Genomic DNA, 110,107 nt, shown 5'->3' on the forward strand with positions numbered 1-110,107 from the left:
CGACGCTCTGCGCATATCCATGGCAAAGGTACTGCATGGCCTTGGCCGCACGTTTCGGGGTGTCGAGCAGGCCTTCGCGCTCGGGGTCTTCACCGACACCGATGAGAATTTCGCGGTAGCTCTCGGACAGGGCTTGCTGGGGCAGGGTCAAGGTCATGAAACATCCTCGCGGGACACTTATTTGATGTGCCTTCCGCCGTTGACGGTCAGGGTAGTGCCGGTGACATAAGGGTTGTCGAGCAGATAGCGCAGGCTTTGATAGATCACTTCGCTGCCAGGTTCTATGCCCAGGGCGGATTTGGCCAGGGCCTTGGCGCGGTACGCCGCGTCGTCGTCAGGGTTGAACAGTAGCAGGGCCGGGGCGATCCCGTTGACCTTGATGGCCGGTGCGTAGCGGGCGGCAAAGGACAGGGTCAGGCTGTCGAGCCCGGCTTTGCTGGCGCAATAGCCGATGTGCTTGCTGCTGCCCTTGCGCGTTACGTCATCGCTGATATGCACAATGTCGGCGGGGCTTGAGCGTTGCAGCAAATCGGCGCAGTGCAGGTTGATCAGGTACGGCGCCAGCATGTGCACGTTGAACATGCGGGTGAACGCCGCTGCGTCGGTGTCCGGGGTTTCGGCCAGCCACTCGGAGGCGTTGTGAACAATCGCCCGCAGGCTGCCGGTGTGGGTCTTGAGTTCGCTGATAAAGGCCATGATGGCCGATTCGCTGGCGAAGTCTGCCTGTATCGCGATCGCCCCACGATCACGCAGGACTTGCACGCTTGGACGCTCGCTGCGGTAGCTGAAAATCACGCGATGACCCTCCTCGAGCAATCGCTGCGCGCAGTGCAGGCCGACACGCTGGCCGGCGCCGGTGATGAGGATGGGTGCTGCGCAAGAGGTCATGGAAGGCTCGCATCGCGGTAAGAGCAAAACTATACCAGCGACGAAGGCGGTCCACCTACGGGTGGGTAACTTCCGTGGGAGCGAGCTTGCTCGCGATGGCGGGGGATCCGTCAACAATGATGCCGAATGTTCCGCCGTCTTCGCGAGCAGGCTCGCTCCTACAGTTAGGGATTTATTGGTTGTGGCTGGCGGGTTCGGCGGGCAGAGGTCTTGCAGGCGTGCTGTTGAGCCAGTTGGCCAGCAATCGCGTCGACAGCGGAATGAAGAAGTAAACCATCAACGGCGTCAGACACAGCGTGCTGATCAACACCCGAGGCAGCAGGCTCATCTCGCCCAGCAACGGCCCCAGTACAAAATTGAACAGCAGCGAAACCGGAAAGAACGCCAGCCAGATCGCCACGGCCTGTTTCCAGCGTGGCGGGCGCAGGCCGGCAGTGCCGAACCAGCCTTCGATGCCGCTGACGCGATGTTCGGTTTTGTGCGCGAACAGGTCGCTGCCACGCTCGAGCCAGGCGCTGCGCGAGGCGGAGTGCTCCCAGGCGTGCAGGGTCTGCTCGTCGGCGAAGCGGAAGATGATCTGGAATTCGTCATCGTCGGGCGGCGGAGCGAGCACGCCGGAGCCGAGATAACCGGGAAAGTCGGTGGCCAGTTGTTCGCCTTCGCGCAACCAGGCGATCAGGTCCTGATAACGCCCATGGGCGACGCGACGCGCGACCATCAGGGTGACGGGTGAGGCAGACATTTTGTATCTCCGTAATTCAATTGCGTCACTTCGGATAGAAGTTTCGCCAGGCGCAACGCCGGGGTGATGGCTTGCGTCTTGTGACAAGCAAGGATTATTCCTGATTTTGCCGCTAACGTCTGTGAAGTTTCTGCGTACGAGCCACAGGTTAATTTTTACGGAAATTTTACGGGGCGGGGAGTTAAAATAAGATTCGAACGGTACATGGATGTTCAAACACAATGCCCGTACTGACTGATATTGCTTCAGGTGAGCGGCAAACCCCTTCTCTGGATCAGGAACAACTCTTTCCCATTCGCGAGGTGGCGCGCCTGACCGGCGTCAACCCCGTCACTCTGCGCGCCTGGGAACGGCGCCATGGCTTGATCGTCCCTACGCGCACCGAAAGTGGGCATCGCCTGTATTCAATGACCGATATCGAGCGTGTACGCAGTATTCTCGACTGGATCGAGCGCGGCGTGCCGGTCAGCAAGGTCGGCAGGATACTGGCCAAGGCAACGCCCCTTCAGGCGTTGTCCCACATCATTTCCGATGACCTCGTACACGCCGACTATGCGCAATGGCAGCAGCAGGTGTATGCCGCCGTCAGTGCTTTTGACGATGTGCAACTGGACCGGATCTACGGCCAGGTGTTTTCCAGCTACTCCCAGCCCGTGGTGTTCCAGGACATTCTGATGCCTGTGTGGCGGCAACTGCTGCAACGTCAGGATCAGTTCGGCAGGACCAGTGAATGGCTGTTTCTGGATGGCTTTCTAAGGTCGCGGGTGTTGCAGCGGCTGATGCTCAATCGCGACACTCAACCACGGCGAGTGATTCTGTGTGCCCTGGCCGGTCAATGTCGTGAACTTGAGTTGCTGCTGGCGGCGCTGTTTCTCAGCGGCGAGCAAACAGGGGTTCGGCTGCTGCCCCTCGGACAGCCATTCGACGAACTGAGTCTGGTGTGCGACAGGATCAAGCCCAAGGCGTTGGTGTTGTTCTCCAATCACGTGCCGGCCGCCGAGTTGCCCCGGCGTCTGAATCGGTTGGCCCTGAGCCTTGACTGTTCATTGATGTTGGCTGGCGATGCGTCGGAGATGGCGCAGGAGAGCCTGGCCGGATCATCGATAGGGTGCCTGGGCAATGAGGGCGATGTCATGCGCCAGCGCCTGAAACAGTTCCTGGCAGGCAACCTGGATACGTGAAATCAGAGGTGCAGCGTCGGGTGTGTCAACCGATGCTGCTGCAGGATGTACTGGCGCAGGCGCTCGGTTTCGTCCGTATCGCTCTGGCTGAGCTGGTAAGCGTAGAAACCCTGTTCGGTCTCTTTCTCGAAGGTCCCGCGCAAGGCGATCCGCTCGTAGCCTGAAGGGCTGAACCACTGCACGAAATGGCGCGGCGGCTTGGTCTTGTTGCGAATTTCCAGCAGCACGCCTTTGCACGACACTTCATGAACGAACATTGCGCCGGGTTGGCCCTTGGAGTTTTCCAGTGCCACCGGCTCTTCGAGCACCAGCCGCCATGGGCGAACCATCGGCCCGTCTTCATAAATGCTCGGCACGCCGAGGCGCAAATGCAGGGCATGGAACTCGTCTTCCACCAAGTGCAGGGGGAAGGTGATCTGCTGGTTTTCGAAGCTGGCCTGGATGGTCACTTGCTCATGCGCCGCCAGGCGTGTGAGCAAATCACGGATTTGCGAACCGCCATTGACGAGCAGGCTCGACGTGGCATCGCGCACGTTGAGTTGCGGGTTGTGTTGCATGGTCTGGATGAAATCCAGCTCGTCCTGGGTCAGGAGTGCGTCGCGATGCATGGCCAGCTCGAAAGATATAGTTACAAAGTCATTGGTGATTGTAGTTAATGACAACTAATTCGCCGGAATGTTTGCGCCGTTCGTCGCTTTCAGGGCGGCCAGTTCAGCCTGCAACTGCGCTACTTGCGTTTCAAGCTGCGCCACACGCTGCTGCGCCTTGACCTGTACGGTCACGTCTTTCTGCACACCGACAAAATAGGTTTGTCCGTCGTCCGGGTTTTTTACCGTCGAAAGGGACAGTTCGTTCCAGAACGGCGTGCCATCCTTGCGGTAGTTCCTCAAGATTTCCCGGCACGAGCCTTCATTCCGGAGCGTCGTGCGAATGGCCGCCAGGGACTCCTGGTCACGGTCTCCAGCCTGCAGAAAGCGGCAGTCCTGATAGAGGATTTCTTCGCTGGTGTATCCGGTCAGGCGCTCGAAGGCCGGGTTGACGTAAATCAGAATGTTGTCCTGATCGCCTTCCTTTTCCGCCACTACGATTCCATCGTTGGAGGCGTTGATCACCATTTGTAGCAATTGGGCGTTGATCACCGAAGCATCCTTTGCTGATTGATTGTCGATTGCATTCTAAAAGAACAATCAGCACCTTGCTGTTAATATCCGGGTCTTTTACTCGGACTCAGGATCAGTTTGATGAAAGTCGCCATCATTTCCGGCTCGGTATACGGTACCGCCGAAGAGGTCGCCCGCCACGCCGCGAGCCTGTTGAACGCTGCCGGTTTCGAAACCTGGCACAACCCACGGGCAACCCTGGCTGATGTTCAGGCTTTTGCTCCCGATGCTTTGCTGGCCGTGACCTCGACCACGGGCATGGGTGAGCTGCCGGACAACCTGCAACCCCTGTACTCGACGATTCGTGACCAGTTGCCAGCCGCATGGCGCGGTTTGCCGGGAGCGGTGATCGGTTTGGGCGATGCCAGTTACGGCGATACCTTCTGTGGCGGCGGCGAGCAGATGCGCGAGTTGTTTGGCGAGCTAGGTGTGCGCGAAGTCCTGCCGATGTTGCGTCTGGATGCCAGCGAAAGCGTCACTCCGGAAACGGACGCCGAGCCGTGGCTGGCAGAGCTGATCAGCGTATTGCGCGGCTGACGTCACCCCTCGGTAGCCAGTCAGGGTTCTGACGCAGTGGTTGCAGCCCTGTGTCAGGCCCGGTCTGGCGCCGATACTTTGACAGGGATCCGGATTTAAACCTGCACTGACTCGCCGGGCCATCAAGCTGGCTGCCAATGCAACTACAGGTTCGGCACAGGGTGACTAGACTCGGTATTCATTGGAAACACTCCATAATAAAAATGACCGAGGTTCCTTGCCGTGAATGCCGCTTCTTTCGCATCGCAACACAGTGTCAAAGATCAAGTCAGTGCCGCCGAATGGCAAACCCGCGTCGACCTCGCGGCCTGTTATCGACTCGTTGCCCAGCATGGTTGGGACGATCTGATTTTTACCCACATTTCCGCCAAGGTGCCCGGCACCGAAGACTTCCTGATCAACCCGTTCGGGATGATGTTTCACGAAATCACCGCGTCCAGTCTGGTCAAGGTCGACCAGGCCGGCAACAAGCTGATGGACAGCCCCTACGAGATCAACCCCGCGGGCTACACCATCCACAGTGCTGTGCACGAGGTTCGCCATGATGTGACCTGCGTACTGCATACGCACACCGCGTCGGGTGTTGCCGTGTCGGCGCAAAAGCAGGGCATCTTGCCGATCAGTCAGCAGTCGTTGTTCGTCCTTTCCAGCCTGGCGTATCACGCCTATGAAGGGGTGGCGCTCAACCATGAAGAGAAAGCGCGACTGCAGGCCGACCTTGGGGAAAACAATTTCCTGATGCTGCACAACCATGGCTTGTTGACCTGTGGCGGCACCATCGCCGACACCTTCCTGATGATGTTCACCTTCCAGCGTGCCTGCGACATACAAGTCATGGCGCAGACCGGCGGTGCTGAACTGATCGCCATCGAACCGCAAATCCTCGCCGGCGCCAAAGCCATGATCGCCGGCGTTACCAAAAGTGCTCAAGGAATGGGTGGCGCGTTGGCCTGGCCGGCGCTGCTGCGCAAGCTCGATAAACTGGACGCGGGTTATAAACTCTGATGGCACTCGCCGAGATCCCTCTGTGTGTCTGGCGCAAACGCAGCCAGAGCTTCGTCTTCCGTGGCCAGACCCTCCGTTACTGGACGGCGGGGCAGGGTGAGCCGTTGCTGCTCATTCACGGTTTTCCGACCGCCAGTTGGGACTGGCACTACCTGTGGCAACCGCTGGCGCAGCGATACCGCGTGATTGCCTGTGACATGCTCGGTTTTGGCGACTCGGCGAAACCGGCGAACCACGAGTACAGCCTGCTGGAACAGGCGGATCTGCAACAGGCATTGCTCGCTCACTTGAACATTGAGCAGCCTGTGCACGTGATGGCGCACGATTACGGTGACAGCGTCGCCCAGGAATTGTTGGCCCGGCATTACGAGTCGCGTGCGCAAATCGCCAGTTGCGTGTTCCTCAACGGCGGGCTGTTCCCGGAAACCCACCGCCCGGTGTTGATGCAAAAACTCCTGCTCAGCCCGTTGGGCTGGATGATCGGCCGTGCATTCAGTCGCGACGGACTGGTCAAGAGCTTTCGGCAGATTTTCGGCCCGCAAACCCGCCCCAGTGAAAGCGAGATGGATGATTTCTGGAGCCTGGTCGAAAGCCACCGCGGGCCGCGGATCATGCACAAGCTGATTGCCTATATTCCCGAACGGCGGGAGCAGCGCGACCGCTGGGTGACGGCGATGCAGCGCAACGACGTGCCCTTGCGGGTGATTGACGGTGAGGTCGATCCGATCTCGGGTGCGCACATGGTCGAGCGTTATCGGGAGCTGATTCCTGATGCCGACACGGTGCTGTTGCCCGGCATCGGCCATTACCCACAGATCGAGGCACCGTGTCAGGTGCTCAAGCACTACCTGTCGTTCCGCGATCAATTGCTGTTTCCGCCGCGCAAAGTGGCATGCTCATGAGGGGTAAAGGAAAGCACGCAGCCTGAGACATCGCGCTGTTTGCGCTGCCCAGGCTGCTGTTTGCTGCGTCATTGCCGAGTTCATCATCCCCCAGCCTTATCGCGCACCATTCAGCCTCCCCGTTGTTCATTGTGACCCACCGCGCCGTGCCTGAAACTCGGACTCAATGTCCCTTGGCCTGCTGGAGTCGCCCCATGAATGATTCTGTTCGTTTCGAAGATAAAGTCGTGATCATCACCGGTGCGGGTGGCGGCCTGGGGCGGGCGCATGCATTGCTGTTCGCCAAGCAGGGCGCCAGGGTGCTGGTCAACGATCTGGGTGGCTCGGCCCAGGGCGAAGGGGCGAATGCCTCTGCCGCGGATCGCGTGGTGGCGGAAATTCGCGAAGCCGGCGGTATCGCCGAGGCCAACCATGATTCGGTCACCGATGGCGACAAGCTGGTCCAGCATGCACTCGACGTGTTTGGCCGTGTCGACGTGGTGGTCAATAACGCCGGCATCCTGCGTGACAAGACCTTCCACAAGATGGAAGACGCCGACTGGGACATCGTTTATCGCGTGCATGTCGAAGGCGCCTACAAGGTTACCCGCGCTGCTTGGCCGCACATGCGCGAGCAGAATTACGGCCGGGTGATTTTCACCGCATCGACCTCGGGCATCTACGGCAACTTCGGGCAGTCCAACTACGGCATGGCCAAGCTCGGTCTCTACGGCCTGACCCGCACGCTGGCCATCGAAGGCCGCAAGAACAACATCCTGGTCAACGCCATCGCCCCCACCGGCGGTACGCGCATGACCGAAGGCTTGATCCCGCCGCAGGTGTTCGAACAGCTCAAGCCGGAGCTGGTGAGCCCGTTGGTGGTGTACCTGGCCAGCGAAGACTGTCAGGACACATCCGGTCTGTTCGAAGTGGGCGGTGGCTGGATGGGCAAGGTGCGCTGGGAGCGTAGTCTCGGTGTCGGCTTTGATCCACGGGCCGGTTTCTCACCGCAGGACGTGGCGGCCAACTGGCAGCAGATTTGCGACTTCGAGGGGGCGGCGCATCCGAAGGACAATATCGAAGCGCTGAAGGAAATGATGGGGAATCTGCAGAAGTATTCGATCTGATCTTCGCTGCTTTACACCCCTTGTAGGAGCCAGCAAGCCGGCTCCTACAATTATCCAGTGCATCCCTACCCCGTAAATAGCGCCCATAAAAAAGGCCGCTGCAAACGCAGCGGCCAAGGTAAGACGTTGGATCAAGGAGCTACAAATCAACGTCAGTGAACAGGGGCGATAAACCGAATCTCGATCCATCTGAAATCTGTGGGTAATGGCGCATGCCGTTATCCGATGCTTTCGGCTGTCTGCCGTGAAAGCCCGCTCAGAATAAGCCCTTGGTGACAAAGGAAAAATACTGATTCCGGACATGCTCTGTTGCAGTCTGAGCAACAGTGCGCGCGCACGCGATGCCCCCAGGTGATGCCTTGGCGCCAGTCATCCTTTGGAGGTACAGCGCGAATACCTCCTTGGTGCGCTTATCGACCCCGTTGCCCGGCAGTAGGGTGAGGCCTTCTGTCACTCACCGGGGAAGACGCATGACAAAAACAACAATGCGCGCCATCTTCACACCGCACGCACTGGCGGCTGCGGTGGCCTTGGGCTGTTGTGCCCAGGCACAGGCCGTTTCATTCAACATCGGGGAAATCGAGGGGACATTCGATTCGTCCCTGTCGGTCGGCGCGAGCTGGGGTATGCGCGATGCCGACAAGTCGCTGGTGGGTATTCCCAACGGCGGGACCGGCCAGGCGTCGACCGGTGATGACGGGCGACTCAACTTCGGCAAAGGCGAAACCTTTTCGAAGATCTTCAAGGGCATTCATGACCTGGAATTGAAGTACGGCGACACCGGCATGTTCGTGCGTGGCAAGTACTGGTACGACTTCGAACTGAAGGATGAAAGCCGTCCGTTCAAGGACATCAGTGATCACAATCGCAAGGAGGGCGCCAAGTCCTCGGGCGGCGAAATCCTCGACGCCTTCGTTTATCACAACTACTCCATTGCCGATCTGCCGGGCACGGTTCGCGCCGGTAAACAGGTGGTCAGTTGGGGTGAAAGCACCTTCATCGGCAACTCCATCAACAGCATCAACCCGATCGACGTATCCGCATTCCGCCGGCCCGGAGCCGAGATCAAGGAAGGCCTGATTCCGGTCAACATGCTGTTCGCCTCGCAGGGACTGACCGACAAGTTGACCGTCGAAGGTTTCTACCAACTGGAATGGGACCAGACCGTTGTCGACAACTGCGGCACATTTTTCGGCAACGATGTGGTGGCCGACGGTTGCAACAACAATTACACGGTTGCCAGCCCGGCCATCGCGCCGTTGCAACCGGTTGCCGCAGCGTTTGGCCAGGGCTTCGAGGTCACCCGGGAAGGGGTGGTGGTTCCTCGCGGTCAGGACCGCGATGCGCGGGATTCGGGGCAGTGGGGTACCGCACTGCGCTGGTTGGGGGATGACACCGAGTACGGCCTGTATTTCATGAATTACCACAGCCGCACACCCAATGTCGGTACGACCACGGCCGGCCTCTCCACGCTGGCGAGCATTCCCGGGATTGTCGCGGCGGCCAACCGGCTTGCCCCTGGCAGCGGCTCGGGTCTTGCGCAAAGCGTGATGCTCGGTCGCGGCCAGTACTACCTGGAATATCCGGAGGACATTCGCCTCTATGGGGCGAGCTTCTCCACCACTTTGCCGACCGGCACGGCGTGGACCGGGGAGATCAGCTACCGACCCAACGCACCGGTGCAGATCAATACCAACGACCTGACCCTGGCAATGCTCAACCCGATTGCCGGAGGTGCGGCTTCGCCTATCGCGACTGCGCCGGGCGCCGACAACAAGGGCTATCGACGCAAGGAAGTGACACAGGTCCAGAGCACCCTCACGCACTTTATCGATCAGGTTGCCGGCGCTGATCGCCTGACCCTGGTGGGCGAAGCGGCAATGGTCCATGTCGGTGGCCTGGAGGCCCGCAGCAAGCTGCGTTATGGCCGCGATTCGGTGTACGGCCAGTACGGTTTCGGCGGCGATACCGATGGCTTCGTGACCTCGAATTCGTGGGGTTATCGCGCCCGGGCGATCCTCGATTACAACAACGTCATTGCCGGGATCAACTTCAGGCCCAACCTCTCCTGGTCCCACGATGTCGTCGGCTACGGTCCCAACGGCCTGTTCAACGAAGGCGCCAAGGCCATCAGCCTCGGTGTCGATGCGGACTATCGCAATACCTACACCGCAAGCCTCAGTTACACCGACTTCTTCGGCGGCGACTACAACACGCTCACAGACCGTGACTTCGTGGCGCTGAGCTTTGGCGTGAACTTCTGATCTGGCTGAAAAGGATGACTTCAATGCGCAAGATGATTTTGCAGTTCGGTACGGTGCTGGCCCTCAGTGTGTTGGCCGTGCAGGTGATGGCCGCGGTCTCGGTGGAAGAGGCCAATCAGCTGGGTACCTCCCTGACGCCGCTGGGCGCCGAGAAGAAGGGCAATGCCGATGGCTCGATTCCAGCCTGGACCGGTGGCATTGCAAAAAATGCCGGAGCGGTGGACAGCAAAGGTTTTCTGGCCGACCCCTTCGCCAATGAGAAACCGCTGTTCATCATCACCGCGGCCACCGTCGACAAGTACAAGGACAAGCTGTCCGACGGCCAGATCGCGATGTTCAAACGCTACCCGGAAACCTACCGGATTCCGGTCTATCCGACCCACCGCACCGTGGCCCTGCCAACGGAGATCTATGAGTCGGCCAAGCGCAGTGCGTTGAACGTCACACCGATCAACGACGGTAACGGCCTGGCCAATTTCACCGGCAATCGCTATTACGCCTTCCCGATTCCGAAGAACGGCGTGGAGGTGATCTGGAACCACATCACCCGTTATCACGGCGGCAATCTGCGCCGTACCATCACCCAGGCGACGCCGCAGTCCAATGGTGATTTCACGGTGATCCGTTTCAAGGACGAAGTCGCCGTGCCATCGCTGCTCAGTGATTTGAAACCGGGCAGCGACGATAACGTCCTCAACTACTTCAAGCAGGAAGTGACGGCGCCGGCGCGTCTGGCGGGCAACGTGTTGCTGGTTCACGAGACCCTCGATCAGGTCAAGGAACCGCGCAAGGCGTGGATCTACAACGCCGGCCAGCGCCGCGTGCGTCGTGCGCCACAGGTGGCCTATGACGGCGTGGGGACGTCTTCCGATGGCCTGCGTACCACCGACAACTTCGACATGTTTTCCGGTGCGCCGGACCGTTATGACTGGAAGCTGGTCGGTAAAAAGGAGATGTACATTCCGTACAACAGTTACAAGCTCGACTCGCCCAACCTCAAGTACACCGACGTGATCAAGGCCGGGCATATCAACCAGGACCTGACTCGTTATGAATTGCACCGGGTCTGGGAAGTGGTTGCCACGGTGAAACCCAACGAGCGGCACATTTATGCCAAGCGCCATATGTACATCGATGAAGACAGCTGGCAAGTGGCGCTGGCGGATCACTACGATGGTCGTGGCCAGCTCTGGCGAGTGGCCGAAGGGCACGCACAGTTCTACTACGATCATCAGGTGCCGGCCTACACCGTCGAAGCCCTGTATGACCTGATTGCCGGTCGCTACATCGCGCTGGGCATGAAGAACGAAGAGAAGCGCAGTTTCGAATTCAACATCGATGCAAAAGCCGGGGACTACACGCCGGCAGCCTTGCGGAGTACGGGAGTTCGGTAATCGTCCTACAGCCACTTACACATAAAGGTGACCTTATGGTCACCTTTTTTATGGGGGGCGATCAGTGTGTTGAATACTTCTTCAACAAGCGACCGGATGAGGTCTAGGGTGGCGCCAGAATTATAAAAAAGGCGCACCACCATGACTGCAATGACGCACTGTCGGGAACGCCCGGGGATCCTGCCGCGATTGTCGGCTCATCATCTGTCTCGTGAGCGATTGACGGGGCCGATAATGGTCTCGACCGCGAGGGTGAGATTGCTCTGCGCACCCGCCGGCAGTGGCAAGAGCGCGCTGCTCACCGAGTGTCTGCTGCGAGCGCCGCAAGACTGTCAGGTGTGTTGGCTGCCGCTGGCCGGGGCGGCGTTAACGGCAGACGAATTGTTGTCACGACTGGCAGCGGCGCTGGGCCTGCCGTCTGCCCAAGAGGCCGGTTTACTGGAGCACCTCGCACGAATACACACGCCCATCTGGCTGTTTCTCGACGACTACTGCCGCACCCCGAATCCTCAGCTTGATCGTTTGCTCGACCGCCTGTTGTCTGTGCCCAACCCGGCGCTGACCTGGTGGCTGGGCACCCGACGGCGTCCGGCCTGCAACTGGCCGCGCTTGCTGCTCGATGACGAACTGTACGAGTGTGAAGGCCGCACGTTAGGGTTCTGCGAGGCGGAAATCGGCGAACTATTGCGCCATGTCGAACCGGCGCTGGCTCGGCAAACAGCGAAAAAAATCCACGAGCGCAGTGATGGCTGGTGCGCCGGTGTGCGGATCGCGTTGCTCAATGGCTGCCCATGGTCGGCTGAACAGGGACGTTCCGCGACCTTGCTTGATTACGTGCAACACGAATTGTTCAGCAGCCTGTCGCCTGAGCTGATCGAAGTGTGGCGCGTACTGGTTTACTTGCCGCGATTCAACGCCAGCCTCTGCGAGCACCTGTTCGGTGCCGGGGAGGGTGCGCAGTGGTTGCACAGGTTGCAGGAAATGGGTTGTTTCATTGAACCCTGGGAGGCCTCGAGCGAATGGTTGCGGGTCTTCGAACCTTTGGCCCTGGCGTTGCGCGAAGAACCGGCCGAGTCGGAGCGCTCCTGGCATCGACGGGCGTGCCAATGGTTCAGTGCCCGGGAGGATTGGCAGGGCGCGTTCGAACAGGCATTACTGGCGCAAGAGCACGAAGTTGCGGTGAGCCTGTTGCAGCACTTCAGTCTGGAGCACCTGTTCAAACGCCAGAACGCCAGTTGGCTGCTGAAGCTGCATGAGCAGATGGGCGAGCAATTGACCTTGGGCACGCCACAACGGGTAGGCCTGGTCAGCGCAGCGTTGTTGTTCGCCGGACGCTTTGATCAGGCCGCCGAATGCATGGGGCAAATGGCACGTTTCGCACCGCAACCGACGGCCATCGCGCAACGCCAGTTATTGGCACGCTGGCAGGCACAACAAGGCTGGCTCCTGCATTTGCTGGGGCGCATGTCGGCGGCCCGGGAACATTTCATCGAGGCGCTGCAAGCGCTGGATGTCGATGCCTGGCCGGCGCGCCTGTTATGTCTGTCGGGCTTGACCCAGCAAGCATTGCTCAACGCAGACCTCGACGCCGCCCAGACCCTCAACCGCGATGCTTTGTGCCTGGCGCGCGCGCAGGGTTCGCTGCTCTTCGAGGCGTTGTTGGAGCTCGATCATGCGCAGCTTCTGGAGATGCGCGGGACACCCGGGCGCGCGGCACAGCTGTTGGCCGATGTGCATGAACGGCTCAAGCCACTGGCTGATCGGCCGACGCCCTTGCTGGGGCGGATTGCCTTGCGGCGCGGGCGCCTGGCGTTGTGTCAGGGGCAGGTGGCGCAAGCTGGCGAGCATTTTCAGACGGGGCTGGATGACTGTCTGATCAGTCGGGACAAACATGTGCTGTACGGGTTTCTCGGGCAGGCGCAGATCGCCGCCAACCTGGGTGACTACGCCCAGGCGTTTGACCGCCTGCGCGAAGCCGAACGCTTGATGCAGCAGCGGCAGATCCCGGACACCGTTTACCGTAGCGTGCTGCTGCAAGTCAGCAGCCATTTCTGGTTGCAGCAAGGGCGCCACGAACTGACCTGCGAAGCACTCACCCGCGTACTGCGCCATTATCGAGGACCCCGCGCACGGCAAGCCCCACCGGCTACCTTTCAATTGCTGGCGCGCGTCGAGTATCAACTGTTGCTGGCCGAAGCCCATTTGAATCAGGCGCCACGCGCGCTGGATCAACTGCAGATACTGCTGGAGCATGCGCAACAACACGCCATGCTGGCGCTGGAGACCGAGTTGCAGTTGGCGATCTGTGAGGTGGCCGATCTGAGCGGTGAAACTGCCGTGGCCCGAGACTCGCTGGAAGCCGGCCTGGTCTTGGTGGATCGCTGTCAGGGGCAGCAGGCCTTGTGTGACTTGAATTTGCGTCAGCCGGGTCTGCTTTGTCGTTTGAGAGGTGAGGGGCCAAGAGCGGCGGCGGGGGCAGATACCACCCTGTTGAGTCAACGCGAGCTTGAAGTGCTTGGGCTGATCGCTCAAGGCAACTCCAATCAACAAATTGCCCGGCAATTGTTCATCTCGTTGCACACGGTGAAAACCCATGCCCGGCGTATCCACAGCAAGCTCGGCGTCGAGCGCCGAACACAGGCGGTGGCCATGGCCAGGCAGTTGGGTTTCAGCGTGTAACAGGCTGCCGAGGCCAGCCTCGAGCGGGCCGGATCATTCAGTTCAAACGGTCGGCTCGAAACCCATTCGCCAGCTGACTGCGCGGCTGGCAGACAGCAGGCGCTGCGCCGCTGGGCCGTTTTCATCGGCGTGAAACAGCGACGTCGGCCCGACCACTGTCAGTACCGCGGCAATCCTGCCCATGGCATTGAACACCGGTGCCGACAACGCATCGACGCCGGGCATCAGTAAACCATGCACATGATGCAGGCCGCGTTGGCGGATCTGTTCGCACATCGTCGTGTAAGTCTGCTCGTCTGCCAGCGCATGGGGCGTGCTGACTTGCAGTTCCTGATCACGCAATTCCACGGTTTCCCGCGCGGGAAGATAAGCACCGAACACCAGACCGGTCGAAGAGCTGAGCAACGGCAGTACCGAGCCCAATTGTGTCACCACCGTCACCGCGCGCACGGCCGGTTCGATATGCACTACGGTCGCACCCTGATTGCCCCATACCGCGAGGAAACAAGTTTCGTTCAAGTCGTCGCGCAGCTCGGCCAATGGCAGTGCGGCGACTTTCAGCACGTCCATACTGTTGAGTGCCGCCAGGCCCACGCGCAAGGCTTCGCGGCCCAGCCCGTAGTGGTTGGTGGCGGCATTCTGTTCGGCAAAACCGCTGGCGATCAGCGCCTGCAAGTAACGGTGAACCTTGCTCGCTGGCATTTGCACATGCTCGGCCAGGCGCGACAGCGAGGTCGAGGGCGACAACTCGGCCAATGCCTTGAGAATGTCGGTGCCGACCTCGGCCGAGCGGACTTTCTGTTTGCCGTTGCTGTCGCTGGTCTTTTCCATGGTGGTGCCGTGATCCCGGGACGAATGGGCGTCTTTATAGCTTGACGGTCAATACCAATCAAATTACGTTATGCGTAATTGAATTACGACAATAACAACCCAGGCGTGCCAAGACCTCTGCAGCAGAGCGAACGGCCACTGCCGACTCCCTGTTCAGGAGGCTCCATGAACTCCGATGCAACGACGCCAGCGCTGACGTATCTGTCAGGCTTCGGCAACGAATTCAGCAGCGAAGCGCTACCCGGCGCACTGCCTGTCGGCCAGAACTCCCCGCAGAAAGCCCCGTACGGTCTGTACACCGAACTGTTTTCCGGCACCGCCTTCACCATGCCGCGCAGCGAGGCGCGACGGACCTGGATGTACCGCATCCAGCCATCGGCCAATCACCCGGCATTCGTCAAACTCGAGCGGCAACTGGCGGGCGGCCCGTTGGGTGAAGTCACCCCCAACCGCCTGCGCTGGAACCCACTGGACCTGCCTGCCGAGCCGACCGACTTCATCGATGGCCTGGTGAGCATGGCAGCCAATGCGAGCGCGGAAAAACCGTCCGGGATCAGCATCTACAACTACCGCGCCAACCGTTCCATGGAACGTGTGTTCTTCAATGCCGACGGGGAAATGCTGCTGGTGCCCGAGATGGGGCGCCTGCGTATAACCACCGAGCTCGGTGTGCTGGACGTGGAACCGCTGGAAATCGCAGTGTTGCCGCGAGGCTTGAAATTCCGTGTTGAATTGCTCGACCCGCAAGCCCGCGGGTACGTCGCCGAGAACCACAGCGCACCGCTGCGCCTGCCGGATCTGGGGCCGATCGGCAGCAATGGCCTGGCCAACCCGCGGGACTTCCTGACCCCGGTCGCGGCTTACGAAAACCTGCAGCAGCCCACCACCCTGGTACAGAAGTTCCTGGGCCAACTATGGGCCTGCGAGCTTAACCACTCGCCGCTGAACGTGGTGGCATGGCATGGCAACAACGTGCCGTACAAATATGACCTGCGTCGTTTCAACACGATTGGCACGGTGAGTTTCGATCACCCTGATCCGTCGATCTTTACCGTATTGACCTCGCCGACCAGTGTTCATGGCCTGGCCAATCTCGACTTCGTGATCTTCCCGCCACGCTGGATGGTCGCCGAGAAAACCTTCCGTCCACCGTGGTTCCACCGCAACCTGATGAACGAATACATGGGCCTGATTCAGGGCGCGTACGACGCCAAGGCCGAAGGTTTTGTGCCGGGCGGTGCGTCCTTGCACAGCTGCATGAGCGCCCACGGGCCGGATGGCGAAACCTGTACCAAGGCGATCAACGCCGAGCTGGCGCCGGCGAAAATCGACAACACCATGGCTTTCATGTTCGAGACCAGCCAGGTGCTGCGTCCGAGCCGTTTTGCCCTCGACTGCCCGCAATTGCAACCGACTTACGATGCCTGCTGGGCCACATTGCCCGCTACTTTCGACCCGACCCGGAGATAACCCATGACGCAGACTTCCATCACCCGCAGCTGGGTTGCATCCGCCAACGGGCATGCTGATTTCCCACTGCAGAACCTGCCGTTGGGTGTGTTCAGCATCGACGGTTCGCTACCCCATAGCGGCGTGGCCATCGGCGAGCACATCTTTGATCTGCACGCTGCGCTGGATGCCGGGTTGTTCGAGGGCGTCGCGAAGGCCGCCGTCGAAGCCACCCTTGGCGGGCAATTGAATGCCTTTTTCGAACTGGGCCGCGAAGCCCGTGTAGCGCTGCGGGAGCGTCTGCTGGAACTGTTCGCCGAGGGCAGCAGCCTGCGGGGCAAGATCGAAGCACAAGGCACGAAGCTGCTGCCGTTGGCGGCGGACTGCACGATGCATCTGCCGGCGAAAATCAACGACTACACCGACTTCTACGTGGGCATCGAGCACGCGCAGAACGTCGGCAAACTGTTCCGTCCCGATAACCCGTTGCTGCCTAACTACAAGTACGTACCCATCGGCTACCACGGCCGCGCCTCGACCATTCGCCCGTCCGGCACCGACGTGCGCCGTCCGAAAGGCCAGACCTTGCCGGCCGGCCAGAGTGAACCGGTTTTTGGCCCCTGCGCACGCCTGGACTACGAGCTGGAGCTGGGCATCTGGATTGGTCAGGGCAATGACATGGGCGACTCGATTGCCATTGGCGACGCTGCCGATCACATCGCCGGTTTCTGCCTGCTCAACGACTGGTCGGCCCGCGACATCCAGGCCTGGGAATACCAGCCGCTGGGGCCGTTCCTGTCGAAAAGCTTCATCACCAGTATCTCGCCGTGGGTCGTCACCGCCGAAGCGCTTGAGCCGTTCCGCCGTGCCCAGCCGGCGCGTCCGCAAGGCGATCCGCAGCCATTGCCTTATTTGCTGGACAAGCGTGATCAGGCAGCAGGCGGCTTCGACATCGAGCTGGAAGTGCTGCTGACCACCGAAGCCATGCGCGAACAGCATCTGCCGGCTCATCGTCTGACACTGAGCAACACCCAGCACATGTACTGGACCGTGGCGCAAATGGTCGCGCACCACAGCGTCAACGGCTGCCAGTTGCAGGCTGGCGATCTGTTCGGCTCAGGGACTTTGTCGGGACCGGAAAATGGTCAGTTCGGCAGCCTGCTGGAGATCACTGAAGGCGGCAAAAAACCGATCGAGCTGGCGTCGGGTGAAGTGCGCAAGTTCCTCGAGGACGGCGACGAAATCATCCTGCGTGGTCGTTGCCGCCGTGAGGGTTTTGCATCCATTGGTTTCGGTGAGTGCCGCGGCAAAGTGCTGGCGGCGCGCTGAGAGGAGCGGGCATGGAACTCTATACCTACTACCGTTCGACTTCGTCCTACCGGGTGCGTATTGCTCTAGCCTTGAAGGGCCTGGATTACCAGGCGCTGCCGATCAATTTGATTGCAGCCCCTGGTGGCGAGCATCGTCAGCCGGCGTACCTGGCCGTCAATCCGCAAGGCCGCGTGCCGGCCTTGCGCACGGATGAAGGTGAGTTGCTGATCCAGTCTCCGGCGATCATCGAGTACCTGGAAGAGCGTTATCCACAGGTGCCGCTGCTGTCCAGGGATCTCGTTGCTCGCGCTCACGAGCGCGGTGTGGCGGCGGTGATCGGCTGTGATGTGCATCCGCTGCACAATGTCAGTGTGCTCAACCGGCTGCGCCAGTTGGGTCACGATGAGGTGCAGGTGGTTGAGTGGATCGGGCACTGGATCAGCCAGGGGGTGGCGACGGTGGAACAGCTGATTGGTGATGAAGGGTACTGCTTCGGTCCCGAGCCGGGGCTGGCGGATGTCTACCTGATCCCTCAGTTGTATGCTGCCGAGCGCTTCGGTATTTCTCTTGAAGCGTATCCGCGTATTCGGCGGGTGGCGGCGTTGGCTGTAGCCCATCCGGCGTTTATCAAGGCGCATCCGGCGAATCAGCCGGATACGCCGTAACGCTTCGTCCAGAACCTGAGGGGGCTGGCTTGCAAGCGATAGTTATCTGGCGATCGACCTATGTTTTGTTAACGGTGTACATATCCATTCCTTCGGTAAAGGCGGCTTAGGGTTTCGCCCTTACGGCGAGTCCCTTTTGTCAAACGACACAAAAGGAACCAAAAAGTCTTGCCCCAGCGTTCGGCCCCTCGCAGGGGCTCGGGGTCCCTTCGCTCCGGCATTCATCCGGGGGCATCGCCTACGGTTTGCTTCGCTGCACCTCCTCTCGATGTGTTTGGCTGTGCCAAACGGTCGCTGCGCTCCCACCCCCAGATAAATCCCTCCACTCAGCCTGCCGAAGGGGCCGGTGGATCAAGATCAAGAGCGGCTGCCGAGCTAACGCTCATCCTGTCGATTGGTGAAAAACAGGCGGTGTACGCGGCTTTTGTTTTTTGCTTTTGCTTTTCTGAGGAGCCGGCTTGCTGGCGAGTTTAAGGACATCGATTGCTTCAGTGAACGATAGCGTTGGGCGGCAAATGCCCCAGTCGCTCGGTCAGGCGAATGCGCTGGATCGGATCGTCGCTGAGCAGCAGGGCATGCTCCAGATCGAAGCGCTCTGCGTTCGGGCAGTCCAGGCGTTGATACAAGCTGGCCCGGGCCAGGTAGTCGGCTGCGGTGGCGTTGCCCAGTTCGAGCACGCGCTCGGCGTCGATCAGTGCACCGATGAAGTCGTCGTGAGACAGGTGCAACTGGCGCAGGTTTCGCGACAGGCGTTGCAGCATCTGCACCGGTTGCGCTGTCACCAGGTGCTCGGCGCTCAGTTTCATGTTCGCGCCGTATTGGCGATGCAGCAACTCGCGGCAGTCGTTGGGGTAGAGGCGACGGCCGCCGCAGGGGTCGAGCAGGTGGTCGGCGCCCGGTACGCGCAACAGGAAGTGCCCCGGGAAATTGACGCCAACCAGAGGGATTTCCAGTCCCCGGGCCAGCTCCAATGCAATGAGCCCCAACGCCAGCGGTTGTCCACGACGGCGTTCCAGCACTTTATTGAGCAAGGCCACTTGCGGACGCAGTGGCGTGAAGTCGTCCTGGGCAAACCCCAGGTCATTCATGCGTCGTAGCAGCGGTTGCGCCAGTTCGTTGACTGGTAGCATCGGCAAACCGCCGCTGACGCGCAGTTGCAGTTCTCGGAAATCCGCAAGCACCGCTTCGGGTTTCACTTCGCTGTCGTGTTCCACCGCAATCCATAGCGCCGCCTCGAACAGCGCGGGCGGTGAACGTTGCAGGCAGTCGAAGAACGAGCGGCGCGGGGTCATCGGAATCTCCGGGCAATGCCTCGTTTTAGCCCACGTTTACGGCATTCGTCCAGTGCCGTGCAGGGGGTGCTTGAGGTTATTTCCGAAAGCCAGCATGACCGTCGCGCTTATTCCGGTGCGCTTCAGCAATTTTTGGGCGCAAGCCTATACTGGCGACTACAAGAAGTGATTCGGGAGCTTTACGATGTTCGCTCTCATGCAAAGCACTCGCCTTGAATCGCTGCATCTGAGCGTTGACCCGGTTACCGGGTTGAAGGCGGTCATTGCCATTCATAACAGCCGGTTGGGGCCTGCCCTGGGCGGTTGTCGTTACCTTGCCTATCCCAACGATGAATCAGCGGTCGAGGATGCCGTGCGCCTGGCCCAGGGCATGAGCTACAAGGCTGCGCTGGCCGGTCTGGCCCAGGGTGGTGGCGTTGCGGTCATCGTGCGCCCGGCCCATGTGGAAAATCGAGCCGCGCTGTTCGAAGCCTTCGGACGTTGCATTCAGCAACTTGAAGGTCGCTACATCACAGCGATCGACAGTGGCACCTCAGTGGCGGACATGGATTGCATCGCCCAGCAGACCCAGTTCGTCACCAGTACCACTTCGGCGGGCGATCCTGCGCCCCATGCCGCCATGGGGGTGTTCGCCGGGATTCGCAGCACCGCGATGGCCCGCTTGGGCAGCGACAATCTCGAAGGCCTGCGTGTGGCGATTCAGGGGCTGGGCAATGTCGGTTACGCACTGGCAGAGCAGTTGCACGCCGCGGGCGCGGAGTTGCTGGTCAGCGATATCGATCACGGCAAGGTGCAACTGGCCATGGAGCAACTGGGTGCGCACCCGATTGCCAACGATGCCTTGCTCAGTACACCGTGTGACATTCTCGCGCCCTGCGGACTGGGTGGCGTGCTCAACAGCCACAGCGTGACGCAATTGCGTTGCTCGGCGGTGGCTGGCTCGGCGAACAACCAGCTGACTCATCTGGACTGTGCCGATCAACTGGAACGGCGCGGCATCCTTTATGCGCCGGATTACGTGATCAATGCCGGCGGGTTGATCTACGTGTCGCTTAAACACCGCGGCGAGGAGTTACCGACGATCACCGCGCACCTGTCGAAAATTAGCTCGCGCCTGACCGAAGTGTTCGCCCATGCCCAGGCAGAAAAACGTTCGCCCGCCCGGGTTGCCAACGAGTTGGCCGAGAAAGTGTTGTACCGCTGACACCCTCGCGAGTTTTCCACAGGCATGAAAAAGGCCTTGGGTTTTCGACCCAGGGCCTGTTCAATTCTGCTGTCGCTTACTTCGCGGCTTTGCTGGCCTTGGCGGGCTTGGCCGGCTCGGCGATCTCGACGGCTTCCACCACTTCGGCAGGTTCAGCTGCTTCTACCGGAGCGCTGAGCAATTCGGACAGGGCATCCGGCTGGCTCTTGAACGCCTTGGCGAACACATCGCGATTCTTCGCCATGTAGATCCCGGCCTCTTCCACTTGTTGCTCGCTCAGGGACGGCACGGCTCTTTGCAACACTTCAGCCAGCAGTTCAGCCAGTTCGAGCATTTTGTCATGACGGTCAGCTTCGGCTTTATCCATGAACAAGCGCTCCAGATCTCGGCTGCTGCGGTATACCACTTCGACGGCCATTCACCACCTCACATGCCTTCACATTGGTTGTCGATTTCGACTACTGTATCTATATACAGCGAAAAGGATAATGGAATCCCCGGGGTTTGGGTAGTGGCTTTTTAATGTAGTCCGGTTTCCGCGTTTGTCAGGTGCAGCGCATTGTTCCCGTCGCGAACAGGCTCGCACCTGCAGGCCGACTCAAGTGCGACCAAACGCCACGGCGCGTATTTCAGGGCGGCTCGCCATCATGGGCTGGCCTTTTTTCTGCATGCAGAAAAACCGTCATGTCCAACCCGCATCATCCGCTCGAGCCGACTTAAGGAAGCATCATCGTGAAAATCAACTGGGCCGAAAGGCTGCGCCAGAACGTACATGAACTGGCCGAGTCGCTGGGCAACCTGTTCGTCGAAACCTTCCACTATCTGGCGCTGTTCGCCATCGGTGCGGTGACCGCCTGGGCGGCGGTGATGGAGTTTCTCGGCATGCTCGAGCAGGGGCATATCAAGATCGATGACATCCTTTTGCTGTTCATCTACCTGGAACTGGGGGCAATGGTCGGAATTTATTTCAAGACCAACCATATGCCGGTGCGCTTCCTGATCTATGTGGCAATCACCGCGTTGACGCGCTTGCTGATCTCCAACGTCTCGCATCACAACCCGCCGGACCTGGGCATCATCTACCTGTGTGGCGGGATTCTGCTGCTGGCGTTTTCGATTCTGGTGGTGCGTTACGCCTCGTCGCAATTTCCTTCGGTGAAGATTGAAAACCCGCAACGCAAGACGGGTGCGGGTTCCGGTGAGCATCCGGAAGTCGAGAAGGGCGAACTTTAAAGGCCCAACACCGGGCGATGGCGGCCTTTGGCGCGTGGCGGCGGCAAGCTGAGATTGTCGCTGCTGGTCATGGCTTCAAGGATGGCCATGGCGCTATGGCCCTGTTCGATGGCAATGCCGAACTGAATGCTTTGCACCAGCCGCTTGAGGCGCTGGGGATCGTTACGCTGTTCGGCACTGATCATGCGCTTGGCCACGATGTGGCCACTGTTGGAGAGGGTCAGCATGATGCTGCCATCCAGGCCCTGAATGCTCAGGTTGATTTGATAGTCCGGTGCAAAAGCATCGGTAATGAGCTGGAAAGGGTTGTCCATGATGCGTCACCGCTGATTGAACGTGCAGTTGTTGACCGGCCGTGATCAGGTTGGTTCGCCATACCGGACCATCGGCCATCTCGCCATCAATGTTCATCAGGGAAGTAGCAAGGCCCATGCCGGAAAGGTTTCGGGGCCTGTACGAGTGAGCTTGCTCGCGATGGTGGTCAACGTTGACGCGTATTTGCCTGAGCAAAGGCAGTGCTTTTGCGTGAATCGCGAGCAAGCTCGCTCCTACAGTTTCAAAGCTTTTTGCTGCCCGTTTCAGGGCAAAAAAGATTTGAGTGCAATCAAACCGATCAGCATTCCACCCAATTCACGGCCAATCCGCCCCGTGATGTTTCCTTGTATTTGTCGTGCATGTCGGCGCCGGTGTCGCGCATGGTGCGGATCACCCGGTCCAGGGAAATGAAGTGTTTGCCGTCGCCACGCAGGGCCATTTGTGTGGCGTTGATGGCTTTCACCGCGGCGATTGCATTGCGCTCGATGCACGGCACCTGTACCAGCCCGCCGACAGGGTCGCAGGTCAATCCGAGGTTGTGCTCCAGACCGATTTCAGCGGCGTTCTCCAGTTGCTCAGGGCTGGCGCCTAGCACTTCGGCCAGCCCGGCGGCCGCCATGGCACAAGCCGATCCGACTTCGCCCTGGCAGCCGACTTCGGCGCCGGAGATCGAGGCGTTTTTCTTGCACAAGATGCCGACGGCGGCCGCGCCGAGGAAGAACGCCACCACGTCATCATCCGAAGCGTCTGCGTTGAACTTCATGTAGTAATGCAAAACCGCCGGAATGATCCCGGCCGCGCCATTGGTCGGTGCGGTGACCATGCGCCCGCCGGCGGCGTTTTCCTCGTTGACGGCAAGGGCGAACAGGTTCACCCATTCCATGGCCGACAAGGTCGAAGTGATGACATTGGGCTTGCCGATTTCCAGCAGGCTGCGGTGCAATTTCGCTGCGCGACGGGGAACCTTCAGACCGCCGGGCAGGATGCCTTCGTGGCGCAGGCCCTGTTCGACGCACTCGCGCATCACCGACCAGATGTGCAGCAGGCCTTCGCGAATTTGCTCATCGCTGCGCCAGACCCGCTCGTTGGCCATCATCAATTCCGACACGCGCATGCCGTGTTGATCGCAGAGCTTGAGCAGTTCGGCGGCGCTGGAAAAATCGTACGGCAGCACGACATCTCCCGCCGGGGCGATGCCGGATTGCGCTTCGGCGGCCTCTATGATGAAACCACCGCCGACCGAGTAATAGGTTTGCTCGAACAGTTCGCCGGTTTCGCCGAAGGCTGTCAGCGACATGGCGTTGGGGTGGTAGGGCAGGCTCTCATCGAGCAGCAGGAGATCGCGTTGCCAGTTGAAATCGATGCACGTCTGCCTGGCCAGGCGCAATTCGCCGGTTTCAAGCAAGGTGGCGATACGTGAGTCGATGGTGGTGGGATCGATGCTGTCCGGCCATTCGCCCATCAGGCCCATGACGCAGGCGCGGTCGGTGGCATGGCCGACACCGGTGGCCGAGAGCGAACCGTAGAGGCGCACTTCCACCCGTCGCACGTCAGTCAGCAAATGCTGCTCGACCAAAGCCTGAGCGAAGGTGGCAGCGGCACGCATCGGACCGACGGTATGGGAGCTGGATGGACCGATACCGACTTTAAACAGATCAAAAACACTGATAGCCATGCTAAACCCTGTACAAGCAATGGAAGAGAAATCGCTGCCATTTCTGTAGGACAAGCGCAATGTGGGCGATACTGCCTGTCAGGGTCCTGCGTGACCAACGAAAGCTTCTAAGACATCCTTTAGCAGGACTAAACGATGAGTCGTCAATTACATGCTCAGACATATGTCTGGCTTAACGTGTTTGCCTGTGCAGCACGGCACCTGTCGTTCACCCGCTGCGCTGAAGAACTGCACATCACGCCGGGGGCTGTCAGCCAGCAGATCCGCCAACTCGAAGAGCGCCTGGGGTTTCGCCTGTTTCACCGCCGGGCACGGGGTGTCGAGCTGAGCGCCGAGGGCCAGCGACTGGCGGTTACGGTCAACGAGGCTTACGGCAGCATCGACGCGGAATTGCGTCGACTGGACGCCGGCATGGTCAGCGGGGTTTTGCGCGTGCGCTCGATTCCGTCCTTCCTCAGTAAATGGCTGACGCCACGCTTGCCGCGTCTGCAGCAGCGTTTTCCGGATATTCAGTTACGCCTGGTGGCGGAGGACAGCAGCGTGCCGTTGCACGAGGGCGACTTCGACCTGGCCATCGACCTGAATGACGGCAGTTATCCGGGATTGTTATCCACAGCCCTGCTCGATGAGCAGATTTTTCCGGTCTGTGCCCCAAGCCTGCTGCGTGGCCGCCCGCCGCTGCACGGCCCGGCGGACCTGATGCATTTCCCTCTGCTGCACGACATCACCGCCTGGCGCGGCAGTTATGAATATGCGGAATGGGAGTTCTATCTCGATGCCATCGGTTTTGACGGCGCCGATGTACGGCGAGGGCATACCTTCAATCGCAATCACCTGACGATCGAGGCGGCAATTGCCGGGATGGGGGTGGCGATTGCCCGGCGAACCCTGCTCAACGATGAGCTGGAGCGAGGCGCACTGATCGTACCCTTTGGTCTGGCGGTGCCCAACCACAAACGCTACATGCTGCTGTATGCGCCGGGTGCACTGAGCCATCCAGGCGTGCGCGCGGTGCATGACTGGCTGGTGGAAGAGGCGGGGGTTTTCCGCAGTCTGCACCCCTTGGGTGAGCCGCAGTTGTAAGGATTTCGGACAGGGCAGCAGGGCGACCCAACTCCCGACCTTAACAGCGCTTTTGCTGCTTGTCCGGCTTTTTTTGCGTATAGATATTTATCTTTTTTCAGGGGTTGAATTGTTCAGCGTACAGACCGATTGTGTAAGTAAGAGGTCACGGTGATGAAGCCGAAGGGCACAGCAACCGGCCTCTCGCGAGCTAGCTGAAATAAGGGATGAACTATGCAAATCCAAGTCAACAGTGATCACCATATTCAAGGCAGCAAACGACTGGAGGAGTGGGTACGTACTACCATTGAGAGCACGCTCGAACGTTACGAAGAGGATCTGACCCGCATCGAGGTCCACCTGCAGGACGAGAACGGCGACAAGCCGGGTCCGCACGATATGCGCTGCCAGCTGGAAGCGCGGCCAAAAGGCCATCAACCGATTTCTGTCACCCATAAAGCCGCCAGCCTGGAACTGGCGATCGATGGAGCCGCCGAGAAACTCGAGCATGCGCTTGAGCACCTGTTTGGCAAATTGCGCGGCAAGCCACGCGCCGCTGTCGTGCCATTCGAACGCAGGGCTCACGCCGACAAGCTGCTGGAAGAAGAGTTTCTCGAAAACGAACAGGCTGCCCAGAACGGCTGAAGCCTGATTTAACCTCCCAACGAAAACGGGCCTGCATTGCAGGCCCGTTTTGTTTTCAAGGTTGAATCGTCGTCGATCTGTTGCAAATTGTGCTCGACAGCTTTGCGTATGAGAATATTTATTATTAGTATTACGCGCTTGCTTGCTGGCCCTGATGCTGTTGTGGGCTCACTCGGTTCCCAGGTCGAACATGAAAGCCAAATACCCCTTCACTCTCCGTTTCCTGAAGACTGGGCGAGCTTGCCGCGTACCGGGGAGTTATCTCATTGCGACGCCGCCCAGCCCCTTCACGGTTTTTGTGCAGTACTGAATCGATGATCACGCTTCCCCCCGAACCTCAGGATATCGAGCGCGATCAGCAGCCAGGCGACCGTGCGCACTTCCTCCAGGTCTTCCTGTCCCAGCGTTCGCAGATGGAAGCGCTGGTCAACCGCCGTGTGGGTTGCCGGGCGACGGCAGCGGACCTGGTGCAGGACTTGTTCGTGCGCTTCTGGCGCCGACCGCTGGTGCAGGTCGAAGAGCTCAGCACTTACTTGCTGCGTTGCGCCGGCAATATCGCCATCGATCATTTACGCAGTGAAGGCACGCGTGTCCGGGCCAGTGAAGGCTTGATGGTGGAACCACCGGACAGCCATGGCAGCGGTCCGCAGGCAGCACTGGAGGCAGGTAACGATTTGCGTCACGTTGAAGCGGCATTGCGGGCATTGCCGGAGCGCACGCGGCAGATCTTCTTGCTCAATCGCATTCACGGCCGCAAGTACGCGGAGATCGCCAAGGCCATGGGCCTGTCCCAAAGTGCCGTGGAAAAACATATGATGCGCGCCCTCGAAGCCTGCAAGGCCAGCCTTCGCGAGCCCGAACCACGACCGCCAGGGAAAGCACCGTGAACCCCATCGAACGCGTCATCCCGACGCCCGAGCAAGAGCAGGCCGCCTTGGCCTGGCTGAGCCTGTTGCACGATCAGCCCGACAGCGGCGACCAGGCCACCTTCAGTCAGTGGTTGCAGGCCGATCCCGCCCACGCCGAGGCCTATGCCCGGGCACAAGTGCTGTGGGAGTTGAGCGAAGTGCCCGCGCGCGTGCTGGCCAAAGAAGACGCCTTTGCCCTGCAGGGTTACCTCAACACCATGGATCGCTCGCGGCGCCACCACGTCGGGCGCTGGGTCGGTGCCTTGGCCATGGCCGCGTGCCTGTTGCTGATGGTCAGTCTCGGCACCGGTTGGCAGCCGTGGCGCTGGATCGATGATCTGGGGGCTGATTATGTTTCGGCGCCTGGAGAAATCCGCACGGTGACGCTGGCGGATCAATCGCAGGTGACACTGGATGCCGACAGTGCAATTGCCGTGAATTTCAGTGGCGGTGAACGCCATGTGCAGTTGCGCCGTGGCGCCGGTTTTTTCAGCGTCACCCACACTGGCGAACCCTTTGTGGTCGACGCGGAAAAGGGCCAGGCGCGGGTATTGGGGACGCAGTTTGAAGTTCGTTTGCAGCCCAAGGGCGCTCAGGTCACGGTGCTGTCTGGACGCGTGGGCGTGACGGCAGGCAAGGGTGCCGAACAGCAGATTCTGACCGCCGGCCAGCAAGTTGCGTATGGCCAGGGCACGGCGGAAAAACTCCACGCGGTGGACAGCGAGGCGCAACTGGCGTGGCGTCAGGGCTGGCTCAATTACTACAAGGCAACGCTAGCCGATGTGGTGAACGACCTGAGCCGCTATTACCCGGGACGGATCGTGTTGCTCAACGATGAACTGGCGGCGCGGCGGGTCAGCGGCAGCTTTCCGAGCAGGAACCCGCAGGCGGTGCTGAGTTCGTTGCAGGGGGTGATGGGGTTTGAGCAGCATCAGGTGTTGGGGCATCTGATTATTCTGCGTTGAGACCCGTTCAGGCAGCACAAAACCCAAGATAAAAATATTTTCAAAAAAGAGGTGAGGTAAACCCGAACGCCATCCGTGTAGTGACTGAAACTGCGAGTCATTCGCATCCGTTGCGGTTCTACACAGGTCATGAGCAATGAAGTCCAGGGCAAAATCGGGTTCGGTCAAACAATGGTTGGGTGCTTCTGCGCTGAGTATGTCGGCGTTGGCGCTGCTGCCGCTGAGCGTGGCGCAAGCCGCTGAGACTGGAAGCAGCCAGTCGCACGGGCAATACAGTTTTGCCCTGGCGTCCAAACCGCTGCCCCAGGCCCTGAGTGACTTCAGCCGCGTGACCGGCATCAGCGTTGTCTACACCGATGAAGCGCCGTACGGCTTGAAGGCTCCGGCCGTCAACGGCCAAATGAGTGCCGAACAGGCTCTGCAGCGTTTGCTCGGCGGTTCGGGCCTGACCTTCCGCCGCACCGACGGTCATACCTTCGCCCTGGAGCCTCAGCCCACCGAAGGTGCATTGAACCTGGGCGCCACCAGCATCACCTCGGTGATGGATGACTCGATGAGCTATCAGCCGCCGCAGCTCACTTCGGTGGCGCGCTCCTCGGCACCGATCCAGGAGATCCCGCAGACCATCAACGTCGTGCCCGGCCAGGTGCTGCGTGACCAGGCACCGCGCAACCTCGACGACGCACTGGCCAATGTCAGCGGCATTACCCAGGCCAACACCCTGGGCAGCACCCAGGATTCGGTGATGGTGCGCGGCTTTGGTGACAACCGTAATGGCTCAATCATGCGTGATGGCATGCCGATCGTGCAGGGCCGTGGCCTCAATAGCTCGGTTGACCGGGTCGAAGTGCTCAAGGGCCCGGCCTCGTTGCTGTACGGTATCCAGGACCCGGGCGGTGTGGTCAACATGGTCAGCAAAAAGCCAGAGCTTGAGCAATACAACGCCCTGACCCTGCGCGGTTCGAGTTATGGCGAGGGCAAGAACGGCAGCGGCGGTGGCCTCGACAGCACCGGTGCACTGGGTGATTCCGGGCTGGCTTATCGTATGGTCCTGGACCACGAAGACGAAGACTACTGGCGCAACTTCGGCGTGCATCGCGAGAGCCTGATCGCGCCGTCGCTGGCCTGGTACGGGGAGAGCACCAAGCTGCTGTTCTCCTACGAGCACCGCGAATTCCTCACGCCATTTGACCGTGGCACCTTGATCGATCCACGGACCAACCATCCGCTGGACATCTCCCGTAAGGAACGCCTCGACGAGCCGTTCAACAACATGGAAGGGCGCTCGGACCTCTATCATTTCGAAGCCGATCACGAGCTCAACGACAACTGGAAAGCCCACTTCGGCTACAGCTGGAATCGCGAAACCTACGACGCCAGCCAGGTGCGTGTGACCGCCATCGACACCAGCAAAGGCACCCTGACGCGCAGCATGGATGGCACCCAGAATGCGATCAGCACCGATCGCTTCACCACCGCCAGCCTTGAAGGCAACGTCAATGTCCTGGGCATGCAACACGACCTGGTGTTCGGTATCGATGACGAGTACCGCAAGATCTACCGTGAAGACCTGATCCGCCAGAAAAGCCGGACCACTTTCAGTTACTTGAACCCCATGTATGGCCGCGAAGTGCCCGGCACGACGGTCAGCCCGGCGGACAGCGCGCAAACCGATGAGCTGCGCAGCGATTCGGTGTTCATGCAGGACTCCATTCACCTCAATGAGCAGTGGATTCTGGTGGCAGGCGCACGCTTCCAGGAGTACGACCAATACGCGGGCAAGGGCGTGCCCTTCCACGCCAACACCGATGCCAACGGGCAGAAATGGGTGCCGCGTGCCGGCCTGGTGTACAAATACACCGACGCTCTGTCGTTCTACGGCAGCTACACCGAATCGTTCAAACCCAACTCGACCATTGCGCCGCTGAGCGGCAGCACCGTGGTGCTCGACGGCAGCATCGCGCCGGAAGAGGCCAAGGCCTGGGAGATTGGCGCCAAGCTTGATCTGCCAGGGCGGGTGACCGGTAACGTCGCCCTGTTCGACATCAAGAAACGCAATGTGCTGATCGCCAACGCCGAAGGCCCGACCACCGTTTACAGTGCCGCCGGCGAGGTGCGTTCCCGTGGTCTGGAAGTCGACTTGAGCGGCCAGCTCTCGGATCGCTGGAGCATGATCGGCAGCTACGCCTACACCGATGCCGAGGTCACCAAGGACCCGGACTACCAGGGCAATCAACTGCAAAACGTGGCCAAGAACAGCGGCTCGCTGTCGGCAGTGTATGACTTCGGTAACGTTGTGGGCGGCGATCAATTGCGGGTCGGCGCTGGCGCACGCTATGTGGGTGAGCGTGAAGGTAACGCGGTCAACGATTTCGAACTGCCGAGCTACACCGTGGCCGATGCGTTTGCGACCTACGACACCAAGGTCGAGGGGCAGAAGGTCAAGTTTCAGCTCAACGTGAAGAACCTGTTCGACCGTACTTACTACACCTCGGCGGTGAGTCGGTTCTTTGTCTCGATGGGCGATTCGCGGCAGATTTCTCTCTCTAGCACCCTGGAGTTCTGATGAAAGCCTTGGGATTGTCGTTATTGCTGTTCAGCGCCCTGGCTGGCGCGGCGCCTGCGCCTGACGTACGGGTCTACCACCGTGAGCAACAGGTCACGCTGCCCGGTTCTGGAGACAGTTGGGGCTTCGTTGCCCTGGATCCGACGCGGCCGTACCTGTTTCTGGCCCGTCGGGAAAACGGCCTGAGCGTGTTTGATGTGAGCAAGCAGCAACTGGTCAAAACCGTCGATGACAGCCAGGGCGCCAATGGCGTTGTGTTTGTGCCACCGTTGAATCGCGCGTTTGTGCTCAACACCGATGGCAGCCTTGGGGTGCTGGAGCTGTCCACGCTCAGGCCGCTCAAGCGCATCCCGGTGGCACAGAGCAACCTCAATAGCGCAGTGTTCGAGCCGCGCACCGGCCAGGTGATCATCGTCAGCGGGCGGCGTGCGGATCGTTCGACATTATTCGTGTTCGATCCGAAGCAGGAACGCATCACCGCCGCCCATGAACTGGACGTGAAGAAAATCGACCCGTTGTTGCTCAAGGGCGATGGCAGTTTTTTCCTGCCGATGCGTGATGAAGGCAAGGTGGCGCGGTACTCCGCGACGAACTTCGAAGTCCTCGACACCTGGCAATTCGACGGTTGCCCGCGCCCGAGCGCCTTGGCCCAGGATGTCGAGCGCAATCGTCTGTTCATCGCCTGTCGTGGCGAGGCGCCGCGTCTGGTGGTGGCCGACAGGGAGACCGGTGCGGTCAAGGCCAGTCTGCCAATCAGCCGCGACGTCAATGCCGTGGCCTATGACGCGCAGAACCGTCGGCTACTGATCCCCAGTGGTGTCGACGCCAGCCTGATGGTCATCGAGCAAACGGATGCCGATCATTACCGGGCGCAGGCAAGCATCAGCACCTTGCCGATGGCCTACAACATGGCCTTCGATACGACGAGCAAAAAGGTCTATCTGCCGGCAATGGACTTCACGCAACCGGTTGCGGCCAAGGGTGAGCCCAAGCTTGATCCGCTGTTCCACGCCAACACCTTCAGCGTCACCACGCTGGCGCCTTAACGCAGGAACGCCTGGCGATATTCGCCGGGCGTGCCACCCAGGGCCTGACGAAAGCGGTTGGTGAAATGGCTGGCGCTGGAAAAACCGCAGGCCAGGGCAATTTCGCCCAGCGGCTGCGAGGTCGAGCGCAGCAGCTCGCGGGCACGGTTCAGGCGTCGTGCCAGCAGGTATTGATGGGGAGGCAGGCCGAAGCTCTCGCGAAACATCCGCGCGAAGTGGTACTCCGACAGCGCGCACAACGCTGCCAACTGACCAAGGCTGATGGCTTCGGCCAGTTGAGCGTCGATGAACTCCACCAATAGCCGGCGCTGATGCGCGGCCAGCCCGCCCTTGAGGCGCAAACCCTGACGCGCATTTACCTGGCTGAGCAAGGCGTGGCTGAGCAGCTCATGGGCCAGGCTACTGGTCAGCAGGCGTTCGCCGGGTTCGTCCCAGTTGAGGCTGATCAACTGACGGAAACGCTGCGCCTGCAACGGATCGTCGAGAAAGGTTTGCTCGCGCAACTGCATTTCCCTTGGCTCGCGGTCGAGCAGGGTGACGCAGCCCAGGGCGAACTGTTCGGGGCTGAAATACAGGTGGGCCAGGCGAATGTCGCCGTTGATCACCCAGCCTGACTGATGATCGGCCGGCAGAATGCACAATTTGTCCGGGCCGCCCTTGTTGTCCGGTTGGCCGCGGCGAAAGGTGCCGGTGCCGCCGGCGAGGTAGCAGGACAAGGTGTGATGGCTCGGCGCTTCGTAGTCCTGGGCGTCGTGATGGTTGCTCCACAAGGCTGCAGACAGGCCGTCACCGAGCTCGGCGCTGTGCTCCAGACGAGCATTGGGCGAGCGGTTAAGGGCTTGAAAGACTTGCAGGGTATCCAGTGCGGCCATGATCGTTGCTCAGTACATCGGCATCCAACGCCCTGCATCCTACTCCGTAGCGGTTCAGCTGCCAGCCCGTCATCTGACAAAAGCGCAAGTTTATGCAAGTGCACCCAGGCGCGACGCAGGACACTGGCAGCCTATCGAGGAGTCTTTGCCATGAACCTGTCTTTGTATTTGTTGACCGTGCTGATCTGGGGCACCACCTGGATTGCCTTGAAATGGCAACTGGGGGTGGTGGCCATTCCGGTGTCGATCGTCTATCGCTTCGGCCTCGCCGCGCTGGTGCTGTTTGTGATCCTGCTGCTCAGCCGCCGCCTGCAGGTGATGAATCGTCGCGGGCACCTGATCTGCCTGGCGCAGGGGTTGTGCCTGTTCTGCGTCAACTTCATGTGCTTCCTTAACGCCAGCCAGTGGATCCCCAGCGGCCTGGTCGCCGTGGTGTTTTCCACGGCCACCTTGTGGAATGCGCTGAATGCGCGGGTGTTCTTCGGTCAGAAGATCGCACGCAACGTGCTGATGGGCGGCGCCCTGGGCCTGTTCGGGCTGGGCTTGCTGTTCTGGCCGGAACTGGTCGGGCACACTGCCAGCCCGCAAACGCTGCTGGGCCTTGGCCTGGCGTTGCTCGGCACCCTGTGTTTCTCGGCGGGCAACATGCTCTCGAGCCTGCAACAGAAAGCCGGCCTGAAACCACTGACCACCAATGCCTGGGGCATGGCTTACGGCGCAGCGATGCTGTCGATCTGGTGTCTGGTCAAAGGCATTCCCTTCGACATGGAGTGGAGTACGCGCTACATCGGCTCGCTGCTGTACCTAGTGATCCCCGGTTCGGTAATCGGTTTCACCGCTTACCTGACCCTGGTCGGACGCATGGGGCCGGAGCGCGCAGCCTACTGCACCGTTCTGTTCCCGGTGGTGGCGCTGAATGTCTCGGCATTTGTCGAAGGTTATCAGTGGACAGCCCCAGCGTTGGCCGGCCTGGCCATGGTGATGCTGGGGAACGTGCTGGTTTTTCGTAAACCCAAATCGGCGGGGATTCCCCTGACGAGAAAACTGGCATGAAAAAGCGCATTCAATTGTCTTTTACGAACAGCAGATACAATAGGCCGAAGAACATGTATTCGATATTGCTTCTGGCCCAGTCGAATACATTGCGATGGATGGAGTAGTCCAGGTCGAACCATTCATTGAGAAGGATTACATACAAGGTCTGGTAAACGAAAAGCGCCGTGCTGAAGCCAATGATGGCAAACTTCTTGGCTTCATGAAACTCGTTGCGTGGCGCGTTGAGGTTACTCAACAACTGACAGGTTCCGATTATCAGGTTGAACGTGAAAATGATCTCGAGTGTGATGATCGCCCAATAGAATCGGTGATGGAACATTGTCGACGTGACCGCTCGAGAGCGCCTGGATTCATTGGCGCTGGTGTCGCTCATGTTTAATATTCGCCCGATTAAATCGGCATAGGAATTGTAGTCTGTAAAGTTGTTGACGAGTGTGATGGTTCCAAACAGTGCCGCCATCGAAACAATCAACACTTGGCTCCGTCTGATGACGTCAGCGGTGGTGTAGGTTTTCATGCATATATACCCCGAAAGTGCATTTATTGCTTGTTGTTGTCGGAGTCTATAGTTGTTTTTTATGAGGTGGCCGAAGACTGAATTGCAAGTTATGTCTTTGCTTTGGTGTTGGTGAGGTCACTCTCCAATAGTGGAAAGTTGACCGCGTAATATAAGCGGCACGCCGGTCAAGGCGTGCCGCTTTGTTTTAGCCTTTCCAGACTTGCGGATTGACCAGATCCTGCGGTCGTTGGCCCAGCAGGGCGCTACGCAGGTTGGTCAGCGCGCGATTGGCCATGGCGTCGCGGGTCTCGTGAGTCGCCGACCCAATGTGCGGCAGGGTCACGGCATTTTTCAACTGGAACAGCGGCGACTCGGCCAGCGGTTCTTTTTCGTACACGTCCAGGCCCGCACCACGGATCCGGTTGTTTTGCAGCGCTTCGATCAGCGCCGGTTCGTCGACCACCGGGCCGCGGGCAATGTTCACCAGAATCGCGCTCGGCTTCATCAGCGCCAGTTCGCGGTGGCTGATCAGGTGCCTGGTCTTCTCGCTGAGCGGCACCACCAGGCAGACGAAATCGGCCTCGGCGAGCAACTGATCGAGGCTACGGAATTGCGCACCCAGTTCTTGTTCCAGTGCGGTCTTGCGGCTGTTGCCGCTGTAGAGGATCGGCATATTGAAGCCCAGGCGGCCGCGACGGGCGATGGCGGCACCGATGTTGCCCATGCCGACGATGCCCAGGGTCTTGCCGTGCACGTCACAGCCGAACAAGGGGGCACCAACGCTGGCCTGCCATTGGCCGGCCTTGGTCCAGGCATCGAGTTCGGCCACCCGGCGGGCGCTGCTCATCAACAGGGCGAAGGCCAGGTCGGCGGTGCTTTCGGTGAGCACGTCCGGGGTATTGGTGAGCATGATTCCGCGCTCGTTGAAATACGCCACGTCATAGTTGTCGTAGCCCACCGAAACGCTGGACACCACTTCCAGCTTGGCGGCGTTCTCGAGCTGTGCGCGGCCCAGCTTGCGACCGACACCGATCAGGCCGTGGGCATGGGGCAGGGCTTCGTTGAACTGGGCATTGATGTCGCCGTTTTTCGGATTCGGCACGATGACGTCGAAGTCTTGTTGCAGGCGTTCGACCATTTCAGGCGTGACGCGGCTGAAAGCGAGGACAGTCTTTTTCATGGGAGGCGGGCTCGTCGGACGGTGAAGAATGCTGAGCACGCTAACATTCTTCGCAGGATTTGTGCGAGTCGTCTGGCGGTCGTTGCGAGCATGCAGATTGCCGCGTTGCATCCAGTTATACTGCGGCACTTATTGTCCTGTGACACTTTGCGCCTCAATCATCAGGCCGACATGTCGCCTATCTCCCGGAGCTTCCATGACTTCCCCGAAACAACCGCCGGTTGCCGACGCCCAAAGCGACTTGCAGGCAGAGCTGCCAGACAGCGTCGACTCCAGCGCCGACAGCGAAACCAAAGCCGAAATCCCGGCGTTCAAGTTCCCCTTCAAACCGGGTGAGCTGGCCGCGGCCAAAGGCTCCAACCAGCCTTGGTACAAGAACGGCGCCAAGAATGGTCACACCAAGACCCCGGGCATGGCGCCGCCGGGGACGCGTCGGTCGATGGGTAAGCGCTAAGGCTGCAGGTTTACAGCGACTGAGCAGGCTCGCTCCAACCCGGGCTGGAATGCAATGTTCCTGTAGGCGCGAGCTTGCTCGCGATGACACCAGGACTGGCGGCGAATCGTCCTGATCAAGCCGCCCGCAAAGAAATAAACGAATAATTCCCTGGAGTATCCATCACCACCTGTGCGCCCGCCGCCTGTACTTGCTTGGCCGTGTCCTCCCCGGACACATGGAACTGCCATTCACTACCCCAGTCCGGCAGTGTTTGCCCGGCGAGGTCGTCGATGATTGCCGCAAACTCCACCATGTCCGGCAGGTAAGCGGTAAACCCGTCGCCCTTGAGCGCAGTTGTGCGGATGCCCAGCAACGCGCAAATAGCATCTTTCATCAGAACGTCGTCGCGATCTGCCTGACGGGACTGATTGATCAACTGTTCCAGCTCACGATCCACCAGATGGCCGCCAACAATTAGCTCCGGACCTTTTTCCCATGACTCGGGCGGGCATTCCTTGATGGCCGGGTTCAGGGGAATGTGCGGGTTGATTTCCATCGGATAGATGCGGCACACCAGCGGGCGGCGCTGGTAAATGCGGCACAGGTTGTCTTCGTCAAGATTCCGGCAGGGCCCGACGTTGTAAGCGGCGAACGTAATGGCGACATGCGCCGCGCAGTCGCCGCTGCGCACCAAGGCCGAACGACGCTCGGCGTGTTCGCGTTGCAGGGCTGGCAGGCCCAGGCCATTGCCCAGAAATGCTTCGACCAGCACGATGACCTGACCGCCGTCCGCCGCCCACATCCGCGCTTCGCTCAGCGTCAGGGGCACATGGTGATCGTTGCAGCATTTGCCGCAGCCTACGCAGGAAAACGTCGTATTCATTGAGCGGTCAGTCGATTCCAATGGCATGAAGCGGCGACAGAAAGCCACCGCGAAGGCCTCTTGCAAAGCAAGTTATGCGCCACTCACTTGCCTTTGATGGCGGGCTTGATGGTGTCCCATTCGGTGACGTAGGCGGCTTTTTGCTGTTTGTTGTACAGGCACAGCTCGATGCCTTGGGCGCCTTTCATGTGTTTTTGCGGGTACTGGCCTTGCAGCAGAACTGCGGTATAGCCAACCCGGTCATCGAACTGCGCGGCATTGCCGAGCGGTTTGCTGTCCTTCAGGCCACTGGCCTTGGTGCAACTGGCGAGGACGGTCTTGTCGTAGGCGGCCCAGGCGTCCGGGTTGGAGGCATGGGCCTGGTTGGCGAGGGCGGCGAGGCAGAGGAGGGTGAGGGCTGCGGCTTTCATGGTTAGGGTGTCCTTGGTCCGGGGAAGTCCAAGGCAGGATTATGCCTGAAGGTTTTTGACTGACTGTGCAAGCCTCGTCCCAAACCGGCTCGCACCCACAGGTGATTGCATTCCAAATGTGTCAGGTCTGCTGGAAAGTCAGACTGGCACAGGCTCCCTGCGTACAGCCCGCATCCCCAGGCTTTCATACAACCGCCGCGCCCGGTGGTTGTCTTCCAGCACTTTCAAATCGACAAAACCTTCGCGCCGCTGCTGGAACACCTTGAACGCCCGCAACATCAGCGCACGCCCCAGACCGCGCCCCTGAAACCGCGGGTGCACCACCAGGTTCTTGATGTAGGCACTGGTCCAGCACTGGCACACGCCGACAACACCTTCGCCATCACGGACGATGAAGCACAGTTCCGGGTCGTACTCCGGGTCGCTTTCGAACTGGCGCTGCCAGATGTCCAGGGTGGCCACGCGGCCACCGCCTTCGAGATAGCCAATCTCCATCAACCGATGCACGGCCGCGCCGAGTTCTGGGCGGTACTCGCAAAACTGCAGGCCCGCAGGCCAGTGAATGGATGGCAGGACCTCGGTGAGGTCGCGCCGCATCAGCCAGCAGTAATCTTCGGCCAAGGCTCAATAACCCTGTTCGGCGACAGCCTTGGCTGCGGTGATCAGGCATTGGGTCAGCTCCGGCGAAGAGAACTTGGTCAGTACCGCGTTCGCTCCGGCCAGGCGTGCCTTCTCAGCGTTCATCGCGCTGTCCAGCGAGGTGTGCAGCAACACATAGAGGTGAGAGAAATCCGGCGTTTCACGCAAGGTGCGGGTGAACGCGTAACCGTCCATCTCCGACATTTCGATGTCCGAGACAATCAGGTTGATCTGCTGGGCAGTGCCTTGCAGGTCCAGCAGGCAATCAATGGCCTCCTTGGCGCTGCGCGCGGTATGGCATTGCAGGCCGAGATTGCGCAGGGTGTGCACCGATTGTTGCAGGGCGGTCTGGCTGTCATCGACCACCAGAATCCGCGCATTGCCGAGGATCTCGGCGTCTTCCATGCTCAATTCGGTCGGCGCGGTTTCGATCTGCGCCGGGGCGATGCCGTGGATGACTTTTTCGATGTCCAGTACCTGCACCAGGGTGCCGTCGACCGAGGTCACGCCGGTGATGTAGGCGCGCAAGCCGCCTGAGCCAAAGGGCGGAGGGCGAATGTCGGTGGTCAGGCAGTGGACGATCTTGCTCACCGCCTGTACATGCAGGCCCTGCTTGGAACGGCTGACGTCGGTGACGATCAGGCAACCGCCGTTGGGGTCTTCCAGTGGCCGCTCGCCGATGGCACGGCTGAGGTCGATCACCGACAGCGAGGCGCCGCGCAGTGTGGCGATGCCTTTAACGTGCGGGTGCGACTCCGGCAGCTTGGTCAGCGGCGGGCAGGGAATGATTTCACTGACCTTGAGCAGGTTGATCGCCATCAGCTTGCCACTGCGCAAGGTGAACAGCAGAAGCGATAGAGAGTCTGCGCGGGCTTTGGTGGAGGACATATGAACCTTCTGTGGAAAAAGGTGGTGGGCAATCGCGGGATTGCCACTAACTTCGATGCCGGGTTATCGACTTGTCGGTGGCAGGCTTTAGGGGCAAATCCCTATCGTTGATCAACAGTAGTGGCCCGGCTTGCGCCCAACAGATTCAATGCCGGTTCATTTCATCCCCAGCCGCTTGGCCAACCGCCCCAGATTCGCCCGATCCAAGCCTAGCTCACGGGCCGCACTTGCCCAATTGTGGTGATGCCGCTCCAGGCAGGCACTGATCAATTGGCGTTGATAATGCTCGGTGGCCTCGCGTAGGTCGCCAGTCATAGCGGCTGGGGTGGCCGTGGCGGGTTGCTCCACGACGGCGTCAGCAACGACATTGGGCAAATCCAGATCGGCGGCACTCAGGCTGAGAATCTTCGGCCGCTCCTTGCAGTTGCCCAGAGCTTTCAGGGCGCTGCGACCGATCAGATGCTCAAGTTCGCGCACGTTGCCGGGCCAGTCGTAAGCCAGCAAGGCGGTTTGTGCATCGCTGCTCAGGCGCAAACTGTTGAGCCCCATGCGCGAGCGGTTCTGCTCCAGGAAGTAACCGCTGAGCAGCAGGACATCACGACCACGGTCACGCAGCGCAGGCACCAATAAAGGATAAACACTGAGGCGATGATAGAAGTCGGCGCGGTAACGGCCACTGCGCACTTCCTCGGCGAGGTCGCGGTTGGTCGCGGCGATCAGGCGTACATCGACCTGATGTTCCTTGTCCGAGCCCAGTCGTTGCAACTGACCGCTCTGCAGTACTCGCAACAACTTGGCCTGCACCGTCAGTGACAACTCGCCCACTTCATCGAGAAACAGCGTGCCGCCATTTGCCAGTTCGAACTTGCCGCGCCGGTCGCTCATCGCCCCGGTAAAGGCGCCGCGCACGTGTCCGAACAATTCGCTTTCCACCAGGGTGTCGGGCAATGCGGCGCAGTTGAGGCTGATGATCGGCTTGTCGGCACGCGGCGAGGCAGCATGGATGGCCTGGGCGACCAGTTCCTTGCCGACCCCGGTTTCCCCGGTGATCAGCACGGTCAGATCGCTGCCGCCGACCAGATTGATTTCTTCCACCAGGCGTTTGTGCGCCTTGCTCTGGCCGATCATTTCGCGGCTTTGCTGGCCGCTGGCCTGACGATAGACCTCGGCACGCTGGTGTTCGTCTTCGGCGCGATTGGCCAGGCGCTCGATGCGTTCGGCGGCATTGACCGTCGCCGCGGCGAGGCTGGCGAAGGCTTGCAGGGCGTCCAGCTCGATCGGTTCGAAACGCTCGGGATCAAGTGCATCGAGGGTCAACAGGCCCCACGGGCGCTCATCGACAAACAACGGACAACCCATGCAGTCATGGACTTCCAGATGATCGTGCAGGCCATCGACCAACCCGTCATAAGGGTCAGGCAAATCGCTGTCGGCAGCGAAGCGGGTCGGGCCGGGGCTGCTGAGCAGGGCTTTGAAGCGCGGGTGCTCACTGATCTTGAAGCGCCGGCCGAGGGTGTCGGTGCTCAGGCCGTCGACAGCCAGCGGCACCAGCCATTCGCCATCAAGGCGCAGCAGGGCGGCAGCGTCGCAGGGGAGCAGGGCGCGCATGGCTTCCAGCAGGCGTCGATAACGCTCGCCTTCAGGGAGTTCACGGGACAGGTCGGAGACCAGTGGCAACAGTGCGGTAAGCAAGGATTTTGCAGTCATAGTGACTCCATGTAGTCGATAAGACTATAAATCAGCCTGTGTCTTTATGACTATCACGTTGTTAACTTATTGATTTATAAAGGTTAAAAAGTTGGCATGGAAGCTGATAAGCCTAGGGTAGTCCATTAGCACCCCTGGTCATCAAGGAGTCACCCTTATGCTGAGCGTTCAAGACCGTGCCATCGTCAAATCCACCGTGCCGCTGCTCGAAAGCGGTGGTGAAGCGCTGATCACCCACTTCTATCGCATGATGCTCTCCGAATACCCGGAAGTCCGCCCGTTGTTCAACCAAGCCCACCAGGCCAGCGGTGATCAGCCCCGCGCACTGGCCAACGGCGTGCTGATGTATGCGCGTCACATTGATCAGCTTGATCAATTGGGCGACCTAGTGGCCAAGATCATCAACAAGCATGTGGCTTTGCAGATCCTGCCGGAGCACTACCCGATTGTCGGCACCTGCCTGCTGCGCGCCATCGCCGAAGTGCTGGGCGAAGAAATCGCCACCCCTGAAGTGATCGCGGCCTGGGGCGCGGCCTATGGTCAACTGGCGGACATCCTGATCGGTGCCGAAACCAGCATCTACGACCAGAAGGAGCAGGCCCTTGGCGGCTGGCGTGGTGCGCGGGAGTTCATCATCGCCGCCAAGGTTGAAGAGAGTGCGGAAATCACCTCGTTCTACTTCGAGCCTGCCGACAAGGGCGCGATTCTGGCCGCCGAACCGGGCCAGTACATCGGCATGAAACTGATCCTCGACGGCGAGGAGATTCGTCGCAACTACTCGCTGTCGGCGTTAACCGATAACGGTCAGTACCGCATCAGCGTCAAGCGTGAAAGCGGTGGCCGTGCCTCCAATTACCTGCACGATCAGATGCATGTCGGCGCAAGTATTCAGCTGTTCCCGCCGTCTGGCGAGTTCACCCTGGCGGCCAGTGACAAGCCACTGGTATTGATCAGCGGTGGCGTCGGCATCACACCGACCCTGCCGATGCTGGAGGCTGCGCTGAAAACCGAGCGGCCAGTGCACTTCATCCATTGCGCGCGTAACGGCAGTGTTCATGCATTCCGTGACTGGATCGATGAGCTGGCCGAGCGTCACCCGCAGCTCAAGCATTTTTACTGCTACGCCGAAGATGACGGTGTGAGCCCGGCGGCGCACAAGGTCGGCTTGCTGAGCGAACAGCAACTGCAGCAATGGCTGCCGCAGGAGCGTGACCTGGACGCCTACTTCCTCGGGCCGAAAGGATTCATGGCTGCGATCAAGCGCCACCTCAAGGCACTGGGCGTGCCGGAGAAGCAAAGCCGTTACGAGTTCTTCGGGCCGGCGGCGGCGCTGGAGTAAATGGTTATGGCGGCTCGGGAGACCGAGTCGCCAGTTTCGCCACGGTCTTGAATCGAAAACCCCGCGAAAGTTAATCCCTCCTTAACCGCACTATCGTCTATTCCCCCGAATCCCCCCACACGCTCCAGACTCTCAAAGGTCATGGCCAGCGTGTAGACTGGCGGGCAATCGATATCTTGAAGGGAAACGCGATGAGCGAGGAAACCATGCGGTTGGGACGTGAGCGGCGCTATCTGGTGTTGCTGGGGATCATTTGCCTGGCGTTGATCGGCGGTGCGCTGTACATGCAAATTGTTCTGGGCGAAGCACCTTGCCCGCTGTGCATTCTGCAACGCTATGCCTTGTTGCTGATCGCCATCTTCGCCTTCATCGGGGCGGCCATGCGCACCCGACGCAGCATCACGGTGTTCGAGTCCCTGGTGGTGATCTGCGCACTGGCGGGCGCCGGCGTGGCCGGGCATCACGTCTATACGCAGTTCTACCCGGCGGTCAGTTGTGGCATTGATGTGCTGCAGCCGATTGTCGATGGCTTGCCCCTGGCGAAGATCTTCCCGCTGGGCTTCCAGGTCGACGGTTTCTGCTCCACGCCTTATCCGCCGATCCTCGGCCTTTCGCTGGCGCAGTGGGCACTGTTTTCCTTCGTGCTGATCGTGGTGCTGGTGCCGTTGCTGACCTCGCGTAACCGCAAGGCACTGAGCTGAGTCCAGCCGGTAACCGCTTTTGTCGGACAATAAAATGCCCCGGTCCTCATTGAGAGGGCCGGGGCATTTTTGTCGTGAATGACACAATTCACAGGCCAGGTAAAAAGTCCGTGATGTGCGTCCGCGAGAGGTGTGACAAGTGTGCGACATGTTGTCACAGCGCGGCTGTCGCAGAGGCTGCTGATGCAGCGAATTGGTAACATTTTTATCAACGCAATTGGCCTGCAGGGAACTTTGCGCAGTTTTGCCCGCTGAAGCCTGAACAGGCAGTTTTAACAGGTTCTGGCAAATTGCCAGAGCCCTTGTCATATCGGGGCTGAGGCAAGGTCAGGGGGGCGGGGAAGTGCCTCGAAGCTGTCTGAACTGCCGGTGGTAGACCTACTATTTTTGGTGTTTTTGTTGAGAATTAATTTCAGTAAGATGCGCCACTTTTACGAATTCCGGTAATGATTGTTGCTGCTTCGGATAAAAATTATTTCGGGATGAGACATGGTGTATGGGGCGCTACCTCACTACAATCGCCCGCATTGAATTCCCGGCACTGCTCAATCCTTAACCAGGTGTTTGAGCGGGATCAGGGTGTCGAGAGGTCCGGTGGCTTCATGCGACTCCCAGGTGTCGGTGCCTCCAACTACCCGCACCAAATGGAATTGGTCTGTAACAAGGCCTTTGACCACGAATTCGAATAAGAAACTAACGCTGTCCCAGGATTTGTCGGGCGTCTGACGCGCGACGGGCGGCCCTTATTCAATCCAAAGAAAATGCCAACCCTTGGCAGGGTGAAGTGTTGGCGATCAAAACCCAACTGCATTGCGCAAGCTGCTTTAGAGGTCGTGAGATGAGTAAAAACAGGTACCCCAGACTACTAGGCTTATTGCCCCTGATCGGCACGTTGTTGCTGTCAGGCTGCAACATGACCTTGCTCAATCCCACGGGCCAGGTCGGCCTGGAACAGCGAAACCTGATCATCACCGCAACGCTGCTGATGCTGTTGGTCGTGGTTCCGGTCATCATCATGACCTTCCTGTTCGCCTGGAAATACCGCGCGTCGAACACCAACGCGACCTACACCCCTAAATGGAACCACTCCACCAAGATCGAGATCGCGGTGTGGGCCGTTCCTGTACTGATCATCATTGCCCTGGGTTACGTGACCTACAAGTCGACCCACGCCCTTGACCCGTACAAGCCTCTGGAATCCGACGTCAAGCCTGTGACCATCGAAGTGGTCGCGCTGGACTGGAAGTGGCTGTTCATCTACCCGGAACAAGGCATCGCCACGGTCAACAAGATCGTGTTCCCGGCGCACACGCCAATCAATTTCCGTATCACCTCCGACGCTGTGATGAACTCGTTCTTCATCCCGGGCCTGGGTGGTCAGATCTACGCGATGGCGGGCATGCAGACCAAGCTGCACCTGATCGCCGACCGTAACGCTGAAATGGAAGGCATCTCCGCCAACTACAGCGGTGCTGGTTTCACCGGCATGAAATTCAAAGCGATCGCAACTTCCCAGGAAGATTTCGACGCCTGGGTAAGTGAAGTCAAAAAGTCACCTAAACAGCTTGAATCTGCTGAGTACGCAGCCCTTGCCAAGCAGAGCCAGAACAACCCAGTCGAGCTCTACTCCTCGGTTACGCCGAACCTGTTCCAGATCATCGTCGACAAGTACGAAGGCATGAAACCGGGTCCTAAGGTCAAGCACGAGAAAGAAGAGAAAGAAGTGGCCGCTACGCAAGGAATGGACATGAACTCGCATCCAGCTGCCGGGGCAGAGGAGTAAACGATGTTTGGTAAATTAAGTTGGGAAGCGATCCCGTTCCACGAGCCGATCGTGATGGTCACCATCTCGATGATCGCGCTCGGTGGTCTGGCGTTGTTCGCTGCAATCACCTACTTCAAGAAGTGGACCTACCTGTGGACCGAGTGGCTGACGTCGGTCGACCACAAGAAAATCGGCGTGATGTACATCATCGTCGCCATGGTCATGCTGCTGCGTGGCTTCGCTGACGCCATCATGATGCGTACCCAGCTGGCCATGGCCACCGAGGGTTCGCCTGGCTACCTGCCACCTGAACACTATGACCAGATCTTCACCGCTCACGGTGTGATCATGATCATCTTCATGGCGATGCCATTCTTCACCGGCCTGATGAACCTTGCAGTGCCGCTGCAGATCGGCGCGCGTGACGTTGCCTTCCCGTTCCTGAACTCCCTGAGCTTCTGGCTGCTGGTTTCCGGCGTCGTGCTGATCAACCTGTCCCTGGGCGTCGGCGAATTCGCCAAGACCGGCTGGGTTGCCTATCCGCCACTGTCGGGCCTGCAATACAGCCCTGGCGTGGGGATGGACTACTACATCTGGGCGCTACAGCTATCGGGTCTGGGTACGACGCTAACGGGGGTCAACTTCCTGGCCACCGTGCTGAAAATGCGTACCCCGGGCATGAAGCTGATGGACATGCCGATCTTCACCTGGACCTGCACCTGGGCCAACGTCCTGATCGTGGCTTCGTTCCCGATCCTGACCGCTACCCTGGCACTGCTGACGCTTGACCGTTACATGGATTTCCACATTTTCACCAACGAACTTGGTGGCAATCCGATGATGTACGTGAACCTGTTCTGGGCATGGGGTCACCCTGAGGTGTACATCCTGATCCTGCCAGCGTTCGGTATCTTCTCCGAAGTCATCTCGACCTTCACCGGCAAGAAACTGTTCGGCCACCACTCCATGATCTACGCATCGGGCGCAATCTCGATCCTGGGCTTCATGGTCTGGCTGCACCACTTCTTCACCATGGGTTCGGGTGCCAGCGTCAACGCCTTCTTCGGTCTGGCGACCATGCTGATTTCCATCCCGACGGGTGTGAAGCTGTTCAACTGGCTGTTCACCATCTACCAGGGCCGTCTGCGTTTCACCAGCCAGGTGCTGTGGACCCTGGGCTTCATGGTGACCTTCGCCATCGGCGGCATGACCGGCGTACTGCTGGCCATCCCGGGTGCCGACTTCGTTCTGCACAACAGCCTGTTCGTGATCGCGCACTTCCACAACGTGATCATCGGTGGTGCGGTATTCGGTTACATCGCCGGATTCGCCTTCTACTTCCCTAAAGCGTTCGGCTTCAAGCTGCACGAAGGTTGGGGCAAGGCAGCGTTCTGGTTCTGGATCTCGGGCTTCTTCGTCGCGTTCATGCCGCTCTATGCACTGGGCTTCATGGGCATGACCCGTCGTCTGAACGCCACCACCAACCCTGAGTGGGTACCGTACCTGTACGTTGCCATGTTCGGTGCGGTGATGATTGCCGTGGGTATCGCTTGCCAGCTGATCCAGCTGTACGTCAGCGTGCGTGACCGCAACAAGCCGGAAAACATGTGCGAACACGGCGACCCGTGGAATGCACACACCCTGGAATGGTCGACCTCGTCGCCACCACCGTTCTACAACTTCGCCGTACTGCCGAAAGCCGATTGCGTCGATCCGTTCACCGAAGCCAAGGAAAACGGTACCGCGTACCAGACTCCGGCCAAGTACCAGCCGATCCACATGCCGAACAACACCGCTACCGGTGTGGTCATGGGCGCTCTGCTGACCGTGTTCGGTTTCGCGATGATCTGGCACATCTGGTGGCTGGCAATCGCTAGCCTGGCTGGCACCGTGATCTACTTCGCGATCCACGCCGCCCGTGATGATCAAGGCTACTACGTGCCGGTCGACGTGATCGAGCGCATCGAAGCCGAGCAGCACAAGCGTCTGGTAGCGGCAGGGAAAGTCCCGGCCACCGCCACCCGTGTTGAAACCTCGTTGGAACAGGCTTAAACCATGTCGAACTTAGTGACCAATGTTGGACACGCTCATGGCCACGATGACCATGGGCACGATGAACATCACCACGACTCGGGCGAGATGACCGTATACGGTTTCTGGCTCTACCTGATGACCGACTGCATTCTGTTTGCGTCGATCTTCGCGGTGTACGCAGTACTGGTAAACAACGTAGCGGGTGGCCCGGCGGGCCACGACATCTTCGAACTGCCTTACGTGCTGGGCGAAACCGCTCTGCTGTTGTTCAGCTCGATCACCTACGGCTTCGCCATGCTGGCGTTCTTCCGTGGCAACAAGAAGCAGGTCCTGGGCTGGCTGGCCATGACCTTCCTGTTCGGCGCCGGCTTCATCGGCATGGAAATCAACGAGTTCCACCTGTTGATCTCCGAGGGCTACGGCCCTAGCCGTTCCGGCTTCCTGTCCGGGTTCTTCACCCTGGTCGGCACCCACGGTCTGCACGTGACCAGTGGTCTGATCTGGATGGCGATCATGATGTATCAGGTCAACAAGCACGGCCTGACCGCGACCAACAAGACCCGTCTGAGCTGCCTGAGCCTGTTCTGGCACTTCCTGGACGTTGTGTGGATCTGCGTATTCACCGTTGTTTACCTGATGGGGACTATGTAAATGGCTAACGCATCACATTCCCATGGCCACGACGACGCCGGCCACGGCAGCGTCAAGTCCTACGCCATCGGCTTCATCCTGTCGGTCATCCTCACCATCATTCCGTTCGGTCTGGTGATGTACCCGACACTGCCGAAGTCGATCACGCTGATGATCGTGCTGGCATTCGCCGTGATCCAGGTGCTGGTGCACCTGGTGTACTTCCTGCACCTGGACCGTTCGGCTGCGCAGCGTAACAACGTGATTGCGTTTGTCTTCGCCGCGATCGTGATTGTCCTGCTGGTTGGCCTGTCGCTGTGGATCATGTTCAGCATCCACACGTTCATGATGGCGAAGTGAGGTAAGTCCGCATGTCCTTCAAGCACTTTATCCAAATCACCAAACCGGGGATCATTTTCGGTAACGTGCTTTCTGTGGCAGGCGGATTTTTCCTGGCCTCCAAAGGGCATGTCGATCTGGCCATCTTCCTGGCCGCCATGATCGGCACGTCCCTGGTGGTTGCCTCCGGTTGCGTGTTCAACAACTGCATCGACCGCGACATCGACCTGAAGATGGAACGCACCAAGAACCGGGTGCTGGTCCAGGGCTTGATCTCCCTGAAACTGGCCCTGATCTATGCGACCGTCCTGGGTGTCGCCGGCGTTGCGCTGTTGTACAAGGTGGCCAATCCGTTGGCGGCGTTGTTCGCCGTCATCGGCTTCGTCATCTACGTCGGCTTCTACAGCCTGTACCTCAAGCGCAAGTCGGTTCACGGCACGCTGGTGGGCAGCCTGTCGGGCGCCATGCCGCCGGTGATCGGTTACGTCGCCGTCAGCAACAACTTCGACATGGCCGCGCTGACCCTGCTGGTGATGTTCAGCCTGTGGCAGATGCCGCATTCCTACGCCATCGCGATCTTCCGCTTCAACGATTACCTGGCCGCATCGATTCCGGTGCTGCCAGTCAAGCGCGGGATCGAAGTGGCCAAGAAGCACATCCTGCTCTACATCCTGGCCTTCCTCGTGGCGACCTTGATGCTGACCTTCAGCGGCTACGCCGGCATGAGCTACCTCGCCGTCGCCGCAGCCATGGGCATGTACTGGTTGTACATGGCCTGGACCGGCTACAAGGCAGTGGATGACACGGTCTGGGCACGCAAGCTGTTCGTGTTCTCGATCTTCACCATTACCGCGTTGAGCGTGGCGATGTCCCTGGACTTCAAAGTGCCGACCGAGTTGCTGCTGACATACGCGCCTTAAGCGTCGGATGCTGTAAACAAAAGCCCCGCCTTCGAGAGAAGAGCGGGGCTTTTTTGTTGGGTTGCCACCGGAAAGTACGGCCAGTTACTTGCCCTGCGCATCCAGCAACCGGAAAAACCGCTCCCGCACCTGCAAGCTGTCGCTGTGCGCCACATTGAAACGCATGAAGTGACTGGCATCAGCCGCCTTGCTGAGCAGGGTGCCCGGTGCCAGCACCAGGTTGTCTTCCAGGCCCTGGCGAGCCAGGTGTTCGGCGTGCAACCCCTCGGGCAATCGCACCCAGATGAACACGCCTTCCCCCGGCAGTGACGACAGCGAACACCCGGCCTCGGCCAGCCAGCCGGCCACGCGGCTGTTCGATTCATACAGGCGGTCCACCGTGCGCCGCGCATGCTTGGCATAGCTGCCGTCGTTGAGCATGGTGCAGGTGATCTGCTCCGCCAGCTCCGAGGTCACCCCGCCGCAGGCCATTTTCAGCGCGACCATGCGTGCCGCCAGTTGCGGCGAGAGCACGGAGTAGCTGACGCGGCTGTTGGCGGTCAGGGTCTTGGAGAAGCCGGAGACGTAACTCACATTGTCCAGCCCGCTCGCTGCCAGACGCGGAGTGCGGCGTTGCTGGATGTCGCAGTACAGGTCGTCTTCGACAATGTGGAAGCCATGGCGATGGCTCAGCTCCAGCAAGCGGTACACCTGCGCCGGGCTGAACGAGTGGCCTGTCGGGTTGTGCAGCGTGCTGTTGGTCATGTACAGCACGGGTTTGTGCGCGATCAGCAGTTGCTCGAAGGCGTCCAGGTCCATGCCGTCGCGATCCCGGGCGATGGTGATGACCTTGGCCCCGTGCAACGCGAGGTTGGCGTGCATGTTGAAGTAGCACGGGTCGTCCAACAGCACGGTGTCACCGGGTTTGACCAGCAGGCGCATCAGCAGGTCGATGGCCTGCATGGTGTTGGCGGTGGTGATGATCTGGTCCACCGGCGCCTCGATGCCGAAGGTTGCCAGCTTCACCCGCAGTGCCTGACGTAGTGGCATGTAACCGCCGGCAACACCGTACTCGCCCATGCGCAACGAGGTCGCACGCAGAGTGCCGCGTACGGCCTTGAGCAGTTCTTCGGCAGGCAACCAGGAGGTAGGCAGGAAGCCGCAGCCGGGGCGCAGGGCGCCGTTGTCCAGCAATAGGGCGCGGCGTACCACGCTGAGGGTGTCTTGAGGTTGCAAGTCCGGGCCGGTGCCGCTTTGCAGGGCCGCGCTCGAGCGGTGCACGTAATGCCCCGAGCCCTGGCGCGACACCACCAGGCCCTTGGCCCGCAAGCGGTCCAGCGCATCGACCACCGTGGACTTGCCCACGTTCATCATGTCGGAGAGTTCGCGAATCGGCGGCAGTTTGGCGCCGTGGGGCAGGCCGCCGGTGCTGATGGCCTGGGTCAGCTGATCGACGATCTGCTGCACCAGCGGCACGCCGGGCTCGAATTCAATGGCTTTGATGACTGCACGTTGAACCTGCATTTTACTGGTCTCTCCGGCAGTAAAGTTTGTTGGATTCTATACGAACTTGCTCTGATCAGGACAAGCCTCTGTCTCTACCATCGCCTTACAGACTTTTCCGATTGTCGACCCTTGCGGGCGGGCAATCGCCCGGTTTTTGAGGTGTGGCATGAGTGTCGAAACAACGGTAGCGGTGGCTAAACCGGTCATTAATCTTCGCTTATTCACGATCCGTATCATCACCGCAGTGTCGCTGTTCGCGGTATTGGGCAAGGCCAACGTCTGGCTCGACACCGCCACCAACAGCATCCTGGCCCTCGGTTATCGCGCTCTGTTGCTGCTGTTGCCGCTGACCTTGCTGGTGCTCGGCCGGCGTTCCCTCAGCGTCACGCTGCTATGCGCCGGGCTCGGCCTGATCCTGCTGGCGCTCACCAGCAACCAAGGGTTGGTGATGTTCGCGGCCGCGTTGTTTGCGTACGGCATCGCCATTGCCGGATATCTGATCAAAAGCGAAGCGGCGCAGACCAAGGAAGGCGCGGCCTATAACCGGGTCGCCATGAACATGGGCAGCCTGGTGGCCGGTTTGATCCTGCTGTCGCCACTGCTCACGCCAACCATGTTTTTCCTCGGCGCAGCAGCCTTCGTGCTGCTGTGCCTGCCGATTGCCCTGGGCGCGACGTTCAGCACCGAGCCAGTGGTGGCCCGTCCGGCATCTCAGACCGCCAACAGCTGGGGCAACAAGCTGCCCTGGGTCATCGCCGGCATCATCATGGGCATCAAGCTGTTCGGCGTGTTTTCGATCCTGCCGCAAGCGATCCTGCTCAAGACCGGCGAGTTGCCGACCTGGTACGGGCTGATGCTGATCCTCAACAGCGCCGTGGTGGTGTTCGCCCAGGTGCCGGTGATGAAGCTGATCGAGCGCACCGGCCGCTTCAAGGTCGTTGCCGTGATCGGCATCATCGTCGGCGGCTTTGCCGTGCTGTCCTCACCGGCCGCCTTCCACGTCGAAACCCTGGTCGGCGCGTTGATCTGGGTGGCCCTGCTGTCCATCGCCGAATGCGCCTTCAGCTATCTCGATTACTTCTCGGTCAAGCAGAACAACATGTTCGTCAAGGAAGTGTCCCTGGGTGTCGGGGCCGGGCTGACGGTGTTGGTCATGCGGGTGGTGCCGGCGCCGTACAACGCGCTGGTGCTGGCTGCCATCGGGGCCGGGGGGATTCTGGCCTGGTACTGGCTCAACCGTAAATCCAACGCGTCGCTGCATGACTGAGTCATCGCCGTCTGGTTTTTCACTTTGCAAGTCGGGGGCAACATGAATACGACTTCATGCGTAGTAGTGGTCGGGTACAACGGCAGTCGGGTTCACGACATTCAGAAACTGCGCGACCTGTGCAAGTCGCTCTACAACGCCAGACTGATCCTGGTTGTGGAGCAGATCCAGCCCCACGATGACCAGGTGGCGGATCATGTGTGCAGCACCTCGCTGGCCGAGAAAAATGTGGCGGCGTCCCTTGAACTGGTCGCTGGCTGCCTGAGTGCCGACCGCTGGAAACTGATCGGCGTGCTGCCGTTTTCCGACCGTGGCGTGTTGCTGGGGGCGGCGCTGGCCAGTCACTTCGGCCTGCCCGGCATTAGCCCGGATGAAGCGCGAGCCGGCCTCGACAAGCAGATTTTTCGCCGGCTTGAAGCCGCTGCCAGCACCTCGCCTGCAGAGTACCGGCCTGTGCTGTCGACCCGCGTCGAAAGCCTGCCGGAGCTGCGCCAGCGGGTGGTTGAACTGGGTGGGCGAGCGTTCATCAAGCCGGCTTGTGAAGGTGCCAGCCGCGGCTGCCGGGTGATTCATCATCCTTCGGAATGCGACGACGCCTGGCACGCACTCAAGCCGTACCGCGAAGGCGGCATCGTCCTTGAAGAGCTGGTCCAGAACGCCCGTGAGTACAGCTGGGACTATGTCGCCGGCAGTACCTGGGTCACGGAAAAAACCACCACCGAAGGCGCTTACCGTGCGGAGATCCAGCAAGTGGTGCCCGCGCCTTTGCCGTCCGAAGTTCAAGCGCGACTGATGGCGGCGGGGCGGCACATGTCCGAACTGGTGGCCGCTGATAACGGTGCCTGGCACAACGAAGTGTTCCTGCGCAGCGACAACCTCACCTCGGCCGTGGAAACCAACATGCGCCCCGGCGGCATGCACATCTGGGACCTGGCCAAGCGCGCCTTCGTCGATTTCGACCCCTGGGAGCGCTGGGTGCGCTGGGCGGTGGAAGGCAAGACCGAAGATTACCAACCCGTTGCCCGTGGCTACTGCGGCATTCGGCTGCTCAGGGCCCCGGCCGGCGGCATTTTACGCAGGACACCCGACATCCAGACCCTGGCCCGTGCACTGCGAATCGAATTGGTGGAAGGGGTCTACGCCAAGCGCATCGGCGACTCGGTCACGGCACTGGTAAAGGACAACTTCTCGTTCATCGGCCACATCGTGCTGTTCAACGAACACTACGGGCAGCTCAGCAACGACTTGCTGCGCCTGGCCGAGGCGATCGAGTCGGGCACTGAAGTCACCTGCCTGGCACCGGCCTCCCGTGCGGTGTGCTGAACCGATAGCAATCAAAGTTTTGCATTCTTGATTAAGAGGGTTTCATTGATGAATCACATGACCTGCGATGAACGCTTCATCGCCCTGGCCAAGGAATTTGGTTACGACATCTACGGCGAAAACACCGCAGGCGGCCATTACGCACCCTTGATCCGGCATCACGACGAGCTTTACGTCAGTGGCCTGGTGCCGCGCATGAACGGCAAGATTCATTACCCTGGCCGGGTCGGCCTGGACCTCAGCCTGGCCGATGCCCAGGCGGCGGCGAGCATCAGCGCCATGCGTGGCCTGGCATTGATCGTTGACGCCATCGGTTCGCTGGACAAGATCAAGTCGCTGATCCGGGTGACCGTGTACGTGAAGTCGACGGCGGATTTCGTCGACCTGAGCGAAGTGGCCAACGGCGCGTCGGACGTGTTCAGCCATGTACTGGGTGATGCGGGTAAACACACGCGGACCACGGTCGGTGTTTATCAGTTACCGAAGAATGCCGCGATTGAAGTGGACATGATTGCTGCCTTGCGCCCTTCACCACTCTAAAAGAACACGGCTTTACAGCGCTAAACCATTAACTTAAGGTTTAGCGCTAAAGTGTGAAAGTTAAAAAAGGACGTACGAATGGATAACTTTCAAGGTGCGTTTTTTTCTTATGCGGATTTTCGCAAGAACTTGCATCATAAACCGGTCAGCGCCAAAGTCTGGCGTCATTCCGAACTGGCTGGAATGCGGCAGACCCTCGAAGCCAGTGACGTCGACATTGTCGCCTTGGCTCATGACAAAAGCCTGCAAGGCTGCGAAGTCACTCCAGGTATGGCGATAGCCATGCAATGGCTGAACCCGGGCGTGACGCTCAACGGCCATGCCCATTCCTGGTGGCATCTGTTCATCATCCAGTGCGGCAATGGCCTGCTGACCCTGGGCGATGCCGACGAGGTGAACGTCAGCAGCGGTGATGTGCTGCTGGTGCCGGCCTGGACCCGCCACGGCTTCGTCAACACCAGCAAACACGAGCCTTTGGCGATGCTGAACATGAGCAACATGCCGCAAATGGCGCTGCTGTCCAACTTCGCCGACAGCCAGGGTTTGATCACCACCCAAGCGTAATCACTCCTTACCCTTTCCCCTGGGAACCGGCTTGCTGGCGATAGCGTCCTCGAGATCGCATCGCCAGCCAGCCGGTTTTTGCGTTTTTTTTCGCCCCCCCCTCACACCGCTGATTACTCGACAAAATCAACTTTCTGTATCGATTGAAACGAACAATTTCTGTATCTATTCATGTTTGAGGCAACTAACTACGATCACTTCAAATGCACGTTAATTCCTGCAGTCAGTGAACGGAGTGTTGTATGGAAGACAGCAAGCTGAAACTCTATGTTGGCGCAGATTATGTCAGCGCTTTTGCAATGTCGGCATTTGTCGCGCTCAAGGAGAAGCAACTTTCATTTGAGTTTGTCACGGTGGATTTGAAAGCGCGTGATAACTATAAAGTAACTTATCGCGATCTTTCATTGACCTGCAAAGTACCCACCTTACTTGACGAAAGCTTCGCGTTGTCAGAATCCTCAGCCATCGCCGAATACCTCGACGAACGCTTCCCGAACCATAAAAAACTCTACCCCCAGGACTTCAAGCAGCGTGCCCGCGCCCGGCAATTGCAGGCCTGGCTGCGCAGCGACTTGCTGGTGGTGCGCAAGGAGCGGCCGTTCGACCTGGTGTACTTCGGCAAAAAAGACACGGCGCTGACCGATGAAGCCAAGGCGGTGGTCGAGCGCCTGTTTTTCGTCGCCGAGCACTTGCTGGAGGAGGGCGCAGAGCACCTGTTCGGTGACTGGAGTATCGCCGACACCGACCTGGCCATCCTACTCAACCGTCTGGTCGCCAACGGTGATGCGGTGCCCCCTCGACTGGTCGCTTATGTGCGTCGCCAGTGGGATCGCGACAGCGTGCGGGCGTGGATGGACATAGAGCGCAAAGCGCCGGCCATCGCCTAACCACTCTCAGGGCCAACATCAGGAGCGCTGCCATGCAGGGACTGTCGGAGCACGAACGCTACAAACCCTATAACTCACGCACCATCCGCGAGACACCCTATTGGCGCCGATTGTCGCTGGCCCTGCAGGAGGCCATGGATATCGTGGCCCGGGTCATGCCGTTTCGCACCAACGAATACGTACTGGGGACGCTGATCGACTGGGACAACATTCCGGACGACCCGATTTTCCGCATGACTTTTCCCCACAGGGACATGCTGCTGCCGGAGGAATATGCATCGCTCAAGCACTTGATCGAGCAGGACGACACGGAGGCGATCAAGCGGCGGATCGAGGCGATCTGGTTGCGCATGAATCCTCACCCGGCCGGGCAACTGACCCACAACGGCGTCACCCTCAATGGCAAAGTCCTGTCGGGGATCCAGCACAAGTACCGCGAGACCGTGCTGTTTTTCCCCGGTGCCGGGCAGACCTGTCACGCCTACTGCACCTTCTGTTTCCGCTGGGCGCAGTTCATTGGCGAGGAAGAGCTGAAGTTCAATGCCCGGGAATCCCAGGAGCTGGTCAGTTACCTGCGGGTTCATACCGAAGTCACTGATGTGCTGATCACCGGCGGCGATCCGATGATCATGAACAGCCGTTCGCTGGCCAGCTACATCGAGCCGCTGCTGGAGCTGCCGCACCTGAAGAGCATCCGCATCGGCACCAAGTCGGTGGCCTACTGGCCGCAGCGCTTTGTCACTGACAAGGACACGCCCGAGTTGCTTGAGCTGTTTCGGCGCATCGTCGCGGCGGGGAAAAACCTGTCGATCATGGGTCACTACAACCACCCGGTGGAGATCCGCCAGGACATCGCCCGCCAGGCCGTCGAGCGCATTCGTTCGACCGGCGCGACCTTGCGCATGCAGGCACCGGTGATTCGCCACATCAACGAAAACCCCGCCGACTGGGCGGCGTTATGGACCGAGGGAGTGCGGCTCGGGGCGGTGCCTTACTACATGTTCGTCGAGCGCGACACGGGCCCCAGCCACTACTTCGCGATGCCGCTGGCGCGGGCGTTCGAGATTTTCCAGGCCGCCTACCGCACGGTCTCGGGCCTGGCGCGAACGGTCCGCGGGCCGTCCATGAGCACCTTCTACGGCAAGGTCCTGATCAACGGCATCGAGACGGTGGCCGGGGAAAAAGTCTTCGTACTGCAGTTCCTGCAGGCGCGCAATCCGCAGTGGGTGTTGCGCACCTTTTACGCGCGGTTCGACCCGCAGGTGACCTGGTTCGACGACTTGCGTCCGGCCTTCGGCGAGCGGGCATTTTTCTTTCAGGGCGAACCTGCAGCGCTGCCCGAATTGATCCCTGTCCTGCTGGAAACCGCGTAGGACGATTGACGATTTTTTTGGAGAGAAACGACATGAGCGGTATCCCGTTTGATCAACGCGAGGGCGTGATCTGGCTCGACGGCGAGTTCGTCGAGTGGTCCCAGGCACAACTGCATGTGCTGACCCACGGCCTGCACTACGCAAGCACCGTGTACGAAGGCGAGCGCGTCTACAACGGCAAAATCTTCAAATTACGCGAACACAGCGAGCGGCTGTATCGCTCGGCGCAACTGATGGATTTTGTCATCCCCTATGAACTCGAGGAACTGGAAGCGGCAAGCCTGGAACTCTTGCAACGCAACAAGGTGAAAGACGGTTACGTGCGGCCAGTGGCCTGGCGCGGCAGCGAGATGATTTCCACCTCGGCACGCTTCAATCGCGTGCACCTGGCGATTGCCTGCTGGCAGTGGCCGAGTTACTTCGATCCGGCGGCGCGCATGACCGGCATCCGTTTGAAAACCGCGAGCTGGCGCCGACCGCCACCGAACAGCAGCCCGTTCGAGGCCAAGGCATCCGGGCATTACCAGATCGCCACCTTGAGCAAACACGACGCTGAAAACAGCGGCTACCACGATGCGCTGATGCTCGACTGGCGCGGTCAGGTCGCGGAGGCCACCAGCGCCAACGTGTTTTTCATCAAAGGCCGAACGCTGCACACGCCCTTGCCGGATTGTTTTCTCAACGGCATCACCCGGCAGACCGTCACCGAGCTGGCCAAGGCGCTGGACTACCAGGTGGTGGAACGCACGATCTGGCCGACGGAGCTTGGCGACTTCGACGAGTGTTTCCTGACCGGCACCGCCGCCGAAATCACCCCGGTACAAAGCATCGATGAATGGCGTTATGTGCCGGGCGATGCCTGCCGCGACTTCATTGCTGCCTACACCTCAACCGTCAACGCCTGATAACCGCCAGGAACCTCACCATGTCAGATCAAGGGATTGTTGCGTCTACACCTTATGTTTCGCTGGGCCATCGTCATGAAGAACTGTCGAGCAAAGGCTGGACGGTGCTGACGCCGGGTGAGTTCGCCCACGATGTGGTCGGCACCCTGAATGAGTTCGGTCCGGTCATTCCGCAATTCAACGGGCAGATGGCTTTCGCGATCACGCGTAAACCGGGGTACGAAGATCTGCCGTATTCGCAAAGCATGAACGGCATCGGTCCGCACACTGAAGCGCCGGTCTATGGCCCGCCGCCGCGTTACCTGGCGCTGCATTGCCACAAGCAGGCCACCTGCGGCGGTGGTCACACCGGGTTGGTGGACGGTTACGAGTTCCTGAAATCGCTGGAGCGATCCGAGCCGGAACTGCGCGAATGGCTCGATGACACGCCGGTGGAGTTCGTCGCCACGGCCAAACCCGGCGAGCCGGGTCAGCGCCGGGTCAAGGAGTACATTCTCACGCCGACGGAGGAGGGGGATATTTTCCGCTTCAGCTACAACCAGTTTCACTTCGGCGACGTGAACCCGTCCAAGGAAGCCCTGCAGCAATCGCTGGTGAGCAATAACACTTCGCCCCTGGCCAGGTTTGCCGTGCTCGGAGAGGCGTACTTCGTCGAGCACAACATTCCGGTGCTGATTCCCGACGGTTGCCTGCTGATTTGGGACAACTGGCGGATGATTCACGCCCGTAGCCGATACACTGACCCGGCGCGCAACCTGACCCGCTACTGGCTGGCCTGATTTTTCCGTCGCCCTACATTCTTTTGGCGTACCCCGAGCGGGTACGCGTCTTACAGGTATCGCGTCATGCAGACAGCAATCGAGATCGCCACAGTCGATCACCAACTGATCATTCGCCTCAACCAGGCCTGGACCAAACGCGCCACCGTGTGTTCGCCGGAGCGGGCACAGGTCAACGAAGTTTTTGATCCGGCGCGCCCGGATTATCCGCAGAGCATGGTGCCGTTCTTCCATCACCCGGCGTTCCAGGCCCTGAGCGAAGCGCTCAAGAGCAACGTCATCACCTGGGGCTGGATCGGCTACAACCTGCGCACAGTCACCGCCGAAGAACACGTGGTCAACCCTGCATTGAGCGTCATTGCCAACCAGTACCTGGGCAAGGACGACTGGCACTTTCGCGAGGCCATGCAACAGACCCTGGTCGATGAGCACTACCACACGCTCATGCACCTGCGGGCCATCGAACGGACCAAAGTGGAGCGAGAACTGGATCAGGACCTGGACCTGCCGCCGTCGGTCACGTATCTGCGACTCAAGGCGTTGCACGAAGAGCTGCCGGAACAATGGCAGCGGGATCTGGCGGCCATCACCTTTGCCGTGGTCGCGGAAATCAGCGTCAATGCCTACCTCGACCTGCTGGCGGACGACCAGACCATCCAGCCGCAAAACCGTCGCGTGGCCGAGCTGCATAACCGCGACGAATACGCCCACAGCAAGGTCCTGGCCGAAGTGGCCAAGGTCATGTACGGCAACATGCAGCCGGCCCAGCAAGCGTTTTTCGCCCGCACCCTGTCGGTGGCACTGAGTGCTTTTGTCGCCCAGGACTACTCGATGTGGGAAGCGATCCTGACCCAGCTGGGTGTTGCCGAGGCCGCGCAGATCATTGCCGACACCAAAGAGAGCAACAAGAACGCGACCATCATGCGTGACTACAGTGGCCTGCATAAGCTGGCGCAGGAGCTGGGCATCAGCGAGCAGATCGACTTCGATTTTCGCCCGACCCTCAAAACCGCAGCGGCCTGAGCCAGGAGGCGAGCATGTCTGTTCCCCTGTACGAAGTCTTCGCTATCCGCGTCGGCGCCAACGCCCAGCGCACCGCCCGGGAGAATTTTCTCTACGACACCTGCTGCGGCGATCCGAACGCGCCGATGCCGCTGGATTATTACTTCTGGGTGATTCGCAGCGAGCAACAGGTGATCGTGGTCGACACCTGTTTTCAACCGGCCACGGCGGACCGACGCAATCGGCAGATGTATCGCTTGCCGGAGGAATCCCTGCGGCAACTGGACATCGATCCGGCGCAGGTTGAGCACCTGATCCTGACCCATCTGCATTGGGATCATGCCGGCAATATCGGGCTGTTCCCCAAGGCCACTGTGCATGTGCAGGAAGCCGAGCTGCGCTTTTGCACCGGGCCGAAAATGGGCCATCGCACGGTGAACAAAACCTATGAAGTCGATGACGTGATGTCGGCGCTGCCGCCGCTGTTCGAAGGGCGGATGCGTCTGCACAACGGCACCGTTGAAGTGCTGCCGGGTGTGACTTTGCATGCGGTCGGCGGGCATACGCCGGGCAGTCAGGTGGTGCGGGTGAATACCGCACGGGGCTGGATCGTGCTGGCTTCGGATGCCGCGCACTTGTGGGTCAACATCCGCGAACGCAGCCCGTTCCCGATCCTCGACGACCTGGCGCAAACCCTGGAAGCCTTCAGCGAGATCGACCGCCTGGCCGACAGCGAAGACCACGTCATCCCCGGCCACGACCCGCTGATCGCCGAGCGTTTCCCGCACTGGAATGACGACCCGCACATCATCTGCCTGCATCAGCCACCGATCTGAAAAAAACCGCAAATCTGTGGGAGCGAGCTTGCTCGCGATGGCGGTGAGGCAATTACCTCAATGCAAGATGTGCCGACGTCATCGCGAGCAAGCTCGCTCCCACAGGAGTGTGATCAGCCCTGGTTTTTCAGGATCCGCCCCAGCGTCTGCACCGCCTCATCGATCTTCGGTGAATACGGTGCGCCACAGCCAATGCGCACAAAGTGATTGAAGCGCTTGGCGTTGGAAAAGATATCCCCAGGGGAAATCTGGATCCCGACCTTCAGCGCCTCGTGGAAAAACGCCATGGACGAATGCCGGCGCGGCAGTTCCACCCACAACAAGGTGCCGCCCTGTGGATGGGTGACGCTGGTGCCGATGGGGAAATGGCGGGTGATCGCCTCGCTCATCTGCTGGCGTTGCTGGGTCAGGGTTTTGCGCAGGCGGCGCAGGTAACGCTCATAGGACGGCGTTTTCATGAACGCACTGACCGCCAGTTGCGACAGTGCTTCACAGCCCCGTGACTGGGTGTGCTTGAGCATCTCCACGCGCTCGTGCCAGCGACCGGCGCTGATCCAGCCCAGGCGCATGCCCGGCGCCAGGGTTTTGTTCAGCGACGCGCAATAGATCACGTTGTCGCTGCGGTCCCAGTGTTTGAGGGTGGACAGCGGCTGTTCGGTGTCCACCAGGTCGCCGTAGGTGTCGTCCTCGATCAGCACGGTGTCGTGTTCGGCGCAGAGTTTCACCAGCCGCGCCTTGTTGGCGTCCGGCATGATGCTGCCCAAAGGGTTTTGCAGGTTGGGAATGACGATCATCGCCTTGATCTTTTCGGGCCCCTGCAACAGCAGTTGCAGGGCGTTGAGGTTGATGCCCGTGTGGGCCGAGGCCGGTACCTCCAGCACCCGCAGGTTGAGGCTTTCGAGAATCTGCAGCAGGCCATAGAAGGTCGGCGATTCCACGGCCACGGTGTCGCCGGGCTGGGTGACCGCGCGCAAGGCCAGGTTGATCGCCTCGGTGGCGCCGTTGGTGATGACGATGCGCTCGGCGGTCAGGTTGGCTTTTGTCGTCAACGCCCGCCGGGCGAGCAGGCTGCGCAAGGCGCTGTTGCCGTTGGTCGAGCCGGCGACGCCATACAGGCAGCTGTCGTGGCGCAAGGATTTGACCATGTTGTCTTGCAGGGTCTTGAGCGGGTAGAGCTCCGGCGCGCAATAGGCACTGGCGAAATTGACCTTGATCAGCGCCCGTTGGCTGGCCTTGAGCACCGACGACACCTGTTCATGAATACCGACGTAGACGCCGGTATCCAGCGGTTGTACGAGGGCGATCGGCGAGGTTTTCTGCGGCTTGTCCGGCTGGCGAATGTAGTTGCCCGAGCGCGGCCGGGCTTCCAGCACGCCATAGTCCTCCAGCTCCCGGCAGACCTGCACGGCAGTCGACAGACTGACCGCGTGTTTTTCCATCATCAGCCGGATCGAGGGAAAGCGTTCACCGGTTTTCAGGGTGCCGCTGCGAATGGCGTCCAGGTAATGGTTCGCCAACTGACGGTATAGCGGGGTCGTGTTCATGATGACCTCAGCAGTCGCACCACTGAGGTCTTGGCTGGAAAGTGAGTTGAGGCTCCCCGCAGGCGGACCCGTGGTGCTGGTGGGTTTAGGGAAGGGTGTGCTGTGGATACTGGAAGATTTATCGCGGCTTTGCCCGAATCGCGGGCAATAAAAAGCCCCGCACGGGGGCGGGGCTCTGAGGGACGTGGCGCCTGAGGCGCGAGTTGAGCGTTACTGCGCGGCGATGCTGTAGCCGTCGAACGCGGTCTGCTGTTGCAGCGCGGTGATGATGTTCTTGCGGTTGACCGCTTGCTCGGCACCGTTGTTGTCGAGGAAGGTTTCGCTTTCCAGTTCCGCTTCTTCGCCTTCGCCGACGAAGGTGAAACCGAGGAATTCCAGGGCCTTGCGGTCAACGTTCAGACGCGAGCGCGGGGTGCGCAGCGGCAGTGTGACGCTGATGCCGTCCTTGCTGATGGTGAACACTTCGAGGTCTTTCTTGGCCTTGGCCGCCTTGCTCTTGCCACTGCTTGGGTTGCTGATGGCCTGGTGCGTCTGGTTCAGCACCTTGAGGGCCAGGCCGTAGACGATTTCCTGAAACGCCGGGTCGTCCTTGAAGCTGGACAGGATGCGGCTGATCGGGAATTTACTGCTCAAGTCTTCCAGCGCCGCGATGTCCGCGGCTTCGGCGTCCTTGAGCTGCTTGAGCTGGCCCATCAGCTCGTAGGCGGTGTCGTCATCGAAGCTGTCGTGAGCCTGGCGGATCGCGGCGCGCAGCTCGCGGATCTGATCGCTTTCACGGGTGGACTGGAAAGCGTCCAGCACCATCTCGCTGATGGTTTTCGCCTGGGGCACGTGTTGTGAAAGATTGATGGAGTTTTCGTATTCCGCTTTGGACGACAGGGTGACTACGGATTCAGCGGTGTTGGAATCGGACATTGAAATTTCACTACTTCTGTAACTTTGAAAGAGGCGAGAAAGCGCGGGGGCTTTTTCCGGCCGCCTAATCTATTGGACCGGGGCGGCATTGTCACGGTCCGACTGGCCGCCGGTCACGATTTCGCCTTTCTGTGTAGGAGCAGGCTCGCTCCTACAGGAAAACAAAAAGCCCCGCGTTCATGACAAACGCGGGGCTTTGTGTCGAGGCGCGATCAGGAGTGCTGCAACTTCTGCGCGCGCTTGTCCGCCAGGTGTTGCACCACCAGCCGGCCGATCAGCACCAGCAAGGTCAGGCTGATCAACAGCACCGAGATCGCCGCGACGCTTGGGTCGACGTTGTCACGCAGGCCGCTCCAGATGCGTTTGGGCAGGGTGTCGACGTTGACGCTGGTGATGAACAGCGTCACCGCAACTTCCTCCCACGACAGGGCGAAACCCAACAGCGCTGTGGACGCCAGGCCCAACTTCAGGTTCGGCAGGATCACCATGAAGGTGGTCTGCATCAAGCTGGCACCGAGGTTGCGCGAGGCCAGTTCGATGCGCCGGTCAATCTGGCTCAGGGCGACCAGCATGGTCACCACGCCGTAAGGCACGACCATGATCACGTGGGCGATCACTACACCGGTCAGGGTGTCATAGCCCACGCCCGGTGCAATGCGACCGAGTTTGGTCTCCATGAAGTACAGCACCAGCGCCGAAATCACCGGCGGAATCGCCATCGGCAGCAGCACCAGGCCGATCAGCGCGGTGGCCAGTTTCGAGCGCATGTACCAGATGCCGAGGCTGAAGCTCGCCGCCAGGAGCGTGGCGATGATGCTGGTGGCGAAGGCGATGGTCAGGCTCTGGCTGATGGCGTGGAACCAGTCCGGGTTGCTCACCAGCGCTTCGTAGTGACGCAGCGACCAGTTGCCCTCGGGCATCGACAGGAAGCGTTTGCTGGTGAACGACACCGGAATGACCGTCAGCAGCGGGAACAGCATGAAGGCCATGGCGACCACGGCCAGTAGCCGGGTACTCAGGCTTGTGCGATGGGTATTCATAGTGTCCTCAGCCTACCAGTCGGTTCACGCGGGTCATTTTCAACAGCACCCAGATCAGCGCGCTGACCAGTGCCAGCAAGACCACGCTCAGTGCCGCACCCAGGCCCCAGTTGCTGGTCTGGAACATTTGCAGGAACACGTACTCGGCGATCATCACCGTTTGCCCGCCACCCAACAGCACCGGAGTGATGAAGAAGCCCAGGCAGAACACGAAGACCATGATGAAGGCACCGAGGATGCCTGGCAGGGTCTGCGGCAGCAGCACTTGCCAGAAGGTGCGCAGGGCACCGGCACCCAGGCCGCGAGAGGCCATGAGCACGCGTTGGTCCAGTTGGCGCATGGTCGACAGCAGCGGGAACACCGCGTACGGGATCATCACGTGGAGCATGCCGATGACCACGCCTATTTCATTGCGGCTCAGTTGCAGCGGTTGGTCGATCAGGCCCATGCCCATCAGGCCGTTGTTCAACACGCCGTTGCTGCGCAGGGCGATCAACCAGCCGAAGGCGCGTACCAGCACCGAAATCCAGAACGGGATGAAGATGCAGATCTCCACCACGCGCTGCCAGAACGGCGGGCTGAACACCCAGCAGTAGGCCAGCAGATAACCGATGATCAAGGCCAGGCCGCTGACCGTCAGACACAGGCGCAGGGTGCGCCAGAGCATCTCGTGGATCGCCGGGTCCGTGGCGATGCGCTGGTACTGCTCGATGCCCGGGGTGGGCAGCGAAAAGCTCCAGCCGACCACGCCGAGAAACGGCAGCACGTAGAACACCAGCAGCAACACCGGCAGCGGGAACAACAGCAAGCCGCGCTCCAGGCCCGGCGAGCTGAACCGCGCTTTGGGCGCGGTCAGGGTTGTGGTCAGGGTCGTCGTCATGGTCGATGGCTCACTTGGACAGGCGCGTCAGATACTCTTCCAGGGCCTTGGAATAGTTATCGGCGTACCACTGTGCATTGAGGGCGATCTGTTTTTTCAGGTTGTCCGGCGAAGCGCAGTTGGCTTGCAGTTGCTCGGGCGACATGAGTTTTTCCGTGGCGCTGTTCGACGGGCCGTTGCCCAGTGCTTCGAACAGCTTGAGCTGGCCTTCAGGCTGCAAGGCGTGCTGGATGAACTGCATGGCCGGCTGCGTGCCGCCCGGGTTGCCGGTCAATACCGCCCAGCTGCTGGAGTTGATGAAGCCATTGTCGAAGCTCCAGCGCACACGGTTGTCGGTGTCTTCGCTGAGCAGCTTGGCGCGGGTGTGCCAGATCGCGCCGACCGACACTTCGCCGTCGACCATCAGTTGCTGGCTCTCGGCACCCGAACTCCAGAACGACAGCACGTGCGGCTTGATTTCGTCGATCTTCTTCATCGCCCGCGGCACGTCCAGCGGGTACAGCTGATCGGCAGGCACGCCGTCGGCCAGCAGCGCCGCTTCGAGCATGCCGTTCATCCATTTGTACAAGGTGCGCTTGCCGGGGAATTTCTTCACGTCCCAGAAATCCGCCCAGGTCTTGGGCCCGTTGTCGCCAAACTTGGCGCTGTCCCAGGCCATGACGTAGCTGAACTGGTAGCTGGCGATGCCGAAGTCGGAACTCAGGGCCGGCGCGACCTGATCACGCTTGATGGTGTTGTAGTCCAGCGGTTGCAGGATCTTCTCGCGACCCAGGACGATGGCGCTGTAGCTCTCGACGTCGACCACGTCCCAGCTCGGTTGACCGCTGGCCAGTTGCGAACGGATCGCGCCCTCGGTCGGGCCGGCGCCGTCGATGCGCACCTGGATCCCGGTGTTCTTGGTGAAGGTGTCGGTCCAGGCCGACTTGAACGCGTTCAGCGCGTCGCCACCCCAGTTGACCACCACCAGCGGCTTGTCCGCCGACCAGCTGATGCCGCTGCGCAGCGCCAGCGGCACGGCGGCCAGCAGGCCCATGGCCTGGATGAAGGTGCGACGGTTGATCTGACCGTCACGGGCCTTTTCGATAAGCACTTCGATGCAGTCTTGCTGGTGATCCTGGCGCATGGGCAAGTCCTCAAGCGGCGGGCACCTCGGTGGGCACCGGCCTTTTTGTTGTCATTGGAAGAGAGCTTTTTGACGCAATGTTCTGGGGGTTCAAGCCTGCAGCAGGAAGCTCTGCTGCACCGGCCAGCTCAGCCACACCGGAGCGCCGCTTTGCATCAGCGCGCCAGGGTGATTGCCCGGTACGGACAGGTTGATCGGCAGGGTGTCGCCACCGACTTTCAGGGCCAGGTGGGTGCTCGAGCCCTGGTACACCTTGTCGGTGAGCTGCGCCGGCATGACGTTGTAGCCGTCACGGGTCGGGCATTCGCTGTGCAGTTCCATGTGTTCGGGACGCACGGCGAGCACGATCGGCGCGTGGCTCAAGGCGTTCGGCGCCATGGCGTGCAATACGTTGCTGCCGCAGCGGCCGCTGGCGGTGGCACCGTTGCGGGTCAGGTTGTCCAGCGGGAACAGGTTCATCTTGCCGAGGAATTCAGCGACGAAGCGGCTCTCCGGGCGGTTGTAGATGTTTTCCGGGGTGTCGACCTGGGTCAGCTTGCCGTGGTTGAAAATCGCGATGCGCGAGGACAAGGCCAGGGCTTCGTTCTGGTCGTGGGTGACGAACACGAAGCTGGTGCCGACCTGACGGTGGATGCGTTGCAGCTCGGTTTGCAGCTGTTCGCGCAGGTTCTTGTCCAGCGCCGACAGCGGTTCGTCGAGCAGCAGCAGTTCCGGTTCGAACACCAGGGCGCGGGCGATGGCCACGCGCTGCTGCTGGCCACCGGACATTTCCGCCGGCTTCTTGTGCATGTGCGCGCCGAGGCCGACCACTTCGAGGATGTGCTTGACCCGGCGATTGCGCTCCTCGACCGGTACCTTGCGGATGCGCAGCGGGTAGGCGACGTTGTCGGCCACGGTCATGTGCGGGAACAGGGCGTAACCCTGGAACACCATGCCGTAGTTCCGCTTCTCGGCAGAGCGCTTGATGATGTCGACGCCCTGTTCCATCAGCTTGCCCGAGGTCGGGCTGAGGAAGCCGGCGAGGATCATCAGCAGGGTGGTCTTACCCGAGCCGGAAGGCCCCAGCAGGGTAAGGAATTCGCCTTTGCGAACGTCTAGATCGACATTATCCAGCGCCGCGAAACGGCCGTAATACTGGCTGATACCTTGAGCGCTGAGCTGAATCGCTGAACGGCTGGACACAATGAGGTTCCTCTTCTTATTTTGCCCATCAAACGTTCGAGGACGGAGGTCAATCCGAAATGGGCTTTCGGCCTATTATTGTTAAAAATATCGCTACATCAATGGAATTATTTTGCGCGCATTGGTTAGTTTTATTACTCAAAAACCAACGGTAACACTGCCCCCTGTGGGAGCGTTTCAGAGGGTGTCCTGCCAGGTCTGGTGCGATGACTGCAGCTGGGTCTTGACCCAGTTGCTGAACGCCTTGACCACCGGGCGCTCGGCTTTCTGCGGGTCGGCGGCCAGGTAATAGCCGCGGTGCAGGTCGATGCCGATGTCGAACGGCCGCACCAGCAAGCCCTTGGACAGCGCGTCGCCGCTGATCAGGTTGTCACCGATGGCGATGCCTTGACCGGCAATGCAGGCCGACTGCGCGCAATGCGCATCGGAAAACAGAATGCCGCTCATCGCGTTGACCCCCGAAGCCCCGGCGGCGGTCAGCCAGACCCGCCAGTCCGAGTAGTCAGTCATGTGCAGCAGGGGGTAGTTGCTCAGTTCCTGGGGGCTTTTCAATCCGCTCAGCGCGTTGATCAGACGCGGGCTGCACACCGGGAAGAAACGCAACGCGACGATTTCCTCAACAATCATTTCCGGCCAGTCGCCAATCCCGTAGGCGATGAACAGGTCGGCGTTCTGGTTGTGGGTGTCGTCCGGTGTACGCGGAGAAATCAGCTGCAACTGCACCTGCGGAAACTGGCGCAGAAAGGCACCGATGTGGTGACACAGGAAGTAGGTGGCGAAACCGGGAGCACAACTCACGCACAAGCGCCCGGACACTTCCTGATCGCCGACCAGGTGCCCGGCGTCGAGCAGGTTCAGGAGGATGCCGTGGACTTCCCGCGCATAACGTTCGCCCTGGTAGGTCAGGCCGATACCGCGACCAATGCGCTCGGTCAGGGCAAAGCCCACGCACTCTTCAAGCTTGCTGATCTGGTGGCTGATGGCGCTGCGGGTCAGGTTCAGTTCCCGGGCCGCGACGGACACGCTGCCCGAGCGAGCGACGGCGTCGAGGGCGCGAAGGGCTGTCATCGAAGGAAAACGCATAAATCATCCCGTTCTTGTTGTTAGTGCTGGATATGGTGACGTAAATCGAACAGTCAGGCCAAAAAAAATCGATTGTTGTATTGGTTGGTTCAACAATACTAGCTCAAATGTTCACTGACCCGTTGTATGCCAGAAGCGATCGCCTCGACGTTTCCCGGTGACTAAAACAACAACAATTTTTCAGGTTCCCGACACGCCCCGCGTCCCGTGGACCTTTCAATCTCCCTGAAATCAAAGGTGGCTTGCATGGCTGAGTCCGACAACTTCTCCTCTACACATTCCGCGCAGGGGACCTACGCCGATCTGATCCTCAGCAACGGTCGTATCTACACTCAGGACCCGGCGAACCCGTGGGCCGAGGCCGTGGCGATCCGTGATGGCAAGTTGATCGGTGTCGGCAGTGTCGCTGCGCTCGCGATGTACAAGGGCTCGACCACTCGTGTGCACGACCTGCAAGGCGCGTTCTGCATGCCCGGCCTGCATGACATGCACACCCACCCGGACCTCGCGCTGGCGCCACGCTACAGCGACGACCTGGATGTCGGTATCGAAGACCCGACGCCTGAACAACTGCGCGAAAGCATCCTCGCCTACGCCGACAAGCATCCGGGCGATGGCTGGATCTACGGTCAGTACTGGGTGCGCTACACCTTCCGCGAAGCCGGCCTGACTCCGGGGCGTGCGTGGCTCGACAGCGTCATGCCGGACCGTCCGGTGGCGCTGCTGGACCGCATGTGGGGCACCATGATGGTCAACTCCAAGGCCCTGGAATTGGCCGGCATCGATGGCAATACCTCCGATCCGCGCAACGGCTACTTCGAGCGTGACGAACTGACCGGCGAACCCACCGGCCTGATGATCGACGGCGCCTACGCGATGATCCACGCGGCGATGCCACCGACCCCGGTCAGCGTGCTGCGCCGTGCCTACCGCGATGGCGTGCACTTCCAGAGTTCCCGTGGGGTGACCGCGAGCAAATATGTGCATGTCTGCGAACAGCGCCTGCAAGCCCTGAAGGAGCTGGACGACAGCGGCGAACTGACCGTGCGCATCGAAGCGGCGATCAGTTGGCAGGACGACATCTTCCCGGTGCGCCGTCGCTGGGAACTGCTGGCGGGCGAGCGTCACTACTACCGCAGCGCACGCCTTAGCGCCAACGCGGTGAAGTTCCACTTCGACGGCACCGTCGAACCGAAATCCTCGTACCTGCTGACCCCGTGGCCGGAAGAGAAAACCTGGCGCGGCAAGCTCAACCTGACCCCGGAACACATCACCGACATGGTGGTGGACATGGACCGCAAGGGCATCCGCGTGATCGCCCACTGCACCGGCGACGGCGCGTCCGACGTGTTCCTCGATGCCGTGGCCGAAGCCCGTCGTCGCAACGGCTTCAGCGGCGTACGCCACCAGTGCGCGCACAGCACCCTGCTGCACCCGGGCAACCTGCCGCGCTTCAAGGAACTGAACGTCATCGCTGAGTTTTCCCCGGCGGCCTGGTACCCGACCCCCTTTGCCAGCGGCGCACGTTCGGGCTACGGCCAGGAACGCCTCAAGCGCATCTACGACTTCAAAGGCGTGTTGGCAGCGGGCGGCACGGCGGTGATGGGCACCGACTGGCCGGTGGCATCCATCGACCCATGGCTGGCCCTGGAGACCATGATCACCCGGCAGAACCCGTGGAACGACGACCCGGCATGCTTCGGCGACCCGATCAGCCTCGAACAGGCGCTGACCGTGATCACCAGCAACGGCGCCGTGGCCATGGGCCTGGAACACAGCACCGGCAGCCTGCAAGTGGGCAAGTCGGCGGACCTGATCGTCATCGACCGTGACCTGTTCGCCCAGCCGGCGCGCAATTACATCCACAAGACCCAGGTGCTGCAGACCTTCGTCGAAGGGCAACTGGTCTATGACCGTCACTCGAGCCTGCAAGCCATTGGCCTCAAGGCCGTGTGGCAAGGTGAACCACCGGTGCTGGAGGGCAAGGCAGAATGACGTCTCCACGTATTGCCGTGACCGTGGTGTCGGGGTTTCTCGGCGCCGGCAAAACCACCTTGCTCAACCGCATGGTGCGCCGTGCGGAGGGCAGCCGACTGGCCGTGATCGTCAATGATTTCGGCGAACTGAACATTGATGCAGCCATCGTTTCCGAAGTAACGGACGCGGTGTATAGCCTGCAAAACGGCTGCATCTGCTGCACTGTGCAGGAAGACCTGCTGGCGCAACTGGGCAGCCTGGCGCAACTGGAGCCACGGCTCGAACGCATCGTCATCGAGTGCAGCGGTGTCTCCGATCCGCAGCGCATCGTGCAGACCCTCGCCTACCCGCAACTGCGCAGCCAGATGCAACTGGACATGGTCATCACCGTGGTCGACGCCACCCGCCATTTGCAGCTCGAAGGTGAGTACGCACGCCTGGCGCGGGCACAGGTTGCGGCCGCCGATCTGCTGTTGCTGAACAAGACCGATCTGGTCGATGAAGAGCAATTGCAAGGCTTGCGCAATGCCCTGGGATTACGCACCCGCATCCACGAAAGTGTGCAGGCGCAATTGCCGGACGCGCTGTGGCTCGACACCGATCTGGAGTTGGAACCGCGTGCGGTGAAGCCGCTGACACGGGTGTCCGATGGCGACCATGGCGAGATGTTCAGCAGTTGGTTGTGGCAGAGCGATGCGCGTCTGGATGCCGACGGTTTGCGTGGCTGGTTGCAGGCCTTGCCCAGTGACGTGTTCCGGGTCAAGGGCCTGGTGGTGCTGGCCCAGGGCAACAAGGCGCACTGGTTGCAACACGTCGGCACCCGCAGTCAGTTCCTGCTGGCTACCGATGAAGCCCTGGCGAAAACCACGCGCCTGGTGTTCATCGCCCGTCGTGGTTTCGATGGTTGGGACGCCTTGGGCCAAGGGCTTGAGGCTTGTGTGGTGAAGGAGGTGGCGGCATGAACCCGATCGAACAGCGTTTGCGCGAAGAACTGGCGGCCTGCTATCGGTTGATTGCGCATTTCCGTATGACCGACCTGATCTTCACCCACATCTCGGTGCGGATCCCGGGGCCGGAACATCATTTTCTGATCAACCCCTATGGGCTGATGTTCGATGAAATCACCGCGTCCAATCTGGTCAAGATCGACCTCGACGGCCATGCCGTCGAGCCGTCACCGTACCCGGTGAACCCCGCCGGTTTCGTGATTCACAGCGCCATCCACGGCGCCCGTGAAAACGCGCAATGCGTGCTGCACACCCACACCAAATCCGGTTGCGCGGTGGCGGCGCTCAAGTGCGGATTGTTGCCGGTGAACCAGATCTCCCTGGAGTTTTATGGCCGGGTTGCCTACCACGACTACGAAGGCGTGGCGCTGGACTTGAGCGAGCAAGAGCGTCTGGTCGCGGACATCGGTGACAAGCCGGTGTTGATGTTGCGCAACCACGGCTTGCTGACGGTAGGGGAGACGGTGGGGCAGGCGTTCATGCGCATGTACTACCTGGAAAAGGCTTGCGACATTCAACTGGCAGCCATGGCTGCGGGAGAGTTGGTCTTGCCACCGGCCGACGTCTGCGCGCACACCGAGCGTCAGTTCAATGATCCGGGGCGGCCGCTGGAAGAGGGTGAGTTGAACGACCCGGATGCGATGCAACTGGCCTGGGCGGCGTTGTTGCGATTGCTGGACCGCGTTGCGCCCGGGTATCGCGACTGATCCAGAAAATCGGTTGTTTGGGCCTGCGCCATCGCGAGCAAGCTCGCTCCCACAGTGAAGTTCAGTGAACACCGTATCCGGATGCGATGCGGATTAAATGTGGGAGCGAGCTTGCTCGCGATAACGGAGTGTCAGGCACCTCAGACTTTCAGGCCGGCCGCGGTGTGTTGAGGTTCATCGAGCGCACCGCCAGCGCCGTCGCCGTGTCCTCATCGATCGGCAAGGAAAACCGGAAGGTCGCCCCACGCCCCGGCACCTCCACCAACTGAATCTCGCAGCCATGCAATTGCAGGATGCGATGCACAATCCTCAGCCCCAACCCGCCATCACGCCGTGCACCGCCGATATTGAACGGCCGCAAAAACAGCCCTTCGCGCAACTCCGGCGCAATCCCCGGTCCGCTGTCGCTGACGGTGACGTCGATAAACGCCCCACGCGGTCGCAAGTCCAGTTCCACCTCGCCACCCTGCGGCGTATGGCGCAGGGCATTGTCGAACAGGTTGGTCAGCACCCGCTCGATCAACCCCAGGTCGGCACAGGCCGGTGAAACATTCGGGGCGAAGGTCGCCTTGAGCTCGACCTTGCGCGCCTCGGCGGTCAGCTCGAATTTCTGGAAGATGTCCTGGGCCAGATCGGTCAGCGAGAAGCGCTCCAGAATCGGCTGCACAAAACCGTGCTCCAGGCGCACCAGTTCCAGCAACGATTGCGCCAGGCCACCGACCTTGCGGCTCTGGTCCAGGGCGATACCCAGGTAACGACGGCGGTCGGCAGGGGACAGCGAGGCGTCCTTGAGCGACAGGGTTTCCAGATAGCCGTGCAGCGACGCCAGTGGCGTGCGCAGATCGTGGGAGATGTTCGCCACCAGCTCGCGACGTTCCTGATCCTGGCGGGTCAACGTTCGCCATTGCTCGCCAAGCCGCGCCTGCATCTGCCGGAAGGCGGCGTCGAGCACGGCGATTTCATCGTGACTGGCGGCTTTTTCCACGGCGACCGGCAACGCCGGCGTGACCGGCACACCGTCGATGTCGAACTGGCTGACAGTCTCGGTCAAGCGTCGCAAAGGCCGGGTGATCAGGGCAAAGGCAGTAAGGCCGGCAATCAGGCAGAGCAGGGCGACCAGGGCGATGGACAACAATGCGGTGTTAAGCGCTGCACTGGTGGCGCCGCGCTCGGCCAGGCGATCGTGGTCTTCGCCCAGCAGCACCACGTACAGATAACCGGCGGGTTTGCCGTCGACCTTCAATGGGGCGGCACTGAACACCTTGCGCGCATCGACGCTGCGCGGATCGTCGCCAAGAATCGGCAAGGCATCGCCGCGCAGCAGACGCTGAACCGGTGCCAGGTCAATGCGCTCGCGATGAATGCGGCCTTCGGGGGCGGCACTGCCGACAATCTTGCCCTCGGTGTCGAGCAGGTACACCTCGACACTCGGGTTGACCAGCATCAACTGGCTGAACAGGTCGCGCACGGCGTTGGGCATCAGGCCCTTGGTGTCCATCAACACGGTGTCCCGGGCGATGTGTTGCGCCAGGTCGCGGGACAGGCCTTGCACCACTTCCTGCTCGTGCATCTGGTTGGAGCGCACCTGCAACCACGCCGACGTGCCGCAGCACACCAGCAGCAACACGGCGAACACCAGGGACAGTCGTTGCGTCAGGGTCAGCCTCATGGCTGCTGCTCCTCGCCGGTGGCGAATTTGTAGCCGCGGCCCCACACCGTGAGGATGCGCACCGGTTGCGCCGGGTCGGTTTCGATCTTGGCGCGCAGGCGATTGATGTGCGTATTGACCGTGTGCTCGTAGCCTTCGTGGCTGTAGCCCCACACAGCGTTGAGCAGGTCCATGCGCGAAAACACCTTGCCGGGCTGGCGGGCGAAAAAGTACAGCAGGTCGAACTCCCGCGGCGTCAGGTCCAGGCGCCGGCCGTCGAGGGCCACTTCCCGGGTGATCGGGTCGATGCTCAGGCCATCGATGATCAGGCTGCCGGCGTCCATCTTCAGATTGCGCGCCATGGCATCGACCCGGCGCAGCAACGCCTTGACCCGTGCCACCAGCTCCAGCATGGAAAACGGTTTGGCCAGGTAATCGTCGGCGCCGAGTTCGAGGCCGACGATGCGGTGCATTTCACTGGAGCGGGCACTGGTGATGATGATCGGCGTGTAGCGCGCCATGGCTCGGGCACGGCGGCAGATTTCCAGGCCGTCGACGCCGGGCAGCATCAGGTCGAGGACCAGTGCATCCCAGTTGCCCTGTTGCAGCAGGCGCATGCCTTCGTCGCCATCGGCACTGTGCACCACCTCGAACTGCTCATCACGCAGATGCAGGCAGATCAGGTCGGCGATGTGCAGGTCGTCTTCGACCACGAGTACGCGTTTGCTCTGTTCCATCCGGTGCAATCCTTCTGGGCCATGCTTTTGTCAGTGTGGGAGCGAGCTTGCTCGCGATGGCGGTTTCAGATCCAGTATTCATGGCGGCTGACACACTGCTATCGCGAGCAGGAAGTGTCAGGTGCCGTTCCGGTGATAGGCATTGTGCGGGTTTTTCCCGAGGCGAGTTATCACGAATTGTTTAACTTCCCGTGAGGATTTGGCGATCCCCCAAAGCCTAGGCTGAGTTCCATGAAACACCCCCCGGTCTTTTGGAGGCAGCCATGTTCGCAAAACGATTTTCACGCCGGCACTTTTTGTTCGCCAGCGGCGGTCTGGGCGTTGTCGCCCTGGCGTTCGGCCTGCTGCCGAAGTTTTCCACAGGCAGCGTATTGATCAGCCAGGCCGATGCAGCAGAGGCTTTCGAAGTGACCCACAGCGATCAGGAATGGCACGCCATCCTCAGCGACGAGCAGTACGACATTCTCCGCGAGGAGGGCACCGAACGCGCTTACAGCAGCCCGCTGAACGACGAGCACCGCGCCGGCACCTTTGCCTGCGCCGGTTGTGACCTGCCGCTGTTTTCCTCCGACACCAAGTTCGACAGCCGTACCGGCTGGCCAAGTTTCTGGGCGCCGCTGGACAAGGCGGTGGCGACCCGTCAGGACCGCACCTTCGGCATGGTCCGCGAAGAGGTGCACTGCCGCCGTTGTGGCGGTCACTTGGGCCATGTCTTCGACGACGGTCCGAAGCCGACCGGACTGCGCTATTGCATGAATGGCCTGGCGATGAAGTTCGCCGCGAAAACCGCCTGATTTTCTTCACTCACTTTTTCGCAGGTATTTGCCATGTGGCTTCTGGTCCTCGCCTATCTCGGTGGTGTGCTGACGATTGTCAGCCCGTGCATCTTGCCGGTCCTGCCGTTCGTCTTTGCCCGCACCGGGCAACCCTTCGTCAAAAGCGGTCTGCCGCTGTTGGTGGGCATGGCGCTGACCTTCGCCCTGGTGGCAACGCTGGCAGCGGTGGGCGGTGGCTGGGTGGTGCAGCTCAACCAGTACGGGCGCTGGCTGGCGCTGGTGTTCGTGGCCTTGTTCGGCTTGACCCTGTTGCTGCCACAACTGGCTGAACGCCTGACCCGGCCATTGGTGGCGGCGGGCAGTCGTTTGTCCGAGGCGGCAGGGGCTGATTCGCGGCCGCGCCCGGGGGCCTCTTTCCTGATCGGTGTGGCCACCGGCCTGTTGTGGGCACCCTGTGCCGGGCCGATCCTCGGCCTGTTGCTGACCGGCGCAGCGCTGCAAGGCGCGAGCATTGAAACCACCTTGCTGTTGCTGGCCTATGCCGCCGGTGCTGCCACTTCGCTTGCCCTGGCGCTGTTGCTGGGCGGCAAGGTCTTCACGGCGATGAAACGCTCCATCGGCGCCGGCGAGTGGGTTCGTCGCGGCCTGGGCGCGGCGATGCTGGCCGGTGTCGCGGCCATTGCCCTGGGGCTGGATACCGGCATTCTGGCGAAGTTTTCCACAGCGTCGACCGGCGGCATTGAACAGGCACTGGTGGAAAAACTGAGTGGCAAGTCGCCGCGCAACACGGAATCGCCAGCAGTGCAGATTCCGGCCAGCGAAGGCGCCATGACGGTGGCAGACAAAACCCCGGGCACCTTGCCGGTCGAAGGCCAGCTGCCGCCGCTGGATGGCGCTGTGCAATGGCTCAACTCGCCACCACTGGATGCCCAGGCTTTGAGGGGCAAGGTCGTGCTGGTGGATTTCTGGACTTACTCCTGCATCAACTGCCTGCGCTCGCTGCCCTACGTTAAAGCCTGGGCCGAGAAGTACCGCGATCAAGGGCTGGTGGTAATCGGCGTGCACGCTCCCGAGTTCGCCTTCGAGCGTAACGTCGACAACGTCAGCAAAGCCATGAAGGAACTGGGCATCAACTACCCGGTGGCCATCGATAACGAGTTCAAGATCTGGCGCGCGTTCGACAACCAGTACTGGCCGGCGCATTACTTCGCCGATGCTCAGGGGCGTATTCGTTTTCATCACTTCGGTGAGGGCGCCTACGACGAGTCGGAGCGGGTCATCCAGCAACTGCTGCGCGAAGCCGGCTCCAAGGTTTCGGACGGCCTGATCAATGCCAAGGCCGACGGTGTGCAGATGGCGCCGGACAGTAACGAGGTGCAGTCGCCGGAAACCTACGTTGGCTACCAGCGTGCCGAGCATTTCGTCCCCGACACCGCGCTGGTGCCGGACAAGGTCGCCGCTTACAACCCGCCGAAACAATTGGCTCTCAACGACTGGAGCTTCGGCGGCCAGTGGCACGTCGGCGCGGAGCGGGCCACCGCCAGTGCGCCGGCCTGCCGCATCGTCTACCGCTTTCACGCCCGTGACCTGCACCTGGTGCTGGGCCCGGGTGCCGATGGCAAACCAGTACGTTTCAAAGTGCTGATCGACGGCAAGGCGCCGGGCAATGACCACGGCATGGATGTGGCGCCCGACGGCAGCGGCACGGTCACTGACCAGCGCTTGTATCAACTGGTTCGCCAGAGCGGCGGTGTCGAGGACCGCACCTTCAGCATCGAGTTTCTCGATCCGGGCGCATCCGCCTACGCGTTCACTTTCGGCTGATTGCCGTTCAATGTCTCAGGAGTGTGCTTCATGAAAATCCTCTTCACCTGGCGTCGTACCCTGTTGGGTCTGGCCGCTGCCGGTCTGATCACGCAAGTGTCGGCGTTCTCCTTTGGCGGGGCTGAAGACGCGGTGAAACTGCCGCCGCCGGCCCTCGACGAAAGCACCCAGGCCCACAGCGAAACCGCGGTGTTCGCCGGTGGCTGTTTCTGGGGTGTGCAGGGCGTGTTCCAGCATGTCAAAGGCGTAAAAAATGCCGTGTCCGGTTACGCCGGGGGCGCGGCCAATACTGCGCAATACGAGCGGGTCAGCGACGGCAATACCGGGCATGCGGAATCGGTGGAAGTGACCTTCGACCCGAGCCAGGTCAGCTACGGCACCCTGTTGCAAATCTATTTCTCGGTGGCGCACAACCCGACCGAACTCAACCGCCAGGGACCGGACAGCGGCACCCAGTACCGTTCGGCAATTTTCATCAAGAGCCCCGAGCAGCAACGGGTCGCGCAGGCCTACATCACCCAGCTCGACGCAGCCCACGCCTTCGACAAACCGATCGTGACCAAACTGGAATCCTTCAACGGTTTCTACCCGGCCGAAGAAGAGCATCAGGACTTTCTCACCGAGCACCCGACCTATCCGTACATCGTGATCAACGATTTGCCAAAAGTGGCGCAATTGAAACAGCTTTACCCGCAGCGTTACTCGGAACAACCGGTGCTGGTGAAGGCGCAGATGTGAAGGCGGGCGGGGTGAGCGCCGGTGACGCTCACCCCGAAATGATGTTCTTGCCAGCGATTTTCGACTGATACAACGCCCGATCCGAGCGCGCCATCAAGCCGGTCTGCTGTTCCTCATCAAAACGCTCGACCACGCCAAAACTCATGGTCACCTGGAAGTCACCCACCGTCATCAGGTCCTCCAGGCCCTGACGGATTTCGGCGGCGCGCAGCCTGGCCTCGGTCAACGAAGTATTGGGCAGGATCAGGATGAACTCGTCGCCGCCCCAGCGTGCCAGCAGGTCAGCGTCGTGCACGAATCGTTTGATGTTCTCGACCACGTGGGTCAACGCCGCATCACCGATGGCATGGCCGTAGTGATCGTTGATGGTCTTGAAGTCGTCGATGTCCATGGCGATCAGCGACAACGGTTCGCGGAAGCGTTGCGCCCGATCACAGGCCTGGGGCAGGACCTGCTCGAGGCGATAGCGATTGGCGATGGAGGTGAGAGTGTCGGTCTCGGCCAGCCGGCGGTTTTCTTCGAGCTGCAATTGCAGTTGCCGGTTGACCCGTGACAGTTCGCGGGTGCGTTCTTCAATCAGCGCTTCGAGGGAGTGATTGCGCCGCTCAAGGGTTTCGAACAGGCGTCTCGAGTCTTCGATGCTGCGGTGTGCGCCGATCATCCGTGCCACTGAGCCGTCGGCATTGCGCGCCAGGATGTGGCCGCGATCCTCGATCCACAGGTAGTTGCCGTCGTGCATGCGGCAGCGGTATTCGGCCTGATAACCGTCTGCCCGTTGGCTGAGGTAGTCGTCGAACGCCGCCATGACCCGTGGATAGTCCTCGGGGTGAATGACGTTCTCCCAGGTCAGCACGTTGTTATCCAGGGAGTGCGGCGTGTAGCCGAGCATTTCGTACCAGCGTGCGGTGCGGTAGACGTAGCCGGTGTTGGCATTCCAGTCCCAGATGCCGTCGCTGATCAGCTCCATCAGCGCATGCAGCACGCCGTCGTTCATGTCCGCCACATCGAACTTCAGCGGTTCGATATTTGATGCTTCCCCCATCAAGGCTCTCCCTGTCGTCGATAAACCTGACTCATCAGTCGGCAGAGTAGTGCAAGGTGGATCCAATCGCCTAGTGCTTGCCCCACATCTGCATGGCAAAGTCGACGAAACGACGCAGTTTCGGCAAACGGTAGCGATCCTGCGCGTAAATCAGGTGCAGCGGGCGGCTCGGTGGCAGGTATTGCGGCATCAGCGCCACCAGTTTGCCGTCCCTCAAGTCCTGTTCGACCAGGGCGTCGGGCATCGTCACGATGCCCATGCCGGTGCGCGCGGCCTGATGCAGACCGGCCGAGCTGTTGATCAGCATCGGTCCGCTGACCGTCACGCTGACTTCACCGTTCGGGCCGATCAGACGCCATTCCTTGACCGCCGATTGCCAGTCGTCCCCGGCCGGATAAGCGAAGGACAGGCAGTCGTGGTGTTGCAGATCCTCGGGCTTTTCCGGGGTGCCTTTGCGTGCGAGATAGTCCGGCGATGCGCACATGGTCAGGGTGTAGTCGATCAGCGGCCGGGCGATCAGGCTGGAGGGCTCCAGTGCGCCGAGGCGAAACGCCACGTCGAGGTCGTTTTCCAGCAACAGCGGGCGGCGGTTGGTCAGTACCACGTCGAGCTTCACCCGCGGGTTCTGCAGGCTGAATTCGCTCAGGGCCGGGGCCAGGCGCTCGGTGCCGAACGTCAGCGGCGCGGTGATGCGCAGGGTGCCGCCGGGCTCGTCCAGCGCCTGCTCTGCCAGACGCTCGGAATCCTCCACCAGCCCCAACACTTCAAGGCAGCGCTGATAGTAGGCCGCGCCGAACTCGGTCAGGCGTTGCCGGCGGGTGGTGCGGTTGAGCAAGCGCACGCCCAGGCGCTGCTCCAGGGCCTTGAGGTGATTGCCGACCATGGTCGTGGACATGCCGGACTGCAACGCGGCGGCGGTCATGCTGCCGGCTTCTACCACCCGGACGTAAACGGTCATTGCCTGGAACAGATCCATTATCAAGCCTGACTTTAAAATGATTGAAGTTTTACCGAGTTTATCCAGTTCTGCTGGCTAACCATACTGGCACGACACCGACCTTGCTGGAGCCTGATGCCATGACCGCCGCCTGCCTGATGAGCACTTACCAACCCCTGGCCCTGAGTTTCAACAAGGGTCTGGGCACACGCCTGTGGGATCAGACCGGGCGCGAGTATCTGGACGCGGTGGCGGGCGTGGCGGTGACCAACGTTGGCCATTCCCACCCGAAAATCGTCGCCGCCATCACCGAACAGGCCGGGCTGCTGCTGCACACCTCCAACCTCTACAGCATCGACTGGCAACAGCAACTGGCGCAGAAACTGACGCGGCTGGCGGGCATGGACCGGGCGTTTTTCAACAACTCCGGTGCCGAAGCCAACGAGACTGCACTGAAGATTGCCCGGCTGTACGGCTGGCACAAAGGCATCGAACAGCCGCTGGTGGTGGTGATGGAAAATGCCTTCCACGGCCGTACCCTCGGCACCCTGTCGGCCAGCGACGGCCCGGCGGTGCGCCTGGGTTTCAACAAGTTGCCGGGGGATTTCCTCAAGGTGCCCTTTGGCGATCTCAAGGCACTGGAGGCGCTGCAACAGGCCCATGGATCGCGCATCGTCGCCATCCTGATGGAGCCGATTCAGGGCGAGAGCGGTGTGCAGCTGGCACCACCGGGTTACCTCAAGGCGGTGCGCGAACTGTGCAACCGGCGCTCATGGCTGTTGATGCTCGACGAGATCCAGACCGGCATCGGTCGCACCGGCCAGTGGTTCGCCTTCCAGCACGAAGGCATCGTGCCCGATGTCATGACCCTGGCCAAAGGCCTGGGCAACGGCGTGCCCATCGGCGCCTGCCTGGCCCGGGGCAAGGCGGCTGAACTGTTCACCCCCGGCAGCCACGGCAGCACCTTCGGCGGCAATCCGCTGGCGTGCAGGGTCGGTTGCACCGTGCTGGACATCATCGAAGAGCAAGGCCTGCTGGACAACGCGCGGCTGCAAGGCGAACGACTGCTCGGCAGATTGCGCACAGAGCTGGCGGACAACCCCAACGTATCGGCGCTTCGCGGGCAGGGGCTGATGATTGGCATCGAACTCAAGCAACCGATCCGCGACCTGAGCCTGATCGCCGCGCGGGATCACGGTCTGCTGATCAACGTAACGCGTGGGCAAGTCATCCGCTTACTGCCGCCGCTGACCATCGATGAGCGGGAGGTGGAGATGATTGTCAGAGGGGTGAGTGCGGTGCTGACACCAACTTGGGATGAGCCTCAGTAGTGGTACCTGCACATCACGACCCGTAGCTCGCCGTCTTCAACCGTGTAGACCAACCGATGCTCAGCAGTAATCCGTCGTGACCAGAAGCCGCTCAGGTTGTGTTTGAGCGGTTCTGGTTTGCCCAGGCCGTTGAAGGGGTCGCGTTGAATGGCTTTGATCAGCAAATTGATTCGTTTAAGCCCGGCCTTGTCGTTCTGCTGGAACCATAGATAGTCGTCCCAGCCTTCTGGCGTGAACTCGATATTCATTCTTCGATCAGTTGCCTGGACTTGGTTTTCCCGGCTCGCAAGTTGCCTATTGATTTGATCAGGCGTTCGGCGTTCGCCGGGGAGCGCAGCAGATAGGCGGTTTCTTCCAGAGCGTTGTATTCCGCCAGTGACATCATTACCACGGGCTCGCCTTTCTGGCGGGTTACCAGTAACGGCGCTCGGTCTTCATTGACGCGATCCATGGTTTCCGCCAAATGCGCTCGTGCAGTGGTGTAATTAATGGTTTGCATGGCGTAGTCCTCGTTGGATGCAAAGAACGTACAGAAATGAGTACAGGATGACAAGGTAATATCTCCGAGTGGTCATAGCGCAGGGGCGCATCAAGATTCGCTCCGAGTATCGTAGAAACCTCATCGAGACGTTTCCGTAATGGGTGTAGTCCAATTCCGTTTCCGCGTTCACCCGACTCTCCTCGCCTTGACCTTCGCCCGCCAGTGCCGAACCAGCGCGATCACCAGCGCCAACACCAGCACCCCCAGGGCGATGGGCAATCGATAGGGTTTCAGGTTGCCCAGCCAGCTCTCCAGCGCTTGCCCGGCCCAGTAGCCGGCGCTGGCGATCACCGTCGCCCAGACCAGGGCGCCCAAGGCGTTCAGCAGGCTGAAGCGTATCGGCGACAAGCCGCTGGCGCCGATCACCATGGGTCCGACCAGGCGCATGCCGTACAGGAAGCGTACGGCGAACACCGAAGTCGAGGGGTAGCGATGGATCAGTTTGGTCACCCGCTCGATGGCCGCCTGTTTGCGCTTGAGTCGCGGCAACAGGCGGGCGCCGGAGTAGCGCCCGGTCCAGAACAGTATCTGGTCGCCGAGCATCCCGCCCAGGCTCGCCCAGCCGATCACCGGCCAGAGTTGCAGCAGGTGTTGGTGTGCGGCCATGCCGGCGAGGAGCAGGATGGTCTCGCCCTCGATCAGGCAACCGAGGAACACCGCCCAGTAGCCGTAGGTGGCGAGCAGGTAGTTGAAATCCATGTGTTCGAACAACGGCGTTCCCTCCGAGCTCTTCGTTCGCAGTGTGGCAGACGAATACTCAGATGCCGGCTAGGCTTCGCAGTTTCATCTGCATTCGCTGGAGTCCTGTCAGCGGAACCCGCAGAATCGACGCTCACTCAAGGGCAAGGAGCTCCAACAGGTGCAAGTTCGAATTGTGTTACTCATGGCGATGGGCATCGCTTCAGGCGCAATGGCCGCCACCGAGGCGCCAGGCATTCCCGGGCAATACACCTTGCAAGCGCGGGAAATCAACTCGCGGCTGCTGTTGGAGCCGGACAACACCTTCAGTGCGATGATCGAATACGCCGGCGCCCAAGGTTCGGCCAAGGGGCACTGGCAACAGGTCGGCGATACCTTGAAGCTGACCAGTGATGTGGTTGAGCCACCCGCGGAAAACCTGCTGTTCGACCTCAGCCGCAGCCGCAGTCTGGCTGAGCTGACAGACCCCGTCGCGAGCAAACAGGCACAAGGCAACTATGTGCTGAACCTGCGTTATGCGCGCTCAAGCCCGGTGCCGACCATTGCCCCGGTGACCGTGGTGTTCGAATTCAATCAAGGGCCCGAAACCCGATTGCAATGGAACAACTCCGTGGCCCGGCGCCTGTACCTGCCTTTTTCCGAGCAGCGCAGCCTGACCCGGGTCGGCTTCCAGGCCGCCGGGGATCAGCCGGTGCAGTGGTTTGCCATTGATCCGCAGACCCGCACACTGACCCTGGACTGGAAGGTCGATCGCGCGAACGGGCAGATGAGCTACGACAAGCCGCAAGAATTCAATCTCGCCCAGTCACAGCAGTATTTGCGCAATGCCCCGCGAGAACTGACGCGAATCAAGGACAGCTACATCCTGTCGATGAACTACGGGGTTGCCGCCGAGCCCCCGCCGATCAAGCCTGTGGATATCTTCTGGTCGTTCAGCGACGGTACGCAAGCGACAGAGCGTTGGACCGACTCACAGCAGAAGCAGTTGCTCACACCCGTTGCGACCGGCAAGAGCCTGCAGAAACTGGGGGTGAAATCGGCGGCCGATGCCAACCCGCAATGGTTCGACGTCACGCCTGACAGTCGCAGCCTCGACCTGATGTGGGACGTGAAGGTCAACCAGGCGCAATTGCGCGACCTCTCCGACATCTTCAAGACCCTGCAACTGAACGTTAAAAACGAGTGCCTGGAAGTCGACCTGGGCAACGGCCTGGCCTGCTACCGCAAGTAGTCAGTCCTGGTGTTCGGGGGCCAGCATGCGCGTCTTCGGCGCGCCGTTGGCGTTGTGCTGATAGATCGCCTGCGGCTGGCCCTGATCATTGAAAAACACCTGACCGATGCCGGCCGAGTTCCACAGGCGCTCGCCCGCCTCGGCGTGTTCCGGCACATGCGGGACGATGCGCATGCGCCGCCGCTTGGTCAGCCAGTTCAGCGGTGAGCGCGGTGAGTACAGCCAGCGATTGAGACGGTCGAACCACTCCAGCAAGGCCCGGGGAAACTCGTTCTTGATGCCGCTGCTGGTGATCTGCCAGATACGCGGGCCGGCCTGGCGATGGCGGATCAGCACTTCATAGACAAACGAATAATGCACGTCGCCCGACAGCACCACGTAGTTACCCGGCGTGCGCGAGTGACGGAAAATGTTCAGGATCACCTGCGCCGCACCGCGATGGGCCATCCAGTTTTCGGCGTCCACCAACAGCGGATAACCGCACCAGCTGAACACCCGTTGCACCGTTTCGATCAGCTTGACGCCGAAGATCGGCGCCGGTGACACGATGATCGCGCTGGGGTGGTCGAGCAGTTCCTGTTGCAGTTCGCTGAGGGCCTCCCAGTCGAGCAGGCCCGAAGGCTGCTTGAGATTCATCTCGCTGCGCCAGCGTCGGGTGCGGGTGTCGATCACCACCAGGGCCGGGGTGGCCGGCAGCACGTAGTGCCACTGCTGGAATTTCAGCAGGTCATCGATCAGATCGTCCTGAACCCGCTTGTCGAGGTGGCCGTCATGCTCGCTGGTGCTCAAGGCAGCCGCCTTGGCCAGCACGGCATCGAAGGCATCCGGATTGTTGCCCCAGCCCTGGCACAGCAGGTAGGCGATCAGCGCATTGCCGATGATGCGCCGGGAGAACGGATGGCCGTAGGCGGTTTGTTCCCATTGCGCGGAGAGGTTCCAGTCGTCGGTGATGTCGTGATCGTCGAACATCATCAGCGTCGGCAAATGCGCCAGTGCCCGCGCCACCTGGCCGAGCCCCGAGTGGAAGGCATCGAGGCGGGTCTGCTCCAGTGCATAGCGCTGGCTCCGTTGCGCGTTGAGCGCTGGCGCCTGCGGGGTGATCAGCGTCCAGGCGGTGGGCGACCAGACCAGCAGATACATGGCCATGACTTCGGCGAAGGTCACCAGGTGATTGTCGGCGTTGCTGCTGGTGAAAATCGGCTTGCGCGCACCGCCGAAAAACCGCTCGCGCAAGGTTTCGTTGCTCTCCAGCGCCGGCAACAGATCGGCGCGGTGGTAGTAACTGGCCGGGTGTTCGTAGAGTTTCGCGCTGTCGCTGACCACCGCCCCTTCGAGGTGCTCTCCGAACAGGCCAAGACGTTCGATCAGGGCATGAATCGCGCGCAGCATCGGCCCCGCGACATCGTCGGCGTAGACCTGATCGCCGGTCATCATCAGCAAGGCCGGGCGGTCTTCGGCAGCATGTTGTGCGGCCAGCAACCGGTCGACACAGAGCAAGCCATCGGCGGCCGGGTGATGGGGTTTGCGGCAGGACCCGTGCAGCAACTGATCGATGCGTGAACGCAACACGAAGTTCGGGCGCCGCGCCTCGCCATACAGCAAGTGCGGCGCCCATTCGGCGATGCCGTTTGCCTGAGCGTCGATCAGCAGGTCGTACTCGATCAATTCGTCCCGGGGCAGGGCGCTGTCCAGCTGCACATCAATCAGGTGCACAAAGGCGTGAGCCCCCACGGCAATCACCGTGCATTGCCCGTTATCGAGGCGGATATCGCCGACACCCTGTACCTGCAAGGTCAGATCCAGCGCCCGCGACCCCACCAGCCACAGCACCAGGCGCGTCGGCTCCATGCGCCGCAGCAACGGGCCGACCAGGACCGGCGGCAGGGCTGAGTGAGTATTGGGCAGTGGCAACGTGACGGGCATCCGGATTCCAGACTCTGGGGCGTTGAGGCGGGGGATGATAGCGCAGCTGCCCGCAGGACAGGCTAGAGTGAGTTTTTGCGACATATGTTGCGGTCGAGGAGAGCGAAACATGAACAAAATCCTGCTGCCGACCTTGGCCATGCTCCTGCTGGTCCAGTCCCCGGCCCATGCCATCAGCGACAAGTACCGCAAGCAACTGGAGAAGTCCGGTTGCACCCAGATGAGCGAGATGCAGGGCTGCGATATCCACAAGACCAAGGCCGAGAACGCCAAGGCCGGCTTCGGCGAGGCCAAGACCACGGCCCCGGCTGACACACCGAAAACCAAGACCCCGGATACCCTGGAGGGCGCCCCGCAACCTGTCATGAAATGAAAAGCCATTGTCGTCTGATGAGAAGCACCTCAACAGGCCGCGTCCTACAGTCCAATCAGCGCAATTCGATGCAACACGCCCATATTGCAGATTGGAGAATAAGAAAAAATGGCCAAAGCCGTTCGCTTCTATGAAACCGGTGGTCCCGAGGTTCTACGTTACGAAGACGTTGAGGTCGGGGAGCCCGGACCGGGGCAAGTCCGTCTGCGTCATGTGGCGGTGGGGCTCAATTATGCCGACACCTACTTTCGCAATGGCACCTATCCGATCCCGATGCCCAACGGCATGGGTGTCGAGGCCTCGGGCGTAGTCCAGGCCGTCGGCGAAGGGGTGACCAACGTCGAAGTCGGCGACCGCGTGACCTACACCGGTTTCCTCAACACCCTCGGCGCCTACAGCACCGAACGCCTGATTCCCGCCGCGCCGCTGATCAAGCTGCCGGAAACCATCAGCTTCGAAACCGCTGCCGCCATGACCATGCGTGGCCTGACCTCTTCGTACCTGTTGCGCCGTATCTACGATTTCAAAGCCGGCGACAGCATCCTGTTGCACGCCGCTGCCGGTGGTGTCGGCCTGATCGTTTCGCAGTGGGCCAAGCTGCTCGGTTTGAACGTGATCGGCACCGTGTCGACCGAGCAAAAGGCCGAAATCGCCCGGGCTCACGGTTGCGACCATACGATCAATTACAGCCATGAAGACGTCGCTGCTCGCGTTCGCGAACTGACCGACGGTGTGGGCGTCAACGTGGTGTTCGACAGCGTTGGCAAGAACACTTTCATGGGCTCTTTGGATTCGTTGAAACCCCGTGGCCTGATGGTCTGCGTGGGCACTGCGTCCGGACCGATCCCGGCGTTCGATCCGGTGTTGCTGGCGATGAAAGGTTCGCTGTTCCTGACCCGTCCGGCCCTGGCCAACTACATCGCCGACCCGGCGGAAAAAGCCGCCCTGGCCGGCGAGCTGTTCGACCACGTCGGCAGCGGTCGAATCAAGATCGAGATCAACCAGCACTACGCCCTGCAGGACGCGGTGCAGGCCCATCGCGACCTTGAATCACGCAAGACCACTGGCTCGTCGATTTTCGTCATTTAAGGAGCGGCCAGCCATGAAAGTCGAACAATTGACCTGCAGCATTGGCGCCGAGCTGATCGGCGTCAACCTGGCCGACGCGGTGCATGACGACGACCTGTTTGCCGAAATCCGCGCGCAGTTGCTCAAGCATCGCGTGGTGTTCCTGCGCGATCAGGACATCACCCGCGCCGAGCACGTGGCTTTCGCCCGCCGCTTTGGCGAGCTGGAAGACCATCCGGTAGCCGGCAGCGATCCAGAGCATCCGGGCCTGGTACGGATCTACAAGAACCCCGAACAGCCGATGGACCGCTACGAGAACGCCTGGCACACCGACGCCACCTGGCGCGATGCGCCACCGATGGGTTGTGTGCTGCGTTGCGTGGAGTGCCCGCCGGTGGGCGGCGATACCATGTGGGCCAACATGGTCCTGGCGTACGAAAACCTGCCGGACGACGTCAAGCTGAAGATCGCCGACCTGCGCGCCCGCCACAGCATCGAAGCCAGCTTCGGTGCGGCCATGCCGCTGGAAAAGCGCCTGGCGCTCAAGGCGATGTACCCGGACGCCGAACACCCGGTGGTGCGCACCCACCCGGAAACCGGCGAGAAGGTGCTGTTCGTCAACGCTTTCGCCACGCATTTCAGCAACTACCACACCCCGGACCGGGTGCGTTTCGGCCAGGACGCCAACCCCGGTGCCGGCGAGTTGCTGCGTTACCTGATCAGCCAGGCGTACATCCCTGAGTACCAGGTACGTTGGCGCTGGAAGCCCAACAGCATCGCCATCTGGGACAACCGCAGTACCCAGCATTACGCTGTCATGGACTACCCGCCGTGCCATCGCAAGATGGAGCGCGCCGGGATCATCGGCGACAAGACCTACTGATCCACCCCTTCTGCATTAACTCTCGTAAGCACGCCTGCCCGGCTCGACCCCGGGTGGGCGGGACAATCATAAGAACTGGAGTAAACCATGCAATTCTTCGACGATTCCCTGCACCCCGAAAACATGGAAAAAGTGGTCATCACCGTGGCCCCGTACGGCCCGGAATGGATGCCCGAAGATTTCCCCGAAGACATCCCGCTGACCATGGACGAGCAAGTCCAGAAAGCCGTTGATTGCTACGAAGCCGGCGCCACCGTGCTGCATTTGCACGTGCGTGAGCTGGACGGCAAGGGCTCCAAGCGCCTGTCGAAATTCAACGAGCTGATCGCCGGTGTGCGCGAAGCCGTGCCGGACATGATCATCCAGGTCGGCGGGTCGATTTCCTTCGCGCCGGAAAGCGATGGCGAAGCGGCCAAGTGGTTGTCCGATGACACCCGCCACATGCTGGCCGAACTGACACCGAAACCGGATCAGGTCACCGTGGCGATCAACACCACGCAAATGAACATCATGGAGCTGCTGTATCCGGAGTACCTCAAAGGCACTTCCCTGGATAACCCGTTGATCCATGCCGCCTACAGCGAAATGACCGTACCGGCAGGGCCAGCCTGGGTCGCCGAGCACCTCAAGCGCCTGATGGACAACAACATCCAGCCGCACTTCCAGCTGACCGGCATGCACGCCCTGGAAACCCTCGAGCGCCTGGTCCGCCGTGGTGTGTACATGGGGCCGCTGAACCTGACCTGGATCGGCATCGGTGGCGGTTTCGACGGCCCGAACCCGTTCAACTTCTTCAACTTCATCCACCGCGCGCCGGATGGCTGCACCCTGACCTCCGAATCGCTGCTCAAGAACGTGATGCCGTTCAACACCATGTCCATGGCCATGGGCATGCACCCGCGTGTTGGCAACGAAGACACTATCATTGATCACAAGGGCGATCGTTTCGGCTCCGTGGCGCAGATCCAGCAGACCGTGCGCATCGCCCACGAGCTGGGTCGCGAAATTGCCACCGGCAAAGAGGCCCGGGAGATCTATCGCATTGGTGTGAAGTACAACAGCGTCGAAGAAACGCTGTTGGCCAACGGCATGGCCCCGAACCGCAAGGCCGGGCAGAAAGGTGTGCCGCAACGCGGCTGACCGAGAGCGCGCAGGCGCGGCCGTGACCGCGTCTGCGTGACTCAAAAACGCTTGATAACAACAATAAAACAAAGCTTCGAGGAGGCTGCATGGCCTTTCATCCAATGACTGCCGGCGATGATGATGTCAGCGGAGTCGGCGTTGCACGTCCTTATGCCTGGATTGTCTTTGCACTGACGTTCGGGCTGTTGATTTCCGATTACATGTCGCGTCAGGTGCTGAACGCGGTGTTCCCGCTGCTCAAGAGCGAGTGGGTATTGAGCGACGGCCAGCTCGGTCTGCTCAGCGGCATCGTCGCCCTGATGGTCGGCCTGTTGACGATTCCCCTGTCATTGATGGCAGACCGTTTTGGCCGGGTGAAAAGCCTGGCGTTGATGGCTTTTCTCTGGAGTGTGGCCACCCTCGGCTGCGCACTGGCGCAAGACTATCAACAGATGTTCGTCGCGCGTTTCATGGTCGGCGTCGGTGAAGCGGCCTATGGCAGCGTCGGCATTGCCGTGGTGATCTCGGTGTTCCCGAAACACATGCGCGCGACCCTGGCCAGCGCCTTCATGGCCGGTGGCATGTTCGGCTCGGTGCTGGGCATGGCCCTCGGCGGGGCGATTGCGGCGAAGCTGGGCTGGCGCTGGTCGTTCGCCGGCATGGCCTTGTTTGGCCTGGCACTGGCGGTGTTGTACCCGATTATCGTCAAGGAACGGCGCATTGCCCCGCAACGTGCCGCGCAAGTTGCCAGCAAGGCTGCCGCCTCGGTCACGCGCCCGTTGCGCACGCTGTTTTCCAGCCGTTCGGTGATCGCTACCTACGTTGGCAGCGGTTTGCAGTTGTTCGTTGGCGGCACGGTGATGGTGTGGATTCCCAGCTACCTCAATCGCTACTACGACATGCCCACCGACAAGGCCGGCGCCATGGCGGCGATTATCGTGCTGTGCAGCGGCGCCGGGATGATCCTGTGCGGCATGCTCAGTGACCGCCTGTGCCGCAACTCGCCGGAGCGCAAGGTCGCCCTGGCCATCGGTTTCTGTCTGGGTAGTTGCCTGCTGTTGTCGGCGGCCTTTGCCTTGCAGGCCGGTCCCGTGCAACTGCTGCTGATTTGCCTGGGCATGTTGATTGCCACCGGCACCACCGGCCCCGCCGGTGCGATGGTTGCCAACCTGACCCATTACTCGGTCCACGGTACGGCGTTCGCCACCCTGACCCTGGCCAACAACATGCTGGGGCTGGCGCCGGGGCCGTTCATCACCGGTCGGGTGTCTGACCTGATCGGTCTGCATGCCGCGTTTCAACTGGTGCCCCTGGTCGGCCTGGCCGCTGCCGCGGTGTTCTTTTACGCCAAGTGTCATTACCACAAAGATATTGCCCGGCTGAACGGCCAGAGCCTTGCCGACCCCGTTGGCAGTGCCGGGTTAGAGGTGAAGCTGTGAGTCGTCGTTTACGTATTGATGTGTTTTTCGATTTCATCTGCCCCTGGTGCCTGATCGGCAAACGCCAGCTGGAGCATGCCCAGGTGCAGTTCCGCAGTCGTCATCCGGATGTGCAGATCACCACGCGCTGGCATGGCGTGCAGTTGCTGCCGCAGTTGCCGGCAGAAGGTGAGCCCTTTGCCGATTTCTATCTCAAGCGCCTGGGTAACGCCGACGCCATGACCATGCGTCAGGCGCAAGTACAGCGTGCTGCCGAAGCAGTGGGGCTGGCCATCGACCTGAGCCGCATCGAGACCATGCCCAACACCGCCGACGCCCATCGCCTGTTCGAGCACGTCAGCATGACCGGCAATGCCAGCCAGCGGGAAATGTTGCTTGAACGGCTGTTCTCCGCGTACTTCCTGAGGCGTGAAAACCTCGGGTGCCGCGACACCTTGCTGGCCATTGCCAATTCCTGCGGCATCGACAGCCATGGCCTGGACGATGTTCTCAAGGGCGACGGCACGCCGTTCGAAGGTACGCCTGGCGGCGCCAGTGGTGTACCGAGCTTCCAGTTCGACCGTCGCCGCGTGGTGGTCGGTGCGCAACCTGCCCAGGCGTTGCTCGCGGCCATGAACGAGGCGCTCAAGGAAAGCGAACGCGAGCAGCAGTCGGCATGACCCGGCGTATCCGCATTCCTGCCGGCAAGCGCCCGCAGGCGGGTAGCCGCGCGCTGTTCGAATTCGAAGACAAGAGCCTGGCGCTGTTCAACGTCGACGGGCAGTTGTTTGTCATCGACGACAGTTGCCCGCATCAGGGTGCGTCCTTGTGTGGCGGGCGTCTGGACGGGCGGGTGATTCAGTGCTGCGCCCATGGTTTGCGCTTCGATTTGCACAGCGGCTACCTGCTCAATTCCAAAGCGGTAAAAGTCACGAGCTACCCGGTCGAGATCATCGACGACCAGGCGTTCATCGTCATCGAATCCGAGGAGTCCGCGCCATGAGCGCCATTGCCCTGACCCGTATCCACAGTCGCACGCGCGAACTGGCACCGGGCTTTATCGTCAGCCTGATCGTGGCGGCGGCTGCATCCTTTTTGTCCGAGCACTACGGTGCGCCGGTCATGCTGTTTGCCTTGCTGCTGGGCATGGCCCTGAATTTTCTCGCCGACGACGGCCCGTGCAAGGCCGGTGTCGAGTTCACCGCACGTACGGTGTTGCGCATCGGCGTGGCGTTGCTGGGCATGCGCATCACCCTGGAACAGATGGCGGCATTGGGCTGGAAGCCGATTGCACTGGTGGTGATTCTGGTGGTGGTGACCATCAGCGTATCGGTGGTGGCGGCCAAGGCCCTGGGCTTCCAGCGCTTGTTCGGTTTGCTCACCGGCGGCGCCACGGCAATCTGTGGCGCTTCGGCGGCGTTGGCGCTGGCGGCGGCCTTGCCCAATCACCCGCAGAAAGAACGTGCGACCTTGTTCACGGTGATCGGCGTTTCGGCGCTGTCGACCCTGGCGATGATCGTCTATCCAATGATCGCCAAGTACCTGGAACTGTCGCCGCAAGTGGCCGGGGTGTTTCTCGGCGCGACCATCCACGACGTCGCCCAGGTGGTCGGTGCCGGTTATGGCATGTCGACCGAAACCGGTGACACGGCCACCGTGGTCAAGCTGATGCGCGTGGCGATGCTACTACCGGTGATCGTCACCGCCGCGATGATCACCCGCCTGCAGGGCGCCGACCCGACCGGTAAACGCCCACCCTTGCTGCCGTGGTTCGCCGTCGGCTTCCTGATCCTGGCGTGCATCAACAGCACGGGTTGGGTCGCGCCGGTGGTGCAGGGTTCGATCAACGAACTGTCACGCTGGTGCCTGGTGATTTCCATCAGCGCCCTGGGCATGAAAACCCGCCTGCGCGAACTGGCGGCGGTGGGGATCAAGCCGATTCTGCTGATGGTCGGGGAGACTGTGTTTTTGGTGGTGCTGGTGCTCTTGCTGCTGCACTGGGGGCTCTGAACCCGTCACCGACAATGGTTTTATGGCAGGGCCGCACGCTATTGACTCCTCATGCCGTGCGGCTCAGGACCGGTGTCAGCCACACCGGTCCTTTACGGCGACTGAACCCAGCAGTCGCCATTTTTTTGCCCGGTGGATTCAGAGCTCTTTCGGACCGCCGAGAGGGGGGGGGCTCGTTTGCTTCTGCGCCCGCCAGCTCGCCGGCGGCATGCCGAACTGGGTGATGAACCAGCGGGTAAACGAACTCGCCATCGAATAGCCGAGCATGTCGGCGATACGGCTCAGGGAGTAGTTGGGGTTGTCCAGGTAGCGCAGCACCAGGTCGCGGCGCACGTCGTTGATCACGTCGTTGAAGGCGCAGCCATCGTCCTTGAGACGGCGTTGCAGGGTGCGCACGTTCATGCCCTGGCTCTGCGCGATCTGTTCGATGGTGGCGCGGCCCATGGGCAGCAGCAGGTAGATGGCCTTGCGCACTTCGAACAGCATCGAGGTGCCTTGATGGCCTTGCAGCGAGTCGAGGTAGCTTTGCGCGTAGCGAGCCATGGCCGGGTCGGCATTGGGGTTGGTCATGTCGAGGCTGATGTCCGGACAGACGATGCCGTTGAACTCGCTGCCGAACTCCAGGTTGCAACCGAACAGGCGACGATGCAGGTGCAGGTTGTCCGGCGCCTGGTGCATGAAGTTGACGCTGTACGGATGCCAGTGTGAGCCGAGCAACGCCGAGCACAGACGGAACATCACACCGATGGCCAGCTCGGTGGCCTGGCGGCTTGGCATCGCGGTTTCCGTCACTACTTCTTCGCGGATGATCACCATCTTGCCGGCCTCTTCAATGAAGATCGCCAGCGAGTCGTTCATCAAGTGCCGGTAGTTGACCACCACCTGCAGGGCATCGCGCAGGGTGCGCTGGTGGCTGAGCAGCAGGCTGACCACGCCGAAGTCCGAGAGCTGGCGCGACTCGGCCATGCTCAGGCCGAAGGTCTGGCAGCCACTGGCGACAGCCGAGTCTTCCAGCAGGCGCACGGCGGCATCGATGGGGATGCGGTGCTCGGGAGCCAGCAATTGAGCTCGGCTCAGGCCGACGGCGTTCAATACGTCGCGTGGGTTGAAACCCAGGTACTGGGTGACCTCCAGGTAGTTGGTCAAGACGGCGGCGCGAACAAGCTTGGGCATGCGTAGGGCTTCTCTGGGCCGATGGAGATGGGCGTGAGCGTGGCGACTATAGCCAGCACGCCGACCGTTGAACAGTTGTTACAGCGTAGTGGATTTGCGCGCCCTGGCCGCCTCGAAGAGCCACGCGGGATCAGGTGATCGACCTCCATCCGTTGATTACAGGGGAGTTGCACCTGTCCACGGGTTTTTTCGACCAGCGGTCGCCCCTGACCAGCGCCCGGCAATTTGTCATCAAAAGAAAAGTGCCTGACGTCCAATGTAAAGCGACCCGGGTGGGCGCTCTTTAATGTCGACACAACAAAAAGACTCTGGCGATAGAGCCAGTCGAGTCATCGAGAAAGTGAAGGTGCTGACGTGGATAAACTGCAAACTGCCGCCACCGTTCTGATCGTGCCGGGCCTGCGCGAGCACGTCGCCGAGCATTGGCAGACGCTGCTTGAACAACGGCTTTCGAAAGTGCGCAGTGTTGCGCCACTGGAGACCGACAAACTCGACTGCCAGGCACGGGTGCGCGCCATTCAGCATGAACTTGAGCAGATCGACGGGCCAGTGATTCTGGTGGCCCACAGCGCCGGTGTACTGATGGTCGCCCATTGGGCGGCGCAATTTCAGCGTCCGATCAAGGGCGCCTTGCTGGCGGCACCACCGGACCTCGATGCGGTCTGGCCGGCCAACTATCCGTCCTCCGAGACCCTGCGCAGTCAGGGCTGGAACCCGTTACCCAAAGGCCCGCTGCCGTTTCCGAGCATCGTCGCCGCAAGCACCAACGATCACCTGGCCAGCCTCGCGGCGGCCACCCACCTGGCCGAAGGCTGGGGCGCCGAATTGCTCAACCTGGGCGATGTCGGTCATCTCAATCCGGCCGCAGGATTTGGCCCTTGGGCACAAGCCGAGGCACTGATCCTGAAGCTGGACCGCTGATACAGGAACCGGGCTGGCATCACGCCAACCGGTAATTGCCCTCACACCTGAAAACGCACACCCGAAGAGGTTTGCGTGAGGGCGGCTGCGCTTAAAACAAATACAAAAAGGCGGAGACAACGCAATGCACAACAAGAATCATCGTTTCACGGCTTCGCGCTACAGCTTGCTCGCTTCGGCCGTCCTGGCTGCAATCGTGCCGACCGCCCATGCGGTAGAACTCGACCTGGGCAACCCCGACTGGTCGGCGCGTCTGGATAACACCGTCAAATACAACTACGGCGTCCGCACCGAAGGTGCCGACAAACGCATGCTCGGCACGCCGAACAACAACGACGGCGATTACAACTTCCGCAAGGCCGGCACCAACATCACCAACCGTATCGATCTGCTGACCGAGATGGACGTGGTCTACAAGAATGCCATGGGTTTTCGCGTCAGCGCCGCCAGTTGGTACGACAAGGCCTATGACAACACCGGCTCGAACTCCAACCCGTTCGTCAACGGCAACGGCGACGTCTCGGGCCTGGTCAAGAACGACACCCGTCCAGGGTTAGGTGGTGTCACCCGGGACAACGTCGGCAATGGCAGCCCGCACCTGAGCAACTACGCCCAGCGTTACTACAGCGGTCCATCCGGTGAAATCCTCGACGCCTTCGTGTTCTACAGCACCGAGATCGGCGAAGAGTCGATGCTCAACGTCAAGGCCGGCCAGCACAACGTGTTCTGGGGCGAAACCATCCTCAACCCGGTGCATTCGGTCAGCTACGGCCAGTCCGGTCTCGACCTGGCCAAGCTTGCCGCGTCGCCGGGTACCGAAGCCAAGGAGTTGTTCGTACCGCGCGAGCAGGTGTCGATGACCTTCACCATCAACCCGGAACTGACCGTGGGCGCCCAGTACTTCCTTGATTGGGATGCCGCGCGTCTGCCGGAAGCGGGCACCTACTACGGCGGCTCCGACCTGGTCGGCTTCGGTGCGCAATCGTTCCTGCTGGGCAACACCAACAGCCCGTCCGGCGCACCGGCACTGGGTTGCGGCCTGGCACCGTGCAACGCCCTGACCAACGTGGTCCGTGGCAAGGACCTGACGCCGCACAGCAGCGGTGACTGGGGCGTCATGGCCAAGTGGTCGCCAGCCTGGCTGGACGGCACCCTGGGTGTCTACTTCCGTAATACCTCGGACATCCTGCCCCAGGCTTACCTGACGGCCACCGGCATTTCCGCGGCCAACCCCAACGGCACCCGTGCCGGGACCCTCGGCTCGGTGGTCAACACCCTCAACTCGTTGAACACCGCCAGCTATCAACTGGCCTACGGCGACGACATCCAGATCTTCGGCCTGAGCCTGTCCAAGGAAGTCGGTGGCGTCAGTGTCGGCTCCGACCTGAACATGCGCCACAACATGCCACTGGCGAGTATCCCGGCAATTGTCAGCTCGACCGATCCGCTGGGACTGGGTCAAGGCCTGGGCCTGTTGCCTCCGCGTACTGCCGACAGTGGCGTGGTCTATGACACCCCGCGCCGTGGCGACAGCATGGCCGCCACCGGTGACACCCTGCACTGGACGCTCAACGGTCTGATGACCCTGCCGAGAACCCCGGTCTTCGACTCGGCGACGCTGCTGGGCGAGCTGTACTACAGCAACCTGCTCAAGCTCGATAACAAGAACTCGGCGCTCTACAAGGGCAACGATTCCTATCACGGCATCGACGCGCCGACCCGCGACAACTGGGGTATCGCCGTCAACTTCACACCGACTTGGTACCAGGTGTTCCCCGGTGTCGACCTCAACGCGCCGATGTCGGTCAACGTCGGCCTGGCCGGTGTCTCGCCGGTCTCCGGCGGCGGCGCCAAGGACACCGGCAACTACGCCTTGGGCGTGGGCGCCGTTGTGTACAACAAATACTTCGTCGACCTGAAGTACGTGGACTCCTTCGGCAAGACCGACAAGTGCAACAACAGTGGCGTCAGTACCGGCCCGAACGGCGGCGACGGTTCGACCCCGAACGCTTTCAGCGGCAACGAAAACTACGCCTGTTACGCCGGGGGCTACTCGGCCTTTTCCGGAGGCGGTGCCACGACCGAAGACCGTGGTGCGGTGTACCTGACCATGAAAACCACATTCTGATTCACCACTGATTTGCCACAAGCAAGCAGGAGAATAACAAGATGACACTCGCAAAAACCGTGTTGGCCGCATCCCTGGCCATGATCCTCGCCGCACAGGCGCAGGCCGCTGTTTCACCTCAGGACGTTGCCAAGCTCGGCAGCAGCCTGACCCTGGTAGGCGCCGAAAAGGCCGGGAACGCTGATGGTTCCATTCCGGCCTATGACGGTGGCCTGACCACGCCACCTGCCAGCTTCAAGGCCGGTGACAGCATGCGCCCGGACCCGTTTGCCAATGAAAAACCGTTGCTGGTGATCGATGGCAAAAACGTCGACCAGTACAAGAACTCGCTGACCGCCACCACCGTGGAACTGGCCAAGCGTTTCCCGACTTTCCACGTCGACGTCTACCCGACCCACCGCACCGTGTCGCTGCCCAAGGCCGTGCTGGATAACGGCGTGAAAAACGCCAGCGGCGCCAAGTCCCTGGAAGGCGGTCTGGCCATCGACAACGTCCTGCCGGGCGTGCCGTTCCCGATCCCGCAATCGGGCAACGAGGCGATGTGGAACTTCCTGCTGCGTTACCAGGGCGTGAGCATCAGCTCCAAGTACGACTCGTGGAACGTCGACTCGGCCGGCGTCGCCAGCCTGGCGACCACCGGGCAGGCGAACATCTCCTACCCGATCTACGAGAACCTGGCGCAGCCGATCAGCAGCTCGGACGTGTACTACCAGATGAAGCTGGCGTACACCGGCCCGGCCCGCCGTGCCGGCGAGGCGATCATGCTCAAGGACGCCGCCAACCCGTTGCAGCAACCGCGTCGCGCCTGGCAGTACCTGCCTGGTCAGCGTCGGGTGAAGCTGGCGCCGAGCCTGGCTTACGACACGCCAAACCCGGGTACTGCCGGTGCAGGCACCTATGACGACGTGTTCGTCTTCAACGGTGCACTGGATCGCTACGACTGGAAGCTGGTGGGCAAGCAGGAAATGATCGTGCCCTACAACACCTACAAGCTGACCTACGCCCAGGACCCTAAAGCACTGACCACCGCCAACCACCTCGCGCCAGACTTCGTGCGCTGGGAAAAACACCGCGTGTGGGTCGTCGAAGGCACCCTCAAGGCCGGTGCGCGCCACATCTACGCCAAGCGCCGCTTCTACCTCGACGAAGACAGCTGGACCGCTCTGGCCTCGGATCAATATGACGCCCGTGGCCAGCTCTATCGCGGTTCCTTCGCCTTCCTGAGCCAGAGCTACGACAAGCAGGTGCCGGACTCGACGCCGTTCATGATCTACGACCTGGTCGGCGGTTCGTACAACATCAACGGTGTGGTCGGCCCGTACGGCGGCATCAAGTACATCGATCCACTCTCCAAGGCCCAGTGGTCGTCGGAATCCCTGGCCGGTAGTGGCATTCGTTAAGCCCACTGCAACAAACGCCTGGCCGCTCCGGTGTGTTGTAGGAGCGAGCCTGCTCGCGATGGACTCAACAACACCGCGGGGAACCAGATGCCCCGCGTCATCGTTGACCACCATCGCGAGCAGGCTCGCTCCTACAGGGACCAAGTGGGCAGGCGTGAGGTTTGAACGTCAGGCACACGGATGTGTGTTTCGGCGCGGTTCTCCGAAGAGGGTGCGGTATGTGTGCGTATAGAAAAGATTGGCGGCTGGCGTTTGGCCTGCTGCTGGGCCTGTTGCAGGGTGTCAGCCATGCAGCCGGCTTTGTCGATGTGCTGGACCTGCCCGCCAGGGCCAGCAGCCTGGCCGTCAACAGTCCGTTGTCAGGCATGGCCCGCGCCGGTTCGCGGGTGATCAGTGTCGGCCAGCGTGGCCACATTCTGTTTTCCGATGATTCAGGATTGCACTGGCAGCAGGCCTCCGTGCCGGTCAGTGCCGACCTCACCGCCGTGAATTTCCCGACCGCGACCCAAGGCTGGGCGGTGGGCAATGACGGCGTGGTGCTGCACAGCAGCGATGCCGGTGCGAGCTGGCAAAAGCAACTCGACGGCCGCCAGATCGGCGCCTTTCTGCAAGCCCATTACGCGACACTGGCCAAGGCCGAGCCGGGTAACGAACAGTGGTCGGCGCTGGCCGCCGAAGGCCAGCGCATGGCCGAGCAGGGCGCGGATAAACCCTTGCTCGACGTCTGGTTTGCCAATGAAAAAACCGGCTACGTGGTCGGTGTATTCAACCTGATCCTGCGCACTGACGACGGCGGCCAGACCTGGACCCCGTATCAGGACCGCACCGACAACCCGCAAGGTTTCCACCTCAATGCCATCGCCTCTACCGGCGATGCGTTGTACATCGCCGGCGAGCAGGGCCTGTTGCTCAAGTGGGACGACGCGGCGCAACGCTTCGCCGCCGTAGTGACGCCGTATCAGGGCAGCTTCTTCGGCGTGCTCGGCAAGCCCGGAGAAGTACTGGTCTACGGCCTGCGCGGCAACGTGCTGCGCAGCATCGACGGCGGGCAGAACTGGAGCGCCCTCGACACCGGCCTGCACGTCAGCATCACCGCCGGCCTTATCGACCAGCAGGGCAACTATCGCCTGTTCACCCAGGGCGGGCAGATGCTGGTCAGCCAGGGCAGCGGCGCGCAGTTGCAACTGATTCGAAAAGCGGCGCCGACTCCGGTCGCCGGGGCCACCCAAACCGTCGATGGCGGGTTGGTCGTGGCGGGCAGCCGCGGTGTCCAGACGTTGTCTGGCGACCTGGCCCAAAAACCTTAAGAGCGAGAACCAGACATGGGCAATATCAAACAAGACGCCATGCCGGTGATTCGCGACCTGCGCGACTTCGACCGTCGCTCGGGCAATCGCCTGGAACGGCTGGTGTTCAACTACCGGCCGTTGTTCATGCTGCTGATGGCGCTGGCCACCGTGGTCTTCGGCTACATGGCCGCGACCCGCCTGGAACTGCGTCCCAGCTTCGAAAAAATGATTCCGCAGAGCCAGCCGTACATCCAGAACTTCCTCGAAAACCGCGCGTCGTTGCGTGGCCTGGGCAACTCGGTACGGGTGGTGGTGGAGAACACCCAGGGCGATATTTTCGACCCCGGTTATCTCGATGTGCTCAAGCAGGTCAACGACCAGTTGTTCCTCACCGAAGGTGTCGACCGTGCCTGGATGAAGTCGCTGTGGAGCCCGGCAGTGCGCTGGACCGAAGTCACCGAGGACGGCTTCCAGGGCGGCCCGGTGATGCCCGACAGCTATCAGGGCTCGCCCGCCGACATCGAGCAATTGCGCCAGAACATCTCCCGCGCCGGTGTGGTCGGCAGCCTGGTGGCCAGCGACTACAAATCGAGCATGCTGATCGTGCCGCTGCTGGACAAGGCCGCCGCCGGTGGCCAGCCGATCAACTACCACGCGTTCTCGCAGATGCTCGAAGAGCAATTGCGCGACAAGATCGAATTCGCCGGTGACAGCGCCGCACGCAAGGCCGGCAAGGAAGGCACCGGCCATTACAAGGTGCGCGTGATCGGCTTCGCCAAACTGATGGGCGACCTGATCGACGGCCTGATCCAGGTGATGATGTTCTTCGGCCTCGCCGTCGTCACGTCGCTGGTGATCATCTACGCCTACACCCGCTGCGTGCGCAGCACCTTGCTGGTGGTCGGCTGTTCGCTGGTGGCGGTGATCTGGCAGCTGGGCATCGTCGCCTGGCTCGGTTACGCCATCGACCCGTACTCGGTGCTGGTGCCGTTCCTGATCTTCGCCATTGGCGTGTCCCACGCGGCGCAGAAGATGAACGGCATCATGCAGGACATCGCCCGTGGCACCCACAAACTGATCGCCGCGCGCTACACCTTCCGCCGTCTGTTCATTGCCGGGGTCACCGCGTTGCTCGCCGACGCCGTGGGCTTCGCCGTGCTGATGCTGATCGATATTCCGGTGATCAAAGACCTGGCAATCACCGCCAGCATCGGTGTCGCCGTGCTGATCTTCACCTCGCTGTTGCTGATGCCGGTGGCGCTGTCGTACATCGGCGTCGGTGCCAAAGCAGCCGAGCGTGCCTTGAAAATCGATACCCGTGCGGAGAAACACAAAGGCTTCGGCAAGCTGTGGGACCTGCTCGACCGCTTCACCACTGGCAAGTGGGCCACCGGGGCGGTGCTCGTAGCACTGTTGATGGGCATCGGCGGTTTCATGGTCAGTCAGCACCTGAAAATCGGTGACCTGGAAAGCGGGGCGCCGGAGCTGCGCGCCGACTCGCGCTACAACCGCGACAACGCCTACATCACCCAGCATTACGCGCTGTCCAGCGACCTGTTCGCGGTGATGATCAAGACGGCGCCGGAAGGTTGCCTGAGCTACCAGACGCTGATCCTCGCCGACCGCCTGGCCTGGGAACTGCAACAGTATCCGGGCGTGCAGGCCACCGCGTCGCTGGTCAACGCGGTGCGGCAGATCACCGCCGGCACTTACGAGGGCAACCCCAAGCTCAACAGCATCCAGCGTAACCAGGACGTGCTGAACTACGCCGCCCAGCAAGCCTCGGTGAACTCGCCGGAGCTGTTCAACACCGACTGCTCGATGATGCCGGTGATCACCTTCCTCAAGGACCACAAGGCCGAGACCCTCGACGCTGTGGTCGCCATCGCCGACAAGTTCGCCAAGGAAAACAGCACCCCGGATCGCCAGTTCCTGCTCGCCGCCGGCAGCGCCGGCATCGAGGCGGCGACCAACATCGTCGTGCGCGAAGCCAACCACACCATGCTGCTGTACGTGTACGCAGCGGTGACCCTGTTCTGTCTGATCACCTTCCGCAGCTGGCGCGCCACGCTGGTGGCGCTGCTGCCGCTGGTGCTGACCTCGATCCTCTGTGAAGCGCTGATGGTCGCCATGGGCATCGGCGTGAAGGTCGCGACCCTGCCGGTCATCGCCCTCGGCGTCGGCATTGGCGTGGACTACGCCCTGTACCTGCTCAGCGTGCAATTGCACTTCCAGCGCCAGGGGCTGCCGCTGTCCCAGGCCTACCGCAATGCCGTGTCCTTCACTGGCCGGGTGGTCGGGCTGGTCGGCATCACCCTTGCCGCCGGCGTGGTCTGCTGGGTCTGGTCGCCGATCAAGTTCCAGGCGGACATGGGCATCCTGCTGACCTTCATGTTCCTGTGGAACATGCTCGGCGCGCTGATCCTGATCCCGGCCCTGTCGTACTTCCTGCTGCGTGAACGTGTGCCCGTCGTCGACGCGACGACCGCCGCCACCGCGCCCAACGAAACCACTGAACGTCCTGGCATGCCGCATGCCCTGACCACTTCCGAGTAAGCCAAGAATGTCTGATTACAAAGCTCCCCTGCGCGACATGCGCTTCGTACTCAACGAGGTTTTCCAGGCGCCCCGGCTGTGGGCCAGTCTGCCTGGCCTGGCCGAGGTCATCGACGAAGAAACCGCTGTGGCGATCCTCGAAGAGGCCGGCAAGATCAGCGGCGAAGTGATCGCACCGTTGAACCGCGCCAGCGATGAACAAGGCTGCAGCTGGAACAACGGCGCGGTCAGCGCACCAGACGGTTTCGCCGAGGCCTACAAAGCCTTCGCCGAAGGTGGTTGGGTTGGCGTCGGCGGCGATGCGCAGTTCGGTGGCATGGGCATGCCCAAGGCGATTTCGGCGCAGGTCGAAGAGATGGTCAACGCCGCCAGCCTGTCGTTCGGCCTGTACCCGATGCTCACCGCCGGTGCCTGTCTGTCGATCAATGCACACGCCAGCGAAGAGCTGAAGGCCAAGTACTTGCCGAACATGTACGCCGGCACCTGGACCGGTTCGATGTGCCTGACCGAGGCCCATGCCGGCACAGACCTGGGCCTGATCCGCACCAAGGCCGAACCCCAGGCCGATGGCAGCTACAAGGTCAGCGGCAGCAAGATCTTCATCACCGGCGGCGAGCACGACCTGACCGAAAACATCATTCACCTGGTGCTGGCGCGCCTGCCGGATGCACCGGCAGGACCGAAAGGTATCTCGTTGTTCCTGGTGCCCAAGGTGCTGGTCAACAATGATGGTTCGCTGGGCGAACGTAACGCGCTGTCCTGCGGCTCCATCGAACACAAGATGGGCATCAAGGCGTCCGCCACCTGCGTGATGAACTTCGACGGCGCCAGCGGTTGGCTGGTCGACGCGCCGAACAAAGGCCTGGCGGCCATGTTCACCATGATGAACTACGAGCGCCTGGGCGTGGGTATCCAGGGCCTGGCCCAGGGCGAACGTTCCTATCAGAACGCCGTCGCCTACGCCCGCGATCGCCTGCAAAGCCGTGCGCCGAGCGGTGCACAGTACAAAGACAAGGCCGCTGATCCGATCATCGTCCACCCGGATGTGCGGCGCATGCTGCTGACCATGAAAGCCCTGAACGAGGGCGGTCGTGCGTTCTCCAGCTACGTTGCCCTGCAACTGGATATCTCGAAATTCAGCGAAGACGCCACGACGAGCGCCCGTGCCCAGGAAATGGTCGCGTTGCTGACCCCGGTGGCCAAGGCTTTCCTCACCGACATGGGCCTGGAAACCACCGTGCTTGGCCAACAGGTGTTCGGCGGCCACGGCTACATCCGCGAGTGGGGTCAGGAGCAGCTGGTGCGTGACGTACGCATCACGCAGATCTACGAAGGCACCAACGGCATTCAGTCCCTGGACCTGGTCGGGCGCAAGATCGTCGGCAGCGGCGGGGCGCTCTATCGACTGTTCGCATCGGAAATCCGCCACTTCATCGCCAATGCCAGTGCCGAACTCGATGAGTTCAACCAGCCGCTGAGTGCCGCCGTCGATAATCTCGATGAACTGACCGCCTGGCTGCTCGATCGCGCCCAGGGCAATCCGAACGAAATCGGCGCCGCCTCGGTCGAGTACCTGCACGTGTTCGGCTACACCGCCTACGCCTACATGTGGGCACGCATGGCCAAGGCTGTGCTGAGTTCCCACGAGGAGGATGACTTCTACAGCAGCAAACTGGCCACCGCGCGCTTTTACTTCGCCCGGTTGCTGCCACGCATCCACTCGTTGAGCGCCTCGGCCAAGGCCGGCAGCGAGTGCCTTTTCGAGTTGCCAGCCGATCAGTTCTGATCGAAGGACAAGGAACGCCCATCATGCTGAAGACCAAAATCATCGCGCCCGCCGAGGGCGCCTATGCCTACCCGTTACTGATCAAGCAATTGCTGCTGTCCGGGGCGCGCTACGAGCCGGGGCGAGAGATCGTCTACGCCGACAAACTGCGCTACAGCTACCAGACGTTGAACCAGCGCATTCGCCGTCTGGCCAACGCGCTGACAGCCGCCGGGGTCAAGGCCGGCGACACCGTGGCGCTGCTCGACTGGGACAGCCACCGCTATCTGGAATGCTTCTTCGCCGTGCCGATGATCGGCGCCGTGCTGCACACGGTGAACATTCGCCTGTCGCCGGAGCAGGTGCTGTTCACCATGAACCACGCCGAGGATGACCTGGTGCTGGTGCACGATGATTTCCTGCCGCTGGTGGAGCAGATCCACGGGCGTCTGGACACCGTCAAAGGCTATCTGCAACTGACCGACGACAACGCGCTGCCGACCTCGTTGCCGGTGCTCGGTGAGTATGAAAGCCTGCTGGCCAGCGCCTCGGATCAGTACGACTTCCCCGACTTCGACGAAAACTCGGTGGCGACCCTGTTCTACACCACCGGCACCACCGGCGACCCGAAAGGCGTGTACTTCAGCCACCGTCAATTGGTGCTGCACACCCTGAACGCCGTCGGCACCCTGGCTGCCTATCAAGGCCAGCCGCTACTGCGTTCCGATGACGTGTACATGCCGATCACGCCGATGTTCCACGTGCATGCCTGGGGCGTGCCCTACGTCGCCACGCTGATGGGCATCAAGCAGGTTTACCCCGGCCGTTACGAACCCAACAGCCTGGTGCGCCTGTACCGTGAAGAGAAGGTGACCTTCTCCCACTGCGTGCCGACCATCCTGCAGATGATCCTCAACTGCGAACAAGGCAAGGCCACCCGTTTCGACGGCTGGAAAATGCTCCTCGGCGGCAGCGCGCTGACCCTGGGTATCGCCAGCGAAGCCAGCGCCAAAGGCATGGTGGTGCACGCCGGTTACGGCATGTCGGAAACCTGCCCGCTGCTGTGCCTGACCTACCTGCGCGATCCCGACCTTGAGTTATCCACAGCCGCGCAACTGCCGATCCGCATCAAGACCGGCACGCCGGTGCCGATGGTCGACCTGAAGATCGTTGACGCCAACGGTCAGGACGTTGCCCACGATGGTGAGTCCCTCGGTGAAATCGTCGTACGCGCCCCTTGGCTGACCCAGGGCTACCTGAAGGAGCCGGGCAAAGGCGCCGAGCTGTGGGACAACGGCTGGCTGCACACCGGTGACATGGCCTCCGTCGACACCCTGGGCTGCGTGGAAATCAAGGATCGCATCAAGGACGTGATCAAGACCGGCGGCGAGTGGATCAGCTCGCTGGAACTGGAAAGCCTGATCAGCGAACACCCGGCGGTGATGTCCGTCGCCGTGGTCGGCATCGTTGACGAACAGTGGGGCGAACGGCCGATGGCCATGGTGGTCGGCGAGCCGGGGCACTACCTTGACCGCAAGATGCTGGAAAGCCACCTGCAAGCCTTCGTCGATGGCGGGCGCATCAACAAGTGGGCGATACCCAAGCAGTTCAAGTTCGTCGCCGAGATCCCCAAGACCAGCGTCGGCAAGATCAACAAGAAGCTGATCCGCGAAAGCGCGGCGAACTGACTGCTACATGCGCTGGCGTGGCATGGTCGGCGGGTTGAGTTGCTGCGGCGGAATCAACCGGCTATTGCCTTGCGGGGGCGGCGGTTTGGCGGTTTCGTCCTTGTCATAGTCATGGCAGGACGAGCCGCTGACGGCGATGAAGGCGGCGAGCAGGGCGAGGGGAATCAGGGACTTGAGCATGGGCGTTCTCCACCATGACGGCTCCTTTGAGCTTAGCCCTGGCGGGTCGTCGGCAGCCTTCCGCTGGTCGCGGTTTTCGGCGCATGTGCCAAGCTGTTGGGAATGTCGAAACGCCGTGCACTTCCCAGCCCAAGGACACTCCCCAAATGAACCATCACCAACATGCCGTGCATGTGCGCCACGAATTCTACAAAGCCGTCTGGTTTTACCTGAAAGTGGTCTGGCCGATCTTTTCCCTGCTGCTGTTCTTCATCGTCAGCTTCGGCCTGATCATCGCCCACCTGGAAGGCTGGAGCCCGTTCGACGGTGTCTACTTCGCTTTCGTGACCGGCCTGACCATCGGTTACGGCGAACTGGTGCCCAAGTTGGCGGTGTCACGGGTACTGGCGATTCTGCTGGGATTCAACGGCGTGCTGATGACGGCGATCTTCGCCGCGATCAGTATTCGGGCGATTGAAGTGACGGTGAAGGCGTCGGGGAAGGACAACCAGTAGTTTTGCTCCCACAGGGCCAAGTGGCGAGCCTGGTATCGGTGCCAAACCCAAATCCCCTGTGGGAGCGAGCTTGCTCGCGATGGCGGCCTCATATCCAGCCCAGTGCTGGCTGATACACCACTATCGCGAGCAAGCCCGCTCTCACCGTTGTTCAACAGCGAATCTAAGCCTCCCACCCCGCGCCTTGCACCGCCGCCTGCACCAACGGATGCAAATCCGCCCCCTGATGCTCCGTCTGCCAGGCCAGCAATTCCTTGCGCATGCTCGGCGCCCAGAACATCTGCAGGTGATTGCGCACACTGAGCACCGCCTGTTCCTGGTCCGGCTGGCTGGCGAAGTACTGGGCGATCTGGTTGGCCATCTTGATCAGGTTGTCCGTGCTCATCGGCGTACTTCCGCTTTATCACCACGGGCACGGTCCTTGAGCAGGCGGTGCTGCTCGTCGGTGAAGGCCTGGAAGCGTTTCTGCCATTCCGAAGGGTGATACACGCGACTGACTTCCACCGCCGTGACCTTGTATTCCGGGCAGTTGGTGGCCCAGTCCGAGTTGTCGGTGGTGATCACGTTGGCCCCCGATTCCGGGAAGTGGAAGGTGGTGTACACCACGCCCGGTGCCACCCGTTCGGTGATACGCGCGCGCAACACGGTCTGACCCGCACGGCTGCCGATGCCGACCCAGTCACCCTCGTTGATGCCACGGCTTTCAGCATCGGTCGGGTGGATTTCCAGGCGGTCTTCATCGTGCCAGGCCACGTTGTCGGTACGCCGGGTCTGGGCGCCGACGTTGTACTGGCTGAGGATGCGCCCGGTGGTCAGCAACAGCGGATAACGGTTGTTGACCTTCTCCTCGGTGGGCACGTAACCGGTGAGCATGAAGCGCCCCTTGCCGCGCACGAACTGCTCGATGTGCATGGTCGGCGTACCGTCCGGCGCCGCGGCGTTGCATGGCCATTGCAAGCTGCCGTGGCGTTCCAGTTCGGCGTAGCTGACGTTGGTGAAGGTCGGCGTCAGGCGGGCAATTTCATCCATGATTTCTGACGGGTGCTGATAGTTCATCGGGTAACCCAGCGCCTTGGCCAGCGCCACCGTGCCTTCCCAGTCGGCCTTGCCACCCAGTGGCTCCATGACCTTGCGCACCCTGGAGATGCGTCGCTCGGCGTTGGTGAAGGTGCCGTCTTTTTCCAGGAACGAAGCCCCCGGCAGGAACACGTGGGCGAACTTGGCGGTTTCGTTGAGGAAGATGTCCTGCACCACCACACATTCCATAGCCGACAGCGCTGCGGTGACGTGCTGGGTATTCGGGTCGCTCTGGGCAATATCCTCGCCCTGGCAATACAGGCCCTTGAAACTGCCGGCCAGCGCCGACTCGAACATGTTGGGAATCCGCAGCCCCGGTTCGGGATGCAGGGTGACGTTCCACGCCTGCTCGAATTGCGTGCGCACCGTTTCGTTGGAGATGTGCCGGTAGCCGGGCAACTCGTGGGGGAAGGAACCCATGTCGCAGGAGCCCTGCACGTTGTTCTGCCCGCGCAACGGGTTCACACCGACGCCTTCGCGGCCAATGTTGCCGGTGGCCATGGCGAGGTTGGCGATGCCCATCACCGAGGTGCTGCCCTGGCTGTGTTCGGTCACGCCCAGGCCGTAATAGATCGCCGCGTTGCCACCGGTGGCGTACAAGCGCGCCGCAGCACGGATGTCCGCAGCTGCTACGCCGCAGATCGGACCCAGCACTTCCGGCGAGTTTTCCCCACGGCTGACGAATTCGCTCCAGTGGGCGAAATCACCGGCCTCGCAACGGGCATCGATAAACGCCTGGTCTTGCAGGCCTTCGGTGATGATGGTGTGGGCCAGTGCATTGAGCATGGCGACGTTGGTGCCGGGGCGCAGGGCCAGGTGCAGTTCGGCGCGGGCGTGCACCGTGTCCACCAGATCGATGCGCCGTGGGTCGATGACGATCAGCCGCGCACCTTCGCGCAAGCGGCGTTTGAGTTGCGAAGCGAACACCGGGTGGGCATCGCTGGGGTTGGCACCCATCACCAGGATCACGTCGGCCTGCATCACCGAGTCGAAACTCTGGGTGCCGGCGGATTCGCCCAGGGTTTGCTTCAAGCCATAACCGGTGGGCGAGTGGCAGACCCGCGCACAGGTGTCGACATTGTTGTTGCCGAAGGCCGCACGCACCAGTTTCTGCACCAGATAGGTTTCTTCGTTGGTGCAGCGGCTGGAGGTGATGCCGCCGATAGAGTCGCGGCCGTATTTCTGCTGCAAGCGGCGGAACTCGCTGGCGGCATAGGTCACCGCCTCATCCCAGCTGACTTCCTGCCATGGGTCGCTGATGTGCTTGCGGATCATCGGCTTGGTGATGCGATCCGGGTGGGTAGCGTAGCCCCAGGCGAAACGCCCCTTGACGCAGGAGTGACCGTGGTTGGCCTGGCCGTTCTTGTCCGGGACCATGCGCACCAGTTGATTGCCTTTCATCTCGGCGCGGAACGAACAGCCCACACCGCAATAGGCGCAGGTGGTGATCACGCTGCGCTCCGGCTGGCCCATCTCCACTACATTCTTTTCCATCAGGGTCGCGGTCGGGCAGGCCTGCACACAGGCGCCGCAAGACACGCATTCCGAATCGAGGAAGTTATCCCCACCCGCCGCCGCCACCCGCGATTCAAAGCCGCGCCCGGTGATGGTCAGGGCAAAGGTGCCCTGGGTTTCTTCACAGGCGCGCACGCAACGGTTGCAGACGATGCACTTGCTCGGGTCGTAGTCGAAGTAGGGGTTGGAAGTGTCCTTGACGTCGGCCAGATGGTTCTCGCCTTCATAGCCGTAACGCACCTCGCGCAGGCCGACCTGACCGGCCACGGTTTGCAGCTCGCAGTTGCCGTTGGCCGAACAGGTCAGGCAATCCAGCGGGTGATCGGAGATATACAACTCCATGACATTGCGGCGCAGGGTCGCGAGCTTCGGCGTCTGGGTGTGCACGGTCATGCCTTCAGTGACAGGCGTGGTGCAGGACGCCGGATAGCCGCGCATGCCATCGATCTCCACCAGGCACATGCGGCACGAGCCGAAGGCTTCCAGACTGTCGGTGGCGCAGAGTTTGGGAATGGTGGTGCCCATCAACGCCGCGGCGCGCATTACCGAAGTGCCTTCGGGCACGGTGATGCTGCGGCCGTCGATGTTCAGGGTGATCTGCACATCGCTTTGGCGGGCCGGCGTGCCGAGATCCATATCGGTTTTCGGATCGAATACAGTGATCATTGCTCGGCCTCCGAGGCGTGCAGACCGAAGTCGGCGGGGAAGTGCTTGAGGGCGCTGGCGACCGGGTAAGAAGTCATGCCGCCGAGGGCGCACAGCGAACCGTATTGCATCGTGTCGCACAGGTCCTTGAGGATGATCGCCTGCTCGTCGCGACCGCTTTGATCGGGAGATGCCAGCAACCGGTCGATGACCTCCACGCCCCGGGTCGAACCGATGCGACACGGCGTACATTTGCCACAGGATTCTTCGGCGCAGAACTGCATGGCAAAACGCGCCATGTGCGCCATGTCCAGGGTGTCATCCGCCACCACCACACCCCCGTGACCGAGCATCGCGCCCATGGCGGCGAAGGCTTCGTAATCCAGCGGGGTGTCGAATTGCGAAGGCGGCACCCAGGCGCCCAACGGTCCGCCCACCTGCGCGGCCTTCAGCGGCCGGCCACTGGCGGTGCCACCGCCGTAGTCTTCCACCAACTCGCGCAGGGTCAGGCCGAAGGCCCGTTCCACCAGCCCGCCGCGACGAATGTTGCCCGCCAACTGGAAGGGCATGGTGCCCAGGGAACGGCCCATGCCGTAGTCGCGATAGAACTGCGCGCCCTTGGCCAGAATCAGCGGCACCGAAGCCAGGGTCAGCACGTTGTGCACCAACGTCGGTTGGCCGAACAGGCCTTGCAGAGCCGGGATCGGTGGCTTGGCGCGGACGATCCCGCGCTTGCCTTCCAGCGAGTCGAGCAGTGCGGTTTCTTCACCGCAGATGTAGGCGCCGGCGCCGACACGCACTTCCATGTCGAAGGCCTGACCGCTGCCGCCGACGTTGGCGCCCAGATAGCCTGCTGCGCGAGCGATGTTCAGCGCATCGCGCAAAGTCGCCACGGCATCCGGGTATTCCGAACGCACATAGATGTAGCCGTAGGTGGCGCCGCAGCACAGGCCGGCAATCGCCATGCCTTCGATCAGCAGGAACGGGTCGCCTTCCATCAACATACGGTCGGCGAAAGTGCCGGAGTCGCCTTCGTCGGCGTTGCACACGATGTATTTCTGCGCAGCTTGGGTGCCGCGCACCGTGCGCCATTTGATTCCGGCGGGAAAGGCGGCACCGCCACGGCCGCGCAGGCCGGAATCGAACACTGCTGTCGCGGTTTGTTCGCCGCCAATGGCGATGGCACTTTTCAGGCCTTCGAAACCACCTTGGGCCTGGTAATCGTCCAGCGACAACGGCCGGGTGATGCCGGCGCGGGCGAACAGCAGGCGTTGTTGGGTTTTCAGGTAGGGCAATTCTTCCACCAGGCCCAGAGCCAGTGGATGTGCGCTTGGGTTTTGCAGGGCGTCGAGTACCGACGGCACGTCGTCGGCGGTCAGCGGGCCGAAGCCAAACCGGCCCTCGGGCGTATCCACTTCCAGCAGCGGTTCCAGCCAGTACAAACCACGAGAGCTGGTGCGCTGCAATTCCAGCGGCAGGTTGCGTGTCTTGGCCTGAGTGATCAGCGCCGTGGACACCTCATCGGCACCCACCGCACGGGCCAGAGAGTCTGTCGAGAGATAGAGAGTGGGCATCAAGCGTCCTCCCGACAAGCATCAAGCAAGGCATCCAGCCGCTCGGCACTCAGCCGCGCATGCACCCTGCCATCCAATTCCACAGCGGGCGAACAGGCACAAGCCCCGAGGCAATAAACCGGGCGCAAACTGATGCTGCCATCGGCGCTGCTGCCGTGGTCGTCCAGTTGCAGCCGCTCACGCAACTGCGCCGCCAACTGCTCGGCACCACGGCTCTGGCACGACTCGGCGCGACACAGTCGCAAGATGTGTCGGGCAGGCGGTGCAGTACGGAAATCATGGTAAAAGCTGATCACCCCACGCACCTCGGCCTGACTCAGGTTCAGCGCATGGGCAATCTCGGGGACGGCGGCATCGGGGACAAAGCCGATGCGTTCCTGAATATCATGAAGAATGGGCAACAGCGCACCCGCAGAGCCTTTGTGGCGCTCCAGCACGGTATTGACCACAGGCAGGTGCAACTCAACATCAGGCATTCAGCAATCCTCACGGTCACGGACACACCAGAAGGTCGTCGGTAGTCCGAAAGTGTCGGCTGCGGCGCTCACACCACGTCACGGTGTCGTGGCAATTTCAGGCCGGTGGCCAGGGTGCCCTTGGCGGGCATCTTGTTGTGCCTCTTGAAGGGCATAAAACGCAGATTGCCACGGAGGCTTTTATTAACCTGCACCAAAGCGACGTGTTCGGTTCTGTCCACGACCATCCATTAAGTCTAGACGAGCCACCGCCCAAGGCGCCTGATGCACCTGGCACGGGCTATTCACATTCAATAAAGGGAATGAGCAATGATCGATTTCAACAACAAAGGCTTCTTCAAACTTAAGCAAAACGAAGAATACGCAGAACGCGTCAGCGCACTGTTGCTGGAAGGGGAACAGGTGATCGACGCCTACAAATCCATGCGCGACGGCGTGGTCTTCACCAATAAACGCATCATCGCGGTGAACGTACAAGGCATCACCGGCAGCAAAAAAGACTTCACCTCATTACCGTACAAAAACATCGTCGCGTACTCGGTGGAGACGTCCGGCACCTTCGACCTGGATTCGGAGCTGGAGATCTACTTTTCGTCGCTGGGCAAGGTGAAGTTCGAGTTCACTGGCAGGACGTCGATGGTGGAAATTTCGAAACTGATTTCCCAGCACCTGCTCTGATCCAAACCCAAAGGCCCCGAAAAACCGGGGCCTACAAGGTCGTCAGTGGACCCCAATCACTATGGGAGTGAGCTTTCTCCGGGCGGTGTTCCGACGATGGCGTTGGCCCAACCAACATCGATTCCAAAGGCACACCAAAACCCTGTGGGATCTCACCTGCTTTCTATCCGAAACCGTGCAAAAAACGCCGTTGCCTCATCTGTTTCCGTGGTCCTTTTCACCAGTACCTGTAAGGCATTTCCTGATTTTTCCAACCCTCTTGAGTTTCCTTTCCGCCCACGTAGTTTGCGTCATGCCGCTCATCCCGAGTCGGCTGAGTGCTGGTTAACAGTGGTGCGCCTCCCATGAATGGGACGCCGGTAGAGAAGGAGATCAATCAATGGCAATAGGATATTTCATTCGCCAGGGTGACAAGACCACCTGCGGCGGCGAGGTGCTGGAGGCCGACACGCGCATCACGATGCTCGGTATGGCCCACGCGCGTGAAGGCGACCGGGTTTCCTGC

General features: G+C 61.0%; 104 protein-coding genes and 1 pseudogene (1 of these 105 only partly in view). 64 read left to right on the forward strand and 41 right to left on the reverse strand.

Annotated elements, in window-relative coordinates; genetic code table 11:
* From folE to EIY72_RS21585, 3 genes are all read right to left on the reverse strand, one after another.
* Nucleotides 1-157, reverse strand: the start of a protein-coding gene (gene folE, locus EIY72_RS21575) for a GTP cyclohydrolase I FolE (RefSeq protein WP_093226691.1). 419 nt of this gene lie to the left of the window's left edge; 157 of the gene's 576 nt are visible here — the first part of the coding sequence; its start codon is at nt 155-157; its stop codon lies off the left edge, out of view.
* A gap of 20 nt (nt 158-177) precedes the next feature.
* Complete coding sequence (folM, locus tag EIY72_RS21580) at nt 178-888, reverse strand: dihydromonapterin reductase (protein WP_093226690.1); 711 nt, start codon at nt 886-888, stop codon at nt 178-180.
* A 172-nt stretch (nt 889-1,060) separates the two neighbouring features.
* Complete coding sequence (locus EIY72_RS21585; protein ID WP_093226689.1) at nt 1,061-1,630, reverse strand: antibiotic biosynthesis monooxygenase; 570 nt, start codon at nt 1,628-1,630, stop codon at nt 1,061-1,063.
* 221 nt (nt 1,631-1,851) lie between these two features.
* Here EIY72_RS21585 and EIY72_RS21590 point away from each other — a divergent pair, with 221 nt between their 5' ends.
* Nucleotides 1,852-2,811, forward strand: coding sequence for a MerR family transcriptional regulator (locus EIY72_RS21590; protein ID WP_093226688.1), 960 nt, complete (start codon nt 1,852-1,854; stop codon nt 2,809-2,811).
* A 2-nt stretch (nt 2,812-2,813) separates the two neighbouring features.
* Here EIY72_RS21590 and EIY72_RS21595 read toward each other — a convergent pair whose 3' ends face one another.
* Together EIY72_RS21595 and EIY72_RS21600 are read right to left on the reverse strand one after the other, a co-directional pair.
* Nucleotides 2,814-3,419 (reverse strand): hypothetical protein, encoded by a 606-nt coding sequence (locus EIY72_RS21595; RefSeq protein ID WP_093226687.1) that lies wholly within the window; start codon nt 3,417-3,419, stop codon nt 2,814-2,816.
* 54 nt (nt 3,420-3,473) lie between these two features.
* Nucleotides 3,474-3,950, reverse strand: a complete 477-nt coding sequence (locus tag EIY72_RS21600; protein WP_093226686.1) for a PAS domain-containing protein — start codon at nt 3,948-3,950, stop codon at nt 3,474-3,476.
* 102 nt (nt 3,951-4,052) lie between these two features.
* Between EIY72_RS21600 and EIY72_RS21605 the strand changes: the two genes are divergently transcribed.
* The 7 genes from EIY72_RS21605 to EIY72_RS21635 all read left to right on the forward strand — a co-directional run bounded on the left by EIY72_RS21605 (nt 4,053) and on the right by EIY72_RS21635 (nt 13,858).
* Nucleotides 4,053-4,508: a flavodoxin gene (locus tag EIY72_RS21605; RefSeq protein ID WP_093226685.1), complete on the forward strand. Its 456-nt coding sequence runs from the start codon at nt 4,053-4,055 to the stop codon at nt 4,506-4,508.
* A 222-nt stretch (nt 4,509-4,730) separates the two neighbouring features.
* Nucleotides 4,731-5,513, forward strand: a complete 783-nt coding sequence (locus EIY72_RS21610) for a class II aldolase/adducin family protein (protein WP_093226684.1) — start codon at nt 4,731-4,733, stop codon at nt 5,511-5,513.
* A complete protein-coding gene (locus EIY72_RS21615) occupies nt 5,513-6,415 on the forward strand; it encodes an alpha/beta fold hydrolase (RefSeq protein WP_093226683.1) in 903 nt (300 codons plus the stop codon). The genes EIY72_RS21610 and EIY72_RS21615 overlap by 1 nt, the downstream gene beginning before the upstream one ends.
* 194 nt (nt 6,416-6,609) lie before the next feature.
* Nucleotides 6,610-7,521 (forward strand): SDR family oxidoreductase, encoded by a 912-nt coding sequence (locus EIY72_RS21620; protein ID WP_093226682.1) that lies wholly within the window; start codon nt 6,610-6,612, stop codon nt 7,519-7,521.
* A gap of 470 nt (nt 7,522-7,991) precedes the next feature.
* Nucleotides 7,992-9,785, forward strand: coding sequence for a DUF1302 domain-containing protein (locus EIY72_RS21625; RefSeq protein ID WP_093226681.1), 1,794 nt, complete (start codon nt 7,992-7,994; stop codon nt 9,783-9,785).
* A gap of 23 nt (nt 9,786-9,808) precedes the next feature.
* Nucleotides 9,809-11,179, forward strand: a complete 1,371-nt coding sequence (locus EIY72_RS21630) for a DUF1329 domain-containing protein (RefSeq protein WP_093226680.1) — start codon at nt 9,809-9,811, stop codon at nt 11,177-11,179.
* 141 nt (nt 11,180-11,320) lie between these two features.
* The gene (locus EIY72_RS21635) at nt 11,321-13,858 is read left to right on the forward strand and encodes a helix-turn-helix transcriptional regulator (RefSeq protein WP_093226679.1); all 2,538 of its coding nucleotides are present in this window, start codon (nt 11,321-11,323) and stop codon (nt 13,856-13,858) included.
* Nucleotides 13,859-13,900: 42 nt separating this feature from the next.
* Here EIY72_RS21635 and EIY72_RS21640 read toward each other — a convergent pair whose 3' ends face one another.
* Entirely contained in the window at nt 13,901-14,689 is a 789-nt protein-coding gene (locus EIY72_RS21640) for an IclR family transcriptional regulator (RefSeq protein ID WP_093226678.1), read from the reverse strand.
* Nucleotides 14,690-14,854: 165 nt separating this feature from the next.
* On the opposite strand from EIY72_RS21640, the gene hmgA reads away from it, so the two are divergent.
* Genes hmgA through maiA form a run of 3 tightly spaced genes read left to right on the forward strand, consistent with a single transcriptional unit; the run spans nt 14,855 to nt 18,114 of the window.
* Nucleotides 14,855-16,159 (forward strand): homogentisate 1,2-dioxygenase, encoded by a 1,305-nt coding sequence (hmgA, locus tag EIY72_RS21645; RefSeq protein ID WP_093226677.1) that lies wholly within the window; start codon nt 14,855-14,857, stop codon nt 16,157-16,159.
* Between the two features lie 3 nt (nt 16,160-16,162).
* The gene (gene fahA / locus EIY72_RS21650) at nt 16,163-17,467 is read left to right on the forward strand and encodes a fumarylacetoacetase (RefSeq protein ID WP_093226676.1); all 1,305 of its coding nucleotides are present in this window, start codon (nt 16,163-16,165) and stop codon (nt 17,465-17,467) included.
* Between the two features lie 11 nt (nt 17,468-17,478).
* The gene (maiA, locus tag EIY72_RS21655) at nt 17,479-18,114 is read left to right on the forward strand and encodes a maleylacetoacetate isomerase (protein WP_093226675.1); all 636 of its coding nucleotides are present in this window, start codon (nt 17,479-17,481) and stop codon (nt 18,112-18,114) included.
* A 488-nt stretch (nt 18,115-18,602) separates the two neighbouring features.
* On the opposite strand, the gene EIY72_RS21660 is transcribed toward maiA, so the two are convergent.
* The gene (locus EIY72_RS21660; RefSeq protein WP_093226674.1) at nt 18,603-19,406 is read right to left on the reverse strand and encodes a SirB1 family protein; all 804 of its coding nucleotides are present in this window, start codon (nt 19,404-19,406) and stop codon (nt 18,603-18,605) included.
* 184 nt (nt 19,407-19,590) lie between these two features.
* Here EIY72_RS21660 and EIY72_RS21665 point away from each other — a divergent pair, with 184 nt between their 5' ends.
* Nucleotides 19,591-20,610: a Glu/Leu/Phe/Val dehydrogenase family protein gene (locus EIY72_RS21665; protein ID WP_093226673.1), complete on the forward strand. Its 1,020-nt coding sequence runs from the start codon at nt 19,591-19,593 to the stop codon at nt 20,608-20,610.
* Between the two features lie 178 nt (nt 20,611-20,788).
* Here the strand turns inward: EIY72_RS21665 and EIY72_RS21670 are convergent.
* Nucleotides 20,789-21,028 (reverse strand): annotated as a pseudogene (locus EIY72_RS21670) (YebG family protein); the annotation flags it as partial.
* Nucleotides 21,029-21,342: 314 nt separating this feature from the next.
* Here EIY72_RS21670 and EIY72_RS21675 point away from each other — a divergent pair.
* The gene (locus tag EIY72_RS21675) at nt 21,343-21,843 is read left to right on the forward strand and encodes a phosphate-starvation-inducible protein PsiE (protein WP_093226671.1); all 501 of its coding nucleotides are present in this window, start codon (nt 21,343-21,345) and stop codon (nt 21,841-21,843) included.
* Here the strand turns inward: EIY72_RS21675 and EIY72_RS21680 are convergent.
* Together EIY72_RS21680 and EIY72_RS21685 are read right to left on the reverse strand one after the other, a co-directional pair.
* A complete protein-coding gene (locus EIY72_RS21680; protein WP_093226670.1) occupies nt 21,840-22,157 on the reverse strand; it encodes a DUF3509 domain-containing protein in 318 nt (105 codons plus the stop codon). The two genes, EIY72_RS21675 and EIY72_RS21680, sit on opposite strands and share 4 nt — an antisense overlap.
* Before the next feature lie 299 nt (nt 22,158-22,456).
* Complete coding sequence (locus EIY72_RS21685) at nt 22,457-23,833, reverse strand: L-serine ammonia-lyase (protein ID WP_093226669.1); 1,377 nt, start codon at nt 23,831-23,833, stop codon at nt 22,457-22,459.
* Between the two features lie 135 nt (nt 23,834-23,968).
* Here EIY72_RS21685 and EIY72_RS21690 point away from each other — a divergent pair, with 135 nt between their 5' ends.
* The 6 genes from EIY72_RS21690 to EIY72_RS21715 all read left to right on the forward strand — a co-directional run bounded on the left by EIY72_RS21690 (nt 23,969) and on the right by EIY72_RS21715 (nt 31,025).
* Complete coding sequence (locus EIY72_RS21690; protein WP_093226668.1) at nt 23,969-24,916, forward strand: LysR substrate-binding domain-containing protein; 948 nt, start codon at nt 23,969-23,971, stop codon at nt 24,914-24,916.
* 213 nt (nt 24,917-25,129) lie between these two features.
* Entirely contained in the window at nt 25,130-25,540 is a 411-nt protein-coding gene (locus EIY72_RS21695) for an HPF/RaiA family ribosome-associated protein (protein ID WP_093226667.1), read from the forward strand.
* 314 nt (nt 25,541-25,854) lie between these two features.
* Nucleotides 25,855-26,427, forward strand: coding sequence for an RNA polymerase sigma factor (locus EIY72_RS21700; RefSeq protein WP_093226666.1), 573 nt, complete (start codon nt 25,855-25,857; stop codon nt 26,425-26,427).
* Complete coding sequence (locus EIY72_RS21705; protein ID WP_093226665.1) at nt 26,424-27,413, forward strand: FecR family protein; 990 nt, start codon at nt 26,424-26,426, stop codon at nt 27,411-27,413. The genes EIY72_RS21700 and EIY72_RS21705 overlap by 4 nt, the downstream gene beginning before the upstream one ends.
* 136 nt (nt 27,414-27,549) lie before the next feature.
* The gene (locus EIY72_RS21710) at nt 27,550-29,979 is read left to right on the forward strand and encodes a TonB-dependent siderophore receptor (protein ID WP_093226664.1); all 2,430 of its coding nucleotides are present in this window, start codon (nt 27,550-27,552) and stop codon (nt 29,977-29,979) included.
* On the forward strand, nt 29,979-31,025 hold the full coding sequence (locus EIY72_RS21715; protein WP_093226663.1) for a YncE family protein: 1,047 nt from the start codon (nt 29,979-29,981) through the stop codon (nt 31,023-31,025). The genes EIY72_RS21710 and EIY72_RS21715 overlap by 1 nt, the downstream gene beginning before the upstream one ends.
* Here EIY72_RS21715 and EIY72_RS21720 read toward each other — a convergent pair.
* A complete protein-coding gene (locus tag EIY72_RS21720) occupies nt 31,022-31,897 on the reverse strand; it encodes a helix-turn-helix domain-containing protein (protein ID WP_093226662.1) in 876 nt (291 codons plus the stop codon). The two genes, EIY72_RS21715 and EIY72_RS21720, sit on opposite strands and share 4 nt — an antisense overlap.
* A gap of 150 nt (nt 31,898-32,047) precedes the next feature.
* Between EIY72_RS21720 and EIY72_RS21725 the strand changes: the two genes are divergently transcribed.
* On the forward strand, nt 32,048-32,950 hold the full coding sequence (locus EIY72_RS21725; protein WP_093226661.1) for a DMT family transporter: 903 nt from the start codon (nt 32,048-32,050) through the stop codon (nt 32,948-32,950).
* A 10-nt stretch (nt 32,951-32,960) separates the two neighbouring features.
* On the opposite strand, the gene EIY72_RS21730 is transcribed toward EIY72_RS21725, so the two are convergent.
* Complete coding sequence (locus tag EIY72_RS21730; protein WP_093226660.1) at nt 32,961-33,470, reverse strand: DUF2165 family protein; 510 nt, start codon at nt 33,468-33,470, stop codon at nt 32,961-32,963.
* Nucleotides 33,471-33,657: 187 nt separating this feature from the next.
* Nucleotides 33,658-34,632: a 2-hydroxyacid dehydrogenase gene (locus EIY72_RS21735; RefSeq protein ID WP_093226659.1), complete on the reverse strand. Its 975-nt coding sequence runs from the start codon at nt 34,630-34,632 to the stop codon at nt 33,658-33,660.
* A gap of 196 nt (nt 34,633-34,828) precedes the next feature.
* Here EIY72_RS21735 and EIY72_RS21740 point away from each other — a divergent pair, with 196 nt between their 5' ends.
* Complete coding sequence (locus EIY72_RS21740) at nt 34,829-35,086, forward strand: hypothetical protein (RefSeq protein WP_093226658.1); 258 nt, start codon at nt 34,829-34,831, stop codon at nt 35,084-35,086.
* 115 nt (nt 35,087-35,201) lie between these two features.
* Here the strand turns inward: EIY72_RS21740 and EIY72_RS21745 are convergent, their stop codons facing one another.
* The 5 genes from EIY72_RS21745 to norR all read right to left on the reverse strand — a co-directional run bounded on the left by EIY72_RS21745 (nt 35,202) and on the right by norR (nt 39,595).
* Nucleotides 35,202-35,951: a YkgJ family cysteine cluster protein gene (locus tag EIY72_RS21745; RefSeq protein ID WP_093226657.1), complete on the reverse strand. Its 750-nt coding sequence runs from the start codon at nt 35,949-35,951 to the stop codon at nt 35,202-35,204.
* A gap of 83 nt (nt 35,952-36,034) precedes the next feature.
* Nucleotides 36,035-36,361, reverse strand: a complete 327-nt coding sequence (locus EIY72_RS21750; protein ID WP_093226656.1) for a hypothetical protein — start codon at nt 36,359-36,361, stop codon at nt 36,035-36,037.
* Nucleotides 36,362-36,499: 138 nt separating this feature from the next.
* Nucleotides 36,500-36,958: a GNAT family N-acetyltransferase gene (locus tag EIY72_RS21755; RefSeq protein ID WP_093230726.1), complete on the reverse strand. Its 459-nt coding sequence runs from the start codon at nt 36,956-36,958 to the stop codon at nt 36,500-36,502.
* 27 nt (nt 36,959-36,985) lie between these two features.
* The gene (locus EIY72_RS21760; RefSeq protein WP_093226655.1) at nt 36,986-37,888 is read right to left on the reverse strand and encodes a chemotaxis protein CheV; all 903 of its coding nucleotides are present in this window, start codon (nt 37,886-37,888) and stop codon (nt 36,986-36,988) included.
* Nucleotides 37,889-38,044: 156 nt separating this feature from the next.
* Entirely contained in the window at nt 38,045-39,595 is a 1,551-nt protein-coding gene (gene norR / locus EIY72_RS21765; RefSeq protein WP_093226654.1) for a nitric oxide reductase transcriptional regulator NorR, read from the reverse strand.
* Between the two features lie 157 nt (nt 39,596-39,752).
* On the opposite strand from norR, the gene hmpA reads away from it, so the two are divergent.
* From hmpA to cyoE, 7 genes are all read left to right on the forward strand, one after another.
* Complete coding sequence (hmpA, locus tag EIY72_RS21770) at nt 39,753-40,934, forward strand: NO-inducible flavohemoprotein (protein ID WP_093226653.1); 1,182 nt, start codon at nt 39,753-39,755, stop codon at nt 40,932-40,934.
* Between the two features lie 191 nt (nt 40,935-41,125).
* Nucleotides 41,126-41,635, forward strand: coding sequence for a disulfide bond formation protein B (locus tag EIY72_RS21775; RefSeq protein ID WP_093226652.1), 510 nt, complete (start codon nt 41,126-41,128; stop codon nt 41,633-41,635).
* Nucleotides 41,636-42,473: 838 nt separating this feature from the next.
* Nucleotides 42,474-43,418 (forward strand): ubiquinol oxidase subunit II, encoded by a 945-nt coding sequence (gene cyoA, locus EIY72_RS21785; RefSeq protein WP_093226651.1) that lies wholly within the window; start codon nt 42,474-42,476, stop codon nt 43,416-43,418.
* 3 nt (nt 43,419-43,421) lie between these two features.
* Nucleotides 43,422-45,452 (forward strand): cytochrome o ubiquinol oxidase subunit I, encoded by a 2,031-nt coding sequence (cyoB, locus tag EIY72_RS21790; protein WP_093226650.1) that lies wholly within the window; start codon nt 43,422-43,424, stop codon nt 45,450-45,452.
* Nucleotides 45,453-45,455: 3 nt separating this feature from the next.
* Nucleotides 45,456-46,085 carry a cytochrome o ubiquinol oxidase subunit III gene (locus EIY72_RS21795; RefSeq protein WP_093226649.1) on the forward strand — a complete coding sequence of 210 codons (630 nt, stop codon included), beginning with the start codon at nt 45,456-45,458 and terminating at the stop codon, nt 46,083-46,085.
* Nucleotides 46,086-46,424, forward strand: coding sequence for a cytochrome o ubiquinol oxidase subunit IV (gene cyoD, locus EIY72_RS21800; protein WP_093226648.1), 339 nt, complete (start codon nt 46,086-46,088; stop codon nt 46,422-46,424).
* 11 nt (nt 46,425-46,435) lie between these two features.
* Nucleotides 46,436-47,323, forward strand: a complete 888-nt coding sequence (gene cyoE, locus EIY72_RS21805; RefSeq protein ID WP_093226647.1) for a heme o synthase — start codon at nt 46,436-46,438, stop codon at nt 47,321-47,323.
* Nucleotides 47,324-47,407: 84 nt separating this feature from the next.
* Here the strand turns inward: cyoE and EIY72_RS21810 are convergent, their stop codons facing one another.
* A complete protein-coding gene (locus tag EIY72_RS21810; protein WP_093226646.1) occupies nt 47,408-48,826 on the reverse strand; it encodes an aminotransferase-like domain-containing protein in 1,419 nt (472 codons plus the stop codon).
* Between the two features lie 148 nt (nt 48,827-48,974).
* Here EIY72_RS21810 and EIY72_RS21815 point away from each other — a divergent pair, with 148 nt between their 5' ends.
* The 10 genes from EIY72_RS21815 (at nt 48,975) to EIY72_RS21860 (ending at nt 58,284) form a co-directional block, all read left to right on the forward strand.
* Nucleotides 48,975-50,075: an MFS transporter gene (locus EIY72_RS21815; protein WP_093226645.1), complete on the forward strand. Its 1,101-nt coding sequence runs from the start codon at nt 48,975-48,977 to the stop codon at nt 50,073-50,075.
* Nucleotides 50,076-50,117: 42 nt separating this feature from the next.
* Entirely contained in the window at nt 50,118-51,398 is a 1,281-nt protein-coding gene (locus EIY72_RS21820) for an ATP-grasp domain-containing protein (protein ID WP_093226644.1), read from the forward strand.
* A gap of 45 nt (nt 51,399-51,443) precedes the next feature.
* The gene (locus tag EIY72_RS21825; RefSeq protein ID WP_093226643.1) at nt 51,444-51,938 is read left to right on the forward strand and encodes a RidA family protein; all 495 of its coding nucleotides are present in this window, start codon (nt 51,444-51,446) and stop codon (nt 51,936-51,938) included.
* A 78-nt stretch (nt 51,939-52,016) separates the two neighbouring features.
* Nucleotides 52,017-52,502: a cupin domain-containing protein gene (locus EIY72_RS21830; protein WP_093226642.1), complete on the forward strand. Its 486-nt coding sequence runs from the start codon at nt 52,017-52,019 to the stop codon at nt 52,500-52,502.
* Between the two features lie 242 nt (nt 52,503-52,744).
* Entirely contained in the window at nt 52,745-53,389 is a 645-nt protein-coding gene (gene yfcF / locus EIY72_RS21835) for a glutathione transferase (protein ID WP_093226641.1), read from the forward strand.
* A 32-nt stretch (nt 53,390-53,421) separates the two neighbouring features.
* Nucleotides 53,422-54,762 (forward strand): KamA family radical SAM protein, encoded by a 1,341-nt coding sequence (locus EIY72_RS21840; protein ID WP_093226640.1) that lies wholly within the window; start codon nt 53,422-53,424, stop codon nt 54,760-54,762.
* Nucleotides 54,763-54,794: 32 nt separating this feature from the next.
* A complete protein-coding gene (locus EIY72_RS21845) occupies nt 54,795-55,667 on the forward strand; it encodes a branched-chain amino acid aminotransferase (RefSeq protein ID WP_093226639.1) in 873 nt (290 codons plus the stop codon).
* 20 nt (nt 55,668-55,687) lie between these two features.
* Nucleotides 55,688-56,446: a TauD/TfdA family dioxygenase gene (locus EIY72_RS21850; RefSeq protein ID WP_093226638.1), complete on the forward strand. Its 759-nt coding sequence runs from the start codon at nt 55,688-55,690 to the stop codon at nt 56,444-56,446.
* 66 nt (nt 56,447-56,512) lie between these two features.
* Nucleotides 56,513-57,469 carry a diiron oxygenase gene (locus tag EIY72_RS21855; protein ID WP_093226637.1) on the forward strand — a complete coding sequence of 319 codons (957 nt, stop codon included), beginning with the start codon at nt 56,513-56,515 and terminating at the stop codon, nt 57,467-57,469.
* Nucleotides 57,470-57,483: 14 nt separating this feature from the next.
* Nucleotides 57,484-58,284, forward strand: coding sequence for an N-acyl homoserine lactonase family protein (locus tag EIY72_RS21860; RefSeq protein WP_093226636.1), 801 nt, complete (start codon nt 57,484-57,486; stop codon nt 58,282-58,284).
* A gap of 113 nt (nt 58,285-58,397) precedes the next feature.
* Here the strand turns inward: EIY72_RS21860 and EIY72_RS21865 are convergent, their stop codons facing one another.
* From EIY72_RS21865 to EIY72_RS21895, 7 genes are all read right to left on the reverse strand, one after another.
* Entirely contained in the window at nt 58,398-59,828 is a 1,431-nt protein-coding gene (locus tag EIY72_RS21865) for an aminotransferase-like domain-containing protein (protein WP_093226635.1), read from the reverse strand.
* Nucleotides 59,829-60,038: 210 nt separating this feature from the next.
* Nucleotides 60,039-60,743: a hypothetical protein gene (locus EIY72_RS21870; protein ID WP_093226634.1), complete on the reverse strand. Its 705-nt coding sequence runs from the start codon at nt 60,741-60,743 to the stop codon at nt 60,039-60,041.
* Between the two features lie 212 nt (nt 60,744-60,955).
* A complete protein-coding gene (locus tag EIY72_RS21875) occupies nt 60,956-61,783 on the reverse strand; it encodes an ABC transporter permease (protein ID WP_093226633.1) in 828 nt (275 codons plus the stop codon).
* A 7-nt stretch (nt 61,784-61,790) separates the two neighbouring features.
* Nucleotides 61,791-62,663: an ABC transporter permease gene (locus EIY72_RS21880; protein ID WP_093226632.1), complete on the reverse strand. Its 873-nt coding sequence runs from the start codon at nt 62,661-62,663 to the stop codon at nt 61,791-61,793.
* A 10-nt stretch (nt 62,664-62,673) separates the two neighbouring features.
* Nucleotides 62,674-63,786, reverse strand: a complete 1,113-nt coding sequence (locus EIY72_RS21885) for an ABC transporter substrate-binding protein (RefSeq protein WP_093226631.1) — start codon at nt 63,784-63,786, stop codon at nt 62,674-62,676.
* A 90-nt stretch (nt 63,787-63,876) separates the two neighbouring features.
* Complete coding sequence (locus tag EIY72_RS21890; RefSeq protein WP_093226630.1) at nt 63,877-64,968, reverse strand: ABC transporter ATP-binding protein; 1,092 nt, start codon at nt 64,966-64,968, stop codon at nt 63,877-63,879.
* 177 nt (nt 64,969-65,145) lie between these two features.
* Nucleotides 65,146-66,051: a LysR substrate-binding domain-containing protein gene (locus tag EIY72_RS21895; protein WP_093226629.1), complete on the reverse strand. Its 906-nt coding sequence runs from the start codon at nt 66,049-66,051 to the stop codon at nt 65,146-65,148.
* A gap of 246 nt (nt 66,052-66,297) precedes the next feature.
* Between EIY72_RS21895 and EIY72_RS21900 the strand changes: the two genes are divergently transcribed.
* From EIY72_RS21900 to EIY72_RS21910, 3 genes are read left to right on the forward strand one after another with little or no spacing between them, the layout of a single operon-like run.
* Complete coding sequence (locus EIY72_RS21900) at nt 66,298-68,046, forward strand: amidohydrolase (RefSeq protein WP_093226628.1); 1,749 nt, start codon at nt 66,298-66,300, stop codon at nt 68,044-68,046.
* Nucleotides 68,043-68,990: a CobW family GTP-binding protein gene (locus tag EIY72_RS21905; protein ID WP_093226627.1), complete on the forward strand. Its 948-nt coding sequence runs from the start codon at nt 68,043-68,045 to the stop codon at nt 68,988-68,990. The genes EIY72_RS21900 and EIY72_RS21905 overlap by 4 nt, the downstream gene beginning before the upstream one ends.
* On the forward strand, nt 68,987-69,742 hold the full coding sequence (locus EIY72_RS21910; protein ID WP_093226626.1) for a class II aldolase/adducin family protein: 756 nt from the start codon (nt 68,987-68,989) through the stop codon (nt 69,740-69,742). Before EIY72_RS21905 ends, EIY72_RS21910 begins: the two co-directional genes overlap by 4 nt.
* A 148-nt stretch (nt 69,743-69,890) precedes the next feature.
* On the opposite strand, the gene EIY72_RS21915 is transcribed toward EIY72_RS21910, so the two are convergent.
* Together EIY72_RS21915 and EIY72_RS21920 are read right to left on the reverse strand one after the other, a co-directional pair.
* Nucleotides 69,891-71,411 (reverse strand): sensor histidine kinase, encoded by a 1,521-nt coding sequence (locus EIY72_RS21915; RefSeq protein ID WP_093226625.1) that lies wholly within the window; start codon nt 71,409-71,411, stop codon nt 69,891-69,893.
* Complete coding sequence (locus EIY72_RS21920; RefSeq protein ID WP_093226624.1) at nt 71,408-72,127, reverse strand: response regulator transcription factor; 720 nt, start codon at nt 72,125-72,127, stop codon at nt 71,408-71,410. The genes EIY72_RS21915 and EIY72_RS21920 overlap by 4 nt, the downstream gene beginning before the upstream one ends.
* Before the next feature lie 263 nt (nt 72,128-72,390).
* On the opposite strand from EIY72_RS21920, the gene msrB reads away from it, so the two are divergent.
* Genes msrB through msrA form a run of 3 tightly spaced genes read left to right on the forward strand, consistent with a single transcriptional unit; the run spans nt 72,391 to nt 75,465 of the window.
* Nucleotides 72,391-72,921, forward strand: coding sequence for a peptide-methionine (R)-S-oxide reductase MsrB (gene msrB / locus EIY72_RS21925; RefSeq protein ID WP_093226623.1), 531 nt, complete (start codon nt 72,391-72,393; stop codon nt 72,919-72,921).
* Nucleotides 72,922-72,954: 33 nt separating this feature from the next.
* Nucleotides 72,955-74,727, forward strand: coding sequence for a cytochrome c biogenesis protein DipZ (locus EIY72_RS21930; protein WP_093226622.1), 1,773 nt, complete (start codon nt 72,955-72,957; stop codon nt 74,725-74,727).
* Nucleotides 74,728-74,757: 30 nt separating this feature from the next.
* Nucleotides 74,758-75,465, forward strand: a complete 708-nt coding sequence (msrA, locus tag EIY72_RS21935) for a peptide-methionine (S)-S-oxide reductase MsrA (protein WP_093226621.1) — start codon at nt 74,758-74,760, stop codon at nt 75,463-75,465.
* A 28-nt stretch (nt 75,466-75,493) separates the two neighbouring features.
* On the opposite strand, the gene EIY72_RS21940 is transcribed toward msrA, so the two are convergent.
* Both EIY72_RS21940 and EIY72_RS21945 read right to left on the reverse strand, forming a co-directional pair.
* A complete protein-coding gene (locus tag EIY72_RS21940; protein ID WP_093226620.1) occupies nt 75,494-76,507 on the reverse strand; it encodes a sensor domain-containing diguanylate cyclase in 1,014 nt (337 codons plus the stop codon).
* A gap of 70 nt (nt 76,508-76,577) precedes the next feature.
* The gene (locus EIY72_RS21945; RefSeq protein ID WP_093226619.1) at nt 76,578-77,483 is read right to left on the reverse strand and encodes a LysR family transcriptional regulator; all 906 of its coding nucleotides are present in this window, start codon (nt 77,481-77,483) and stop codon (nt 76,578-76,580) included.
* 101 nt (nt 77,484-77,584) lie between these two features.
* Between EIY72_RS21945 and EIY72_RS21950 the strand changes: the two genes are divergently transcribed.
* The gene (locus tag EIY72_RS21950) at nt 77,585-78,775 is read left to right on the forward strand and encodes an aspartate aminotransferase family protein (protein WP_093226618.1); all 1,191 of its coding nucleotides are present in this window, start codon (nt 77,585-77,587) and stop codon (nt 78,773-78,775) included.
* Here EIY72_RS21950 and EIY72_RS21955 read toward each other — a convergent pair.
* The 3 genes from EIY72_RS21955 to EIY72_RS21965 form a co-directional block, all read right to left on the reverse strand.
* Nucleotides 78,769-79,023: a Txe/YoeB family addiction module toxin gene (locus tag EIY72_RS21955; protein WP_093226617.1), complete on the reverse strand. Its 255-nt coding sequence runs from the start codon at nt 79,021-79,023 to the stop codon at nt 78,769-78,771. The two genes, EIY72_RS21950 and EIY72_RS21955, sit on opposite strands and share 7 nt — an antisense overlap.
* Nucleotides 79,020-79,274, reverse strand: a complete 255-nt coding sequence (locus EIY72_RS21960; RefSeq protein WP_093226616.1) for a type II toxin-antitoxin system prevent-host-death family antitoxin — start codon at nt 79,272-79,274, stop codon at nt 79,020-79,022. The genes EIY72_RS21955 and EIY72_RS21960 overlap by 4 nt, the downstream gene beginning before the upstream one ends.
* Before the next feature lie 168 nt (nt 79,275-79,442).
* Nucleotides 79,443-80,027, reverse strand: a complete 585-nt coding sequence (locus EIY72_RS21965; RefSeq protein ID WP_093226615.1) for a DedA family protein — start codon at nt 80,025-80,027, stop codon at nt 79,443-79,445.
* Between the two features lie 148 nt (nt 80,028-80,175).
* Here EIY72_RS21965 and EIY72_RS21970 point away from each other — a divergent pair, with 148 nt between their 5' ends.
* Entirely contained in the window at nt 80,176-81,246 is a 1,071-nt protein-coding gene (locus EIY72_RS21970) for a hypothetical protein (RefSeq protein WP_132680170.1), read from the forward strand.
* Here the strand turns inward: EIY72_RS21970 and EIY72_RS21975 are convergent, their stop codons facing one another.
* Nucleotides 81,247-83,169, reverse strand: a complete 1,923-nt coding sequence (locus EIY72_RS21975; RefSeq protein WP_093226613.1) for an alkaline phosphatase D family protein — start codon at nt 83,167-83,169, stop codon at nt 81,247-81,249.
* A gap of 109 nt (nt 83,170-83,278) precedes the next feature.
* Between EIY72_RS21975 and EIY72_RS21980 the strand changes: the two genes are divergently transcribed.
* The 8 genes from EIY72_RS21980 (at nt 83,279) to EIY72_RS22015 (ending at nt 90,043) form a co-directional block, all read left to right on the forward strand.
* The gene (locus EIY72_RS21980) at nt 83,279-83,542 is read left to right on the forward strand and encodes a hypothetical protein (protein ID WP_197678885.1); all 264 of its coding nucleotides are present in this window, start codon (nt 83,279-83,281) and stop codon (nt 83,540-83,542) included.
* A gap of 108 nt (nt 83,543-83,650) precedes the next feature.
* The gene (locus EIY72_RS21985) at nt 83,651-84,631 is read left to right on the forward strand and encodes a quinone oxidoreductase family protein (RefSeq protein WP_093226612.1); all 981 of its coding nucleotides are present in this window, start codon (nt 83,651-83,653) and stop codon (nt 84,629-84,631) included.
* Nucleotides 84,632-84,644: 13 nt separating this feature from the next.
* A complete protein-coding gene (locus tag EIY72_RS21990) occupies nt 84,645-85,493 on the forward strand; it encodes a TauD/TfdA dioxygenase family protein (RefSeq protein ID WP_093226611.1) in 849 nt (282 codons plus the stop codon).
* 87 nt (nt 85,494-85,580) lie between these two features.
* On the forward strand, nt 85,581-86,633 hold the full coding sequence (locus tag EIY72_RS21995) for a beta-keto acid cleavage family enzyme (RefSeq protein WP_093226610.1): 1,053 nt from the start codon (nt 85,581-85,583) through the stop codon (nt 86,631-86,633).
* A gap of 89 nt (nt 86,634-86,722) precedes the next feature.
* Nucleotides 86,723-88,054, forward strand: a complete 1,332-nt coding sequence (locus EIY72_RS22000; RefSeq protein ID WP_093226609.1) for an MFS transporter — start codon at nt 86,723-86,725, stop codon at nt 88,052-88,054.
* Nucleotides 88,051-88,713, forward strand: coding sequence for a DsbA family oxidoreductase (locus EIY72_RS22005; protein ID WP_093226608.1), 663 nt, complete (start codon nt 88,051-88,053; stop codon nt 88,711-88,713). Before EIY72_RS22000 ends, EIY72_RS22005 begins: the two co-directional genes overlap by 4 nt.
* Nucleotides 88,710-89,036, forward strand: coding sequence for a Rieske (2Fe-2S) protein (locus EIY72_RS22010; protein ID WP_093226607.1), 327 nt, complete (start codon nt 88,710-88,712; stop codon nt 89,034-89,036). The genes EIY72_RS22005 and EIY72_RS22010 overlap by 4 nt, the downstream gene beginning before the upstream one ends.
* Nucleotides 89,033-90,043 (forward strand): YeiH family protein, encoded by a 1,011-nt coding sequence (locus EIY72_RS22015; RefSeq protein ID WP_093226606.1) that lies wholly within the window; start codon nt 89,033-89,035, stop codon nt 90,041-90,043. The genes EIY72_RS22010 and EIY72_RS22015 overlap by 4 nt, the downstream gene beginning before the upstream one ends.
* 138 nt (nt 90,044-90,181) lie before the next feature.
* On the opposite strand, the gene EIY72_RS22020 is transcribed toward EIY72_RS22015, so the two are convergent.
* Nucleotides 90,182-91,216: an AraC family transcriptional regulator gene (locus EIY72_RS22020; RefSeq protein ID WP_093226603.1), complete on the reverse strand. Its 1,035-nt coding sequence runs from the start codon at nt 91,214-91,216 to the stop codon at nt 90,182-90,184.
* Nucleotides 91,217-91,570: 354 nt separating this feature from the next.
* Between EIY72_RS22020 and EIY72_RS22025 the strand changes: the two genes are divergently transcribed.
* The 7 genes from EIY72_RS22025 (at nt 91,571) to EIY72_RS22055 (ending at nt 102,963) form a co-directional block, all read left to right on the forward strand.
* Nucleotides 91,571-92,137, forward strand: coding sequence for an RBBP9/YdeN family alpha/beta hydrolase (locus EIY72_RS22025; RefSeq protein ID WP_093226601.1), 567 nt, complete (start codon nt 91,571-91,573; stop codon nt 92,135-92,137).
* 124 nt (nt 92,138-92,261) lie between these two features.
* Nucleotides 92,262-94,265, forward strand: a complete 2,004-nt coding sequence (locus EIY72_RS22030; RefSeq protein ID WP_093226598.1) for a DUF1302 domain-containing protein — start codon at nt 92,262-92,264, stop codon at nt 94,263-94,265.
* 41 nt (nt 94,266-94,306) lie between these two features.
* Nucleotides 94,307-95,665 carry a DUF1329 domain-containing protein gene (locus EIY72_RS22035; RefSeq protein WP_093226595.1) on the forward strand — a complete coding sequence of 453 codons (1,359 nt, stop codon included), beginning with the start codon at nt 94,307-94,309 and terminating at the stop codon, nt 95,663-95,665.
* Between the two features lie 218 nt (nt 95,666-95,883).
* A complete protein-coding gene (locus EIY72_RS22040) occupies nt 95,884-96,972 on the forward strand; it encodes a WD40/YVTN/BNR-like repeat-containing protein (RefSeq protein WP_093226593.1) in 1,089 nt (362 codons plus the stop codon).
* 15 nt (nt 96,973-96,987) lie between these two features.
* Entirely contained in the window at nt 96,988-99,510 is a 2,523-nt protein-coding gene (locus tag EIY72_RS22045) for an efflux RND transporter permease subunit (protein WP_093226590.1), read from the forward strand.
* Nucleotides 99,511-99,517: 7 nt separating this feature from the next.
* Nucleotides 99,518-101,296 (forward strand): acyl-CoA dehydrogenase C-terminal domain-containing protein, encoded by a 1,779-nt coding sequence (locus EIY72_RS22050; protein WP_093226587.1) that lies wholly within the window; start codon nt 99,518-99,520, stop codon nt 101,294-101,296.
* Nucleotides 101,297-101,319: 23 nt separating this feature from the next.
* The gene (locus tag EIY72_RS22055) at nt 101,320-102,963 is read left to right on the forward strand and encodes a fatty acid--CoA ligase (protein WP_093226585.1); all 1,644 of its coding nucleotides are present in this window, start codon (nt 101,320-101,322) and stop codon (nt 102,961-102,963) included.
* Between the two features lie 3 nt (nt 102,964-102,966).
* On the opposite strand, the gene EIY72_RS29990 is transcribed toward EIY72_RS22055, so the two are convergent.
* A complete protein-coding gene (locus EIY72_RS29990) occupies nt 102,967-103,143 on the reverse strand; it encodes a hypothetical protein (RefSeq protein ID WP_157720946.1) in 177 nt (58 codons plus the stop codon).
* A gap of 146 nt (nt 103,144-103,289) precedes the next feature.
* On the opposite strand from EIY72_RS29990, the gene EIY72_RS22060 reads away from it, so the two are divergent.
* Complete coding sequence (locus EIY72_RS22060) at nt 103,290-103,637, forward strand: potassium channel family protein (protein WP_093226582.1); 348 nt, start codon at nt 103,290-103,292, stop codon at nt 103,635-103,637.
* A gap of 163 nt (nt 103,638-103,800) precedes the next feature.
* Here EIY72_RS22060 and EIY72_RS22065 read toward each other — a convergent pair whose 3' ends face one another.
* The 5 genes from EIY72_RS22065 to EIY72_RS29995 form a co-directional block, all read right to left on the reverse strand.
* On the reverse strand, nt 103,801-104,022 hold the full coding sequence (locus tag EIY72_RS22065; protein ID WP_093226580.1) for a formate dehydrogenase subunit delta: 222 nt from the start codon (nt 104,020-104,022) through the stop codon (nt 103,801-103,803).
* Nucleotides 104,019-106,895 (reverse strand): formate dehydrogenase subunit alpha, encoded by a 2,877-nt coding sequence (gene fdhF, locus EIY72_RS22070; RefSeq protein ID WP_093226577.1) that lies wholly within the window; start codon nt 106,893-106,895, stop codon nt 104,019-104,021. Before fdhF ends, EIY72_RS22065 begins: the two co-directional genes overlap by 4 nt.
* On the reverse strand, nt 106,892-108,448 hold the full coding sequence (locus EIY72_RS22075) for a formate dehydrogenase beta subunit (RefSeq protein ID WP_093226574.1): 1,557 nt from the start codon (nt 108,446-108,448) through the stop codon (nt 106,892-106,894). The genes fdhF and EIY72_RS22075 overlap by 4 nt, the downstream gene beginning before the upstream one ends.
* A complete protein-coding gene (locus tag EIY72_RS22080; protein ID WP_093226571.1) occupies nt 108,448-108,924 on the reverse strand; it encodes a formate dehydrogenase subunit gamma in 477 nt (158 codons plus the stop codon). Before EIY72_RS22080 ends, EIY72_RS22075 begins: the two co-directional genes overlap by 1 nt.
* A 68-nt stretch (nt 108,925-108,992) precedes the next feature.
* Complete coding sequence (locus tag EIY72_RS29995) at nt 108,993-109,145, reverse strand: hypothetical protein (protein ID WP_157720945.1); 153 nt, start codon at nt 109,143-109,145, stop codon at nt 108,993-108,995.
* 88 nt (nt 109,146-109,233) lie between these two features.
* Between EIY72_RS29995 and EIY72_RS22085 the strand changes: the two genes are divergently transcribed.
* Both EIY72_RS22085 and EIY72_RS22090 read left to right on the forward strand, forming a co-directional pair.
* Nucleotides 109,234-109,602 carry a PH domain-containing protein gene (locus EIY72_RS22085; protein ID WP_093226569.1) on the forward strand — a complete coding sequence of 123 codons (369 nt, stop codon included), beginning with the start codon at nt 109,234-109,236 and terminating at the stop codon, nt 109,600-109,602.
* Nucleotides 109,603-109,981: 379 nt separating this feature from the next.
* Nucleotides 109,982-110,107 (forward strand): PAAR domain-containing protein (locus EIY72_RS22090; RefSeq protein WP_132680171.1); only part of this gene is annotated, 126 nt, incomplete at its 3' end.

This window comes from Pseudomonas vancouverensis, assembly GCF_004348895.1.
GTDB classification, from domain to species: domain Bacteria; phylum Pseudomonadota; class Gammaproteobacteria; order Pseudomonadales; family Pseudomonadaceae; genus Aquipseudomonas; species Aquipseudomonas vancouverensis.

Coding starts and splice junctions, on each gene's coding strand:
- EIY72_RS21760 (WP_093226655.1), bottom strand. CDS start 37,888: ATGTCCTCCACCAAAGCCCGCGCAGACTCTCTATCGCTTCTGCTGTTC.
- EIY72_RS21885 (WP_093226631.1), bottom strand. CDS start 63,786: ATGCGCCAGGATCACCAGCAAGACTGCATCGAAGTGCTTATCGAAAAG.
- EIY72_RS22010 (WP_093226607.1), top strand. CDS start 88,710: ATGACCCGGCGTATCCGCATTCCTGCCGGCAAGCGCCCGCAGGCGGGT.
- EIY72_RS21725 (WP_093226661.1), top strand. CDS start 32,048: ATGAACCTGTCTTTGTATTTGTTGACCGTGCTGATCTGGGGCACCACC.
- EIY72_RS21870 (WP_093226634.1), bottom strand. CDS start 60,743: ATGTCCGATTCCAACACCGCTGAATCCGTAGTCACCCTGTCGTCCAAA.
- EIY72_RS21985 (WP_093226612.1), top strand. CDS start 83,651: ATGGCCAAAGCCGTTCGCTTCTATGAAACCGGTGGTCCCGAGGTTCTA.
- EIY72_RS22080 (WP_093226571.1), bottom strand. CDS start 108,924: ATGCCTGATGTTGAGTTGCACCTGCCTGTGGTCAATACCGTGCTGGAG.
- EIY72_RS21585 (WP_093226689.1), bottom strand. CDS start 1,630: ATGTCTGCCTCACCCGTCACCCTGATGGTCGCGCGTCGCGTCGCCCAT.
- EIY72_RS21735 (WP_093226659.1), bottom strand. CDS start 34,632: ATGAAAAAGACTGTCCTCGCTTTCAGCCGCGTCACGCCTGAAATGGTC.
- EIY72_RS21980 (WP_197678885.1), top strand. CDS start 83,279: ATGAACAAAATCCTGCTGCCGACCTTGGCCATGCTCCTGCTGGTCCAG.
- EIY72_RS21740 (WP_093226658.1), top strand. CDS start 34,829: ATGACTTCCCCGAAACAACCGCCGGTTGCCGACGCCCAAAGCGACTTG.
- EIY72_RS22055 (WP_093226585.1), top strand. CDS start 101,320: ATGCTGAAGACCAAAATCATCGCGCCCGCCGAGGGCGCCTATGCCTAC.
- EIY72_RS21910 (WP_093226626.1), top strand. CDS start 68,987: ATGAACCCGATCGAACAGCGTTTGCGCGAAGAACTGGCGGCCTGCTAT.
- EIY72_RS21955 (WP_093226617.1), bottom strand. CDS start 79,023: ATGAATATCGAGTTCACGCCAGAAGGCTGGGACGACTATCTATGGTTC.
- EIY72_RS21860 (WP_093226636.1), top strand. CDS start 57,484: ATGTCTGTTCCCCTGTACGAAGTCTTCGCTATCCGCGTCGGCGCCAAC.
- folM (WP_093226690.1), bottom strand. CDS start 888: ATGACCTCTTGCGCAGCACCCATCCTCATCACCGGCGCCGGCCAGCGT.
- EIY72_RS22015 (WP_093226606.1), top strand. CDS start 89,033: ATGAGCGCCATTGCCCTGACCCGTATCCACAGTCGCACGCGCGAACTG.
- cyoE (WP_093226647.1), top strand. CDS start 46,436: ATGTCCTTCAAGCACTTTATCCAAATCACCAAACCGGGGATCATTTTC.
- cyoD (WP_093226648.1), top strand. CDS start 46,086: ATGGCTAACGCATCACATTCCCATGGCCACGACGACGCCGGCCACGGC.
- EIY72_RS21850 (WP_093226638.1), top strand. CDS start 55,688: ATGTCAGATCAAGGGATTGTTGCGTCTACACCTTATGTTTCGCTGGGC.
- EIY72_RS22075 (WP_093226574.1), bottom strand. CDS start 108,448: ATGCCCACTCTCTATCTCTCGACAGACTCTCTGGCCCGTGCGGTGGGT.
- fahA (WP_093226676.1), top strand. CDS start 16,163: ATGACGCAGACTTCCATCACCCGCAGCTGGGTTGCATCCGCCAACGGG.
- yfcF (WP_093226641.1), top strand. CDS start 52,745: ATGGAAGACAGCAAGCTGAAACTCTATGTTGGCGCAGATTATGTCAGC.
- EIY72_RS21745 (WP_093226657.1), bottom strand. CDS start 35,951: ATGAATACGACGTTTTCCTGCGTAGGCTGCGGCAAATGCTGCAACGAT.
- EIY72_RS22030 (WP_093226598.1), top strand. CDS start 92,262: ATGCACAACAAGAATCATCGTTTCACGGCTTCGCGCTACAGCTTGCTC.
- EIY72_RS21875 (WP_093226633.1), bottom strand. CDS start 61,783: ATGAATACCCATCGCACAAGCCTGAGTACCCGGCTACTGGCCGTGGTC.
- EIY72_RS21845 (WP_093226639.1), top strand. CDS start 54,795: ATGAGCGGTATCCCGTTTGATCAACGCGAGGGCGTGATCTGGCTCGAC.
- EIY72_RS21660 (WP_093226674.1), bottom strand. CDS start 19,406: ATGACCCCGCGCCGCTCGTTCTTCGACTGCCTGCAACGTTCACCGCCC.
- EIY72_RS21920 (WP_093226624.1), bottom strand. CDS start 72,127: ATGGAACAGAGCAAACGCGTACTCGTGGTCGAAGACGACCTGCACATC.
- EIY72_RS21685 (WP_093226669.1), bottom strand. CDS start 23,833: ATGGCTATCAGTGTTTTTGATCTGTTTAAAGTCGGTATCGGTCCATCC.
- EIY72_RS21945 (WP_093226619.1), bottom strand. CDS start 77,483: ATGGATCTGTTCCAGGCAATGACCGTTTACGTCCGGGTGGTAGAAGCC.
- EIY72_RS21690 (WP_093226668.1), top strand. CDS start 23,969: ATGAGTCGTCAATTACATGCTCAGACATATGTCTGGCTTAACGTGTTT.
- EIY72_RS21630 (WP_093226680.1), top strand. CDS start 9,809: ATGCGCAAGATGATTTTGCAGTTCGGTACGGTGCTGGCCCTCAGTGTG.
- EIY72_RS21810 (WP_093226646.1), bottom strand. CDS start 48,826: ATGCAGGTTCAACGTGCAGTCATCAAAGCCATTGAATTCGAGCCCGGC.
- EIY72_RS21905 (WP_093226627.1), top strand. CDS start 68,043: ATGACGTCTCCACGTATTGCCGTGACCGTGGTGTCGGGGTTTCTCGGC.
- EIY72_RS21755 (WP_093230726.1), bottom strand. CDS start 36,958: ATGCGGCGCGACCTCACCGAGGTCCTGCCATCCATTCACTGGCCTGCG.
- EIY72_RS21940 (WP_093226620.1), bottom strand. CDS start 76,507: ATGGGGGAAGCATCAAATATCGAACCGCTGAAGTTCGATGTGGCGGAC.
- EIY72_RS21700 (WP_093226666.1), top strand. CDS start 25,855: ATGATCACGCTTCCCCCCGAACCTCAGGATATCGAGCGCGATCAGCAG.
- EIY72_RS21595 (WP_093226687.1), bottom strand. CDS start 3,419: ATGCATCGCGACGCACTCCTGACCCAGGACGAGCTGGATTTCATCCAG.
- EIY72_RS21840 (WP_093226640.1), top strand. CDS start 53,422: ATGCAGGGACTGTCGGAGCACGAACGCTACAAACCCTATAACTCACGC.
- EIY72_RS21590 (WP_093226688.1), top strand. CDS start 1,852: ATGCCCGTACTGACTGATATTGCTTCAGGTGAGCGGCAAACCCCTTCT.
- EIY72_RS21605 (WP_093226685.1), top strand. CDS start 4,053: ATGAAAGTCGCCATCATTTCCGGCTCGGTATACGGTACCGCCGAAGAG.
- EIY72_RS21820 (WP_093226644.1), top strand. CDS start 50,118: ATGAATACGACTTCATGCGTAGTAGTGGTCGGGTACAACGGCAGTCGG.
- EIY72_RS29990 (WP_157720946.1), bottom strand. CDS start 103,143: ATGCTCAAGTCCCTGATTCCCCTCGCCCTGCTCGCCGCCTTCATCGCC.
- EIY72_RS22040 (WP_093226593.1), top strand. CDS start 95,884: ATGTGTGCGTATAGAAAAGATTGGCGGCTGGCGTTTGGCCTGCTGCTG.
- EIY72_RS21680 (WP_093226670.1), bottom strand. CDS start 22,157: ATGGACAACCCTTTCCAGCTCATTACCGATGCTTTTGCACCGGACTAT.
- EIY72_RS21720 (WP_093226662.1), bottom strand. CDS start 31,897: ATGGCCGCACTGGATACCCTGCAAGTCTTTCAAGCCCTTAACCGCTCG.
- EIY72_RS22060 (WP_093226582.1), top strand. CDS start 103,290: ATGAACCATCACCAACATGCCGTGCATGTGCGCCACGAATTCTACAAA.
- EIY72_RS21975 (WP_093226613.1), bottom strand. CDS start 83,169: ATGCCCGTCACGTTGCCACTGCCCAATACTCACTCAGCCCTGCCGCCG.
- msrB (WP_093226623.1), top strand. CDS start 72,391: ATGTTCGCAAAACGATTTTCACGCCGGCACTTTTTGTTCGCCAGCGGC.
- norR (WP_093226654.1), bottom strand. CDS start 39,595: ATGACTGCAAAATCCTTGCTTACCGCACTGTTGCCACTGGTCTCCGAC.
- EIY72_RS21620 (WP_093226682.1), top strand. CDS start 6,610: ATGAATGATTCTGTTCGTTTCGAAGATAAAGTCGTGATCATCACCGGT.
- EIY72_RS21855 (WP_093226637.1), top strand. CDS start 56,513: ATGCAGACAGCAATCGAGATCGCCACAGTCGATCACCAACTGATCATT.
- EIY72_RS21665 (WP_093226673.1), top strand. CDS start 19,591: ATGTTCGCTCTCATGCAAAGCACTCGCCTTGAATCGCTGCATCTGAGC.
- EIY72_RS22000 (WP_093226609.1), top strand. CDS start 86,723: ATGGCCTTTCATCCAATGACTGCCGGCGATGATGATGTCAGCGGAGTC.
- hmpA (WP_093226653.1), top strand. CDS start 39,753: ATGCTGAGCGTTCAAGACCGTGCCATCGTCAAATCCACCGTGCCGCTG.
- EIY72_RS21930 (WP_093226622.1), top strand. CDS start 72,955: ATGTGGCTTCTGGTCCTCGCCTATCTCGGTGGTGTGCTGACGATTGTC.
- hmgA (WP_093226677.1), top strand. CDS start 14,855: ATGAACTCCGATGCAACGACGCCAGCGCTGACGTATCTGTCAGGCTTC.
- EIY72_RS22045 (WP_093226590.1), top strand. CDS start 96,988: ATGGGCAATATCAAACAAGACGCCATGCCGGTGATTCGCGACCTGCGC.
- EIY72_RS21815 (WP_093226645.1), top strand. CDS start 48,975: ATGAGTGTCGAAACAACGGTAGCGGTGGCTAAACCGGTCATTAATCTT.
- EIY72_RS21615 (WP_093226683.1), top strand. CDS start 5,513: ATGGCACTCGCCGAGATCCCTCTGTGTGTCTGGCGCAAACGCAGCCAG.
- EIY72_RS21625 (WP_093226681.1), top strand. CDS start 7,992: ATGACAAAAACAACAATGCGCGCCATCTTCACACCGCACGCACTGGCG.
- EIY72_RS21730 (WP_093226660.1), bottom strand. CDS start 33,470: ATGAAAACCTACACCACCGCTGACGTCATCAGACGGAGCCAAGTGTTG.
- EIY72_RS22065 (WP_093226580.1), bottom strand. CDS start 104,022: ATGAGCACGGACAACCTGATCAAGATGGCCAACCAGATCGCCCAGTAC.
- EIY72_RS21795 (WP_093226649.1), top strand. CDS start 45,456: ATGTCGAACTTAGTGACCAATGTTGGACACGCTCATGGCCACGATGAC.
- EIY72_RS21710 (WP_093226664.1), top strand. CDS start 27,550: ATGAAGTCCAGGGCAAAATCGGGTTCGGTCAAACAATGGTTGGGTGCT.
- EIY72_RS21900 (WP_093226628.1), top strand. CDS start 66,298: ATGGCTGAGTCCGACAACTTCTCCTCTACACATTCCGCGCAGGGGACC.
- EIY72_RS21950 (WP_093226618.1), top strand. CDS start 77,585: ATGACCGCCGCCTGCCTGATGAGCACTTACCAACCCCTGGCCCTGAGT.
- EIY72_RS22050 (WP_093226587.1), top strand. CDS start 99,518: ATGTCTGATTACAAAGCTCCCCTGCGCGACATGCGCTTCGTACTCAAC.
- EIY72_RS21750 (WP_093226656.1), bottom strand. CDS start 36,361: ATGAAAGCCGCAGCCCTCACCCTCCTCTGCCTCGCCGCCCTCGCCAAC.
- cyoA (WP_093226651.1), top strand. CDS start 42,474: ATGAGTAAAAACAGGTACCCCAGACTACTAGGCTTATTGCCCCTGATC.
- EIY72_RS21635 (WP_093226679.1), top strand. CDS start 11,321: ATGACTGCAATGACGCACTGTCGGGAACGCCCGGGGATCCTGCCGCGA.
- EIY72_RS21990 (WP_093226611.1), top strand. CDS start 84,645: ATGAAAGTCGAACAATTGACCTGCAGCATTGGCGCCGAGCTGATCGGC.
- EIY72_RS21640 (WP_093226678.1), bottom strand. CDS start 14,689: ATGGAAAAGACCAGCGACAGCAACGGCAAACAGAAAGTCCGCTCGGCC.
- EIY72_RS21995 (WP_093226610.1), top strand. CDS start 85,581: ATGCAATTCTTCGACGATTCCCTGCACCCCGAAAACATGGAAAAAGTG.
- EIY72_RS21865 (WP_093226635.1), bottom strand. CDS start 59,828: ATGAACACGACCCCGCTATACCGTCAGTTGGCGAACCATTACCTGGAC.
- EIY72_RS21830 (WP_093226642.1), top strand. CDS start 52,017: ATGGATAACTTTCAAGGTGCGTTTTTTTCTTATGCGGATTTTCGCAAG.
- EIY72_RS21880 (WP_093226632.1), bottom strand. CDS start 62,663: ATGACGACGACCCTGACCACAACCCTGACCGCGCCCAAAGCGCGGTTC.
- EIY72_RS22035 (WP_093226595.1), top strand. CDS start 94,307: ATGACACTCGCAAAAACCGTGTTGGCCGCATCCCTGGCCATGATCCTC.
- cyoB (WP_093226650.1), top strand. CDS start 43,422: ATGTTTGGTAAATTAAGTTGGGAAGCGATCCCGTTCCACGAGCCGATC.
- EIY72_RS21915 (WP_093226625.1), bottom strand. CDS start 71,411: ATGAGGCTGACCCTGACGCAACGACTGTCCCTGGTGTTCGCCGTGTTG.
- EIY72_RS21960 (WP_093226616.1), bottom strand. CDS start 79,274: ATGCAAACCATTAATTACACCACTGCACGAGCGCATTTGGCGGAAACC.
- fdhF (WP_093226577.1), bottom strand. CDS start 106,895: ATGATCACTGTATTCGATCCGAAAACCGATATGGATCTCGGCACGCCG.
- maiA (WP_093226675.1), top strand. CDS start 17,479: ATGGAACTCTATACCTACTACCGTTCGACTTCGTCCTACCGGGTGCGT.
- EIY72_RS21895 (WP_093226629.1), bottom strand. CDS start 66,051: ATGCGTTTTCCTTCGATGACAGCCCTTCGCGCCCTCGACGCCGTCGCT.
- EIY72_RS22020 (WP_093226603.1), bottom strand. CDS start 91,216: ATGCCCAAGCTTGTTCGCGCCGCCGTCTTGACCAACTACCTGGAGGTC.
- EIY72_RS21775 (WP_093226652.1), top strand. CDS start 41,126: ATGAGCGAGGAAACCATGCGGTTGGGACGTGAGCGGCGCTATCTGGTG.
- EIY72_RS22085 (WP_093226569.1), top strand. CDS start 109,234: ATGATCGATTTCAACAACAAAGGCTTCTTCAAACTTAAGCAAAACGAA.
- EIY72_RS21715 (WP_093226663.1), top strand. CDS start 29,979: ATGAAAGCCTTGGGATTGTCGTTATTGCTGTTCAGCGCCCTGGCTGGC.
- EIY72_RS21695 (WP_093226667.1), top strand. CDS start 25,130: ATGCAAATCCAAGTCAACAGTGATCACCATATTCAAGGCAGCAAACGA.
- msrA (WP_093226621.1), top strand. CDS start 74,758: ATGAAAATCCTCTTCACCTGGCGTCGTACCCTGTTGGGTCTGGCCGCT.